The sequence below is a fragment of the Pseudomonas sp. SD17-1 genome (assembly GCF_029201585.1).
Classification (GTDB): domain Bacteria; phylum Pseudomonadota; class Gammaproteobacteria; order Pseudomonadales; family Pseudomonadaceae; genus Aquipseudomonas; species Aquipseudomonas palmensis.
Map to the genome: position 1 here is coordinate 2,871,595 of NZ_CP104044.1, position 109,659 is coordinate 2,981,253.

Genomic DNA, 109,659 nt, shown 5'->3' on the forward strand with positions numbered 1-109,659 from the left:
GCCAGGTCCTGCTCGCTCAGGGCGGTGACCACCGAGCAGCCCCACTGCTCCAGCAGGCTGCGCATGCCCGCGCAGATCGCCGCATCGTTGTCCACCACCCAGATACGTGCGCCGTCCAGGCGTTCGGTCAGCGGCTCGACCTGTGACGGTTGCGGCTCGCGCCGGGGCGCACGCTTGCTGCGCGGCACCTCGATGGAGAACACCGAGCCCTTGCCCGGCGTGGAGCGCAGGTGCACGCGGTGGCCGAGAATGCCGGCGATCTTGTCGACGATGGCCAGGCCCAGGCCCAGGCCGCGATCCTGGTCGGGACGCTGCAGGTCGCCGCGCTTGAACTCCTGGAACACCTCGGCGCACTTGTCGGGGGCGATGCCGATGCCGGTGTCCCATACCTCGATGAACACCCGCTGCCCACGCCGCCGGCACCCGAGCATCAGGCGCCCCTGCGGGGTGTAGCGGATGGCATTGCTGAGCAGGTTGCGCAGGATGCGTGCCAGCAGCTGGATGTCGCTGCGCACCCGCAGGCTGCTGCGCACGTAGCTCATGCGCAAGCCTTCGCTGGCGGCGGCATGGGCGTACTCGGCGGCCAGGTTGTCGAGCAGGTCGCTGACCGCGAAGGTCGCGACATCGGCCTTGATCACCCCGGCATCGAGCTTGGAGATGTCGACCAGGGTGCCCAGCAGGCTTTCGACGTCATCCAGCGAATTGCTGACGTTGCGCACCAGCGCCGGGCTTGCACAGTTCTGCTCCTGCAGCGCGCTGGTGAACAGGCGCGCGGCGTTGAGCGGTTGCAGCAGGTCGTGGCTGACCGCGGCAAGGAACTTGGTCTTGGACAGGTTGGCCTGGTCGGCCTCCTGCTTGGCCTCGCGCAGGCGCGCTTCGGCGCGGCGCCGCTCTTCGATTTCGCGCAGCAGTTGCTGGTTGAGCTGGGTGAGTTCGGCGGTGCGCTCGCGCACCCGCAACTCCAGGTTCTGGTAGGCCTGGTGCAGGGCTTCGGCGGTACGCCGGCGTTCGGTGATGTCGCGGATCAGCACGAAGATCCCCACCACCTCGCCGCTGGCCAGCTGGTTGGGCACATAGGAACGCAGCATGTAGCGCTCCTGGCCGTGGGCGTTGGTTTCGGCGAACTCGAACGTCACGCTCTCGCCCGACAGTGCCCGCTCCACGTAGCTCTCCAGGCGCTGGTAATGCTCGGCGCTGTGCACCTCGCGCAGGCTCTGGCCGAGCATTACCCCGCGCGGCCAGCAGTACCACTGCTCGTACACCTTGTTGGTGAACTCGTAGACCAGGTCGGCGTTGAGGTAGGCGATCAGCGCCGGCACATGGTCGGTGATCAGGCGGATCCAGCGCTCGCTCTCGCTCAGCGCCTCGGCATGCTGATAGCGCTCGGTGATGTCGGTGAAGGTGTTGACGAAACCGCCGGCCGGCAGCGGATGGGTACGGATTTCGAGCATGCGCCCGTCGAACAGGCGCTGCTCCAGTTCATGGATGCTGCGCCCGTTGGCATCGGTGCTGGCCGGGGTGAGCAAGGCCAGCTCGCTGTCGGCGATCACCTCGGCAAAGTCGCGATGGGCGGCAATCGGGGCCAGCCCGCTGAGTTCCAGGAAGCGCCGGTTCCACAACTCCAGCACGCCGTCGGCATTGACCATGGCCACGCCCTGGGACAGGTTGTCGACCGCACGCTGCAGCAGGTGCGACTTCTGCGCCACGGCCTGTTCGCGGCGCTGGGTTTCGCTGAGCTTGATCTGGGTGATGTCGGTGAACAGCATCACGCAGCCGCCGCCCTGGGTCGGGCGCTCGCTGACCTGCAGCCAGCGCCCGCCCTGCAGGCGGTACACCATGTGCTCGGCGCTGGGGCCGCGTTGTTCTTCGCAGAACAGCCCGGTGCTCTGCATCAGCCGCTTGATCTCGGCCAGACGCATGCCGCCGATGATGCGGATGCGGCTGTTGGCCCAGAACGCCTTGAAGCGCTGGTTGAACAGCACGATGCGCTGCTGCGGGTCGAACAGCACGAAGGCGTCGGAAATGCTTTCGATGGCGTCCACCAGGTACTGGTGCGCGGTTTCGGCGCGCAGCCGCGCATCGCTGAGCAGGTGGTTGCTGGCCTTGAGTTCGGCCATGGCCTGGTTCAGCGCATCGGTGCGCTCGCGCACCTGCTCGGCCAGCACCACCGAGTGCTGGAACGCCGCATAGGAGTCGTCCGGGCGCGCGGCGCCCGATTCCTGGCGTTCGATCAGGGCGGCGTTGATACGGCTGAGCTTGCGGTTTTCATGCTGCAAGCGGGCGATCAGCGCGGCCTGGTCAATGTCCACGGCGTGCACGGGGCTGGCCAATGGCGACGCCGGTGAACGTCTGGTTGATGTGCATGCCATTGAACTGTTCTCCATAGGAGTTGAACCCCACCACAGGCTGCTGCTGCAAAAAGGCGCCGACGGCTTCGAACTCTGCGCTGCCTTCCAGCTCCAGGCGGCGCAGGAAGCAGTCGCAGCCGATGGTCAGCAGCAACGGCCCGAGGCGTTCGCGCAAGCCGTCGAACAACGCGCTCAGGTTGGGCAGCAGGGGCCCGGGGCGCATGGCGGTGAGCACGATGCCGTTCTCCACCGCGCAGTAGAAACTCAGGCTGCCGTCGTCGTGCACCTGCTGGATGGCCCGCACGTAGTAGCGCTCGTTGATGCGCACCGCCAGCGGGTGGGCGGCGAAGGTGCGGTGGTCGAGCTGTTCGGGGGGCACGCCGATCAGCGCGGCGTATTCCTGCGCGGCGGGTTCGGCATTGAGCTCGTAGACCCGGCGCAGGGTACTGTCGGCGCGGGTGACCACGAGCTTTTCCTGACGCGGCTGGATGTGGTGGGTGGTGAACACCTCGAAATCCAGGCAGGTATTGACCAGCAGCACCACGGCAGCGCTGCTGTGGAAGGCGCCGTCGAAGTACACATGGGTGTGGTGCAGGTAGTTGTCGTCGCCGGCCGAGCCGCCGAAATGCGGGATGTCGCCCAGGGCGGCACTGAGGGCGGCAAGCACGGTTTCCTCACGGCTGGACAGCCCGTCGAGCAGGGTCAGGGCGAAGCTGTGGCCCTTGATCGGGGCCAGGGTGTTGCTGCGACAGTCGCCCACCAGGCGCTCGACCATCTGCTGCGCGTCGATCAGGCTGAAGTACTGCATGGGGGCGATGAGTTCGGCGGCAATCGAGAACATCCGGTAATCGAAGCCCAGCGCGGTGATGCAGCCGCGGCCGTAGCCTTCGGGGGTGATTTCGCCGGCGCTGGTGCAGCCTGCCAGGCGGATGCCGCCCAGGCTCTGTTGCAGCGAGTGGGCCAGGGCTGGCAGGTCGTATTCGGCGGAGCAGAAGAACAGCACGAAGCCCAGGTGCGGGTGCAGCAGCTGACGGGCCAGGTCCTGTGCGGCCTCTTCGGCGACACTGGCGCGCGAGACGGCACTGACAATGCCCTCGGCGGGGGGTTGGTGCATGACGGCCTCCGGCGGGGGCTTTAACGGATGGGCCCAGTGTACGAAGGGGCTGGAGGGGGTCGAATGCTACTTGGGTAGTGGGTGGGGGTGGCATTGGTTGTAGGTTTGCAAGGGGGGGGCCCTTTCGCTGGAACGCCGGCGCCCACAGGTTTGCCACTGACGTGAAGAACAGTGGCATCGCTGTGGGCGCCGGCTTGCCAGCGAAGGGGGCGACGCGGTTTACCAGGTCAGCACGGCACCCAGGGCCAGCGTATCGGTGTCTTCGTTCTGGCTGCTGCCCTCATGCCCGCGGATTTCGAACTGGTTGTATTCGGCTACCAGGGTGAGGTTGGCATTGATGTCGCGGAACAGCGCGATGCCGCGGGTCTCGTAGTCGGCGCCGGTGTTGACCGCGCCGTTGCCGTCGTCCTTGGTCTTGCCGTACGACAACGCCAGGCGGTTCTTGCCGAACTTGTACGAGCCCTGCATCAGGTAGCCCTTGCTGTCGACCTCGCGCAAGGTGGCTTCCCCGGCGTTGTTGGTGAAGAACGGGTTGATGCCCTTGGCGGTGAAGCCGGAACCGGTCAGCGAGAAGGCGCCCATCTTGGCCTGTACGCCATAGCCCAGGCCCTTGGAGGTCACCGAGTCGACGTTGTGGTCGGTGTTGTCCGAGGTCTGGTAGCCACCGTTGATCCAGCTGTAGATCTTGGCGCCCCCCAGGTCGAACTGGTAGGTGATCTCGCTCTCGGTGCGCGGATTCTTCTGGTAGGCCTTGCCCACCGCACTGTCATCGTTGGTATCGACCGGGTCCATGATGCCCACGGCGATGCGCAGGCCATCCATCACCGGGGTGCGGTAGGTGATCTGCGCAGTGGGGAACGGGTACGGGTAGCCGGTGCCGATGTTGCCGAACGATACGCCGCCACCGTCCACCAGGCCGAGGGTGTCACTGACCTGGCCATAGCCGGCCAGCAACTCGTCGAGCAGGATGTTGGAACGGGCGAACAGGCCGAAGTCCTTGCCGATCAGTACTTCGCCCCACTCCGAATTGGTCACGGTGCCGTAGAACTGACGCACGTCGATGGCCGTGTCGGTGCCGTTGGTTTCACTGTCGTTGATGGTGACCCAGAACGAAGCGCGCCCGCCCAGCTTGAGGTCGTCGATCTGACGGGTCATGTTGAAACCCAGGTAGTTGGGCAGAAAGCCCATCTTGACCCGGGACTGGCGACGGTCGAACTGCTCGCCGTCACGGTCGACCTTGCTGTTGACGTAGAAGGCGTTGATGTAGCCGTCGGTGGAAAAGGTCGTGTCGTCCTTGTCGTACAGCATGATCTCGGCCTGGGCCAGCGGGGTCAGGCCCAGCGCGGCAAGGCTCGCCACCAAGGGCAGGAAACGTGTATGGGCATTCTTATTGTTGTGCATGACGCTCTCCGCAAACGGGTGGACGGTTGTCGGAGGCGATTATCGAAAAGCGGCGCCGCGCGCCCTACGCTGCCTTGGGGGCAAGGCGCTGCTGCTTTGGCGAGGCGCGAGGTGCCAGGCACCGGGGAACTAATCCTGTGTCCGCCAGTGTCACAAGGCTAAAGTGCCAGCACCCGCTCCGGATGGCCGAGACCACCATGCAAAAATGCAGACAGGCACTGCAGTTTTGTCGATTGTAATGGGCAAAATTGCACTGTTACGATCCGACGATCCTTGAATTCATCTCCACGGCGCGACAAATCATGTGGAAAATCAATAACAAAGCAGGGAGACAGCGATGACCGCGCAAGCGCATTCCCCGGTCGATACCAACGTACTGGCTACCGTACGCAACCATGTAGGCCATCTGACCCTCAACCGCCCCGCCGGCCTCAACGCCCTGACCTTGCCGATGGTGCGTCAGCTGCAGCAGCAGCTCGACGCCTGGGCCGTCGACCCGCAGGTTCACGCAGTGGTACTGCGTGGCGAAGGCCCCAAAGGTTTCTGCGCCGGCGGCGACATCCGTTCGCTGCATGACAGCTTCAAGGCAGGCGACAGCCTGCACCGCGACTTCTTCGTGGAGGAGTACGCGCTGGACCTGTGCATTCATCACTACCGCAAGCCCATCGTTGCCCTGATGGACGGCTTTACCCTGGGCGGCGGCATGGGCCTGGCCCAGGGCGCGGAGCTGCGTGTGGTCACCGAGCGCAGCCGCCTGGCCATGCCCGAAACCGGCATCGGCTACTTTCCGGACGTGGGCGGCAGCTATTTCCTGTCGCGCATCCCCGGCGAACTGGGCACCTACCTGGGGGTGAGCGGCGTGCAGATCCAGGCGGCCGACGCGCTGTACTGCGGGCTGGCCGACTGGCATGTCGACAGCGCCAGGCTGAGCACCCTGGATGAACGCCTGAACACGCTCAAGTGGAGCGAGCACCCGCTCAAGGACCTGCAGGGCGTGCTGGCCAGGCTGGGCACCCAGACCCTGGACAACCCTCCCCTGGCTGCGCTGCGCCCGGCCATCGACCACTTCTTCGCGTTGCCCGATGTGGCCAGCATCATCGAGCAACTGCGTGCCGTGACCGTCGGCGACAGCCACGAATGGGCACTCAAGACCGCCGACCTGCTGGCCACGCGCTCGCCCCTGGCGATGGCGGTGACCTTGGAGATGCTGCGCCGCGGGCGCCACCTGAGCCTGGAGGACTGCTTTGCGATGGAGCTGCACCTGGACCGGCAATGGTTCGAGCACGGCGACCTGATCGAAGGTGTACGCGCGCTGATCATCGACAAGGACAAGCAGCCTCGCTGGAACCCCGCCACCGTCGCCGAGCTTTCACGCTCGCGGGTGGATCAATTCTTCGAAGGCCTGTGAGGGCCGGAGTACGCACATGCAAGACCTGGAACTGACTGAAGAACAGATCATGATCCGCGACATGGCGCGCGACTTCGCCCGTAACGAGATCGCCCCGCATGCCCAGGCCTGGGAAAAGGCCGGCTGGATCGACGATGGCGTGGTGGCCAGGATGGGTGAGCTGGGCTTGCTGGGCATGGTGGTGCCCGAGCAATGGGGCGGCAGCTACACCGACTACGTGGCCTATGCACTGGCGGTGGAAGAGATTGCCGCCGGCGATGGCGCCACCGGGGCGTTGATGAGCATCCACAACTCGGTGGGCTGCGGCCCCCTGCTCGCCTATGGCAGCGACCTGCAGCAGCAGACCTGGCTGGAGCGTCTGGCCACCGGCCAGGTGATCGGCTGCTTCTGCCTTACCGAACCCCAGGCCGGCTCCGAGGCGCACAACCTGCGCACCCGTGCCGAGCGCGTGGGTGATGAGTGGGTGATCAACGGGTCCAAGCAGTTCGTCAGCAATGCGCGGCGCGCGGGCCTGGCGATCGTGTTTGCGGTGACCGACCCGGAGCTGGGCAAGAAAGGGTTGTCGGCGTTTCTGGTGCCGACCGACAACGAAGGTTTCGTGGTCGATCGCAGCGAACACAAGATGGGCATTCGCGCCTCGGACACCTGTGCGGTGACCTTGAACAACTGCCGTGTGCCGGCAGCCAACCTGCTGGGCGAGCGTGGCAAGGGCCTGGCGATCGCGCTGTCCAACCTTGAGGGTGGGCGTATCGGCATTGCGGCTCAGGCGCTGGGCATTGCGCGTGCGGCGTTCGAGGCGGCGCTGGTGTATTCGCGTGACCGCATCCAGTTCGGCAAGCCGATCAACGAGCACCAGAGTGTGGCCAACCTGCTGGCCGACATGCAGGTACAGCTCAATGCGGCGCGGTTGTTGATACTGCATGCGGCGCGTTTGCGCAGTGCGGGCAAGCCGTGTTTGAGCGAGGCTTCGCAGGCCAAGCTGTTTGCTTCGGAGATGGCCGAACGGGTGTGTTCCAAGGCCATCCAGGTGCATGGTGGGTATGGTTACCTGGAAGACTACCCCGTGGAGCGATACTACCGCGATGCGCGGATCACCCAGATCTATGAGGGCTCGAGCGAGATTCAGCGCATGCTGATTGCGCGGGAGTTGAAGCACTATCCGTTGTAAAGGCGCGGTTTGATGTGATGCCGGGCCACCATGGCCTGTCAGCCTTGTTGGCCCGGCCCCAGACCTTCTAGCGATCCACCCGCTTGAGCACCTGCCGCTCATACTGCGGGTACAGATGGCTCACGCTGCGAATGAGCTCGTACTGACTCAACGCTATGCCCGCAAACCGCTGGGGTATCGGCGTGGCAATCACCTCGGTCATGTCCAGCCCCTGCGCCGCACTCTCACGCATCACCTTGTCCAGCCACCCCAGGTAATCAACCATCTGTGCAAACGGCGCACGGTCCGTGGCCAGCGGGCCGTGCCCCGGTACCAGCACCTTCCACGGCAACGCTTCGAGCCGCTGCAGATCCTGTAGCCACACCGCCAGGCCAGGGGTGTTGGGCGTGGTCAGCGCACGCTGGTAGAACAACAGATCGCCGGCAAACAACACTCCGGTCTTCTCGTCGAACACCGCCAGGTCGGCACCGCTGTGACCGGTCAAGGCCAGCAGCCGCAACCGGTGCGAACCGAACGCACGCTCACCCGCCGCCACCGGCTGGTCGGGCAGGCGCACCTGGGTGCCACGCATCCAGTCACCCACCATGCGGTACATGTTCTCGGCCAGGCCATCCCCCTGCTCCTCCAGCAACTGCGTGGTACCAGGCAGTGCACCGACAGACACACCGGCAAAGGCCTGGCTGCCCAGCGCGTGATCGGGGTGGTGGTGGGTCAGCAGCACCTGCACCACCGGCTGGTCGGTGACGCTTTCGATGGCTTTGCGCAAGGCCTGCCCATAGCGCAGCGACGGACCGCTGTCGATCACCACCACGCCAGCCTCGGTGACGATGAAACCGGTATTGACGATGTTGCCGCCGTTGGTACGGGAGAAGTGCTCGGTGCTGCCCTCCAGCACATAGGTGTCGGCCGCGATCTGGCGCGGCGCCAGGCGGTAGTCCAGGTCGGCCAGGCTCGGCAGGCTGACACACGCCAGCAACAGCAACAGTGCTCGCATCACGGTCCTCACTCGATGGCAGCGTCGAACTGGTTGCCGTTGTTGTCACGCAGCACCAGGCGGGTAGCCCCCTGGTTGAGCAGGTCGAAGCCCAGGCTGGGGTTCTCGCTCACGGCAGGAAACAGTTCGAGGGTGGCCAGCGACTGGCCCTGGGCATCGAACAGCTCGGCGTGTTCGATGAAGAATTCGGGGATGCCGCCAGTCAGGCCGTTATCCATCGGGTGCGACACGTCCAGGCGCACGCGGCTGAAGGCTTCGCGCGGGTAGCGTGCACCCAGTACCTGGCCCAGACGCTCTTCCCAGCCGGGCTGGCTGCGGACCACGCTGGGCGCCGTGCAGCCACCGCCGGCGGCATCGATCAGGCTCGAACCGATGTGCCAGGTACCGTCATCGGTCAGCACGGCCGCCCGCAGCGGGGTGGCCTGCTCGATGCGTATGCGTACAGCCAGCCACGGCAGAACCTGCGGGCCGGGATGGAAATCGACGACCCGCGGTATCGGGTTGAGTTCGGCCCACACAAGTATGCGCTGCACCTTGCCCGGCAACGCCCGGGCATCGACCTGCAACGGCACCTGTCGGGCATCCTCGGCGAATGGCGGGGCAATCACCCGCACGCGCTCATCAAAGACGTAGGGCTCATCCTGGAGCCACTGTTTGCGATAGAACTCCCACATCACCGATGGCACCGGATCGGCACCCGGCTGTATTGCAAAGACCGGGCCGGCCAGCAGCAACGCGGCCAACAGCAACGGTACCCGGCGCATGGCCTATTCCTCGATGTGCACGCTGTCAAGGTAGGTACGCACCGCCCACAACGCTTCCTGGCTCAGGTAGTCGGCCATCTTGGGCATGTACACGCGCCCGTCACGCACCGCGCCGTTGCGTACCCGCTCCACGAACCATTCATCGCCCGCCTCGCCCTCGTCCAGCAGGCGCAGGTCGGGGGCGATGCCGCCGGACTTGGCTTCCAGGCCGTGGCAGGCCGCGCAGTTCTGGTTGTAGGCCGAGGCGCCGATGGACACTGCCTCGTCATGGTTGGGGCCGTTGCGGTAGGGGTTGGTTTCACGCCACTCGTCACCGAGTTTTTCCAGGGTGCCGGTGTTGACCGCCGACGGGGTCACGTTGCCATGGGCGAACACCGCCCCGGTACTCATCAGGCCGGCCATCAGCACGGCGCTCATCCAGGCGTTTTTCACTGTTGTCATTGTTCTGCCCTCGACTGCTTTGTCTGTACGGTTTGCACGCAGGCACCTCGCGATACCGGGGTGCTGCCGGGCATCTTAGAAAGCGCACTCCAGCGCCCCCATGCTGCTTTGGTGGTCGCGTGCTACTCCCTTGGTAGTAGGGCTTGTGGGGCAGTGCCAAATCATGCGCCGACTGGGACATTTTCCCGCTCAGGGCGGGAGTTTTTCCGTATCTGCGCAGGCGGCGACGATCCAGTCTAGGCAGGCACAAAACCTCCATTGGGAACACCCACTATGACAATAAGATCGTTACCCGCCGCGCTTTCCCCACTGTCCATGGCTGTGCAGGCCGTCCTGCTGGTCTCGAGCCTGGCCCTGGCACCGGCGGCCAACGCCAAGCCGGTGACCTGGGAAGACATCGCCAACGACCACCTCAACACCCAGAACGTGCTGCAGTACGGCATGGGCACCAATGCCCAGCGCTGGAGCCCGCTGGCCATGGTCAACGACAAGAACGTGTTCAAGCTGACCCCGGCCTGGTCGTACTCCTTCGGTGACGAAAAGCAACGCGGCCAGGAATCCCAGGCGATCATCAACGACGGCGTGATCTACGTCACCGGCTCCTATTCGCGGGTGTTCGCCCTGGATGCCAAGACCGGCAAGCGTCTGTGGACCTACAACCATCGCCTGCCGGACAACATTCGTCCGTGCTGTGACGTGGTCAACCGTGGCGCTGCCATCTTCGGCGACAAGATCTACTTCGGCACCCTCGATGCCCGCGTGATCGCGCTGAACAAAGACACCGGAAAGGTGGTATGGAACAAGAAATTCGGCGATCACAGCGCCGGCTACACCATGACCGGCGCCCCGACCCTGATCAAGGATCAGAAGAGCGGCAAGGTGCTGCTGATTCACGGCAGCTCCGGTGACGAATTCGGCGTGGTCGGCCAGCTGTATGCCCGCGACCCGGAAACCGGTGAAGAAGTGTGGATGCGTCCGTTCGTCGAAGGCCACATGGGCCGCCTGAACGGCAAGGACAGCACCCCTACCGGCGACGTCAAGGCCCCGTCCTGGCCGGACGATCCGACCACCGAGACCGGCAAGGTCGAATCCTGGAGCCACGGTGGCGGCGCCCCATGGCAAAGCGCAAGTTTCGACCCCGAAACCAACACCATCATCGTCGGCGCCGGCAACCCTGGCCCGTGGAACACCTGGGCACGTACCTCCAAGGACGGCAACCCGCACGACTTCGACAGCCTGTACACCTCGGGCCAGGTCGGCGTCGACCCGACCACCGGTGAGGTCAAGTGGTTCTACCAGCACACCCCGAACGATGCCTGGGACTTCTCGGGCAACAACGAACTGGTGCTGTTCGACTACAAGGACAAGGACGGCAAGCAGTACAAGGCCACCGCGCACGCTGACCGCAACGGCTTCTTCTATGTGGTGGACCGCACCAACGGCAAGCTGAAAAACGCCTTCCCGTTCGTGGACAACATCACCTGGGCCAGCCACATCGATCTCAAGACCGGTCGCCCGGTCGAAAACGAAGGCCAGCGCCCGGCCAAGCCATTGCCAGGCGAAACCAAGGGCAAGCCGGTGGAAGTCTCGCCACCGTTCCTGGGCGGCAAGAACTGGAACCCGATGGCCTACAGCCAGGACACCGGCCTGTTCTACGTACCGGCCAACCACTGGAAAGAGGAATACTGGACCGAAGAGGTCAACTACAAGAAAGGGTCGGCCTACCTGGGCATGGGCTTCCGCATCAAGCGCATGTACGAGGACCACGTAGGTTCGCTGCGTGCGATGGACCCGACCACCGGCAAGGTGGTGTGGGAGCACAACGAGCGCCTGCCGCTGTGGGCCGGCGTGCTGGCCACCAAGGGCAACCTGGTGTTCACCGGTACCGGTGACGGCTACTTCAAGGCCTTCAACGCCAAGACCGGCGAAGAGCTGTGGAAATTCCAGACCGGCAGCGGCATCGTTTCGCCACCGATCACCTGGGAACAGGATGGCGAGCAGTACATCGGCGTGACCGTCGGCTACGGCGGTGCAGTACCGCTGTGGGGTGGCGACATGGCCGAGCTGACCAAGCCGGTGGCACAGGGTGGATCGTTCTGGGTGTTCAAGATCCCGGCCTGGGATACCAAGACCGCCAAGCGTTGATCTGAGCGTTTTCGCGGGTCAAGTTCGCCACCACAAGGGATCACCAGACCTGTGGGAGCGGGCTTGACCCGCGTCTGCTTTCAAACTGCCAAGGAGATTCCCATGAAGTATCTGCCCCTAGTGCTCGCCGTCGCCCTGTCCCCGGCTTTTGCTGCCGACGACGAACTGGAACCACAGCCGCTGAAGATCAACGGCTGCATCATCCAGCCTGAAAGCCAGTGCCCCGGCGCCAACCTGCAGAACGCCGACCTGAACAACCAGGACATGCGCAAGATGAACCTGGCCGGTGCCGACCTGCGTGGCGCCAACCTGCGTCACGCCAAGCTCGACCTGGCCAACCTGGAGAAAGCCAACCTGCAAGGCGCCAACCTCACCCGTGCCAGCCTGCAGCAAACCAACCTGCGCGTGGCCAACTTCACCGATGCCACGCTGATCGCGGTCCAGGCCTGGGGCATGTACGCCCAGGGCGCCAACTTCAATGGTGCCAACCTCAGCGCCGCCTACCTGGAGTTTGCCCGCCTGTCCGGCGCCAAGCTGCACAACACCAACCTGCAAGCCGCCGACCTGGAAATGACCTGGCTGAGCAGGGCCGACCTTGTGGGTGCGAACCTGGCCGATGCCAACCTGCAGGAAGCCAAGTTCGGTGAAAGCAACCTGGAGAAAGCCGACCTGCGCGGCACTCGTCAGCACTACGCCAACTTCCAGGACAGCAACATGGAAGGCTGCCAGGGTTGCCCGAGCACCTGGGACTAGGTGCCTGCGTACACAGCCTACGCCGCTATACGCAGCAGGCCGGCTTCGATTGCCAGGTGCACCAGTTCGGCATGGGAGCTGACCTGCAGCTTGCTCTTGAGCAAGGTCAGGTAGTTGGAGACGGTCTTGGCGCTGATGCACAGCTGCTGGGCTATCAACCGGGTCGGCGTGCCCTTGGCCAGCATCAGGAAGATTTCGATCTCGCGCTGGGTCAGCCCCTGCAGGCGAGCATTGCCGCCACCCTGCCCCGGGTGCGGCTGGCAGGCCAGCTGGGTGGCCAGCGGTTGCTCGATGTAGGCATGCCCCGCCAGTACCCGGCGCACGGCTTCAAGCACCACCGCCGGCGCTGCCGCCTTGGACAGAAACCCGCAGGCCCCCGCGTCCAGTGCCTGGCGAACCAGGCCCAGCTCGGTGTGTTCGCTGAAAAACAGCACGCGCAGTTGCGGCAGGCGCTGACGCAGGCGCCGGGTGGTTTCCAGGCCGCTGATGCCGGGCAGGTCGAAGTCCATGATCACCAGGCCGGGCAGTTCCTCCTGCACCTGCTGCAGGGCCTCTTCGCCGCTGCCGGCCTCGCGAACTGGCAGGCCATTGAGCCCTTCACCCAGAAAGTGGGCCAGGCCCAGGCGGATCATCGGGTGGTCGTCGACCAGCAAGATGCCCATCGCGCAGTACTCCTGTAGTGGCTATACCCCATGCTAGAGCCGCTGGCGAGCACGGCCGCTACTACTTTGGTACTGCCCGCGCTGTCGATGGTCGCATTCACAAAGCGCCAGTACTGGCCTGTAATACCAGGCATAACAAAAACGAGACTGCCGACCATGCTGCTGCGTGCCTTGTTCGCTTCTGCCTGCCTGACCCTGGCGCTGCCCGCCAGCGCCGATACGGCGCTGTTCACTGCCGACGGCTACCGCGCCACCCTGTACCGCAGCCCTACCCCCGATCAGGCGCCGCCGGCGCAGACCCTCGACACCGCGCAGCTGCAGGCTCTGCTACAACAGCAGCCCCCGCCGTTGCTGATCGACGTGTACAAGCGCCCCTGGCTGCATGGCCGGTTCATCGACAGCGAGCCGCATGCCAACCTCCCCCACAGCCACTGGCTGGCCAACACCGGCGATGGCCAGCTGGACGCCGCCTGGGCCCGCTATTTCAGCCGCCACCTGCAACGCCTGAGCCATGGCGACAAGCAGCGCGCCATCGTCTTCTACTGTCGCTCCGATTGCTGGCTGAGCTGGAATGCGGTCAAGCGCGCCGATGCACTGGGCTACACGCGGCTGTACTGGTACCGTGATGGCCTGGATGCCTGGGAGAATGCCGGGCTGCCGGTACACCCCGCGACACCCGAAGCGTTCCCCTGACTACTGTCTGCCTAGCGGTCAACCACAACAATAAGGTGCAAAGCCATGTACAAGATTCTGATCGCCGACGACCACCCGCTGTTTCGCGAAGCGATCCACAACGTCATCACTGACGGCTTCCCTGGCAGCGAGGTCATGGAAACCGCCGACCTGGACAGCGCCCTGAGCCTGACCGGCCAGCATGACGACCTGGACCTGATCCTGCTGGACCTGAACATGCCCGGCATGCATGGCCTTGGCGGGCTGATCAACCTGCGCAACGAGGCGCCGACGATCCCGGTGGTGATCGTCTCGGCCGAGCAGGACAAACAGGTGGTGCTGCAGGCAATCACCTATGGCGCGGTGGGGTTCATCACCAAGTCGTCGCCGCGCTCGCAGATGACCGATGCCATCGAGCAGATCCTCAACGGCAACGTGTACCTGCCGCCCGACATCATCCGCACGCAAAAAAGCACCGGCCGGCGCAACCAGAGCGAGCATGCAGGCTTTGCCCCGGAGCTGCTGCAGGCGCTCACCCGCAAGCAGTTGCTGGTGCTCGAGCGCATGACCAAGGGGGAGTCGAACAAGCAGATCGCCTACAACCTGGATATCGCCGAGACCACGGTCAAGGCCCATGTCTCGGCGATTCTGCGCAAGCTCAACGTGCACAATCGGGTGCAGGCGATTCTCAGTGCCGGCGATATCGACTTTACCGCCTATCTGCGGCGCTGATCAGCCGGCGCCGGGCAGCGCGAGGGTCTTGCCGCTGCCCACCGGCCCCATCGTCAACAGGGTTTCGGCCAGGGTCATGGGAACGATCATGTCCTTGGCGTTCTGCGCCTTGTAGTTGATGTCGGCATCGATGTGCTGTTGCACCTGCGCCGCATAGTCGGCCGGATACTGGGCCTTCTCGATTGCCGGCAGGCTGTTGTAGTGAGCCTGCACTTGCTTGAAGAAGTCCGTCATGCGACCGGTGGTGTTGTATTCCTGTTGCGCCTTGTCGCTGACCTCGCGACGCCACGCCTGCTCCTGGCGGGTGGTCTCCTCGAACGCGGCGCGCCGTTCGTTGACCGTGAAGGTGCCGCTGTCATCGTAGGTGATCAGCGCCAGCTGCTCGCGCGACAGGCCGGCGAACGGGTTTTCAACGGTCTTGCTGCCCACGGTCAGCGTCGCGTTCACGAACGCAGTGGCCTGTTCGGCCCGGGCCAGCAGCTCGGGGTCATCGGTGGCCGGTACTTCCTTGTCGTGGGCGGCCTTGTTGGCCGAATACGCAGCGCCGGTAATCTTGTCGAGCAGCGACCTGGCCAACGCACCGAGTGCCGAATGGCTCAGGCCGGTATCGCGCTCGCTGGCACGGGTGGCACTTGCGGCCAGTTGACGGGCCAGGTTGGAGACACTGCTGGTATCCTGCCCGGCGTAGGCATTCAGGGCCCTGGCGCTGCTGCTGTTGCCATGGTTGATGCCAAGGCTGGTAGGGAGGGGGCTTGCACCGGTGGTGCGGGTGGTAATGGCCGATGTGTAGTCGTTCACATGCATCGGGAGACTCCATGTGGTGGTATGCACGTCTGTGCGGCGTGCGCTGACAACGCTCCGGTGCCAGCAATCGGGCGCAAGCCTAACGCCATTTGCCGGTTGCATCCAGTTGCGCGCCTGAAGTAAGCTCGAGCAATCAACTGGAGCACAGCATGTCGTCTATTTCCCTCACTCAAGCACTGCACACAGGTCGCGTATCGCACCTGGCGGCTGTGCCTGCGTGCGCGGCACTGCCTGCCAGCGGCTTTTATTTTGGGTATTGGTTTAGCCACAGGCGCCGCTGATACCCACACCGGCGCCCACTCCCAGGGCCGCCGAACACGAGAATACTCAACCCCCGGTCGGCCCTGCCCACCGGGGGTTTTGTTTTGGGCGCCGTACACCACCGACATCGATGAGGATTGCAGCATGAACCACAGCACCTATTACCGTTACCAAAGCCTTGCCTGGCGATTTAGCCACTGCCGTTCGGGCCAGCCAGCCGCCTCCGACCGGTCGAGTACAGGTGGCACGCAAACACCGACACGAAATCGAACATCTCGCTAGGGCCGAAGGCGCGGGACCGAACCCGCCTTCCGCCCAAGGAAACCCGACCATGCAAGCGTCCACCCAAGCCCTGAACCTGTCCCAACCCCAGGCTGTCGCAGCCAACAGTAGCCTCAACCTGCGCCTGCCCAGCCCGTTTCAGCTCAAGCAGCAACTGCCCTTGTCCAGCGCCCTTGGCGGCCAGGTCGAGCGCCACCGCCAGGCGGTGAAGGCGATTCTCGACGGCGAGGATGATCGCCTGCTGGTGATTGTCGGCCCCTGCTCGCTGCACGACCCCCACGCCGCCCTCGAATACGCCGAACGCCTGGCTGCCCTCTCCCGCCAGGTTGATGACCAGTTGTTGCTGGTGATGCGTGCCTATGTCGAAAAGCCCCGCACCACGGTGGGCTGGAAAGGCCTGGCATACGACCCGCACCTGGATGGCAGCGATGACATGCAGGGTGGCCTTGCGCTGTCTCGCCAGTTGATGCTGGGCATGCTCGAACGGGGCCTGCCGGTGGCCACCGAACTGCTGCAGCCGATGGCAGCAGGCTACTTCGATGACCTGCTGAGCTGGGCGGCCATCGGGGCACGCACCACCGAATCGCAGATTCACCGCGAGATGGTCAGCGGCCTGGGGCTGCCGGTCGGATTCAAGAATGGCACCGACGGCGGCGTGGGTATCGCCTGCGACGCCATCCGCAGTGCCGCGCATGCCCACCGCCACTTCGGGCTGGATGCCCAGGGGCATCCAGCGATCGTCGAGACCCTCGGCAATCCTGATACCCACCTGGTGCTGCGCGGCGGCCACCAGGGCCCCAACTACGATGCCGCCAGCCTGGAGCAGGCACGCCAGGGCCTGCACAAGGCCGGCATCCGCCCACGTCTGATGGTGGACTGCAGCCATGCCAACAGCGGCAAGGACCCACTGCGCCAACCTCAAGTGTTCAATCAGGTGCTGCAGCAACGCTTGCAGGGTGACCGCTCGATCATCGGCATGATGCTCGAAAGCCATTTGTTCGAGGGTTGCCAGGCACTGGGCAAGGCCCCCCTGCGCTACGGTGTATCGATCACCGATGGCTGCCTGGGCTGGGGGGCCACAGAAGCCTTGTTGAGCGAAGCGGCCACTAGCCAACGCGGGTAGACACCTGCCGCCCGACGAGGGCGCCTCGGCGCCCCTCACATAGGCAGAATGTTAAGGGGCAGGCAGGTCAGACGTTCTGGTCCTGCCGTTCCAGCTTGCCCAGGGGCAGTGGGTTGGCCGCTGTCGCGTCGATTACCGAAGGGCCTGATCGTTCGGGTCGTAGATGAACAGGCGTCCATCTGTGGGCATCGGGCGCAACTGAAGCAACGGCAAGGTACGGCCCGTATCGGCGAAGTAGTCGGTCTGGAACCGCTTGCCACCTGCCAGGCCATTGCCCGTCACGTAAGAGACCGTGCTGTAGAGCAGCGCCTCAAGCGGCAATCCAAGCGGCGCACCGGCGGGCCAGGCCGCGACCATCAATTCATTCCAGCCATGAAATTCGGTGAGCTGTTGGCGGATCTCGTTGGCCACCCGAAATTCTTGCGCCGTCGGGGAGAACCAACAACTTGTGTACGGGCTGCCACGGTAGCGCGCCAACCATGCCGCTGCCGAATCGACCCCCACTGAGGCGCAGGAAGGCCGGAAGTTGCACATATCGGCCCGCCCGCTAGTGCCACCATCGAAGGGGAACACGCACCGTAGAGACAAGGGTATGGTCGCTGGCGCCGCTTCTTCGCGTATCACCAGCCCCTGCGGCTTGTAGGTACGCAGCACCTTGCTGTCGGCGCGAAAATAACTGAAGGACACGCCATTGCCGCGTACCGAACCGGGGCTCGGATCCCACGCACGGAAGCTGCCGACATCGGTCGTGCGCAGCAGTACACCACGGCAGTAGAAGGCGCCCCGATTGCCCCGGCAGGTGTCGTCGCCATTGCCGGTGTCGAGGTAGCGTGTGTTGAGCCGTGCCGCCACCCGGTAGCCATTGTCCAGTTGGTCTTGCTGACTGAAGCCGAAGACCTGCCCCTGCGGTTCGCCAAGCTGCAAGCGCAGTAGCGGCAGCCATGTACCGGTGGCCTGGAAGTAATCGCGTTGGCTGCTCTGGGCGCGCAACAGACTGCCGGCTTGCCCGGGGTCATAGAACACGCCCTGGATCGCGAGTTGCCCCGGCGCCTGCGCATTCCAGCCGTTCACCACCACCTCACCCAGGTTGGCCGCTGGCTGGGTGGCCTGGTACGGCTTGCCGTGGGCCAGCGCCGTAAAGCGATCAAACAGCAAGAACCCCGCGCCCGAGCCCAATGTCGTCGGCACATGGTCTTTGCGCACAAAGATGAAGCGCATGTCGGTGCCTTCGGCGGCGTCAGGCACCCAGAACTTCTCGGCCTGGTTGGGCATCAGCGTGCGCAGCACGATGCCGCTGCAGGCAAAGGCAGGTGCGCGCCCCACGCACTGGGACGCGGTACTGGCGTAGCGCGCATTCAGCAGCGCGGCGGTTTGTGCACCCCCAAGGGCATACGCTGCACTCTGTACAAGGCACAAGGTGCAGCCCAGGCACAGTGAACGCATCAGGTTCCTCATCGTCGACTCCTTGGCAGCGTGGCTGCGATCAGTGGATATCAGCTTGGATAGCCTGGTTCGTACTCGCCCGCCCGCCCCGAGAAGGCAGTGCCAGCAGAGGGTTTCAGGTACGATTGCTCACCTTCACTCCGTAGCTCGCCGTGCTGCCACGCTTGTCGGTCGCAGTGAATCCCCCTGGTTACCTCCATGCCCTATGCCTTGCGTTGTCACAGGTTCTGGTCCAGGGGGTCGAAGGTGAACACCTGGCCGTTGGCCGCCGTCAGATCGACCCGTAGCACAGGAATGACCTTGCCGGCCTGTTGGTAGTAATCGCGCTGGATGTACCGGGCACCGCTCAGCCCGCCACTGCCACGGATAAGGAATGCAGCCTCGAGTGGCAGTTGCGGGCCGATGTTCTGCGGCCAGGGCGCGATGATGATTTCGTTCCAGGCGCCGCCATGGGCACGCACTTCGATGTTCAACTCGAAGGCCGCAGCACTGGGGTCGAAGGCGCAACTGCTGACGGGGCTGGCGCCATAGCGGCTGCGCCAGGCGCTGACACTGTTGATGTTCTGCGAGGCGCAGCTGGCCCGGCAGCTGTTGGGGATGGCGCTGCTACTGGCATTGGCCGGGTAGGCACAGCGCATTACCAGTGTCTGGCGTGCGGGTGCTGCAAGCTCGCGGTAGATGAGCCCTTCGGTACCGGCCAGGCGCTGCGTGCCGACATCGGCACGTATGTAGGAGAACGACACGCCGTTGCGTGTCACGGAGTTGCTGCTGGGGTTCCATGCGTGAAAACCGGAGGCGCCATTCACTGCGCGGATCAGCACCCCGCGACAGTAGGCGGCTGCCTGCCCGTCGCGGCATCCACCCAATGCATCCCGATAGCGGCGCTCAAGGCGCTCGGCCACGCGCCTGCCATTGTAGAGCTGCTCTTGCTGCGCGAAGCCGAACACCTGTGCCTGCGGATCGCCAGGCGCAATCCGCAGGATCGGCAGCCAGAGGCCGGTGGCCTGGTAATAAGCCAACTGATTGCGCTGAGCGCAGCGCAGGCCCCCGGCCTGCGCGCTGTCATGGAACAGTGCCTGGATGGCAAGCTGCGCCGGCGCCTGTGCCTGCCAGCCAGACACCAGGACTGCCCCGGGCGATACCGGGTCTTGCACAGCCTGAAAAGCCTTGCCAAGCGCTGCTGCGCTCAGACCATCGAACAACAGGTAGCCGCACCCGAGCGCCAGGCCCGCCATGCTACGGTCGTTGCGCAGGAAGACAAAGCGCAGGTCGCTGCCGGCAACGTCCTTGAGCGTCCAGAAATCTGCGTTCGCACTCTGCGGTACGCTGCGCACCAGTACGCCGCTGCAGGCGAAGGCAGGACTTCTGCCCACGCACTGTTCCGGCGTGTTGGTGAAGCGTGCATTGAGCCACTGCGCCGTGCGGGTGCCTTCCTGCGCGTGCACCGGCGCAAGGCAGGCGCACAGCGCCAGCACACCGCACAGTCTCAAGATGCCCATGTGTGCGCGCCTCACTTGAGCTGCTGCATAGCGGGGTCATAGGTGAAGGGCTGCCGATTGGCGGCCTGCACGTCCAGTTTGACCAGCGGTAGCCAGCGGCTGGTCTCCTTGAAGTAGTCCTGCTGGAACGACTGCCCCCCGGCCAGGCCGTTGGTACCCCCCACCTGCCCCAGGTAATGCGCAGTGGCGCTGAAGAAGAACGCTTCGATCGGCAATTGCGCTGCAATGTCCTGCGGCCAGGTAGGGACCATGATTTCATTCCAACCGGTTAGCCCCGGGACTTTCTGGCGAATCTCGACCATCAGTTGCAAGGCCGTGGCGTCGGCGCGGAACGCACAGCTTCTGAACCGATTCCCAGCAGTGGAGGCGGTCCAGGTGGCGACGCTGTTCACGGGCGGTTGTTTTTCGTCGCACCAGCCACGAAAGGTGCAGGTGTTGGTTGACACCGCATCGTGCGTGGCGCCGTCGGCGACGTACAGGCATGCGGCAGGCAGGGTGTGTATTACAGGGGCGGCGGTTTCGCGAATCAGATAGCCTTGCGGCCACACCACCACCTTGATGGCCATGTCACTGCGCAGGTAGCTGAAGGACACGCCGCCGTTCTTCAGCGCACGGGGGGCCGGATTCCAGGCCTTGAAGTTGCCCGTGCCTGTCGAGCGCAACAGCACCCCGTTGCAATCGAACCCGGAGCGGCCGCTGATACAGGCAGGCCGGGTGTCGGCGTAACGCTGGTTGAGGCGCCGGGTGACCCTGTAGCCATTGTCCAGTTGGTCCTGCTGGCTGAAGCCGAACACCAGACCATTGCCATCGCCCAGGTGCAGGCGCACCACAGGCAACCACTGGGCCGTGGCGTCGAAGTAGGCGCGCTGGCTGCGTTGGGCTGCCGCCAGGGCACCGGCCCGGGTGACGTCGTAGAAGATGGCCTGGATGGGCAATTGCGCGGGCACCTGGGCATTCCAGGTACTGACCACCACGCCACCGGCACTGCTGTCGGCCTGATACGGCTTGCCCAGGCCCACGGCCGTCAGCCGGTCGAACAGCACGAACCCCGAAGGTGCTGCCAGCCCGTCAAGGGCGCGGTCCTTGCGCAGAAAAACCAGTTGCGCGGCATCGTCTTTCTTCCAGAACGTTTCGACGTCACTGGCTGGCACTGCGCGCAGCAACACGCCGCTGCAGGCAAAGGCCGGTGCGCGTCCTACGCACTGTGCCGGTGTGCTGCTGTAGCGCGCATTCAACTGCATCGCTACCTGCGGGCTCCCGACGGCATGGGCGCTGCCCAGCAAAACGCACAATGCGATGCCACAAATCAGTTTGCTCGCAACGTTCATCCAGGTCGCCTCCCATGGCGCGCCGCTGTTCAACGAATGCCGGCCGGGTAGCCCAGCTCATACTCTGTCGTGACTTCGGAACTGACCAGGTTGTCGTAGAGGTCCAGGTACACGGCCGTCTGTGCGCCCAACCCTTTGCCCCACACCCGGTACGGAGCCAGGTTCAGTGCCTCGGCGAGGCTGTTGGCCGGCGATGGGTAGAGCCGTGCCAGCGCCTCGAAATCCTCGTCGCTCGGCAAGGTGTAGCCCTCGTCGCGGGCCTTGGCCTGCGCCTGTGCCCAGGTGGATCGATACGCCGAGCTGAGCAGGCGCAGCTCACGCACGCCGCGCACACTGAGCACGTAGCTGGAACTGGCCCCTGCCGCGTTCTGCGCAGTGACGGTGATGTCGCCATTGCCCCATACCGAGACCTGTCCATCGGGATCGACCCTGGCAATGCCCGTGTTGTCCACGCGATAGGCGGTGGCCCCTGGCTGTGCACGGGTGTAGCGGGCATAGTCGGGGATGGTCGGTGGCGTCCTGGCCAGGTTGTGCTCATCGAAGAACACGACATAGCGTCGGCTGGCCAGGTTGAGTGCCTGTGCAGCAGTGAAGCCTTCCTTGATCAGCAGGGTGACCACGCCCGATCTGCGCGGCGCCGAGCGCGGCGCCTGCGCGGTGTAGTAGACCTGCAGGGTCTTGCCGACATTGGCCTCGACATAGCGCTTTTCGATCGGCAAGGTGACGGGTTTGCCGGCATTGCGCGCCGAGATCGGCCAACTGATCGTGGTGATCGCCTGGCCTTGCGCATCGGCAAGGTAGATCGTCAAGGTGGTCTGGAACGCCAGTACTACCGCGTTATCGTTATCAACCCCCTGGACGGTGATGTTCAGCCCCGTGGCCGGTACCTTTTCAGGGTCCAGCTCGGCGCCCTGCAAGGCTGCCACTTCGGGCAGGCGAAGGGTGGGGTCCGAAGGTTGGGTAGTGTCTGCATGCGCATTGAACATGCTCGCGCAAACGCATAACACCAGTGCCGCATAGGTACGTCTGATTGCGTCCATCAACGGTTGCTCCTGCCATGGAGTCAGTGGGGCTGGCTGATGCCTATCGCGTAGCCTTTCTGGCTTGGGCTGGCGCTGCTTACCTGCAGCGTTGCCAGGTCCAGGTAGGTGGGCGAGCCGCTCGTATCAGTAACAACACCCAGAAAGCCTTTTTCCGTCATGTCCGGCAGGCCCAGGTTCTGCGCGTTCAGATAGCCCGCGAGGTCGTCTTTTGCCGCCGCGTACACAGCGCTGAAGCGACTGAAGTCGTCGGCTGTCGGCACGTCCAGGCCATAGCTGGTGGCGGCTAGTGCGGCGCCTGGGGCCTGCAGCTCGTGGTCGTAGCTCAACAGGTACAACCCCCTGACCCCTCGGACCGTCAGTGTGTAGCTGCCGACCGAGGCACCGGCAGCGTCCAGTGCGGTAATGGTGACCGGCGGATCCTCTGCATTGCCCAGCAGGCTGACCTTGCCGCTGCTGTCGACACGGGCAACCTTGGTGTCGCTGCTTTCGTAGTTGACGGCCTGTGCGGTGGTGCGGGTGAACTGTGCGTAGTCGGGCACTTCTGGCGGCGGGCTGGGCTCCTCGGCGGCGGTGCGGAACACGATGTAGTTGCGGCCGCTGAGGTCGACTGTCAGGGGCGCAGCGAAGTTCGCCTTGATGGTGAATGTCAGTACCTGCGACTTCACCCCGTCGACCTCGTAATACACGCGCAGTTGTTGGCCCTCACGGCCAAGCAATATGCTTTTCGCAATATTTTCCCACACCGCCAGTCGGTCGTTGTTCGGGGTGGGCCTTACCTCGTCGTAGAGCACCTTGTTCTGCTCGTCGAGCACAAACAGCTTCAGCACTTTGTTGTGCCAGCTGGCACTTCTTTGTACCTCTGCACGGGTGAATTCACCCACTGTACCGAGGTCGAGTGCCCCTTCGCTGACGTCGTTCATCTTTGGCACGGTGTAGTCGGTCATGTCGTCAAACTCCCGCAGGTAGGCAACCGGCGCCAGGCAGCGCCGATTGCAGGGTCATATCGCTCAAAGGCCTCAGGCGCCTGGCGCGCCAGCCCATTCGCCGTCGGCCTCGGCATTGACATCTACCCGGTGGCCGGTGGTCACCTTGTTGCGCAGCGCCGCCTGCACCGCCGCACTGTCGCCACCGCCCTGCGGTTGGCCCCACGTCACCACGCGCCCGTCTGACGTCAATGCGGCGAAGCCGTTGGAGTTGGCGTACACCGCACGCACATGTTTCAGTTGGTCGGACACCCGGCTGATATCGCCGCCGGCTTCAGAACGCCCCCAGACCGCCACGGTGCCGTCGCTGCACAGGGCGGCGAACGCCCATGCGCTGCCGGTGACCTGAATGACATTGCGCAGGTTGGCCACAGGCTGTGGCACGTTGCCGCCGTTGTTCGCGTTGCCCCAGGCCACCACCGAACCGTTCCTGCGCCGGGCACAGAAGGCATGCCAGGTGCTGGTGACCTCCACGATGTCAGTCAGACCTGCAATTTCTTGCGGCACCGAGCCGCCATGGCTGCCAGCCCCCCAGGCCACTACCTGGCCGGTGGCACGCAAGGCGCTGAATGCCTGGGCCGTAGCCCCCTCAAGGGTGACGATATCGGTCAACTGGGCGATTGCATCCGGTACCGTGCCGCCATATCCGGCATTGCCCCAGGCAACGACACGATTGTTGGTGCGCCGTGCGGCAAAGGCGGCAAAGTTGCCCTTGACGTAGTAGATGTCCTTGAGGTCGGCGATATCGTTGGGCAAGCTGCCGCCGTTGGCGGCACTGCCCCAGGCTACCAGCGAACCGTCGGCACGCTGCGCTGCAAAAGCGCTGCCGGCACCGTAGACAGCGGTGAAATCCGTCAGGTTGAGGATCCCCGGCGGAATGGTCGCGCCCTCGGGCCCCACACCCCAGGCAATGAGGCGGCCGTCGGCTTTGCGTCCGACAAACGCCCTGGCATTGCTGCGCACTTCGACGAAATTTCCGGTTTCACCTTTAGGCATGGAACCGCCCTCGCCCGCCTGGCCCCAGCACTGCACAGTGCCATTGGTCATGCGTGCGGCATACGCGCTGCGCGTGCAACTGACTTCAGCGATGTCGTCGCGGGTCTGCAATGTCGGCGGAATAGCTGCCCCGTAGGCAATACTGCCCCAGCCGACGATATCGCGCTCCCCCCCTGAGCGTTCGTTGCGCAGGGCGACAAACGCTGCACTGCCATTGACCGCGGCGTCGATTCCGTTGCCGATGATGTTGGCCGGGTTGAGCTGCACCTCATCGGTTTGCGTGCGCACGCGCAGCGCCTTCCAGGGCTGCTTGTCCATCCAGGTAGTGCCTGCGGTCCAGGTGGGCTCGTCCAGGTAACGCCATTCGGCGAGGATCGGCTGCAGGCTTTGCGCATTGAATGCGCTCAGAATTCGCGAGGTACTGGAGGCGCGGTAGGTGCTCGCGCCGTAGCGGGCGCCGAAAATACGCAGGTTGCCGCTGCCTATCACACGGTTTACGAAATAGCTGTTGGACGGCGAGCGTTCCTCCGGGCCGCCGCTGCTACGCTGCAGCGTGTATTCGAGCTTGATCGTGGTGCGATTGCTGGCGTTGATCGTGGCATAGGGTACCGACACGTCGAGGGCCTTGCCCTCGTCGCCCGCCGTTACCACGATCGTGCGGTTGAAGTTGCCTGCCGGCAGCTCGCTGTACACCCGTACGGTCACCCTGTCACCGCGCAGCAATCTGGCCACGGTGTCGATCCGATACGTTGCACCATTGCGCACATCGTCCGGGTTCAGCTGGTTGTTGGCGGTCGCCTGCACGAATATCGGCAGCGGCAACGCCGCACGCTGTACCCGCAGCGTGACGGTGCCGGACGTCTGCTCGCGGCCATCGAAGCGGTACACCACGTACTTGACCCGTACATTGGCATCGATGTTGGCCAGTACGAACCGTGCATCGATAGACTGCTTAAGCTCACGTGTCTGATCTTCCAGTATGTACAGGGTGACGCTCGTCGAGCCTTGGGGGGCATCGCCATCCCAGAGCAGTTCCACTTCATCGCCAAGTTTGAGCTGGGCCTCGGCTGGGATCGTGACCACTGCATCGCCCACAGGGCGCAGCGTGCCATTGACCGCGCCCTCCACCACCGGGTCGGGCAGCAGGAACTGGCGCTCTTTGCGACGCAACGAAAGCATGGCAGACACGCGAGTCGGCTGGCGGTCTTCGATGACCTGGTAGTACACATCGGCTGCCACTGTCAGGTAGTTGCTCCATTTGGCGTGCTCGAAGGTGAACGTCACTTGCTTGTCGAGATTGTTCTTGGTCACCTTCATCAGATCGTCGAAGAAGGTACCGCCCGCGTCGGACCACACCACCCTGATGGTCTGGTCGAGTTTCATTCCGGTGTACGGCTCGATGATCACATCGACGCTGGCGAGGACATCAGGATCCAGTTCACCGTCTTGTGCCTGCGGGCAACGGGGTGCCGGCAGTTCCAACTGCGCCACGCCCACTTGCAGCGTGAGAGCCTGTGATTCCAGAGGGCGCCCCAGGCCCTGCCGGCTTACGGTGTAGCTGACTTCGAGCGAACCGCCGCTGAGCGGCTGAATGTTCTGCGGCCCGTTCACGGCAAACGAGATGTCTTTTCCTGCGCTGGCGCTGGTGACCGTTTTGGCGTCCTTGTAGAGCAACGTGCTGCCATCGGAACCGGTGCCTCGCCAGGTGATCTCGATGAAGTCGTCCTTCTCCAGCTGGGCCGCTGCCGGTACCACCACGGTCGCCGTTGCCAGTGTGGCCTCCAGCACGCCGTCGACCGCTTCGGTCACTTGCGGGCTTGGCAGCTTGACGGCAGCGCCGATAAAGTTTGCGCCCACACGCCGGGAGGTCTGTACTACGTTGCTTTTATCAGGCTTTCTGGTGAACCAGGTTCTGCCAAAACCCCGCGCCAGCATCTGCACGTGGGCATAGGGAATCTTGAATACCAATATCCGGGGGCTGCTCAACTTTTGCGAGTAATTCAGGGCAATGATCTGGCCTTGCGCCGTGGTGCCTACCCAGTACAGGGTAATCTCATCCCTTGCCTTGAAGCCGAACACCGACAGCGCCGCCACTTGTACTTCCAGGCCATCTTGCGCCACCAGCGCCACATCGATCGGGTCGCCCTCCACGGCTTGCGAGTCTGGGTTGACGATGATGGGCGGCAACAGTTTGTTGGGGTCGATCGATACCTCGATGTAACCGCGCAATGACCAGTCGCTTGCGGGATTGAACACTTCGTCCCAGATCCAGTACACAAGCACCAGCTTTTCGCTGTCGCCGGCCTCGTAGATGAGCTCGGCATCCACCTCGATGACGAGGTCGTTGCCCACCTCGTCAGGTTGCACGATGTACTCGACGATCGAGCCGCCCCAACTCAGGCGAATTGTGTCGTACTCGCGCATGTTCGGGTACGCCGGTACGGTGACTTCCACGCCATACAGCTCGCCATCAAGGAAGTCCTTGATGTCTTCTTCACCCACCACGCCACCGATTGGAGGGCTGGTCAGAAACGGTGGCAGCAACTTGTAGTGCCCGGCGCGATCGGGTTCAGGGTCGTTTCCGCCGGGGTACTTGAGGCGTGCCAGTACCTTGAGCACCAGCGAAGACTCCTTGTTGGTGGAGCCTGCACGCGTGATCACGTAGTAGAGGTCGTGCACGCCCTCCAGCACCTTTTTGGCCGGGATGTAGGTTTCGATGTTCTGGCCGAGCTGCTCCTCGCGGACACTGACCTTCACCGCCGCGATGTTGCTGGTGCCATAGAACACCTCGATCAGATCCCCCGCCAGCATGTTCGGATACGGCTGCACGAATACCTGCATTCCGCGCACCGAATTGACCATCCCCTTGTTCACGCCAACCTGGGCGCCTTCGGTGTATACCGGGGTGATGTAACCTGGAATGTAGATGCGCCGCAGGGCCAGGGTGCCGGCTGCAAATCCTCCGAATGCCGGCGGCCCTCCCACTATGGCATTGAACAGGTCGATCATCGTTTGCAAGCCCGATTGGGTCCCGGGGACAATCAAGTTGTTCGTCATGAAGTTTTCTCCAATCCAGGAAGCCCGAAAGGTTTGAACGGGGGAATGGGCTGGAAATGATTCAAAGGCAAAATGCACGAGGCGCACAACTGACACAAATACCAGGTGCCCGGCCAAGGCACGTGCGCACAGGGGGAGGAAATCGCGCGCCGATTGCGCTAGGCTGCACCTTTACTCACCAGGAGCATTCTCCATGGCAAAAGCCACCGCCCGTCACATCCTTGTCGCCAGCGAAGACAAGTGCAACGAACTCAAGGCACAGATCGAAGCCGGCGCCGACTTCGCCGAAATCGCCAAGGCCAACTCCACCTGCCCCTCCAGCCGCCAGGGCGGTGACCTGGGCTCGTTCGGCCCCGGCCAGATGGTCAAGGAGTTCGATACCGTGGTGTTCAGCGCACCGGTGAACACTGTTCAAGGCCCGGTGAAGACCCAGTTCGGCTATCACCTGCTGGAAGTGACCAGCCGCCAGGACTGATCGGCCTTGGCCGCATCTGCCGGCCGTGTCGAGGGTCGGCCCGCTCCTGTGAGAGCGGGCTTGATCCGCATTGTGCTGTTCGCCCTTGCCCCGCTGCTGTTTCTGCTGCCTCCCTGGCAAACCCTGATCGCCGCCCCCAGCCACGCCCTCACCGTCTATGGTGAAGCCCCCCGCTACCGCGCCTCGTTCAGCCATTTCGACTACGTCAACCCGCAAGCCCCGAAAGGTGGAAGCCTGCGTCGCTCGGCGCTGGAAATCGGCGGCTTCGACCATGTGCTGCCCTACATCGACAAGGGCACCGGGGTCAGCGAGGTGGACGGCTGGCTGTATGCACCGCTGGCCATTCGGTCACTGGACGAGCCCTATACCGTGTACGGCCTGATCGCGCAAAAGCTCGAGCGCAGTGCCGATGGGCTGTGGCTGCGCTTCTACATCGACCCGCGTGCGCGTTTTGCCGATGGCCGGCCAGTGCGTGCCGAGGATGTGCGCTTCACCTACCAACTGCTGCTGCGTGAAGGCAATCTCAAGTACCGCACGCAGTTTGCCGACGTGGCTGCTGTGGTGGTCGAGACGCCCCTGCAGGTACGCTTCGACTTCAAGAACAATCAGAACCGTACCCTGGCCCTGGACCTGGCGTCGCTGCCGGTATTGCCCGAGCACGCGCTCGACCAGGATACATTCACCAACGGCGGCGGCTTCCAGGCGCTGGTGGGTAGCGGCCCGTACCGCATCGCACGGGTCGACAATGGGCGCAGCATCACCTTCGAGCGCAACCGCGACTGGTGGGCACGGGACCTGCCGGTCAATCGTGGGCGCTACAACTTCGACCAGCTGAAGATCGAGTATTTCGGCGACACCGACGTGGCACGCCAGGTGCTGCGCGGTGGCGGTTACGATTACAACCGCGAGTTCTCCGCCACCGGCTATTCGATCGGCTACAACGGCCCGGCCCTGGACGACGGGCGCCTGCAACGTGCGCACCTGGCCCGAGGGGCGCCGCAGAATGCCCAGGGCTATGTGTTCAACCTGCAGCGCCCGGTGTTCCAGGACCGGCGCGTGCGCCAGGCACTGGGCCTGCTGTGGGATTTCGAATGGAGCAACCGGCAGATGATGCGCAACCTGTACATCCGCCAGCAGAGCTTTTTCGCCAACAGTGCGCTGGCCGCCCGCGCCCTGCCCGACCGCGCAGAGCTCGCCCTGCTCGAACCCCTGCGTGCACAGGTGCCGGCCGAGGTATTCGACCGGGTGTTCGAGGCGCCGCGCACCGACGGCTCGGGGCTGATCCGTGACAAGCAGCTGCAAGCCCTCGCTCTGCTGCAGCAGGCCGGCTGGCGCCCGCAGGGCGATCAACTGGTCAATGCCCGGGGCGAGCCGCTGAGCTTTACCTTCCTCAATGGCCAGTCGGGCCTGGAGCGCCTGCTGCTGCCGTGGAAACGCAACCTGGCGCAGATCGGCATCACCCTGGACATACGCCGCATCGACGCGGCCCAGTACGTCAACCGGCTGATGGCCCGTGACTACGACATGATCGTCACCGGCTACCCGGTGTCGCCCTCGCCCGGGCTGGAGCTTTACAGCTACTTCGGCTCGGCGGCGGCTACCGACCCTGGCTCGAACAACTACATGGCCCTGCAGGACCCGGCGGTGGACAGCGTGATCGACGGCCTGGTCAAGGCCGCGAGCCCGGCCGATATGCTGCGCCATGCCCATGCGCTGGACCGGGTGCTGCAATGGAACTACTACTGGATCCCCAATTACTACCCGCCCGGCGCCTCCACGGTGTGGTGGAACCGCTTCGGCATCCCCAGGGTGCAAGCCAGCAATGACCCGGCGCTGGACACCTGGTGGGAGGTCAGCCCCACCCCGCTGACCACGGCGCAGATGGCCGAGCGGCTGGAGGCTGCGCCATGACCGCGTACATCCTGCGCCGGCTGCTGCTGATACTGCCCACCCTGCTGATCATTCTGCTGGTGAACTTCGTGATCATCCAGGCGGCACCGGGCGGCCCGGTAGAACAGGCCGTGGCGCGCCTGCAGGGTATCGGCGGCGGTGCGCCGGGGGCCGGCAGCGACACGCTGCACAGCGACTCGCGGGCCAGCCGCGGGCTGGACCCCAAACTGCTGGAGACCATCAGACGCCAGTACGGCTTCGACAAGCCGGCCCACGAGCGGCTGTGGCTGATGCTCACTCGCTACGCCCAGCTGGATTTCGGCAGCAGCTTCTTTCGCGGTGCCAAGGTCACCGACCTGATCCTGGACAAGTTGCCGGTCACCCTCTCACTGGGCCTATGGGCCACCCTGATCACCTACCTGGTGTCGATCCCGCTGGGCATTCGCAAGGCCATACGCCACGGCAGCGCTTTCGATGCCTGGAGCAGTGCGCTGATCGTGATCGGCTACGCGCTGCCAGCGTTTCTGTTCGCACTGTTGCTGATCGTGCTGTTTGCCGGTGGGACCTCGCTCAACTGGTTTCCGGTGCGCGGGCTGGTGTCGGAAAACTTTGCCGAGCTGAGCCTGGCCGGCAAGCTGGCCGACTATTTCTGGCACCTGGTGCTGCCGGTGGGCTCGCTGGTGATCGGCGGTTTCGCCACCCTCACCCTGCTGACCAAGAACGCCTTCCTCAACGAGATCACCCGCCAGTACGTGGTCACCGCGCGGGCCAAGGGCCTGAGCGAGCGTCGGGTGCTGTACGGGCATGTGTTTCGCAACGCGATGCTGCTGGTGGTGGCGGGCATTCCCCAGGCGCTGATCACGGTGTTCTTCGCAGGCTCGCTGCTGATCGAAGTGATCTTCTCGCTCGACGGCCTGGGCCGCATGAGCTACGAGGCGGCGGTGTCGCGGGATTACCCGGTGGTGTTCGGTTCGCTGTTCATCTTCACCCTGTTCGGCCTGTTGATCCGCCTGCTGGGCGACCTGTGCTACACCCTGGTCGACCCGCGTATCGACTTTGCCACGAGGCAGCACTGATGCGGCGCCTGTCGCCGTTGTCCAGGCGCCGGCTGGCGAATTTTCGGCGCAATCGCCGCGGCTGGTTCTCGCTGTGGGCGTTCGGGCTGCTGTTGCTGCTCAGCCTGGGGGCGGAGCTGGTGGCCAACGACAAGCCGCTGCTGCTGGGCTACCAGGGCAGCCTGTACTTCCCCGCCTTCAAGCGCTACACCGAACAGCAGTTCGGCGGCCAGTTGCCGTTCCAGCCCGACTACCGCAGCCACTACGTGCGCCAGCTGATCGAGGGCCAGGGTGGCTGGATGCTGTTTGCCCCGATCCCCTTCAGCGCCGACACCCCCAACTACGACCTGCAGGTACCCACCCCCAGCCCACCCACCGCCACCAACTGGCTGGGCACCGACGACCAGGCGCGCGACGTGCTGGCGCGGGTGCTGTACGGCACCCGTGTGTCGATACTGTTCGCCCTGCTGCTGACCGCCATCAGCACCGTGATCGGCGTGGCCGCCGGCGCCCTGCAGGGCTACCACGGCGGCTGGGTGGACCTGATCGGCCAGCGCCTGCTGGAAGTGTGGTCGGGGCTGCCGGTGCTGTACCTGCTGATCATTCTCAGTGGTTTTGTGGAACCCGGCTTCTGGTGGCTGCTGGGAATCATGGCGCTGTTTTCATGGCTGGCACTGGTGGACGTGGTGCGCGCGGAGTTCCTGCGCGGGCGCAACCTGGAATACGTGCAGGCCGCCAGGGCGCTGGGCCTGCCCGACCGGCTCGTGATCGTGCGGCACATTCTGCCCAATGCGATGAACGCCACCCTCACCTACCTTCCGTTCATTCTCACCGGGGCCATCTCGACCCTCACTGCACTGGATTTTCTCGGTTTCGGCATGCCTGCCGGCAGCGCCTCCCTGGGCGAGCTGGTGAACCAGGGCAAACAGAACCTGCAGGCGCCATGGCTGGGGTTTACCGCATTCTTCGCCCTGGCGTTGATCCTTTCGCTGCTGGTGTTCATCGGCGACGCATTGCGCGAGGCGTTCGATCCACGGGCATAATCGCAGCCTCATTACGGCGGAGCGGCCCATGCAAGACAGTGACAGCCTCAAGGACTACCAGCGCGTGCGCCAACTGGCGATCCGCTCGCTGTTCGAGATCATCGAGCAATCCAGCGAGGGCACGATCATCGTCGATCGCGATGCACGAATCGTGTGGATGAACCAGCGCTACGCACGGCGCTTTGGCCTGGAGGACGCCAGTGCCGCGATTGGTCAGCCGTGTGAAAGCGTGATCCCCGGCAGCCAGATGCGCGACGTGATCACCCAGGGCCGGCCGATTCTGCTGGACATGCTCGACACGCCCAAGGAGCCGCTGGTGGTGATGCGCCTGCCGATCCACGATGCCGAGGGCGCGGTGATGGGCGCCATCGGCTTTGCCCTGTTCGATGAGCTGCACAGCCTTTCGCCGCTGCTCAAGCGCTATGCCAGCATGCAGCAGGAACTGGCCTCGACCCGCTCGCTGCTGCGTGCGCGCCAGGCCAAGTACAGCTTTGCGCAGTTCATCGGTACCAGCGCCGCAAGCCTTGAGGTCAAACGCCGCGCGCGGCGTGGGGCCAGCAGCGATTCGCCGGTGCTGCTACTGGGTGAGACCGGCACGGGCAAGGAGTTGCTCGCCCATGCCATCCACGCCGCCTCGCCCCGCGCCCACAAGCCGTTTGTCAGCATCAACAGCGCCGCTATCCCGCACGATCTGCTGGAGGCCGAATTCTTCGGCACCGCGCCGGGTGCGTTCACCGGCGCCGACCGCAAGGGCCGGCCGGGCAAGCTGCAGGTGGCCGAAGGCGGCACGCTGTTTCTCGATGAGATCGGCGACATGCCGCTGGCGCTGCAGAGCAAACTGCTGCGCGTGCTGCAGGAAAAGGAATACGAGCCGGTGGGTTCCAACCAGATGCTGCAGAGCGATGTGCGGGTGATTGCTGCCACTTCGCGCGACCTTTCGGCAGCGATGGCCCGCGGGGAGTTTCGCGCCGACCTGTATTACCGCCTGAACGTGCTGCCGATCGAGGTGCCGCCATTGCGTGCACGGCTCGATGACCTCCCGGCGTTGAGCGAGGCGATTCTGGAGGAGCTGGGCAGCCGCCATGAGCTGCAGGCACCGGCACAGGCGCTGCTGGCCCGACATGCCTGGCCGGGCAACATTCGCGAGCTGCGCAACGTGTTGGAGCGGGCCACGCTGATGGCTGACCAGCAGCAACTGACTGCCGCCCAGATGCAATCGGCATTGGGCCCGTTGACGCCCCTTACAGTCGACACCGACCCCATAACCGACTACAGGCAGGCGTGCGAAGCATTCGAGCGCCAGTTGCTGGAAAACGCCCTCGCCCGCTGCGCCGGGAATGTGCCGCAGGCCGCGCGAGAGCTGGGGTTGGGGCGTTCGACGCTGTACAAGAAGCTGGCGGCTCTGGGGATCAAGTCTCAATAGAGAGACTGTCATCTCAACCTGGAGACGGCCTTGCTGATGAATCGGCACAACGCGGTCATAGACCTGTTTGCGCGATGTATCAGGCAGATCGCATATGCAGGTTTTACTGGCGCTGCGCACCAGATCGCGGGCAAGGCCCGCTCCTACGGCCTAGCGACCAGAGACGTAGGAGCCGGCCTTGCCGGCGAACGAGCGCGAAGCGGTCGTAAAACCAGAGTGCACGGTGTGTCAGGCGAGCCCCATGTGCAGGTTTGGCTGGCGCTGCGCACCAGATCGCGGGCAAGGCCCGCTCCTACGGCCTGGCGGCCAGAAGCGTAGGAGCCGGCGTTGCCGGCGAACGAGCGCGAAGCGGTCGCAAGGCCCGAACGCGCGATGTATCAGGCAGACCGCATATGCAGGTTTTACTGGCGCTGCGCACCAGATCGCGGGCAAGGCCCGCTCCTACGGCCTGCCGGCCCGAGGCGTAGGAGCCGGCCTTGCCGGCGAACGAGCGCGAAGCGGTCGTAAAACCAGAGTGCACGGTGTGTCAGGCAGACCGCATGTGCAGGTTTTACTGGCGCTGCGCACCAGATCGCGGGCAAGGCCCGCTCCTACGGCCTGCCGGCCAGAGACGTAGGAGCCGGCCTTGCCGGCGAACGGGCGCGAAGCGGTCGCAAAACCAGAGTGCACGGTGTGTCAGGCATACCCCGTGTGCAGATCCTCCTGCGCTGCAAGCGCACGCACGGCACACCCAGTCTCAAACCAGAGACAATCATTCGATAAATTCCACTGGAATTAGTATTTATCCATATAAATCAATAGCTTATTAAAATGGCACGGTCTTCGCTAAGGGCTGCATCCCAACAAAAACAAGATGCACCCAAGGAGACACTCGATGAGTGTGATCATTGCCCTGGCAGCCCTGGCGCTGCTGATGCTGGCGGCCTACCGTGGCTACAGCGTGATTCTTTTTGCCCCCATCGCCGCCCTCGGCGCGGTGCTGCTTACCGACCCTTCCGCCGTCGCGCCCGCCTTCACCGGGGTGTTCATGGAAAAGATGGTCGGGTTCATCAAGCTCTATTTCCCGGTGTTCCTGCTCGGCGCCGTGTTCGGCAAGCTGATCGAGCTCTCGGGTTTCTCGCGCTCGATCGTGGCTGCCGCCATTCGCCTGCTGGGCACACGCCAGGCCATGCTGGTGATCGTGCTGGTGTGCGCGCTGCTCACCTATGGCGGGGTGTCGCTGTTCGTGGTGGTGTTCGCGGTGTACCCGTTCGCCGCCGAGATGTTTCGCCAGAGCGATATCCCCAAACGTCTGATACCAGCCACCATTGCCCTGGGTGCGTTCTCGTTCACCATGGACGCCCTGCCGGGCACCCCGCAGATCCAGAACATCATCCCCAGCACCTTCTTCAACACCACCGCCTGGGCCGCGCCTTGGCTTGGCGTGATCGGTACGCTGTTCGTGTTCTGCACCGGCATGCTGTACCTGCAGCGCCAGCGCAACAAGGCGCAGCGCGCCGGTGAAGGCTACGGCAGCGACTTGCGCAACGAACCCGAAACCGCCGCCGACCTGACCCTGCCGCACCCGCTGCTGGCGTTGTCGCCACTGCTGCTGGTGGGGGTGATGAACCTGCTGTTCACCCACTGGATCCCGGCGTGGTACGGCAAGACCCACAGCCTGAGCCTGCCCGGCATGAGCGCCCCGGTACAGACCGAAATCGCCAAGCTGACGGCCATCTGGGCAGTCGAGGCCGCCCTGCTGCTGGGCATCCTGCTGGTGCTGGTCAGCGCCTTCGGCGCCATCCGCACGCGCCTGGCAGAGGGCAGCAAGAGCGCGGTCAACGGTGCCCTGCTGGCGGCGATGAACACGGCGTCGGAATACGGTTTCGGCGCGGTGATCGCGTCGCTGCCAGGCTTTCTGGTATTGGCCGATGCGCTGCGCAACATTCCCAACCCGCTGGTCAACGAAGCCATCACCGTGACCCTGCTGGCCGGCATCACCGGCTCGGCATCCGGCGGCATGAGCATTGCGCTGGCGGCCATGGCCGACAGTTTCATCAGTGCGGCGCACGCGGCGAACATTCCGCTGGAGGTGCTGCACCGAGTGGCCGCGATGGCCAGCGGCGGCATGGACACCCTGCCGCACAACGGCGCGGTGATCACCCTGCTGGCGGTGACCGGCCTGACCCACCGCGAAGCCTACAAGGACATCTTCGGCATCACCCTGATCAAGACCCTGGCAGTCTTCGTGGTGATCGCTACCTTCTACGCTACAGGCATTGTCTAAGGAGACTTCCATGAGCCTTGCAGGAAAAGTCGCACTGGTTACCGGTTCCACCAGTGGCATCGGCCTGGGTATCGCCCAGGCATTGGCCGGCGCTGGCGCCGATGTGATTCTCAACGGCTTCGGCGACGCCAGTGCAGCGCTTGCCGAGGTGGGCCGGCATGGCACCCGGGTGGGGCACCACGCGGCAGACCTTGGCAGCGTGGAGCAACTGAACGACCTGTTTGCCTATGCCGAACGCGAGTTCGGCGGGGTCGATATCCTGGTCAACAATGCCGGCATCCAGCATGTCGCCCCGGTGGAGGCGTTCCCGGTGGAACGCTGGGACGCGATCATCGCGCTCAATCTTTCGGCGGTGTTTTACAGCACCCGCCTGGCACTGCCCGGCATGCGCCAGCGCAACTGGGGGCGGGTGATCAACATCGCCTCGGTGCACGGGCAGGTCGGCTCGGTAGGCAAGGCCGCCTATGTGGCGGCCAAGCACGGGGTGGTCGGGCTGACCAAGGTGGTGGGCCTGGAGACCGCCACCAGCAACGTGACCTGCAACGCCATCTGCCCCGGCTGGGTGCTCACCCCGCTGGTACAGAAGCAGATCGACGATCGCATCGCCAGCGGGGTCGATCCGCAGCAGGCCCAGCAGGACCTGCTGGCCGAAAAGCAGCCCTCGCACGCCTTCGTCACACCGCAACACCTGGGCGAGCTGGTATTGTTTCTGTGTAGCGAAGCCGGCAGCCAGGTACGCGGCGCCGCCTGGAACATCGATGGCGGCTGGCTGGCCCAGTAGCCATCGGCCTGGGGCGCAGGTACCGCTGGCCGGCTACGACTGTCATTTTCAAACCGCAAGGAGCTTTTATGCGACCGCTTTCCCTGACCGCCCTGTTCATGCTGCCCCTGGCTTTCAGCGCCCCTGTTCTCGCAGCAAGCCTCAAGGATGTGGCCCCTTATCCCGAAGCCGAAAACGGCTTTGTGCGCCAGGTGATCCACCTGCCCGAGCAGAAAGACGAGTCGGCATTCAAGGTCGAGGTACTGGCCGGCAAGACCCTCAAGGTGGACTGCAACCTGCAGCGCCTGGGTGGCAACCTCGAAGAAAAGACCCTCGAAGGCTGGGGCTATAGCTACTACCGGCTGGACAAGGTGATGGGCCCTGTCTCGACCCTGATGGGCTGCCCCGACAACAAGAAGATCGACGCCTTCGTGCCGGTGGTCGGCGATGGTTTCCTGCTGCGCTACAACAGCAAGTTGCCGGTGGTGGTCTACACCCCCAAGGACGTGGAAGTGCGCTATCGCATCTGGTCGGCTTCCAGCGACGTGAAACGCGCCACGGTGGAGTAACCCGCCAACGCGTGGGTTCGGGGCACGGCGCGCCAAGCCGCCCTGCCCCGAATCAGGCATAATCGCCGGTTTTACCCGTAACAGAGGCAACATGAAAGCACAGGCCCGTCACATCCTGGTCAAGACCGCCGAAGAGGCCGAACAGCTCAAGCAGCGCATCGCCAAGGGCGAAGCCTTCGATGTGCTGGCGAAAAAGTACTCCACCTGCCCGTCGGGCAAACGCGGCGGCGACCTGGGCGAAGTACGCCCGGGACAGATGGTGGGCGCCATCGACCAGGTGATTTTCAAGAAGCCGTTGCGGGTGGTACACGGCCCGATCAAGAGCAAATTCGGTTACCACCTGGTGCAGGTGTTCTACCGCGATTGAGCCCTCTGCCCTGATCGACAGGCGTGCCATCGGTCAGGCGTTTTTGCGCCAATGTGCACATTTCCGATGACCACCTATCATTTCTGCCAGTTGCGACCGCCGTCGCAGCCCTGTATCGCTTGGGCCGATCGCTAGCCCAAGGAGGACGAAATGAGCCCGCCCAGCCGCGTTGCCCTGGCGTGCCTGCCGTTGCTGAGCCCGTGGGCCCTGACAAGTCAGGCGGACTGCACCTTCGCCCCTACCGGCGGCAACGATCGTTATGTCTGCGACAGCGGCATTGGCACCTCCCTTGTCGACCCTGGCGGTGACAACACGCTGATACTGCCGGCCGGGGGCAGCGGCACCCTCACCGGCAGCGTGACCTTCGGCCCCGGCGTTGACCGCGTCGAGATGGCGTCGGGCATCATCACCGGCGTGCTCGATCAGGGCGCGGGCATCGACACCTTCATCATGACCGGCGGGCAGTTGCAGGCCTTGCAGCAGGGCAACGGCCGCGACCTGTTCCAGATGAGCGGCGGACGCATCATCGGCGCCTTCGAAGATGGCGATGTGGCCTACATGAGCGGCGGGCGCATCGGGCGCGTCGACATGAAGCTGGACCGCAACCTGTTCGACATGTCCGGCGGCATCATCGACGCCAACCTGGTCACAGGCTTTGACCGCGACACGGTCATCGTCAGTGGCGGACGCATCGGCGGCAACATCAGCGTCAGCGGTGGCGACGACAGCGTGACCATCAGCGGTGGCGAGGTGGTGGGCAATGTGCTGCTCAGCTTCGGCGACGACAGCTTCACCTGGCGCGACGACGGCATCGTGCGCGGTGCGGTGCTGATGGGCGACGGCAGCGACCAGGCGCTGCTCGCCAACCTCGACGAAAGCCGCCTGGGGCTGGTGCGCCAGGTGGACGGCGGCCTGGGCAGCGACAGCCTGGTACTGGACCATACCCGCAGCAGCCTGGGCGCGCGCTATACCGGTTGGGAGCGCATGGCCCTGACCAACGCCTCGGTCTTCAACCTGGATGACCACCTGGTTCTTGGAGACCAGGGCACGGGTACCGGCACCTTGCTGATCGATGCCACCAGCCAGCTGGTGGCGCGCACCGGCCAGGTGACGGCGTTTGCCGGCGGCACACCGGTGAGCGTGAACAACGCCGGGCTCATCGACCTCAGCAGCGGCGCCAATGCACTGGGCCGCCTGACCCTCGGCGGCAATTACGCAGGCAGCAACGGCGTGCTCAAGGTCGACAGCGTGCTCGAAGGCGACGGCGCCGCCTCCGACCGGCTGGTGGTCAACCAGGGCTCGCTGGCCGGCAGCACTGCCCTGCAGGTCAACAACCTGGGCGGCAGCGGCGCGCTGACAGCGGCCGATGGCATCCAGGTGGTCGAGGCCGGCCCTGGCACCACCAGCACCAGCACGGCGTTCAGCCTTGGCCAGCCCTTGTCGGCCGGGGCCTACCAGTACTACCTGTTCAAGGGCGGGGTCAGCGCCGGCAGCGAGAACAGCTGGTACCTGCGCTCGAGCGTGGTCGCGCCCCCGGTATCGGCGCCGCCCCTGCCCGGCCAGCCACCGCCACCGGTGGTGCCGGCGCCCGTGGCCGCCCCGGGTACCCCGCCACTGCCCACCCCGGTCGCCGGGCAGGCCATCGTGCTGTACCGCGCCGAAGTGCCGGTGTACGCGGTGGCCAGCCGCGCCGCGGCCATCATCAGCCTGTCGACCCTGGGCACCTTCCACCAGCGCCAGGGCGAGCAACGCCTGCTCGACGAACAAGGCCCGGTGGCCGCCGGGTGGGCCCGCACCTTTGGCGAGCACCTGCGCCAGCAGTGGTCCGGCACGGTGTCGCCAAGCCTGGACGGCAACCTGAGCGGTTTCGAGGTGGGCCATGACCTGTATGCGACGCACACCGACGGCGGTTATCGCCAGCACGCCGGGGTGTATGTCAGCCATAGCCGGCTCGATGGCGATGTCAAAGGCTTCGCGCTGGGTTTCGAAGACAATGCGGTGGGCGATGTTCGCCTCGATGGCGACAGTGTCGGCGCCTACTGGACGCTGATCGGTCCCGGGCAGTGGTACGTGGACACGGTGCTGCAGTACACCGATCTGGACGGCCGCGCCCGTTCCGATCGCGGCGTGAAGCTCGATCTGGATGGGCATGCCCTGGCGGCCTCGGTGGAGGCCGGCTATCCGCTGGCATTGAGCGCGCGCTGGGTGGTCGAGCCCCAGGTGCAGGTGATCGCCCGCAAGGTCGACTTCGATACGCGCAGCGATGGCATTTCAACGGTCAGCCAGGACAGCCAGACCAACTGGACCGGTCGCGTTGGCGCACGAATCAAGGGCAGCTACCTGGCCGGCAGCGTGCCGCTGGAGCCCTACCTGCGCAGCAATGTATGGCGCAGCAGTGGCGGGCGCGACACCCTGCGGTTCGACGGGGGCGAGCCGATCAGGACTGATCAGGCCGCCACCTGGATGGACGTGGGCGCCGGCCTGGACGCCCGGCTGAGCCCCGCCGTGGCGGTGTACGGCGCAATGACCTACAGCGCCAACCTTGATAGCCGCCAGCAGGAATCGATTGGCGGCACCCTGGGGCTGCGCATCAGCTGGTAGGGCTCAGGCCCGGCGTGCGGCGAGCAGGCCGAACCCCGCCAGGCCCAGCAACGATGCGCTGACCCGGTTGAACAGCCGACGCGGTGCAGGCTGGTTGAACCAGCGCTGCATGTACGCCCCCAGCCAGCCGTAGATGGCGATGGCCAGCCACTCCAGTACCAGGAACATCGCCCCCAGCACGGCGAACTGCTCGGCCACCGGCGTGGCGCTTGTCACACTGACGAACTGGGGCAGGAACGCGGTGAAGATCAGGATGGCCTTGGGGTTGCCGGCTGCCACCAGGAACTCCTGACGCGCCAGGCGCAGGGTACCCACGCCGCGTGCACCGACCTGCGCGGCCTCGCCGACCGGTGCGCGCCACAACTGCCAGGCGATGTAGAACAGGTAGCCGGCGCCCAGCACCTTGACCAGCAGGAACAGGTATTCACTGGTATGCAGCACCACCGCCAGGCCCATGGCGGCCAGTACGATCATGCCGGCAAACGCCAGCAGGCGGCCGGCGCCAGCCAGGCAGGCCGTGCGCAGGCCGTAGCGGCTGGCGTTGTTCAGCGACAGCAGGTTGTTGGGGCCAGGGGCCATGTTCAGGGCGAAACAGGCCGGGATGAATAACGCGAGGGTGGTCAGGTCCATGAGGGGCTCCGGTGGCTGGGGCAACGAGTTTCAAATGCCCTGCCGGCCAGCGTCAAGTCATGTATGATCGCGCGCTTCTCGAAATCTGCCAGGAGGCGACCATGCGCCAGAACAGCGTGGGCAGCGGCCATATGATGGTCTTGCTGATGGCTGGCTTCCTGTTGATTCTGGGTGCACTGGCGATGGCCCTGCTGAACCTGCAAGACCTGCAGGCGGGCAGCGTGACCAGTATGGTCAGCAACCGTATCCGGCCAGTCCACCACGTGACCCATACGCTGCGTGACAACCCCGACGCGTTTCATGCCGCGATCCTGTTCAAGATGGTGTTCAGTGGCCTGATGCTGCTGGTTGGCATCGCGTTGGCATGGGTATCGATACGCCAGCTCAGGCGAACCCCCACCAAGCCCAACGGTGACCCGTGGTGGTTCATCTAGGCGTCTGCAGTAACTCAAGGCTGGCAAGATCAAGCAGGCTGAAGTGTCCGCTTGCCCAGCCGCCGGTATCGAGGTGCCAGACATTGCCCAGCACCTTCACCTCGCGCAGCGTGGTGTGCCCGACGATCAGCGCACGCAAGCCCTGAACCTCGCCAGTGTCGCCCTGCTGCAAGCGTCGTCGCGACCATTGGCACACCTCCTGAACATCGGCTGAAGGTTCGCCTGCCAGGTGCTCGCACAGTGTCTGCCAATGCGCGAACGGGCAGTCGGCGTGCAGCAGGCCGACCAGGCCTTCAGGGGTTTGCAGCTCCAGCGCCAGGGGCATCTGTTCGAAGGCGGCCACAAAGCGGGCCTGGGCCTGCGCTTCCAGGTCGAGAAACCAGCCGCCACCACTGGCGCGGTACATCGCCTGGTCCAGCCAGTGGCCCCGCACGTGGGCAATGGCCAACGCTTCATGATTGCCTTGCACCGCGTGAAACCAGGGTTGATCGAGCCATGCCAGCGCCTGTTCGCTGTCGGGCCCACGGTCGACCAGGTCGCCCACGCTGAAAAGCCGATCGATGGCCGGATCGAACCCGACGGCATCCAGTGCCTGCTGCAGGCGCTGGAAGTGCCCATGGACATCGCCCACCGCGATATCGCGGCCACTACGGTTGGCCCGTACCTGCACCCTGGCGCTCATGCTGTGCCTCCCCTCTTCTGTTGCCGATGGTGTCGCCTGCTAGAATGCACCCATTTGAACGCAATCAGCCCATCCGAGGTATCCATGGGTATCAAGAAGTCCTCCGCAGAACTCAAACGTGACCTGAAGCTGGTCGCCACCGACCTTGAGCGTACCGCCGGTGAAATCAGCAAGCTGGCCGAGCGCATCAAGGACGTCGACGTGGTGGCGGTGCTGCACCTGATGAACCGCCTGTACCGGGACTCGGACAAGCTCAAGGCCTATGCCGACGAGGTCAAGGACGGGCGCATCGTGCGCGGCAAACCCGATTGAGGCTGGGGGGGCCAACTGCCGGCGCACTGCTACACTTAATTCGCCGAAGGGAGGAATGCGCCATGTCCGACAAAGAGATCACCACCCTGCTGACCCTGATCAACCACCGTCAGGACCGCCTGGCCGTGGCCTGCAAGGAGATCGCCGACTGGATCGACCGCCAGGGCGATGTACCGGTGGCGGGCAAGATCCGCGACACTCTCAAGGCCGTCGAAGCCGACGAGGTGCTGGTGAAGAAGACCCTGACCTCCCTCACCCTGGACCGACCGCTGCCGCGCTTTCGCTAGCCGCTGACAGGCAGGCGCAGTGCCCGTTCCGATGGAATTGTTGTCGCAATATCAATATGATAGCGGCCTGTCGCACGCCGTTCGTGCGACAGTGGACAATGACTCGGGAAGGATTACTCGTGAAAGATTTTGTTATCAGCGTCAACAACGTGGTGCTGTACGTGGCACTGGCCGTCATCTGGATTTCCGGCCTGTTCATGTTCAGCCAGAGCTTCCTGGCTGGCCTGGGCACATTGATTGTCGGTACGCTGACCTGGTGCATCGTTTCCGGCTTCTGGTTCGTCCAGTCGGCCACCTACGAAGAACTGCGCAAGCTCAACAACAAGCCCTGACGCCCCGGCGTAGCGCTTGACCCACTGCCCCGCGGCGTTGCCCGGGGCAGTTCTGTTTCAGGGCCCTGCTGCCCGCCCCCACCCCGCAACCTGCTGTAACGCAACCGGTCGCCCCCTCGCGACATCCGGTGGAATCCCTGCCGCCCTGGCCTGTCGGAAGCTGTGCAACGCCCTTCATACCCATGAACACTGCGAGGCAGGCAATGACCAATCAAACACTGCAAAACGAAGTACTCACCCGGCTGTACCACGCCCACCCGAACGGGTTGGGCAAGGAAGTGCTGGACAACTTCGAAGGCGAAAAGGCGGTGGCCGAGACGCTCAAGCTACTGCAGGACAAGGGGTTGATCCAGGACGGTGCGGTCACCGTTGGGGCCGACGATGAACCGTCAGTGCGTTACCCGATCAAGCTCAGTGCGGCGGGTGTGACCGCGGCCAAGGCAGCCGGCGGCTGATTGCACGGCTGATTGCAAAAAGGCCCGGCATTGCGCCGGGCCCTTGTTTGCGGCTACTCGCCAAGAAGCGGTGGCTTGCGTGGTTCTGGCCCGCCCTTGGGCGCCTTGGCCGGGCCTACCGGATCGACCTGCGGGTCATCCAGGTCTGGCGAATCGGGATCAAAGTCCAGCGTGTCCCGTTCAGAGGCGTGCTCGGATGAATGCGGTCCTACTGGTTTGTGCTGATTACCGGTCATCAATACCTCCACGTCGTCGAATGGGGCCAGGCATCCGGGTGTCTGCCAGCGATCCCCCCAGCCCCCTGGCAGACGCCCCTGCGCTCAATCATTGGGCAGCGGCATGTCTTCGTCATCGGGCACGCCATCACCGCTGGCCGGGTCTTTCCAGTCCTCGGGACGATCTGGCGTGAACACCGGTGGGCGTGCCAGCGGATCGACGTCTTCGGGAGCCGTCGTCGGTTGGGTGGGGTCTTGGGCTTGGGCAGTCACTTGGTCAGTCATGGAACACCTCGCCAGCAAAGGCCCGGAACATCCGGGCCCTGTCAATTGGAGGTCAGGCCGGGGCCAGGGTGCAGCACACGCGACGAATGGTGAAGCCGGCAGGGCTATGGGTCTTCGGGCTGGTCATCGTCATCGTCGAGCAGACCCCAGGCATCATCGTCCTCGTCATCCTCATCCATACCGCCCGCCTCTGGCTCGGGGGCAATGTATTGATCGTGAAATTCGTGGTCGAGCAGGTGGTCGTGCTCGGGTTCGTGGATATCGTCGTCATCGTGCATGGAACGGGCTCGCCGGCGGTTCTGGTAAGCGCGTATTTAACCAGACTTTGAAGGGGCGCCGCGCGCCCCTTCACAGCTGAGCCCGCTCCTGCAGAACGGTGCAGGAGACGGGCTGCAACGGCTACTTGGTAGCCCAGGCGTTGAACCGCTCCTCCAGTTCGTCACCATGATCGACCCAGAACTCGACGTTCATCGACAGCGCCCCTTGAAGGTTCTGCGGCGAGGTCGGCACCCAGCTGGCCAGCGACGGGTCCAGCTTTGCCGCGGCCTGGGTGTTGGTCGGGCCGTAGGGAATCTGCTGTACATAGCGCACCTGCGCTGCCGGGTCGTTGGTGTAGGCGATCAGCCGCTTGGCCTGGTCGACATGTTTGGAGCCCTTGATGATGGCCCAGTAGTCCATGCCGTACAGGCTGCCGGGCCATACCACCGCCAACGGCGCACCGGCCTGCGCGGCACTGGCGATGCGCCCGCTGTAGGTGGAGGTCATCACCACGTCACCCGCCGTCAGCCACTGCGCCGGCTGCGCGCCAGCCTCCCACCACTGGATGTTGGGCTTGAGCTCGCTCAGCTTGGCAAAGGCGCGGTCCACGCCCTCGGGGGTGGCCAGTACCTTGTAGACGTCCTCGACCTTGACGCCGTCGGCCAGCAGTGCGAACTCCAGGTTGTACACCGCACGCTTCCTCAGGCCGCGCTTGCCCGGGTATTTGTTCACGTCCCAGAAGTCGGCCCAGGAGGTGGGCGCCTGGGCCAGTTTGTCGCGGTCATAGGCGATCGCCACGCTCCACACCAGCGCCGCCGAGCCGCACGCCTGGGCAGCGTCCGGGATCAGCTCGTCGGCATGCCCCAGCTGCTTCCAGTCGAGGGGTTCGTACATGCCTTCGTCGCACCCGCGCATCAAGTCAGGCCCTTCGATCTGCACCACATCCCAGTCCACATTGCCAGTGTCGACCATCACCTTGATGCGGGCCATTTCACCGTTGTACTCGCTCTGGATCAGCTTGCTCTTGTCCTGGGCACTGAACGGCTGGAAGAACGCCACGTCCTGGGCCTTCTGCCCGGCACCGCCATAACCCACCACGACCATCTGCGGAGCTGCCTGGGCACTGCCCAGGCCCAGGGCAAGCAGCACTGCATACAGGCCTGGTTTACGCGGGAACGCTTTCATCGATGGATCCTCCTGCGGGTACCACTCGGCCTGGCGCCGGCGTGGTCCACTTTCTTGTTTTTGTGAGGTAAGCCCCTGCACTGGGGTGACTCGACGCTAATCAAACCCAAGTAAAAAAACAAGTTGATTTTTTACTGTCGGTACACTTTCATAGAAAAATAATAACAACGCCCCCGCTGGAGCCTGACCACCATGTCGACCGCCTTCGCGCACCTGTTCACCCCGTTGCAGATCCGTGGCAAGCGCCTCAAGAACCGCATCATGTCCAGCGGCCACGACACCTCGATGCCCACCGACAACCTGGTCAACGAACAGCTGATTGCCTATCACCAGGCCCGGGCCGAAGGTGGTGTGGGGCTGATCGTGCTGCAGGTGGCCGGCGTACACGACAGCGCCCGCTACACCTCCCACGTGCTGATGGCCACCGATGACGCCTGCATCGAGGGGTATCGCCGGCTGGCCGAGACCTGCCATGCCCACGGCACCGTGGTGCTGTCGCAGATCTTTCACCCGGGGCGCGAGATCATGGAGTCCAGCGACGGCTTGCTGGCGGTGGCCTACTCGGCCTCGGCGGTGCCCAACGAACGGTTCCGGGTGATGCCGCGCGAGCTTGACCAAGGCATGATCGACGAGATCGTGGCCGGCTATGCTGCGGCGGCGCGGCGCCTGCATCAGGCGGGCGTGGACGGCGTGGAGGTGGTGGCCAGCCACGGGTACCTGCCCGCCCAGTTCATCAACCCTCGGGTCAACCGGCGTAGCGACGGCTACAACGGCGACCTTGAACAACGTTTGCGCTTTGTGCGCGAGGTCATCGCCGCGGTGCGTGCCAGCACCGACGAACACTTCATCATTGGCCTGCGCATCAGCGCCGATGAACGCGACGCCGAGGGCCTGAGCGAAGATGAATCGCTCGGCGCGGTGAAGGCCCTGCAAGGGCAACTGGACTATGTGCATATTGTGGCCGGCACCTCGGCGTCCCTGGGCGGCGCGGTGCATATCGTGCCGCCGATGGCCATCGAGGCCGCCTATCTGGCCCGCGAGGCGGGCACCTTCAAGGCCAGCCTGGACATTCCGCTGTTCGTTACCGGGCGCATCAACCAGCCCCAGGAGGCCGAACTGATACTTGCCCGCGGCCAGGCCGACGTGTGTGGCATGACCCGCGCGCTGATCTGCGACCCGCAGATGCCGAACAAGACCGACAGCGGCCGGGCCGAAGACGTGCGTGCCTGCATCGCCTGCAACCAGGCCTGTATCGGGCACTTCCACAAGGGCCTGCCGATTTCGTGCATCCAGCATCCGGAGACCGGGCGCGAGCGGCAGTTCGGCCAACTGCAGCCTGCCACGCTGCGCAAGAAGGTGATGGTGGTGGGCGGCGGCCCGGCCGGCATGAAGGCTGCCGCGGTAGCGGCGGCCCGTGGTCATCAGGTCACCCTGTATGAGGCGGCCGCCCAACTGGGTGGCCAGGTGCTGCTGGCGCAACTGCTGCCACGGCGCAGCGAATTCGGCGGTGCCAGCACCAACCTGCAACGCGAGATGCAGTTGGCCGGCGTGGAGGTGGTGCGCAATACCCGGGTCGACCGCGCGCTGGTCGCGCGCGAGCAGCCGGATGCCGTGATCGTCGCCACCGGTGCCGCGCCCTACTGGCCGGCGTTCGAGCGCGGCGGCGAGTTGCAGGTGGTCGACGCCTGGCAGGTGCTGCGCGAGCAGGTACAGGTCGGTCGCTCGGTGATGGTGATGGACTGGCGCTGCGACTGGATCGGGCCGGGCATCGCCGAACGCCTGACCCGCGCCGGGCATCAGGTACAACTGGCGGTCAACGGTACCCACTGCGGCGAGAGCCTGCCGTTGTATGTGCGTGACCAGATGGCCGGCGAGCTGCACAAGCTGGGCATCCCGATCACGCCCTATGCGCGGCTGTATGGCTGCGACGACAGCAGCGTCTACCTGCAGCACACCGCCAGCGGCGAGGCGATGATCTTCGAAGGCATCGACACCCTGGTGCTGTGCCACGGCCATCACCCGGTCGACACCCTGGCCGGCGAGATCCAGGACCTGGCCGCAGTACACCGCATTGGCGATTGCCTGGCGGCGCGTACCGCCGAGGAAGCCATCTATGAGGGCCTTAAAGTCGCCGCGAGCCTGTGAGGCTGTTTATACTCCGGGCCTTTGCAGGGCTGATCGGATAACGCCATGAGCAACAACAGCAAGCTGCCGCCCACCGCCGAGGACGGCAGCGCCGCGCCGCACTTTCTGGGCACGCGCATTCGCGGGCTTCGCAAGCGTCGCGGCATGACCCTGACCGAGCTTGCGCAACAGAGCGAGCTGACCGCCGGCTATATCAGCCAGCTGGAACGCAACCTGTCGTACCCCTCGATACCGGCACTGTTCAATATCGCCCGCAGCCTGGGCGTGACCATCCAGTGGTTCTTCGCCAGCGAGGCGGTCACCGCCCCCGAGGACAGCGGCTACGTGGTGCGCCGGCAGAGCCGACTGAGCGTGCATTACGAAGACGGCATCGTCGACCAGTTGCTCACCCCGCAACCCAACCGCGAACTGGAGATGCTCCATTCGCGCTTTCCGCCAGGCACCTACAGCCAGCAGAGCTACAGCCATGAGGGCGAAGAAGCCGGGTACGTGCTGTCCGGCCGCTTCGAGCTGTGGGTGGGGGATCGCCATTTCGAACTCGGCGAAGGCGACAGCTTCAGCTTCTCCAGCCAGGAGCCGCACAAGTACGGCAACCCGGGTGAAGTGGATGCGGTGGTGATCTGGGTGATCACCCCGCCCACCTTCTGAGCCCTGCGCCCCAAGCCTCGGCTGACTGGGGCGCACGTTCGCTCAAGCTAGTTGTTGGGGGGTTGCCGAGGCGCCGGCTCCGCAGGGGGCGTGTCGGGCTTTTGCATCTGCAGGGAAGACTTGCTGCGATCGGTATCCTTGTCGACATGCTCGGGCTCGTTGAAGCACCCTTGCAGCATCGACAGGCTGGCGACCAGCAACGCCAACGCGGTCAGTTTCATGACGCTAACCTCCAGGCACTGCCGGCATTGGCAACGCCGCTCAGTGGAAGATAAAGGCATTGGCTTCCTTCACCAGCTCGCGCCACTCGCGACTGCTGATGATGCCCGCCACCTCGAGTGCATCGGCGGCCATCAACGCCTTGTCGTAACGCTGCTCGGCGTCCAGTGACGCATGCTCGTGGACCAACGCCTGTCGCCAGTTCTGCAACGCCTGCCTTTTGTCCGTGTCGTTCATCGTCACCTCTCCTCTACGACTGGAACGGTGCGTACTGCATTGCCAATGGCCAGCGCCTGCGCACTGGCCAGCGGGCATTGACTCAGGGTTGGGCTGCATCACCGCCGTGTGCGCTGGCAAGTGCCCTGGCCTTGGTCAGATGCTCTTTCAGCGTGGGCAGGGTTTTCTCGGCGAACGCCTTGAGCTCGGCATCGGTGCCGTCCTTCACATAGTTCTCGAACAGCTCGATGGTGGCCTCGTGCGCCTTGACCTGGTTGTTGGCATAGGCCTGGTCGAACGACTTGGCGCTACGCAGCTCCAGAATCATCGCCTTGGCCTTGTCCATCAGCATGGCATCATCCGAGACTTCCAGCTTTTTGCTGGCAGCGATGGCCTTGAGCTTCTCGTTGGCTGCGGTGTGGTCCTTGACCATCATGTCGGCAAAGGCCTTCACGTCGCTGGCGCTGCCCTTCTCCTGGGCCAGCTTGCCGGCTTCCACTTCGGCAATGCCTTTGGCCGAGGCGTCTTCCACGAAATCGTCGGCGTCCTGGGCCGCGTGTACCGCGCCTGCCAGGGTAAACGCCAGCGCAAAAGCGCTGCTTCGCAACAGGGTATTCATCATGAAATCCTCGTTCTGTTTTTCGGGAACTGCGTTTGAGGTACCGCTGTTCATGTGAGCGCGTGGCGGCGTGGGTGGTTCATCTTTTTTGCCTGGCCTGTTTGCGGTCGTCGATACACGGGCAAAAAAATTGAATTAGCCCGACACCCGCCCGGTCCAGACCTATGAACGCAGTAAATCTGACGAGGTAACAGCAATGACTATCGAAGCAGAGACACTCGTACAACTGACCGACGCCCTGCGCAAACGCGGCCTGACCCGCGTCTCGGACATCACCTTCATGCGCGCGCCCTACCGGCACAATCACCGCTGGACCTGCACGGTGAAATAGCAATCATTCAGACCAATCCCGTAATTTTCACAAGCCTTTCACATTCGAAGGCTTATGGTTGACCCAGCTCCTAGTAGAAACCTTTAAGCCCGCTCCCCCCCATCGCGGGCTTTTCTTTGTCTGGGATTTGGGTTGTCACAGATAGGCTGATGACCGAGCCGCCTTTTGTTCAACGCACACAAAAGCGCTCGACCTCATGATTGCCGAGGCGAGCGCTGTTGCGTCCTGAGTGTAAATGTCAGGGATCAAGTCGCTGGTGCAATTCAAATCCCCTCGAATTTGAACGGTGTTGACTCTTCGAAGCGGGCGGACACTTCGCCGGCATACACGTTTGCCTGGTTCGGGCCCAGGTCCAGCTTTTTCACCTTGCCGGTTTTCTGGCTGAGGTCCAGCTTTTTCAGGTCAACCCAGAACGTATTGGGCGTGACTGCGGACTCGAAAAAATACTGCTTGTGTTTATGGTCCGCCACAGTCCGCCAGCGCGTGGATGAGATATTGGGCTGATCTGGCGTTGTAATGCCGTACGGCACCGAGACGTTGCGAATCACACTGAATACACTGGCCAGTGACAGCCGCGCATCCTCATGCTTGGGCACGGCATTTACGTAGAAGGACGCACGCGCAAAGCGATCAGGCGAGCGGTTGGTGCCAGGCAACATCTGTGTTCCGTCAATGCCTTGCCAATAAGCATACATTTCCAACTGCTCGTCGAACTTCGGCGAGTTCGTCATCACTTGATATTTTCTGTCGTGGTGAATGACTTGCTTGCCATCGATATATTCAACGATTGCGCTATCACCCGACGCATCGGACATTGAAAGGTGCAGCGTTGCCAGGCGGGTTTCGTTCGGAACCTTGGATGTCACCACATGAAACGGTTCGGCCTTGAGCGCCTCGACCGCTTCAGCCACGGTCTTGAAGTTATCCAATACGTACTGAGCCCATGCCGAGATACTGAGCCCTGGCTTGCCCTGTTCGAGTGCTGGATATTCTGATTCCACCAGCCACAGCAGGTTTGCAGACAACCCGGCTTCGTTGATGCCGTCGGTGGTGGAAATATCGTAGCCGGACGCAATGACACTGCCGTACTTCGACGTCCAGGTAACCGAATTGGGGCCTGCCTCACCGTGGCGCTTCATGCCCTGGGGGAACACCCACAGGTTGGTTTCCACATCCTTCGCCCAGTCCATTGAGCGTGCCGTTATGATCTGTTGGTTATCTCCAAGAAAAACCAGCCGCGTGCAGGCGTGCACCACGGGTATCGATGAACAGAAACCGACCAGGGCCAGTGCAATTCCTTTTGCTGCGGGTGAAAGTTTCATTCCTTTGATTTCCTTGACCAAACTGATTATCAACACGCGCGAGCCCAGGCCTTCAAGCGAACGTGCAAGCACCTGGCTCGGTAATGACAAATAGTGTTTGATCGTCAATGACGACAAACATCAGCCAATAAAGCACGGACATATCAGAAATCAAGATTTGAGGGGACAAACAGCGTTCGCTTACAAGTACCGCAGCCTTGGCTTACCCCACTTGGGTCGATTCGGTCTTTTTCCATTTTGTGGTTGCATGGGGCGCGGATGCGCCGGCCGAGCTGGTCCAGGTCGGTCATACCCGTCAGATCGGCGAAGGCTTCGTCGATATAAAGGAAAGATGTCAACCCATGGAGATCAGTTTGAATGAACAGTTGGCGGGGTTTAGAGCAAGTTTCCGGCGTCCATAGACCACACGCTTTTTCACAGGAATGGTTCACGTGGTGTCCATGGTAAATACGCGAATTGTGGCGACGAACAGATAGCGGATTTTAGCAAGGGCAGCCTTTCCAAACCGGCACGACAGAGCGTGCCGGTAGTTCTCATCGCTACAGTCTTATTTTTTAATGGAAACGATTGCGGCTTTGCCATCCTTTACCCTAAAGGAAAACGATACATGGTCTCCGACCTTCAGACCTGCCAGCTGATCCTCCGTCACTGAAAAGGCCATAGTCATTGGGGGCCATTGCACCGCTGGCACAGCTCCGTGGGAGATGGTCACCGTATGCTTCGAAGTATCCATAGCCTTGATGGTTCCCTCAGCGTCAGCAACTGGAGCCTGTTTTGTTTCCTGCTCCATCTTCATGCCCTCCATACCATCCATTTTCATACCCGGCATGTCCTGCGAGTAGGCAGAAAGTGAAAACATAAACGCGGTACTGGCAGCTGCGATCAGGGTCAGTTTCATACGAATTTTCCTTGTGGTTTGATCGGTTCAACGATGAGGTGCCGGCGACGCATCAGGCGATAGGCTGCCGGAATGACAAACAGGGAAAGCAAGGGGGCCGTGACCATGCCGCCGACCATGGGCGCGGCAATGCGGCTCATCACTTCGCTACCAGTGCCACTGCCCAACAGGATCGGCAGCAAACCGGCAATAATGACCGCCACGGTCATGGCCTTGGGTCGAACGCGCTGCACAGCGCCTTCACGAATCGCTGCCACCAGCCCGCGCTCAGTGCTGTCGCCGAGGTCTTCCCGTTCGGCCCAGGCATTCTTCAGGTAGAGCAGCATGATCACACCAAACTCGGCGGACACACCGGCCAAGGCGATAAAGCCGACCCCGGTGGCGACCGATAGGTTGAATCCCAGCAGATAGAGGAACCATGCTCCGCCCGTAAGTGCGAATGGCAGCGTGGCCATGATCAGCAAAGCCTCATCGAAGCGGGCGAACGTCAGATAGAGCAGCACGAAGATGATCAGCAGCGTGGCAGGCACCACCAGCTTGAGTCGTGCGTTGGCCCTTTCGAGAAATTCAAACTGTCCTGAATAGCTCAGGCTCATTCCGGGCTGCAACTTGACCTGCTCACTGACGATTCGGCGCAGATCGGCGACCACCGAGGCAATGTCTCGACCACGCACATCGATGTATACCCAACCCGAAGGTCGTGCGTTTTCGCTCTTGAGCATCGGTGGGCCATCCGTGACCTTGACCTTCGCCACTATGCCGAGGGTGATCTGGCTCCCTAGCGGGGTATAGATCGGCAATTGCTCCAAGGCGCCGACCGAATCACGCCACTCCCGTGGGTAGCGCACGCTGATCGGAAAACGGGCGAGCCCTTCAATGGTCTCCCCGACGTTTTCACCACCGATAGCACCGGCCACGATGGACTGCACATCGGCAATATTCAGCCCGTAGCGCGCGGCGGCTTTGCGGTCGATATCCACGTCGATGTAACGGCCACCGGTCAGGCGCTCAGCCAGAGCTGAACTGACACCAGGCACACCCTTGGCAACGCGCTCTACCGCCTGAGTAGCGGCGTCGATCTCCGTCAGGTTGGTGCCGGCAACTTTCACCCCGATGGGACTCTTGATCCCAGTGGCCAGCATGTCGATACGGTTGCGAATCGGTGGTATCCAGATATTCGTCAGTCCAGGGACTCGCACCACTCGATCCAGTTCTTCCACCAATTTTTCCTGGGTCATGCCTGCACGCCATAGCTCGTGCGGTTTGAATTGAATGGTGGTTTCGAACATCTCTAGCGGCGCGGGGTCGGTGGCAGTTTCCGCGCGTCCCGCTTTACCGAAGACATGTTCGACTTCGGGCACGGTTTTGATCAGGCGGTCGGTCTGTTGCAGCAATTGCGCTGCTTTCTGTGCCGACAAGCCCGGCAAAGCCGAAGGCATATAGAGCAGATCACCCTCGTCCAGCGGCGGAAGAAACTCACCACCCAAGCGCGACATTGGCCATAGCGCACTGACAAAAATCAGTAGCGCCAACAGCAATGTGATCTTAGGTCGACGCAAGACCATATCCAAAGCCGGCTGATAGATTCGGATCAGCCAACGGTTTAACGGGTTCTGCTGCTCATTGGGTATTCGCCCTCGAATCCAGTAGCCCATCAGCACGGGCACCAGAGTCACAGACAATCCCGCCGCTGCGGCCATGGCGTAGGTCTTGGTGAACGCCAATGGGCCAAACAGCCGTCCTTCCTGAGCCTCAAGGGTGAATACCGGAATGAACGACAAGGTGATGATCAATAGGCAGAAGAAAAGTGCCGGGCCTACCTCTGCCGCTGCTTCAGTCATCACATGCCAATGACGCTCCCCCGTTAGCTCCTCATCCGGATTGGCTGCGTGCCAGGCCTCGATTTTCTTGTGGGCGTTTTCGATCATCACTACGGCAGCATCGACCATGGCACCAATGGCGATGGCTATTCCGCCCAAGGACATGATGTTGGCGTTGATACCCTGGTAACGCATGACGATGAAGGCAATCAATACACCAACCGGTAAGGAGATAATCGCCACCAGGGATGAGCGCAGGTGCCAGAGGAAGATCCCACACACCAAGGCGACGACGATGAACTCCTCGATCAGCTTGTGACTGAGATTATCGACAGCGCGGTCGATCAGCTTGCTGCGGTCGTAGGTGGTGACGATTTCCACACCAGCCGGCAGACTGCTTTTCAGTTCATCGAGCTTGGTCTTGACCGCTGCAATGGTTTCGCGAGCATTCTTGCCGCTACGCAAAATCACCACACCACCGACGGTCTCACCTTCGCCGTCGAGTTCGGAGATGCCCCTGCGCATTTCCGGCCCTAACTGAATCGTGGCGACATCACCCAGGGTCACCGGCACACCGCCTGAACCCAACTTAAGCGGGATCGCTCGAAAGTCATTAAGTGTCTTTAAATAGCCCGACGCCCGCACGATGAACTCGGTCTCTGCCATCTCCAACACGGCACCACCGGTTTCCTGGTTAGCTTTGCCGATAGCCTCGCTCACCTCGACTTGCGTGATGCCGAGGCTGGCCAGTTTGAGCGGATCGAGCTGCACCTGGTACTGCTTTACCATGCCTCCCACGGTAGCCACTTCCGCAACGTTGGGCAAAGTCTTGAGTTCGAACTTGAGGAACCAGTCCTGAAGAGCGCGAAGCTGTGCCAGGTCGTGTCCGCCACTGCGATCTACCAGTGCATATTGATAGATCCACCCCACCCCTGTCGCATCCGGCCCCAACGCCGGCTTGGCACTGGCAGGCAATCGACTTTGTATTTGGCTCAGGTATTCCAGCACCCGCGAACGGGCCCAATACAAGTCAGTGCCGTCTTCGAACAACACGTAAACGAAGCTATCACCAAAGAAGGAGTAACCACGTACCGTCTTGGCACCCGGCACCGAGAGCATGGTGGTGGCTAACGGATAGGTGACCTGGTTCTCGACAATCTGCGGCGCCTGGCCTGCGTAAGGTGTACGGATGATTACCTGTACATCAGAGAGATCGGGCAGCGCGTCTATAGGGGTGCTCTGCACCGACCAAATGCCCCAAGCCGTAACGAACAATGTCGCCAGTAGCACTAGGATACGGTTGGCCACTGACCAACGAATCAGGGCCGCGATCATGGCTGGCTCCCCGATTTATCCAAGCGATCCACACGCAAACCATCATCGGTTTGAGTAACTCCGATACGAACCTTGTCACCCGTTTCAAGTCCCTGCATCAGTGCCGGTTTGGCAAGCGGGAAAGTCATCGTCATACCAGGCATGCCCAACGTCTTGAAAGGGCCATGGGCAAGAGTGACCTCTTTGTCGTTGATCTCAACAATCTGCCCATCCGCTTCATGTAAGCTGGAGCCTGCTGCACCTGGTGGTGACTCGTCCTCCGCCCCTATGACAACGCCCTTAAGGCTGGCCTCCGAGTCGAGCAGGAATTGGCCAGACGTAACCACCTTCTGACCTTCTTCCAAGCCCTTCAGGATCGCCGTTCTACCATCGCTTTCCTGCCCAAGTTGGATCTCCACAGGACGGTAGCGACCCGCGCCTGCGGCGAGCATCACCAGAGCACGTCGACCAGTGCGAATGACGGCCTCGCTTGGCACCCACAGGACACTCTGCTCGGTCGAGCGGTTCAGACGTACCTCCGCCGACAGACCTGGTCTCAGGTGACCGTCAGGATTGGGCAGCTCCACCCGCACACGAATTGTGCGACTGTCCGAGTTGGTCTCGGGCAAAATCGCGCTGACCTTGCCATTGAGTGTTGTTCCCGGAAAGGCAGGCAAGCGCGCTTCGACGGTCTGTCCTAAGGTGAGAGTTCCGGCTTCCGATTCTGGAATGGCCACGGCCAGCCAGATACTGCTCAAGCCGTTCACACGTGCCAGAGTATCGCCAATCGCCACGGTCATGCCTGCACGAACATTCAATTCTTGCAGCACACCACCTATAGGGCTGGTGAGCGTCAAGTAAGGCTGAACCTTGCCACTACGCCCGACCTGAGTGATCAGTGCCGCTGGCATTCCCGTGAGCAGTAATCGTTGGCGGGCCGCAGCCAGTAGCTCAGCATCCCCGCTGCGTTTCAGGGCAAGGAACTCCGTCTGGGCGGCTGCCCACTCTGGCACTAGGATATCCGCCAATGCCGCGTTGGCCTTGAGCACGTCACCGGGAGCATGGGCGTAGACCCGCTCCACAAAACCACTGGTGCGAGCCTGAATCACTGCGACATCACGCTCGTTGAACGCCAGGATGCCTGTCACATTGAGGCTGGAATCCAGGACACCACGGGTGACGGTCGCAAAACGCAGCCCGAGATTTTGAGTCAAGCTCGGATCAATACTCACAGTTGCCCGATCCCCTGCACCGCTGGCGTACTGGGGAACCAACTGCATGTCCATGAAGGGGGATTTACCCGGCTTGTCGAATTTTTGTTGCGGGTACATGGGATCGTACCAATACAGGGCTTTCCGCTCGTTTGGAGAATTGAGGCTCTGCTCTGGAACGGTACTTGGCACTTCGCTCATGCGCAGATGAGCGAACCAGTACCCACCGGCTACACCCAATGCCAACGAGATGCCTATCACCAATGACCCACTCCATTTTTTTAGGCTCATTGGCTGGTCTCCCCATAAGCGAAATACAGGCGCGCACTGGTCAGCGCTCGTTGCTCCTCCACGTCGATCTGTTTGAGGCGCGCTTCGACGAGTTCACGTCGGGCGGCAACCACGGCGCTCAAATCGCCTTTGCCCGACCGATAACTCGCCATACTGAGTTCGACCTTTTCCTTGGCCAGAGGCAACAGGCTTTCCTGATTTCGACGTACCGCACGATTCAGGCGCTCATAGTCGGCCAGTTCGCTCTCCAATTGCTGAGTGTGCTCGCGTGACAGGGCTTCGCGCTCGGCCTCGAGCTGGCTGAGTTCAGCCTGCTTGGCAGCGATTTTGGGGGTTTGGCGCGAGTCAGGAAACAGAGGTAAATCCCAAGAAAATTGCACGCTGACCATATCGCCGAACTCACGGCCACGATGCTGGTAATCCACTTCCCAGCTCCAGTCCGACTGCTTCTCTGATACGGCTTCCCGAACCTTGGCCTGCGCTTCGCGGGTCATCGGTGCAAACGCAGCCAACTCGGGATGGTGTTGCAGCCTATGGGAGTAGCCTGAGGTGTCGACCGGCCATTCAGGAAAACTACCCACAGGCTTGTCGTTAGCGGCAGAACCAATCCAGCGTTTGAGAGCCGCTTGTGCTTGCGCTCTTTGGAGAGTCAGATCGTCCTGTTGTTCTGCCAGTTTGGCTGCTTCTTGTTTGGGTGTCACCGCGTCAGCAGGTTGAGCGCGGCCACCGGCAATCTGAGCCCGTACAGTATCGGCTAGCAGGAGATTTTCTTTGTAGAAGTCCTGAAACAGTGCATCTTTGCGCTCAACCGAGTAACTACTGATCCAGGCCAATGCCGTGGACTGGCGTACCTTCAGACGTTCGACTCGACGCTCCGCAGAGGCGCGATCAATAGCTGCATCGGCGACCTCAATCCGCGCTTTGCGCTTGTCGCTGTTGGGCATCTCCTGTCTGACCCCGACCATTTGCATGGTCATGAAGTCTTGGTCGATGCTCCAGCGATCCGGGCCCCCAATGGGGTAGTTCTGCACGCCCATCAGCAGCTTGGGATCAGGTAATTCACCGGCTGGAATAGCTGCACTGCTGGCAGCTTGAATTTTGGCATCTTGTGCGGTCAGCGACGGCGCATTGTTTTCGGCCAGACGCAGAGCTTCATCGAGCGTCAATGGCGCAGCGAAGCTCGGCAATGCCAGCACGCTTGCCGCCAAGCCGGCCATAAGAGACCAGCCTGTGCAATTGCACTTGGAGTTCATGTTTACGATTCCTGTGATCATCCACTGCAGGCGAAAAAATGGAACGCGCGCAGCTAGTCCATCCCGCTAATGCGGAATGAGGCTCAATGTTGGAAAGGAATCAAACGCGTGGCGGTCGCCATACCCCGGACGGGGTCTGTACAGGCAGAGAATCGCTGATGAGGGAAAGCACTACGGGGCTGAACACGGTCACAGGAGGCTTGAAGATTGAGACTTGCAACATACCGCCCGACTTGCACTCCTGGCCCGGCTTGCAAGGTTTGCCGTGTTCGACAGGGCTTTTCATGTCGTTGCAACAATCCATGCCCATGTCGTCCATCATAGCCATACCCATGGTCTTCATCGGGCAAGGTTCTGTCGGTGCCTGAACCCCCGCCATCCCACTGAGGGGAAGCGCCAGGCTGATCAAGAAGATGAGACAAAACCGCAGGTAGCGTTTCATGGTCTGGAGTGTATTCGCTGAAAATGGCTCTTACAATTGGGCACTGATCATCAAAAAAATGTCGTCAACCTCCAAAGCAGGCAATCAAGCCTTTTAAAAATTAAGCCAGTATTACGCGAAAAAAATTAACAATTTGGCCGAGACAGGCATTGCGAGGCAGTTCCGTAAGGGCTCTCTTGGAATCACGCCCCCCTATTGTCTGGGGTAGATGCCTGGAACAAGAGTTTTCGCTTCAGGCAGGGCCTCCCTATTCAAGGCTCGCTCGATAGTCCGCGTTGAGTATTTTCACTCAGGCACCTATGTGTATGCCTGTGCCTGCAGCTTGACCCCACCGCACACGTCAAGCCCGCTGGCGATATCCGGTAATGAGCAACACTACACCAGGCACCAGAAAGCCGACCGCGGTGTAGCCAAAAGCAGCTTGCCCAGAGGCGCCGACTGCGGCGAACGCAGCGCCGATCGCAATCAGTGGCGCCGCAGCGTAGTAGAACGGTTTGGCTTTATTGGCCATATCTAACCTCCTGTTTGACATACTTTTTTATAACACATCAGTCCGCCGAAAGGCGCGGGCCTGGAGAGCTGTTGCCGTGGCAAACGAAGAACTGGCCGGGCCGCTGCGGCGGCGCGCAAGCACGACCGCAGTAGCGGCCCGCAGACAAGCATGCGGGCAAAAAGGAAGAAACCCGGGGATGAGCACGCTGGGGAGCAACAGGCCGTGGTACCGGGTTTGCGCAAAATGGCATCGAAATCAGCCACTCCCACCAGTCCTTTTGTGTTCCAGCCGGGTAAAGGCGGGATGTAGATCAGGCAGGCAGGTGTTACAATCAGGCACTTCAAGCTCGCGCTCAAGGCGCTGGGCATCCGTGAACGTCGGCAGTACGACACGCGCCACACCTACGCAACCATGTGCCTAATGGCTGGGATGAACCCCGCGTTCATCGCGAACCAACTCGGCCACAGCGTCGAGATGTTGCTCTCTACCTACGCAAAATGGATCAGCTCCTCCTCGGATTGGAAGGAGCTGGAGAAGCTGCCGTCCCGTATCTGACGGGCCCAAAATCGGCCCCAAAAGGTCGGCGGCACCTAAACACACCTCTGGACACCCCGCAGGATAAGCACTTGATTTCTACCGCTAACATCACCATGCCGTCCTGCATGGGGCTCAAAGGGTGCTTATAGGTCGGTTTTATTGGGCCAAATCCCCCCCTGCACCCCATCAAAACTCGGTGATTGGTATCAGAATTGGTATCACTTCAACGTGCCACTGGCGTCCTGCCGACAATTCCACCCCAACTCTCATTAACTATTGTTGCTGCAGCTTCACAAGCTTTGGCGTGCGGCATTGTGAGCGTCCTCCCAACGTACCTTTCATAATTGAATGGGTGTCCAGCAGGTACTGAGCTTGCTCACTCGTCAAATGGGCTGATTGAATACTCGAGTTGTGCTTGAATGATATTTGTCAATCCCGCTATATCAGTCACCGTTGGGAGCATGAGTATTGTCACCAGAAAGTCACATCAAGATGGCTACGTCTGATTCCGCGTGGTCAGTTTTTCTGGTGTTTTTGCGCTTGGGACTAACGTCTTTCGGCGGCCCGGTTGCCCATCTGGGGTACTTTCGTGAAGAGTTCGTAGCCCGGCGCCAATGGCTTAGCGACCGCAGTTATGCCGATTTGGTCGCTTTGTGCCAATTCCTTCCGGGGCCTGCGAGTAGCCAAGTTGGCATAGGATTGGGACTGTCTCATGCCGGATTTTCTGGAGCTATTGCTGCATGGGCAGGTTTCACATTGCCATCGGCTCTAATGCTGGTTCTGTTCGCTAAGGGTATGTCCACTTGGGGAAGTGCTTTCCCAAGCGGTCTATTGCACGGCCTTAAAATCGTCGCGGTCGCTGTCGTCGCTCAAGCAGTCTGGGGAATGGCCCGCAATCTTTGTACCGATGTGCTTCGCGTGACTATCGCCGCATTCTCTGCCTGCGCTGCACTCCTGTGGCCCAATGCATTGGGACAGATTGGTGTGATCGTCTGCGCCGCCCTCGTCGGCTTGATGCTGCTTAAAACCACACAGCGCCAAGCCGCGGAATCTTTGGCGATCTCGATCACCAAGAAGGTGGGTGCGATCTCCTTGGTGGTGTTTTTCAGCTTGTTGTTTGGCCTTCCATTATTGATGCAGTTTTGGCCCTCTCAAACGCTAGCTATGGTGCACGACTTTTACCAGGCCGGTTCATTAGTCTTCGGAGGGGGGCATGTTGTGCTGCCGTTACTTCAGGCGGCAACGGTACCCAACGGCTGGGTAGCCAACGACACTTTCCTGGCTGGGTATGGCGTAGCGCAGGCAGTACCGGGCCCACTCTTTAGCTTTGCAGCATTTCTCGGTGCCTCCATGAACGTCCAGCCTTCTGGCTGGGTGGGCGCATCGGTGTGCCTCATCGCTATCTTTGCACCTTCATTCCTCCTCGTGATTGGCGCGTTGCCTTTCTGGGAGCAACTGCGGCATAGCTCTCGCACTCAGGCGGCGCTTGCAGGGGTCAACGCGGGAGTGGTCGGGCTTCTCCTGGCGGCCTTGTACAACCCGGTCTGGACGAGTGCCATATTAGCTCCCCAAGACTTCGGGTTGGCGCTGATAGCCCTTGTTGCCTTAATGTTCTGGAAGGCTCCTCCTTGGTTAATTGTATTGGGCAGTGGCTTGATCGGATGGTTGCTAAGTATTGTTTTTTAAAGAAAGCCAGCTAATTCAGCATAGCTAAGCCGCGCTCGTTCTATAGGCGTCAGCTGAACCAAGCTTGCGTGATAAAACAGGGGTTCATCTAAGCGGCAGAAGCTCGGCGATCTCGCTTGGCCGCTGCAAAGCGAGCCGACGATTTACTCCGCTGCACCTTCTCCAACCGAGTATCCTTCGACGTATATTTCGCACACTACTGTCCCATGGACACGCCGTCTCAATGACGAGTTGCGGGCCGCCCGCCCAAGGCGCTCAGCTGGTACTCGCTCACAGCCTGCATAAGTGACTCTGCCTCAAGGCGCAGGCACTCGACATCCTCAGCAGGAGCAAGTAATTCCAGCGCTTCGTGATAGCGCCGCACCGCATCCATCGCCTGCTGCATCAGCGGCTCACCCGCCGCCATCTTCTCCTGCAAGTCGTCCATGCTGTCCTCCGGCTTCGGTGAGAGCACTATAGGTCAACGCCTATTGGGCTCTGCAAAAGGGCAAAAGCATCAATGTCCGCTTACGGCCAGAACCGGACGGTCACAACATGTTCCAACTGATATCGATAAGAGGCAATCCCCTAAACGCTCTTGAGAAACCTATGCCATCCGTACTGGTTCGTATGTATCAATCGCCGTGTTGACGGTTTAGGGGACTGCATCAGGCGTTTGACGTGTGTCAGGGTCTATACTAATTTCGCTCTTTTGATCAGATCCACCCTTAATCACCGCACAGCCCACCAGGCAGAACACGTGAAACATTCGACATTTACTGCCGCGCTGCTCTGCCTATTACTTGGCACTCCCGTCAGGGCCGAGCAGTATCAGGTCGTTACTGAAGAGTGGGCGCCGTACAACTACCAGCAGAAAAATCAGCTCACCGGCATGGCCACGGAGATCGTTCGAGCCATAATGGCGCGGACCGGGGATGACTTTGAGATGGTGCTGCTGCCCAGTATGCGAAGCGCCCGTGCATTGAAGACCCGGCCCAAGACCATCATGTATTCACTATTCCGCACGGCAGAGCGCGAACCGCTATACAAGTGGGTCGGACCGATCGTGGAAGAGTCCATTCACCCCTATCAGTTAGCCAATGCGCAGCAGCCGGTGAATTCCTTGGAGCAGCTACTTCGCGCCCCAAAAATTACGACGAGACATGCCGGCCTGATACCCGAGACTCTTCAGTCGCGGGGCTTCAACAACCTCGAAAAAAGTGCAACCCAGAGCCTGCAGCTCTATCGCATGCTGCTAGCCGGGCGCACCGATATCATCATAGGCGACACCGATGCGGGAGTGGTTTACTACAGCCGCCAGTTGAACATCGCCCCCGGCACGCTGCGGCAGATTCCTATCGAGCTCTATCGCTCATCGCTGTACATCGCCTTCAGCCGCGACTGTGACGACGAACTGGTAGCCTCCTGGGCCCACGCCCTAGAGCAACTGCGCCACTCGGGCGAATTGGAGCGCATACAGGATCGATACGATTACCCCATCGGGCAATGACAGCGCGGAACCAGCGCAAGCCCGCTTCGCCCTTATCCAGCTTCGCTCTCACTCAACGCGGAGGATAAGTCATGAACATTTTTGCAACACGCAGCCATCAGCCTTGGAAGTGAATGGCCGCATGGCGACGGTCGGTGTCAGGCCGTCGCTAACCGGCCAGTAGCACCCGCTCGCAATCGGTAGTTTCCATACCGCAGCCGTCAGCCGTCGATCAATCTCGTGGGATCTGACCGCTCAAATAGCCAATGCTCGAAAGAAACACGTTGGTATCTCGATTAGAGCGCAGCCGAACGACGCGGCATGTTGATGGCGCCGTCGCCACCAGCTGCTGCATATTCACTCGCGCTGTTTTTTTCGTCCGCCACATAAATCTCAAAAACTCTGGCAGATTCGCCAGCAGTTCGGGGCAGTTGTCCGGCAAATCGGGCCGAGAGCTGCCGCGCTGAATCAGCGTTCTTAGCAGCACGCGCCAAAATCGAAGCGTCCCCGAACGATCAATCCATATCAAAAGATCTGCGCGCGCTACCCGATTCTCCCAAGTAACGGAATGGCCGCCTTCGAATATCCAGCGATCACGAGCCTCGACCTCGGAACAAAGGCGTGTTTTCTCGTCCCGGCTTCGTTCAACCCACCCTGGCTGCCAGTGGATAGTGTCTATATGAACGACAGGTAAGCCCGTGCGCAGACCAAGCTCACGCGCCAAAGTGCTTTTGCCCGACCCAGGTTGACCAATAATCATCACCCGCTGCATCTAAGCTCCTTCTCGCCATACGCGCTATTTTTTGGGGGCGGCTATTTTACGCCAACCTCCAACCCCGTCAACAGGCAGCAAGCCAAGACTTGATTGTCGTGACGTTCCGCTTTGGGTCGTAAGCGGCCGCCTGGACTTGCCTCTCCCAGTTCACCGTCCGATATCTCTGACATACGCTTGGCACGCTCGTAGGGCTATTAGTCCGTCGTCACCATCCCCGGTGATGGCGACAATTCGTTGAGCATGCGCTGGGTCAAGTTCGGCTCGCGCGGTTCCATGAACCACGTCGCAGGTGCCGGTGGCGGCTGACACCCCACCGCCACTACCCTGGGCGGTGGCGGCGAGTAGGACTGACAGCCGCAAATCAGCAGTAGCCAGCCGATCACGAAGGCGATCCCGGGCTTTTTGTGCATCGCGTAATTCCTTGTGCTTGGTTTTTTCATCCGCCTGCAGGCGGTCCTCCAGGGCCCGGCGGCGCTCCTGATCCTGCTGTAACTGATCGAGCACAGCGACCGCCTCTGCCTCGCGCTCAGTCACGTAAGTCTCGGCCTGCTTGGCCAGCAGTGTTTCGTAAGCGTTGGCCTGCCATAGCCATGCGCCAATGCCACCCATCGCGAGCCCCAGTAGCAAGGCCCGCGCGCGCGCGCCCCAGGCGATCACACCAGCCTCCCGCCGGCCGCGATGTAGTGCGCCAGCAGGTCATCCAGCTTGCGCTCATGCTGCCCGTACCCGGCGCCCGGCAGGCTGGCCCAGATATTCCGGCACTTCGTGATCGCCGACTGGATACGGCCGGCGTGCACGTCCGCCAAGGCGCCGCGCTCCTTGATCAGGTGCAGGGCAAGCTTGTCCTGACTGGTGGGCCCGAAGTCGGGCAGCTTGAGCAGGTCGCGGTAGTGCGGCCAGTAGCGCTGGAGTTGCTGGTACCGGCCTGCGGCCGTGGACTTCAGGCCCTTGTTGTTCACGGTCACCAGCACGCCAGGGTGGGCGCTGTAGCTCTTGAAGGTGTTCGGGCTATCGATACCGCCGACAACCACGTCATAGCCGTCGTCGCGGGTGTGCTTGCTGATAGACGTGCCCTCAGCCCAGGCCAGCATGTCGAGGAAAGCGAGTGCATTCTTGCTGCCCGCCAGTGAATCAGAAATTCGAGCCATGTTTTCTCCAGGCAATAAAAAACCCGCTCAAGGCGGGTGTCGGTGTTCAGTCAGGATCAAGCCGGCGGTGCGGGCCAGTCAATGTCGGTCGGGTACCCAGGCTGCTCAGGCAGCCGGACCAGCGCAATTCGGTATTTCTTCCACGCCTTCAACGCAGCGGCTTCGGCGTCGGTGGCTTCGTCAAGGTCGACGGCATCCTGCAGCGGGGCGATTGCCGTGTCGGCTGCGGAGCGACGCACAGCAGCTTCTGCTTGCACGTTTGCCAGGTGCTGCGCTGCAGCCGCATCCTGCTTCATCTCTGCCGTGATCATCTGCGACCAGTCGATGACGCCAACAGTATCCGTCCATGCCAGCCCCAGGGGTTCTGGCTGTGGGTCATTGTCGGTGGGCAGCGGAACCCGGCCGTCTGGCGGATTAACGATGTCCACTGGGAATCGCGACTGCTCACTCGCCTGAGCGCCATGGGGAAGCCTGACAGTCAGCGTAAGCTCTCCAGCGACCCGCTCGATTGCGCCGTAGAGCCAAGAGCAGCTCGTCGCAGTGGCGGGCAGCATCGCGCCGTCGGGCAGAGCTTCGAAATCGAGCTTCATGCCGTTGATCGTGATCGATTCGCCGCTCCTGCTGAGCACGAGTGTTTCGTCTGCACTGAACGGTGACAATTTAATGCGCATCAGTACCACCTCCCTTGCACAACAATGTTTATGGTTCTCACCGGTACGCCAGGGGATGAAGTGAAGTAGGCCTTCACACTGATGTTGTTGGGTTCTACCCGGCCCGCGACCAGAAATGAGTTGTTTAACGCGTCATTGCCGGAGAGGACGGCGCTGCCAGCAATGAACGTAATAGGGGTCGGAGCGCTCATATCATTGGAGACGTGCAGGCCCGCGACAGGAGAAAAAGACGTGGTGGTTACCGTCATCTCGGCGGTCGCACTGCCGTCCGCATACTTCACGTATCTGCCATTAGCGTTACTGCCCTTCTCAAATATTGCACCCGTGGGGACGCCGCCCGATTGACTCACTGTGCCGACGATATCAGCCGTTGCGGCAGCCTTTAGGCCCAGGCCTGCCCTGGCGGTCGCTTGTGTGCTGCCGCCTGTACCGCCCTGAGCAACGCTCAGCGCGGTTGTCATGCCGGTCAGTGACGTGATGTCGCTATTCGCCCCGCGCGCCGCGGCGCCGATGTTCTCCCGAAGCTTCGGTGCAGTCGTGGCAACGCCGAGCACCGCCAGAGTCGAGCCGAACTGCTCGACGATCTGCCGAAGGCGGTCGGCTGCTTCTTTGACATACCCCTGCATGGGCGCGAGGCCGTAGGTACCGGCCGCGATGGTGGCACCTTGATAGGCAGGATAAATTGAAAGCACTGTACCGCTTGCGATGTTCGTTACTTCATACCAACGGCCATCAGGCCCCTGCAAAGCATCGCCGACGCGAGAGTTCGCTGCGAAGTTTGTACCGGTACCGGTTACGGTGGTTTGTCCTGCCGCGATTGCGACCTTGCCTTCTCTGTACCAGGGCATAAATTCTCCAGGCAATAAAAAACCCGCTGCGGCGGGTAATGTTGATTTTCGAATGCGACTGTTATGTCCCTGGCAAGCGGGCAAAAACAGCTCCGGGCTGCCCCAGATCACTCCAGCCTGTAGTTCCGACTGAATAGATTTGCAGCCGGTTGATTGAGTAATTGAATCTTGCACCACACCAATTTGTGAGGATCTGGTTGGGCGCCATGAGCCCACGAGAAAACGGGTTGATCATGAAGTACTCGTCCGAAGCCAGAGCCCCCACAGCGGCGCACAGGTAGTAGTAGGCATTCCCCAGTGCCAGCTGGACCATGCCCTGATAGCTCCATGAGTTTGTGGCCTTGGTGAATATGATCGGAGTTGACCCGGAGTCGTAGATGATGACTCCGGCCTCGTCCCACATCCTCAACCCCCAACTCGCTGCTGAGCGGCTGGCAAATACAGCTGCAAACCACTTCCCGGTGGGCCGCCAGGTCACATTGCCGCTCTCGAGTCTGAAGCCTGTCCAGTTGCCTGGAGAGCCGGTAATTGTCATTTCCCGATAGAGAATGTCTGGCTGGCTCGGCGAGTTGCGAATGAAGATGCAGGGCGGCTCGGTCGTTCTTATCGGGGCCGGGAACGAGACGACTACAGTGCTTGAACTTGTCGCGGAGTAAGTCCCGCTGTACAGCGCGCACAGCCTGGGGTTGTCGGAGTCGATCTGCACGTAGTCATCGTCATTTCTAACGTAAAGTCCAAAGCTCAATTCTTGAACCTCATTACAAGAAGACGAAATTGAATGTGTGAGCCGGAATCCTCAGTGCCGGGCTGGTTCGGGTGCTTTGATCGCACGGTCACATTGCCTACCGCCACCCTCATATAGGGCATTGCGCTTTCGTTGAACTCGTTTTTGCGCGCAGTTGTTGGAAGGATCACGGCCGTGCATGTTGCCGGGTTGAACCCTGAAATGGGGACAGAAACGACTGCCCCATTTCCAGTGAGCGTATAGGTTTGGCTGTGAAGCACTTGATAGGTGAAGCTGTCGGTATCAAGCTCTACAACACCGTCTTCACTGAATGTCCTTAGACCGTAACTCATGCCGTCAGATCTCCAAGTTGCACGCGCAGCCGGTCATTGCTGTCGAAAACCTTCACGGCACGGTGCGTGATCGTGAGCCGTCCCTGCCCCGCAATAGCGCCGTTGATCTCGAGTGTTCCGTCCTTGTTCAGTCGCCAGCCTTGGACGCCCGGCACGTAGTTCGTCGAACTGATGAAGCTCCCGATCTTGGCGTTCGTGATCGTGCCGTCAGCGATGAAGGCTGCCTGGATAAACGTCTGCCCATCCTGGATCGCGAAAAACGATGCGGGAGTGCCGTTGATGTCGTTGACCACGGCGAACCTGTCGGCATTGATGATGAACTGGCTCTGCAGGCCCGCTGGCCCGTTCTCGATGCCAAGGCCGATACCGGCGACAACGTACTTGCCTTGCGAGTTGAGCTGCATCTTCACAGCCCACATCGTCGAGGCCTTTTCATCGGCATTGACCTGGGCCTGGCTGATCGTCTGCACGGCCGCCGTCGTGTCATTCATCGTCGCTTCGAGCGTCTCGGTCTTGCGCACGATGACTTCATCGCGAGAGGCGCTGACCTTCACTTCCTCTGCAAATGCCGCTGTCGCGTCCCACTGGTGGAGCGCGCCGGCCAGATCGCCTTCGGCATCGGCGTCACGAGCAGACGCCCGCAGAGCCTGCAGGCTCTCGGCCGTCGCCGTGACCTTGCCGTCGACAGTCTCGATGTTGGTCTTGTTCGTCTGCACCTGCTGTGCAAGGCCGTTGGCCGCTTGCACAGACTGACCAACATCGATCCAGAGGTTCGCGTTCGGCGGAGAATTTGCACCCGAGGCATCGGCAGGAACAGGGCCTTTTGCCTGGTAGATCCGACCATCGACCACGACCATCTGGTCTTTCACGTATGGCTCACCCGGCTCGTATGCCTTGAGCCCGTCCAGCGCATCGATCTGGTCTTGCAGGCCATCGATCTTGTCGATGAGCTCCTTGCCCAGCTCAGTCTCGCCAATTTGCCCTGCAATGAGGTCGAGGATCGGCGAAGCATCCATGCCGCTCTGCCCCAGTACGCCGTTGTCCACGGGATACCATGGACCGATGTTGCCGGTGCGGTCGACGAGGCGTGCCCAGAAGAAGAACGACACGCCCGCAGCCAGCCCCTGCAGCATGAAGTCACGCTGCGGGTAGGCCAGGTCGGTGAGTTTCGTGGCCACCGACAGGTCATTGCTTGGGCTGTACCAGATCTCAGTGCGCTGGGTGTCTTCTGCGCCTTCTGGGAAGCCCCAGCGCAGGCCGATGGCAAACAGCTCGCTGGTGGCCAGCAGGTGGGTAACTGCCGGCGGCGGCGTGGTCTTGCCCGCCACCTCGGTCAACATTGAGCTGGCAGGCATCGACGCCACGTTCATCGCGTTTACGGCGCGCACGCGAGCCAGGTACTGGCCGGCATACACGCCGCGCACGTCGGCAGAGAGCTCGCCAGTGCGCGGCAGCTTGATCCAGTCCCGCGCACCCCAGCGCCATTCGACCTCATAAGCCACGGCCCCCGGCGCGGCATCCCACCCGATTGTCATGGTGGTGACAGCCAGCCCCTGCTCTATCGAACTGTGGCTCCTGATCAATACCTGCGCCGGAGCTTCCTGCACACCTGGCGGCAGCACGCTGATCGGCCGATCGTCGATCACTGCGCCGTAGTCAATGACATCAAACTTTTCTGGCTCGTGCTGGATCAGCTCGAACTGGAACTGGTGCCATTCCGGGCGCGTCACGTTGCGCACGAAAAACTGCATCAGCTTCAGGTCGTCGAAGTCCAGCGCCCAGGCGCATTCCGGCTGCGGGGCCTCGCTGAAATCGGCGATCACTGTCACAGCCCGCCCGGCAACCGATCGAACTTGCCGGGTTTCAGACTTGCCGCTGGGCAGGTTGACCAGCAGGCGGGCACCGGGTGTCACCTCGGTATCGCGGTCGAGGGTGATAACCCGGCCTGCGACTGCAGCGATACGCCCGCCGTTGGCGCGGCCAGAGAGCATCGGATCAGACAGGGCGATCACCTGGCCTGGCCGCGGGATATGCCCATCGAGCCCAACACGAATAGTCGCACCCCGAGTTTGCAGCTGCTCGGTCATCAGCGCCCACTGGCCGGCGCGCTGCGCCTGGCCGAGCGATGTGCACCCCAGCGCCTCGACGGACACTTCGCGCACGCCGATTTCGGCCATGGCCTCGTCGTCGAAGATGGGCTCCTTGTCGGTCTCGAAGCCCTGGGCCGGGTTGTCCCAAGCCACAATCGCCAGGCTGTGCCGGTCACGCAACCGGCTGCCGCTGTACTTGATTGCGCCGTCGCCCAGGATCTGCGACGGGGTGTAGGTGTACACCGGGTCGCTGGGCATGTCGGCGTTGACGACGATCTGGCTACCGTCCCAGAAGGCCATGCCGTGGAAAATCGAGGCCAGGTCCTGGAGCACCGCATAGGCCTCGGCCTGTTTCTGCAGGTAGAGGTTGCAGGTGAACCGCGGCTCTTGGCCGCCGGCGCCGTTCGGCACAAGCTGGTCGCAGTACTGTGCGATGCGGTACAGAGACCAGCGGTCAATCTGCGTGGAATCGATGCGCTCGCCCAGGCCGTAGTACGGGTTCAGGACCAGATCATAAAAGACCCAGGCTGGGTTGTTCGTGTAGGCCTGCTTGAACGTGCCGTTCCAGACGCCATTGGTGGTACCGGGGCCACTGGTGTGATAGGTCCGTGTCTCCGGCTCGTAGTTCGCCGGCACGCTAACAATTCGGCCGCGCATCAGCGCTGCGACTTTGGCGATGTCCCCGCCGAACTGCTCGGCGTCGTACTCCAGGCAGCCGACGGCGGTCAGCGGGTACTCCTGGTCGCTGTCGACGACCTCGGCGATCGCATCGATCCACATCCCATCCTGCACCAGGGAGCTGTTGGCTTCTGGCGTGATGCGCCGAGCACGCACCGACCACCGGCTACCGTCGGGCAGGTTGATGCGGTGGGAGCGCTCGTACTTGGTGATGTTCTTGCGGTTGACCGAAGACGCCAGTACTTGCTGGTACGGCCCGCTATCGGTGGCCACGTCGATCGCGTAGTCAATCCGCACGCCGTTGATGTTGCCGGACTTATCCTGCGACTGGAGCTGTGGCCAGCTGAAGCGCACGCGCACGGCGTCGACCATAGAATTGGTCACGGTGTAGATGTAGGGGGTGGTGCTGCGCAGTTCCTGACTGACGCCGATCTCGTTACTCGACTCGGCAATACCATCCAGGCGAGGCTGGTTCAGTTGGCCAGAACGGAATTGCCACTTCACACCCGGGTAGTTGATGGTGCCATTGGCGGCCTGGATAGGCGTGTCGCCGAGCTTGATCGACCGCAGGCCATCCACCGGGCCAACAATTGGCCCCCAGCTCCACAGATAGACGATGCGGGCCGTGGCGATGGAGGGCGTGCTGTTCGATGCAATGCTTGGCTGCTTCGGCTTCGAGCTGCCGCCCTTCGCTCCGGCCACACGCTTACGGGATGCCTGCGGCCTCGCTGCAACTGCGCTCATGCGGATCTCCTGAAAACAAAAAACCCGCCGAAGCGGGTTGGTGGTGGCTCAACAGCTACAGCCTGTCCTGGGTGTAAATCCCGCCCGACTCAATGGCGCCGCCGATCTCGCGCTCGCCGTACAGCAGTGGGTACGGGTTGCCCTGGGCGATGGTGGTGACCGCGCTACCGAAGCCGTAACTCGGGTTGTTGCCGTCTTCGTTCTTGGTACCGGTATTGGTGCGCGCCGTTGGCGACAGCATCTGCACCACGCCACCGAGCGACAGTGCAGCACCGCCAGCTATCAGGGCCATGCCGAGGCCCGTGGTGGTGCCGCCGGCGAAAAAGCCAGCGACGACCAGAACGGCCCCGAGGATCGTCTGGAACATGCCGCCCTGCTTGCTGCCCTGAATGATCGGCGCGATGCGGATCTGTCCGGGATCGTCGCCCTTCAGGTCAAGCTCGGCATTGGCCAGGTTTCGGCGGCCAGAGAACACCGCGAACACCAGTCCCCGCTCCTCGCCCGTGCGCAGGAACTTCTCAAACCCCGGCACCATGGCGCACAGGGCGCTGATCGCGTCCCGCACGCTGCACACGTCGAGGGTGAACTCTTTGCCGAAGTGCTTGCGCAGCACGCCGTAGAGCTTGATGGTTCGCATCATGGCCGGTAATCCTTGTGGCGCAGCACCAGGCGCAGGCGGCTGGCCATCGACCAACCGTAGATTTCGCGAGTCGATGCCCGCCCTGCCATGTGGTGATAGATGAACGGTCCGCTGCCACCCAGGTCCGGGGCTGGCTCGCTGACAAAGGCCGGCTCGTCGCCCAGGTAGATGGCGGCGTGGTTGGGGTGGTGGCATGGCCGGCCTGGTGACGGCACGATGAATACCAGCATGTCGCCGCGGCGGGGCTCGTCAACCAGGTAGAAGCCGGCGTCCGCGAAATTCGCCTCATACAGGCTCGGGCCATCACGCTCTTCCCACCACAGATCTTTGCGCTCGAAGTTCGGCAGCACCAGACCGGCCTCGCGGGCGTACCAGTCGCGGCACGCGCCCCAGCAGTCCAGCAGGCCGTGCGCAAAGTCACGCCCCAGTAGAGGCGCCTGGTAGGCCGAAGGCTTGAACCACTCCATCTCACCGCCGGGCCAGCCGACTATGCCCCACGGCAACTCATGCAGCTCACAGCTCACCTGATCAGCCATGCTGGGTGCCGGCGACTTGTCGGGGTGGCTGTGGATGATCGCGAGAACCTGGCCACGGTCTTCAGCCTGGGCCAGGTCTTCGGGGTTCAGCGAGAACTGCTCGCGAGGTGTGCTGGCCTGGTTGCGGCACGGCACATACTCGCGGCCTTGCTCGGTCTTGATCAGCACCCCGCAGGCCTCGTCCGGGTATGCCCGCTCGGCATGCTCGCGAATGGCGGCTTGTAGTTGTTGGTTGATGCGCATGGTTACCTCGAGCTGGCAATGAGACTGGCGCCCATGGAGCCGCCAAAGCGGCGCGTATTACCCCGAGCCTTGCAGCTCTTCCAGCGCCCGCCACAGCGGTCCAGCGCGGGGTTGTTGGTGGGCTCGTCCTTCTTGGTGAACTTGGCTGTGCCGGTGTAGCCGCACGCCTCCTGGCGGTATTGCCCACGGCAGGCCCAGCGGCACAGCTTGGTGATCTGCTGGGTAGGCAGCATCTGCCCCTCCAGGTCCAGCGGGCTGGAGAGCTGGAAGGTCACCTGCTCCCGGTCCTCATCGGTCTTCTGCTCGATGTACCAGAGGTTGATGCGCGCCTGGTTGGCGGCGGCTGGGTTGCCGTCCCGGAAGTTCGCGGCATCCAGGAAGTGGCGAAAGGTCTCGATGACCTTGACCTTGGCGCCGGCCAGGTCGCGCAGGTGCAGGCATAGCGCTGAAATTGCACCCCTCACCCCACCCAGCTCGTTGGCCAGCTGCAGGGTCGGCGACGAAGGCCGGCCATCGCCGCGGATGTCGAACCCTTTCGCCTCGAGCTGGATCGGCTCGTAGAGGTGGCCCTGCCAGATGATGTCGCCCTCTTGGGCGTGGCCGTGGAAGCGCCAGAGGTTACCGCCCAGGCGCGTGGCATCCACTTCGAACAGCCGGATCTGGTTGCCCGGCTCGAGCTTCTGGATATCGGTATTAAAAGTCATGGGGCCTCAGAAACAAGAAGCCCCGCACGGGCGGGGCTTAGTAAGGGGTGAATCGTTGATCGAAAGTCCAGCTGATCGTTACCAGCTTGGAGCTGCCTCTGGCTTTGAGCTTGTAGCCCTTGACGCGATACCGACCCTGCACTCCACCTGGTGGGGTCCAGAAGAAGGTTTTGTAGCCTTCGTGCCGATCAAGGAATTTGCAGATCTCAAGGGCCTCCTCTCCCTGCTCCAACAGGCCTGTGTGAGTTGCATTCCAGGACTGCGACTTCGTATTGATGCCGGTACCGCCTGACTGCGCGTAGCCATCGCCGAAGTCGTTATCCCAAGTGCGCTGACTGATGTCGCCATCGGCGTCCGCCTCTATGTCGAAGTCAAAAGTCTCTGTCATTACCGCCTCCACATAGAGCCACCCTGCCCGAACTCCTCCCGGACAACCTCCCGGCACATTTGCCGGAACCCGTCCTCCATCGCTGCCCCCTGGCGGCGCGCGGCTTCGTCGCTCATACCGGGCTGAGCCTGAACAGTGATCGGTGAGTTGATGATGATCGGGGCGGGGCCGCCGGGCGCTGGCTGGCTCGCGGGAGCGCTGCCCGAAGAAGTGCCCACCATCCCGATCTGGCCATTACTCAGCGCTTCCAGGCGGCCCACGCCAATACGCGCGGTGGCCTCGGCGTCGAACACGTACTCGCCGCGATGCACTGGCCCCGCCACCTCATCACGTCGACCGTGGCCGGTGTAGCCGCCATCCATGAAGCCGGCGCCTGCCATCGCGGTCGCGGTGGATACCGCTGCAACCATTGGTGCAGTTGCAGCAGCAGCCGTAGCGGCGGCACCCGGGGCCAGCGCGGGGCCAACCACCGGAATCGCTGCGGTAGAGGCGTAGGCGGCAAGACTGGCCTGGAACGACGTTGCCTGGGCGTTGGCGACCATGCCAAGGCTCGCAGCGCTCTGTGTCGTGGACCCGACCAGCGCCTGCACTGCCTGATACACAAGCCATTGCGCGGCCATATCGCTGAGGGCGTTTATCATCGACTTCGCCATGCCGGCTGCAGCATCGGCGAACGCATCCTCTGCACTCTTCGACTGAGTGATGATGTCGGAAAAGGCACCGCCCAGCTCACTGGTAGCTGAACCCAAGGTGCCGCTGACAAAGTCGGCTGCCTGGGCCGCGTAGTTTTGGGCGTAGTCGGCGTAATTCTGCCAGGCCTCCTGAGCGCCCAGCAGCCAATTGGTCTGGTGCTCGTCGACCTGCTCGTAGTAGAACTGCTGAGCAATCAGTTGCTTGTTCAGCTCGTCCTGCAGCACCTGGCTCTGGCTGGCGTACAGCTCCGGACTGATCTGCCCAGTGTTGCTTTGCTCGTTGAGCGCCTTCAGCTCCTCGACGTACTTCTGCCGAATCGCCAGGTCGGCGCGCATCCGGTCGCGAGCTTTATCCCCCATGCCGATGCCGGCCAGCTCCTGCGAGTAGCCGTTGATCGTCGTCTGTGTGCCGGCAGCCTGAGCGGCCTTGAACGCGCTGAGCTTCAGGGCGTCCTCGTTGGCTTTCTTGATCTTGTTCAGGCCGTCCAGCTCAGCAGCCAGCTCGAGCAGGCGCTTCTGTTGAACCTTGGACAGGCTCCCCAGCTTGCCCTCCTGCAGCTCGAACGACAGCTTGGCCACCTCGGTGGCGTCCTTCTGCTTGTCGCCGGTGGTGTTGATCAGTTCGATCTGGCGCTTGTAGCCCTCCTCGGTCGACTCGAAATCCTTGAGCTGTTTCTTGCTGGCTTGCTCGCTTTCTGTGGTGGTCTTTCGCTTAGCCTTGACGGCAGCATCATCGGCTTCTTTCTGGGCGTCGCGTGCGGCAGCAACCGAAAGGATTGCCGTCCGCTCGCCCTCAGTCAGATTGGTCCTTTCGGCAATGTACCGCTTCGCAGCGTCGGTACTCGTTTTGTCTTGCGCGGACGCCAGTTGCTTGAGCTGCTGATCCAGATACGTCTGGGTTTCCTTGGCTGCAGTAGTGCGAGCCGCAGCGTTCTCCCGCTCTGACCTAGTGTTGGCATCGGTCTCACCGGTGAGCTCAGCCATTGCGTTCTTGAGGTGAGTGATGACCTCTGCTTTTTCCGCCGCGGCCCCGCCGCCCTCCTCAAGGGCGTCAGCCATCTCAGAAGTAACGCCTGGAATATCCCGCAGGCGGTCAGCCACTTCCTTCCAATCCACGGCCATTCCGGCGGCCTGGTCGGCTGACGCCTTGTCAACGACTTCCATTGCGGCCTGAAACTCGGCCGACAAAGGCACGATCCCGGCCATAAACCCAGATGCGCCGGCCAGGCCGGCGTTGGTCAAGCTGCTTTGAAACTCAAAAGCGATTGAGCCTGCTGCGGTGGTCAGGTCTTTTTCTGCGTCCTCAATCGAAGCCTTTAGCTCTCGCAGAGTTACCGACTGGGTGGCTCGATTGAGCTTGTTGAATCGCTCGACCAGCTTGTCGATTGGGTCGTTGAGATCGCCCAGCTTCTTTTCTAGAACGCCGGTGTTATCACGCAGCGTCAGAAACGCTGTGGCGGCGCCGACTGCCAGCGCGATAATTCCAGCAGGCCCGCCAAGCATTCCGATGAAGCTGAATCCCGCACGCGTAACTGCGGTCTGGGCTGTAGCCACAGCAGCGGTAGCTCGTGCCTCCGCCATTCTTGCCTCAGCAAGTTGCAATGACATTTGCGTCTGAACCGCAGTACCCCTGGCCGCAACTGCCTCTTTTTCCGCCAAGAAGACGGTGGTTCTGGCTTTCTGCTGCTCGGCCTGCGCAGCGAGCAGTACTGCTGCGGTCTGCGACTTTCTGGCTACTGAATCCTTCAATGCTGAGTACACGGCTGTAGCAGACGCGCCGGCGGCACTCGCACCGTACTTCGCCAGAGCAGTAGTCGCTGCGATAATAGCGACATTGGCCAGGGTGTCGAAGTTGTCGCCGAGAAGCGATATCCCCGAACTTATCTGCCCTGTGAAATCAAGCGCCTCGTTGGCCTGACCCACGTAGACGGAAAAGGCGTTGCTCAGGTTCTGAAGCGCGTCCCGGACGGCAACGCCCATGCTGTCAGCCAGCTCGCCGTTGGCCTTGGCCGACTTTTCCAGGCCGTTGGTGAGCAGGTCTAGGCTGAGCTTGCCCTCAATGCCAAGAGAGCGGATCTCTTCTGCGCTCTTGCCGGTGGCTTTTGCCAAGGTTTCAACCACTGTAGGCATCGCCGCAATAATGGACTTCCATCCATCAGTATCAACCTTGCCAGTCTGCAATGCCTTCGAGTATGCGTCGATGGCCGACGAAGCCTTGTCGGCGCTTGCTGAGTTGGTCACCAGCAGGAAGCTGAAGCTGTCCATCACATCCAGCGCTTGGCTTGTGCTCTTGCCCATGGACTTCAGGCTATCGGCCGTGCCGATAAAGAGCTCCTGCGCTTCGCTCAGAGGCCGATAGGTACGCTTGGCCGTTTCAAGCAGACGCTCCTGAACCAGGTTGTACTCGCCAAAACTGCCTGTTGCCAGGCCAATGCGGTCAGACATCTGCGAGTAAGAATCTGCTACATCAATGATCGACTTGACCGATACCGCGCCCGTAGCAGCGGTAAGCGCGGTCTTGATCAGGGCCCCGGCCTTCTGGGCGCTCTCGCCCGCACGGTCGAACGCTGCATCGATTCGCTCTAGGCTTTTGTCGATCTTCCCGGATGCTTGGGCCACGCTAGAATCTGCGCGCGCCATCTCGCCGCGCAACTGAGCGGTAGTCGCTTCAATGCGAACAAGCATCCCCTGGATGTCGGTGTCAGCCATGCTTTTCTCCAGACAATAAAAAGCCCGGCAATTGCCGGGCTGAGCTGAGCTATCGACAGCGCGCTAATCGCGACGGGCGTTCACTCTATTTGCTTCGTCAGTAATTTTTTTGATCCGCCTATCTAGGCGCTTTTGCTCACGATTGAAGTCGGTGCTGTAGTTGAGCCAGATCATCGCCAGCCCCGCACATATGGCGACAACAACAGCTGCCACCGCCCATATTGAAAAAGCGGTCAGCAGCCAGCCGAGCGTCCAGGGCGCCAAAAGAACAATGATCACCAGCAACGCTGCGAAGATGAGTTTCTGCATCGGCCTGCCTCCATTCAGAAACGGCGCAGGATATCAGAGGTTATGCTGCCTTGCGGCCCGTCAGCGCCTGTCGAAGCTTCTCAGCCACACCAGCAGGCTTGGGCTTCGCTTTCTGTCCAGTCGCCTTGCCGCTGCCAAACGGATTGGTCATCTGCGACCACTCGATCTTGGCGTCCAGCGCAATGAACAGCTCGGGCAATGGTGTGCTCCAGGCCGTGGCGGGGGGCCACCCCAACCAGCCTGTCGCGATGGCGTAGAGCCGGTCGACGTAGCTGCCGTCCTCAACGACGCTTACGCCGCCCCGGCTTGGTCGTTTCCCTGGTCACCACCGCGCGGGTTGTAGAGTGCGGCAAGGTAGGCGTTCAGTTGCACCGACACTTCCAGCACGCCGGCCTTCCAAACTTTATCGGCGATCGCCTCGGCCGCCTTGCCTTCCAGGCCGGCGCCGGCGGCAAGGATGATGGCGCAGCCATCCACGCTCATGGCATTGAGTGTCTGCGAAGCGCCGCGCAGACCGCCAAAGCGGCTTTCGATCGCACGCACCGCCTTCAGCGTGGGCTGCAGGGTGAACTCCTCGTCGCCCAGTTTCACGGTCAAGGTACCGTGCAAAGTCTTGTTCATGGTTCAGGTCCTGTTGAAGCGGGGCCGAAGCCCCGTTTGGTTACGGGGCTGCGTGGGCTGGAATTTCCAGAATCTCGGTGTTGATGGCGAGCGTGATGTTGCGGCGGACCACGTTGTCAGCCGCACCAGGTGCCACGGTGTTGTTCATCACCTTGACGCCGAAGTAGAACGTGGTCGGAAGGATTGCCGGGGTCGCGCCAGGGTCGCCGTCGTTGAGGGTGACCATGGTGTTGTAGTTGCCCTTGGTGCGGTCCTTGTGCGCGACGGACACCGCTTTCTGGCCGGCATCGCCGCTATCCAGGCCGACAGTCAAAGTGATGTCGCCCGCGTCTGCGGTGCCCTTGTACTTACGCACCCGGCCATCGCTCAGGGCGGTAAAGGTCACGCTGCTGAAGGTGTCACCGAATTCGCCCAGGTCCTCGATCTCGCCCACATCAATGTAGTCATCGGCCTTGTACTCGGCTTCGGTGGTGGCGGCGGTCTTCCCGCCAAAGCGTAAGCGGCAGCCGGCCGCCGTGTTCAGATTGTCTTCGGCCATGGGGGTTCCTCCAAAGGCGCGTTGGATAAAGCCGCGGGGCGGCCGGTAGGTAAATCAGTGGGTGGTGATCACGCGAACCGTGATCGAGCCTTGGTACGTAGTGCCATCAGCATCGCGCTGGGCATCGGCCTGCAGCACGCGCACGGACACTGCCCGCCCGTGCTCGAGCACCAGACGGCGCTCGTCGAGGGCGGCGATGACCTTGCCGTTGATGCGCTTGACCTCTGCCTGGCCAACGGCATCAGACCAGACAGACAGGTAGATCAGGCGCTGCTCGCGCTTGCGGCCGGCGATAGGGCTGATGTTGGTCGAGACCTCGCGGTCGATGGACACATAAGGCATCGGGGTGTTGATGCCGGCCCCATCCAGCACGGGGCAATCGACCTCGTCGCGCAGGCGGACGACCAGCGCTTCCTGCAGCGCAAGGGATGGGTCAGCCATTGCCGGCCCCCAGGCTCGCTTTGCGCAGCGTGCGTCGAATCGCTGTCTCGATATCCGCCAGCACATACTCCCGGTTCACGTCCATCGATGGCCGCAGCCAGGGGTGCGCCGGGCGGGCCGGGATGTTCGGGTGCTTGCCGAAGAAGTGCGTGCCGTCGCTCTTGTTCGTCTCGCGCTTACTGCGATTGCCGGCGCGCTTGCCGCCCGTGTACCCCTTGGTCCCGTACTCGATGAAGCGCAGGTAGTAGAAGCGGCGGTTGTCCCGCTTGCCGCGTATACCGATCTGCGCGTCCAGACCGCTGGGCGACACATACATGCGCAGTGCCGCAGCGGCATCGCCGGTGTCCTTGGGGATCAGCTGTTGCTGGGTGGCCAGGATGCGCCCTGCCGCCTGTTCCATGGCCGGCTTCAGCTCGTTGTCCATCGTCTTGTTGATGTTGCGCAACGTGCGGCGCAGCTTGAAATCACCAAGTAGCTTGGATCGACGGGCCATCGCCTACTCCTTGGCCGGGGCGGCCTTCGGCTTCTCGGCCTTGTCGGTTACCGCTTCGGCGTAGCCGCGAGCAATCAGGCCCTCGGCATACTCCTTGGCCACCTCGAACTCTTCGCCCTTCTCTCGATCGCCGGAGGCGCCCGAGAGTCGGCCCAGTGCACGAATTTTCATTGGGGGTACCTCATGGGTTGGGGACTGATGAGCACAAGAGCCTCATCATTGAGTTTTCGTTGTCAGGCAAAACAGCCTCGACCTTGTAGGTAATCCCGCGCCTGGTCACCCGCCAGCCCGCAACAATGTCAGTGCGTGACCTGGCGATGATCTCGGCAGTGACGACGGCTTCCAGTCGCTCGGCAACAGATGAAACCCGACCGCTGGGGGTTCTGATTTCAGCCCACATATCAGGACGAGCAGCGGGCAACCACGTCACTGTGGCGCCCCCGGACTTATTGCGCTCCTCGTGCGGGAAGGTGACCTTGCACAGATGACGCAGCGGGCCGGCCCTCATACGCCCCACCCAATGCGGTGCGGCGTCAGGAGTGCCTCCGAGCCTTTCGGCAGCTCAGTGGCGGTGGTCCCGATCACAACGTCCTCACGGTTCGCGTAAAGGTGGCCGAGGATCAGCAGGCAGGCAGCCCTGATCTGCTTGTTGCAGACCATGGGGGACTCGCCGGCAGCTCCGGCGGCGACAGCCTCATCCAGCGCCTGCTGATCGGCATAGAAACGACGGTTCAGGTAGTCCATCGCCTGCCCTTCCGAGGCCTCGATCAGGAGTTCTAGATACTCGTCATCGTCGTCAGGGTCTCGAAGGTGATGGCGTGCAATGGTCAAACTGATTACAGGCATGCCTTCACTCCTCCAGCGGCTCGAGCGATGCCAACTTCCGCTGCACCAGCTCCTCTGCATGCCGGCGTGGCACCATGTAAGCGGGACCGCCGCGGCGACGCAGTTCGCCCTCATCCATGTAGGAGCGCATCGGGTAGATCTGAAGAGTTGCTGGATTGGGGTTAGCTGCAACCAGATCCTCGCCAACTGGCTGGTCGATATCGTCGCCACTCTCAGCCGCCGCTGGGCCGCTCTGTCCTGCGCCTTCCGATGCCCCCGTTTCAGTAGCGGAGGCTTCGGCAATAGTGCTCAGGTCGCTTGCTGAGACGTTCGATCCAGGCCCCGAGTCTCCCGGTGCGGGTGGCAGTGCCTGCTCTGTGCTATCCCCCGAGCCTGGATCAGTTTCAGAAGCGGCCGATTCGCCAGGATTTGGCGAGACTGCATCACCCGGCGAGAGGGCCAAAGCCCCATCTTCAGGCTGGCTGCCGCTCGTTTCAGTGGTCGAGGCAGGATCCTGCGGCTCGACCGTAGACTCTGGTTTTTCCTGTTTACGTGCCATGGGAGTACTCCGTTGAGGCGCCATTTCTGGCGCCGTGTTGCGGAAAGATTAAGGCGTGACCAGCGGGCCAGTGACGAACGCTTCGTCGCGATAGATGGCAAAGGCCAGGCGCTCTTCAGCACGAATCGTTGCCATGTTTTTCTCGAAGTCATCACTGTTTTCGGTCGAGATCAGCACTTCAATTTCCATGCGATCGAAGATCTGAGCGCCGAGCTTGAAGGCGCCGACCAGGAAGTCGTTCTGTGTCATGGCCTGGGTAGAAACCACTGGGCGATTCCAGAGTTTCGCGTTGGTGCCTTCCTGAGGCTGACCGATGATGTAGCGGCCCTCCCCGTCCTTGGTCAGCTCGATGGCCGCCCAGTCGATCGGGTTGAGCACGATGCCGTCGGATGGGAACTCGGCCAGCTCGGCCTGCAGCAGCGCCAGGCGCAGGCGGTCAATGCGCTGCTCGCCCACTACAGCTACGCCAGCCGGGGCGGCGTACAGTTGAGCAACCGTCATGAGGCCCTGCAGGTTCACCCCGGTGCCGTTGCCGTAAAGCAACTGAGCTTCTTCTGCCATGGTGAGGCCATAGCGTGCACGACCGTCGATATAGCTCTGCAGTGCCTTGGCGTCGTCCAGCATCTGGCGGCTGGCTTTGAACAAATGGGCGATGGTCCGCACGTTCGCCGTGGCCAGGCCGAAGGTCAGGTCGGAGTACGGCTTGGCAGTGTTCTCCGCCACAGTGCGGGCGTTGTTGACGAAGCCGGTTTCACGGACGTACTCGATGGAGTTCGATTCGGTGGTACCTGGCGCGACCAGGTCGCGGACGGTCAGTCGGCGCTGAGGCGGGGCAATGATCCCCGGCAAGCGCTGAGTCTGCACCAGGTCACCGCCGGTTGCGGTGGTGATGGCCGCGCGCGGCACGGAGACACGGCGGGAACCACGGAAGGACGAGTTCATGTCCTTCATTTCTTCGCTCTCGATCACAAGAGCACCTACCGATTTCTGCGGCTCTTCCTGATGGCTCCGATCCCGGCTTGCATTCACCAGTTTCTGCTCTGCCTCGCCCAGGCGCGCCTGAAGTTCGCCCTGCTTGGTCAGCAGTTCATCGACCTTGGCACGGGTTTCGGTATTCATTTCACCGGAAGCCTTGATTTGCTTCTCGGTCGCCTCGGCCTGGCTTTTGATCTGGTCGCCAATGCCTTTGAGGCTGGCGTTGAGTTCTTTGACTTGGGCTTCAAAGTCCACGGTCACTTTCCTTTCAGAGAATTGAGGAGATTGGTTGCCGCGCTCAGAGAGGCGGAGAGGTCTGGCGCGACAGCGCGAGGCTTATCGGTCGGGGCAGCGTTATGCGTGCCCCCGCCGGCAGCGCGAGGCATGCCGGACTTGAAACTGGCGAACAGCTCGCGTCTCTCGGAGCGAGGCATTCCTCCCTTGGCCAGGGCTACATCCATGGCCTTGAGTGCATTGGCCTGGGCAGCGTCTTCGGTTTCGCGCTCGGTGACCTCGGCGGACGACAACAACCCAGTGGCCAGACCAAGCTCCACGGCACGCTTGCCGCGGAGGTAGGTTTCGTCGTCCATCAGTTCGGCCATGTCTTCAGCCGACTGCCCGCTGGTCTCGGCATAGAGGTCAGCCATCGCGGCATCGAATTCCTCCATATCGTCGGCGATATCGCGGAGGTAGTTGCGGTTGCCGGCAAGCCAGGTCCAGCAGTTGTGGATCATGAGGAAGGCGCTGCTGGCCACCTCTCGCTTCTTCCCCGCGAGGAAGACAATCGAAGCAGCGCTCGCCGCCATGCCGAGCACCTTGGTGGTGACCTCGTGACTGTGCTCTTGCAGGCGGTTGTAAATGGCAATGCCTTCGAACATGTCACCGCCTGGCGAGTTGATGTAGACGGTGACATCACGCTCGCCGATCGCCCGCAAGGCGGCGTCGATTCGTTTCAGCGTGACGCCCTCGCCATACCAGTCTTCGCCGATCACGCCGTACACGGTGATGGTGTCTGAGGTGTTCTCGACGGCCGCCTGGATCGCGGGATTCCATTTGTCGAGCGCGCGCGGGCTCATCTCGCTGCGCAGGCCGCGAGACTGGATCTTGTGCTTCATGGATTACTCCCGTGATTTACTTTTCGGGCTGTTGGAGCCAGTTCATCAGAGCGGCCCTTGCGGCCTGGCTATCGTTTTGCTTGCCCAACTGGTCAAGTGGAACCAGGTTGGATTGCACGGTCAGTACATCGCCACCCGGCATGCTCGGAAGGTTCTCTTTTCGCCGGCCCTCGTTTCGGGTCAGGTAGCCGTTCTGTCCCATCGTGCTGAGATAAGCCGCACGGCCCGCGCTATCCGCACGCAGGAATGCTTCAAGCGAGTACTCCGCATAAAACTTGATCCGGTCAACCGCCGTCATGCACCACTTGTTCACGCACTGCTCAATCGGCGCCGTGAAGGACATGATGCAGTAGGTGAGAAACGCGATCTGCTGCTGCTCCAGTCCTGTGCCCCAGTTGCTGCCCTTGTCGGTCTTCATCACCATCCAGGGTGGAACCCCGAACCAGCGGCAGATTTCCTCGATGCTGTGCCCTCTCGACTCCAGCAGTTGCGCATCGGCGGGGTTGATGCCGATCATTTCCGGCTTCACGCCCTGCTCGAGCACTGGGCTCTTGCCGGCATTCAATGCCCCGGAGATTGTCTTAACGTACTCACGAAACTCGACGCGCTGAGCCGGGTTAAGCGTCTTGTCGACCGAGAACGCGACTGTGGGCATCATGCCGTTGCGGAAGGTGCTGTTGGCGGCATCGTCTGCAGACATCGCAGAACCGAACACATCTGCGCCGTACCGAATAGCAGAAAGCCCGACCCGCCCATCCAGGGTGAATGCTGGGATATGCAGCATGTCCTGCCGCTGAATCTCTCGGCGGGCTCCCTTTCGGGGCCTGAAGAAGTATCGCAGCCTGCCGTCATCATCGAACTCGAGGTCGACTCGAGACGGCATCAGGAAGTCCAGCGCAATGACCCGACCTGCGGAGCGGTGAATCTCGCAGTAGGCGTTGCCCCACAGCAGCATCGATGCCACGACTGCCTGCCAGAAATGGAAGGCGGCCATGTCTTCGTTGGGGCTGTTGTGCACAACGTCGTACAGCGGGAAATCGCGGGCACTCTCTCGGCTACCATCGGGCATCCGCCGGTAGATGCTCAACGGTAAGCCGGCTACCGAGGTCGAGATGATACGAACGCATGCCCACACGGTGGACAGGCGCATGGCCTTGTCGACGCTGACTGACTTACCACTACTGGACTGGGCGCCGTTAAAGGCGCTCCAGAAACCTCCATCCGACAGTTTGATAGCCTTGCCCAGCCATTCACTCATACTGGCTGAAGGCTTGGTGGCAGCAGCGCCCAGTGCCTGGGATAGGGTTTTAATCACTGACAAGCCCTCTGCGGATGAAGCCGGCGATGCAGAAGAAGCTCAGTGATCCGGCCAGCAAAGCCCAGCCGGTACCAGCCAGCATCCAGACCCCGCTGCATGCCAGGCAGAAAGCGACCACTGCGCAGGCGATGAAAATATGAAATGCGTTCATGCGATCAGTGGATCCCGAATGCCGGCCATGAAGTTTTCCATGCCGCCCTGCCCCTCTGGATTGAGGGCCATCAGCGTCACAGCGTTAAATAGAGCCATCAGCGGGTCGATCTTGGCCGAGCCGCTGGCCTGCTTAGTAATGAGGATCGAGTTGCCACGCGGCTCGACTTTGGCGTTACCGCAGCACCAGGCCATCATCGGCTGGCCCCCGTGTAGCAGCGTGCCCTCGGCCAGCTTGCGCTCGGCAGTCTTGATGGCTCCGCCCAGGCGCCACCCTTGTGAAATACCGTCGATCTTTTCGCGCGGAATACCCATAGCCTCCAGCGCGTCGAGGATCGCGCCGACACCGGCCGGGTCCAGCCCGACCTTGTCCAGCAGGCCGGCCTGCTCGACCTGCGCCACCAGGCGCGCAACCGCTTCAATGTCGTCGCCGATGCGCTCAACAAGGGTAAGGTGCCCATCCTTGGCGAAGTCGCGGATGCGTGGCGCTTCGGCTTTACGCCGCTCCAGTACTGATGGATGGGCCCAGGCGTGAGTCCAGGTCAGCCAGCGCCGTGTGCCCTGCTCTCGGCCAAGTGCTGCAAAGCCAAGCAGGTCATCCAGCCCTCCGCCATCGACACCGATGTCGATCACTTCGCAGCGCTCGATCAGGTCTTCCAACGTGCGGCATAGCTCGGAGGTCTGCGCCTCCCAGAAATCAGCACCCGCCCATCGATCCGAAAGCAGCGCCAAGCCGATCTCGACGTTGAGGTGCTTGGCCAGGAAGACGCGGAACGACTCCTCGCCGTCCAGCTGGGCCTGTGCGTAACCACGCTCGATGAAAGGTTCGTCGACCGACAGCCCAAGGTTAGGGTTGGTGATGTACGCGTTGGAGAAGTCCCTGTGTTCGCCGGCATCCAGCATCGCCTTGGGAAACTCATACAGCACCGGCAAGAACGACTTATCGACGATCTCGCCGTCGCGCACCTTGCGGGCGTACATCAGCTTCTGCCGGAACACGCCAGCAGGCGGGGCGTCGGACTGGGTGGTGGCCCAGATGATGAACCCCTCCGGTCGGGATGCCAGGCCACCGGTGGCCTCTCTCAGCATCGCCTCGGCATTGGCGCGCTTGCCGAACACCCACAGCTCGTCGATGAACACGCCGATTGCCTTCTTGCCCGACACCGTCTCGCTGTCTGCCGCGACGACCTTCAGCGTGGCGTTGGTCTGACGGTGGGTCACGGTGCGCAGGTGGTCCTGCACCTTCAGCAAGGCTTTGAGCTCGTCGTCGGCCGCCACCATATCCCTGATCGGCAGGTAAGAGTTGTCCGCGATCTCCTTGGTCGGTGCGAGGATGATGAACTCACCTGAAGCTCGCCAGTTGAGGATCAGCGCGCTAAGCATGATACCGGCGGCGATGGTCGACTTGCCGTTCTTCTTGCTGATAAGCAGCATGAATTCGCTGACCAGGCGCCGGCCTGAGTCTGGGTCGTATGCGCCGAAGATTGCGGCCACGAACTGGTTGACCCAGTCACGCACGGTCTCGCACATCAACGGACTGCCAGTGGCGTCCACCATGCGCAATGCACCGAACACGTCCAAGGCTTCCTCAGCCTCAGTCGGGAACAGCGGCTCGAATGGGATCAGGCTCTGGCGGGCAACAATGCGCCGCTCCCAGTCTGGACAGGCAGTTGACCACTCCATCATTTCACCGACTGCAGTGGGCCGCGGCGCGTGCCGAACTTGCCGGTGGCCGCTTTCTCGGCATTAGCCTGAGCTTGGTCCTTCTTGCCGCTCTCACCCTTGCGCGGGTGAACGAATGGCATCAGGGCTTTGGCTGCATCAACACGCAGCTTCGGTTCGCTGCCGAGGTCGTTCATCACGGACAGCAAGAAGTCTTTGGGGTCTCGATGCAGGAGCGCCTGGGTCAGGTCGAAACCAGCTGGCTCGGGTTCCGGATGTTCCTCGGCTACAGGGTCCGAATCTGCCGCCTGCTCATCCTTTGCCGAGGCCTTCTCAGCAGGCTTGGCTTTAACATGCGCTTTAACATCGCCTTTAACATCTTGAGGCATCAAACCCAGGGCGCGGAGCTTGAGCAGCTCAGCCGCTACATCCTTGTCCTTGACCAGCCGAGAGCCCGCAGCAGACGCTGTCTTCTCGGAGTAGCCGGCCGCCACGGCAGCGTCTCGATTGGACGCACCTTCCCTCAGCGCAGCGATGAAAGCGCGCTTGCGGGATGTTAAAGCCATTTAACAAAAATCCTGTGGGGAGAAAAAATCTGTGCGTGGGATCGGAGGCGGTCTAGCTGCGGGAAGCGCTCAGATTTTTACCCCCCCCTCCCATTGCGGCACGTCATTGGCGTGCATCAAAGCGATCCTGCCTCCTCGGCCTGCTTGACCGAGTCGTGGCAGAGTTTGCAGAGCGACTGCCAGTTGGCCTGATCCCAGAAGAGCGTCATGTCGCCGCGGTGCGCCTCAATATGGTCGACCACTCCAGCGGCAACGGTACGACCTTGCCGGGCGCAGTAGACGCACAGCGGGTTGTCCCGCAGGTACTGCTCGCGAACCTTCTGCCACTTGTAGTTGTAGCCTCGCTGGGAGCTGGTCATGCCGCTGCGCCAGCTACCTGGGGTGACCACCTTGACCCAGGAGCTGGAGCCTTCCTTGATACGAGAGCCAAGGGTCTTGAGCCTGGCCATCACTCATCCCGCCGCATGTTGAGTTGCAGCGCGATGTGATCAGCGCGCTCGCGCACCTCGATCACTTGGCCATCGAACGTATGGACAAAGGCGCAGATGCCGTGCCACTGGGAGCTGGCACCGGCTTCCTGAACGCGGGCAATAGAGCTTGGAGCCAGATAGTGCTGGCGGCGGTTAATGTCAGTCAGCGTGATCATCGGGTCACCCTTGTGCTTTGCGAGACATGAACACGTCGGAGTAGCCACGCAGCTTCTCCACACCCATGAAGCCGACAGCGCCGCCAGCAAAGGTGGCCATGCCCTGCGGCAAGCCCATCCATTCGAGCAGCGGCACCAGAGCCAGGGTGATGAGTCCGCACAAGGCGCCCTCCAGGATCACCTGTCGGCGCGTCCCGCCGCCGTACACAACGCGCAGCGCGGCAATACCGACAGACAACCCAGCAGCGTAAAGCTGTGGCTGATGGGCGATCACCCAGGCGATCACGGCGGCCCAAAGGCCAGGGTCTTTCTCGGGCATGTTGGGCATCCGGGTTCCTCCCTTTCGGGGAGCTGAAAACGAAAATGCCCGCTCAAGGCGGGCAATATGAAAAAGTCAGTTGCGGTGAAGCATACCGCCGGGCTTGAGTTCGTCGCGGATCACCTGGCGGATCTGATCGGCTGGGTCGGTGATCTTCAGAGTCGCGACACTTGGCCAGTCTGCAAGAGCAGAGGCAAGATCGATCTTCGACTCTGCCCGGTGCTCGCCGATGCCGATCGAGCCTTCATCAATGCACGCCTCGCTGATATAGGCCTGACCGCCATCAACAACGAAAGGCTGATCCAGACGTCTGAGCACGATGCGCGGCACCCCGCCATCACTGATAGTCAGCTTGCCATTCTCCAACTTGATCGATGTGCCCATGCGGGCCTGCGAGCGAGCCGACGCTTCATCGGTGTTCTCGGGCCGCTCGTAGGTCAGCGTGGTACGGATGTCCGAGCCGTCGCGATCGAACGAAATATCCTCAGTCGAGAATTCGGCGCTGTCACGATGCTCGGCGGGGATCTTCATCACCTGATCGCCGATGAACTTGTAGCGCTCGACTGCGTTGCTGGGCAGGTCGCTCTCTGCCCACTCACCAACCGTCACGGTGGCCATCTGCGGCTCAGGCGGCAGGCTGCCGAGCTGAACATCAGGGCCGTTAATCTCGAAGTCACCGGAAGCCAGATCGAGCTTCCAGCCAGAGCCATGCTTGCCGCAGAGCGATTTGGGCGTGTAGTTGGCGGATTGGATCGAGCCGCGCATTTGCTGACCTCCATAAACGAAAAAAGGCCCGCCGATATGGCGAGCCTTGGAATGGGTGCAGAGGGCCGGTGCTTACCCGGCTTGATGGGCTGGATCGCTGGGTCACGTACCCCAGCCTCTCATCGCGTAACCGATCAGGGAGCTCACGGCTTTGATCGATGCCACTACCGACTTAGCCCAGCTGCCTGGGCGCGTCATCTGCATAAAACGGGACGGCCGACACAGCCAAGATCCCCGGCATTGCCTAGACTCCAGCCCAGGCCGACATACATAGGAATCGTGATGAGATTCAGAATTGACTATTTCCTGAGGGGAAAGGAGCGATGGTGGTGCTGCGAGGCACCAGCTGACACCCTTTCACTCGATGATGCTTTGCTCGCACTTATCAAGCTCCACATGTCCTATGCGGACCAGGTTTTGCGAGTGGATCTGCCTCGAACCTCTGTTCTGGATCACATGCAGCTGGCGAAAGAGCTCGGTATCTCAGATGTGAGAGTGAGCCCCTCGCCAACAAAAAACCCCGACTTATAGACCGGGGCTCGTCTGTGTCGCGTTGCTTGCAAGCTCCATAAACGAAAAAGCCCAGCGCTATGGCCGGGCTTTCAATTGTCTATCCTCTGAAACGCGCAGGAATGACAGGATGGGGTTAATTTCGCTCACGCGCTCACTGATGTCAACAGGCAATTACGCAGCTTCTTGCATCAGCAGCCCTTCGGCTTGAAGTATTTCGCGAACCTCTGTCAGTGCGTCACTGACCATGCCGTCGAGCTTCTCATTGATATCGGCCCTCCATCGGCGACGTGTCGACTCTGGGGCGGCATCCAGGTCCCAGGTGTTCATGTCGTAGAAGCTGTCGGCCAGGACGATCACCTCCTCCTGCTGCCCCTCGATACGACGCCTCTCTGCCTGGCCTGCCGCCACCGCAGCATTGACCAGCGAATCACGCCGCCACGCAGGCGCATCCAGCGGCACCTCGACCGATACCGATCGCGGCGCTTTCCGGCGGGCGCCCTTCAACTTAGGGATCGCCCAGGCCGTCACTGCCTTGAAGATGAACAGCTGCGGCGCGGGGCTGGCAATGCGCGGGCGAACGGCTGTGATTGCCTGAAGCTTCTTCGCCTTGTTGGTGCTGTACTTCGCCACTAGGGCGTCCCAGTGCCAGTCCTTCAGCATGTGATGCAATCGCGCTGCGATCCAGTAATCCACCTGAGTACGGTCAAGCCCGTGCGACTGGCCACCCAGTGAGGCCAGACACCCGCCTTCTTCCTCGGCTGCCCTGTACAGCTTCTGCCACGCCTGCCCCTTTGCTGCGCCCTTCTCGCCTGCCGCCAATGCCGCGACTACCGCCCCCGATACGCTGCTATAGATCATGTCCTTCCCCTCAATCGCCCGTGTAGTTTGTGCCGCCGGCGCCCAGCCGGTTGCCATCCTGATACAGAGCCTCCGGCCCAATGGCCCGAGGCTTCTTCAACTTTTCGATCTGCCGTGTCGCTGCCTGCAGCCTCATGCTGAGCTGGGTCACCAGTTCATCCAGGGCCAGGGCCTCGCCGGTTGCAGCCGCTACCCAGCCCGAGGCGTTGCAGTGGTCACATGGCAGTTCGTGAAACAGGCCCTGAGTGACCGCTCTCCCACGGCACAAAGGGCACTTGTCCAGCTCGATCACGGCCTTCTTGAAGGCTGGACCGTGGCTTTTCTTCATTCACCACCTACCAGCCAGTCGGCTGCCATGTCTATGTCGTAGGGGAACGTACGGCTGTCCACCTCGAAGCGACCGCCGCCAAGCATGGTCACGCTGAGGCGCCGGTGATCGTCGTAGTTCTGGATGCAGACCATGAACACTTTCGAGCGGTCGAAGGCTGGCGCATCAGGCCTGAACGCCTGCACAGACCAGGAAAGTGCAAGGGCGCCCTGCTCTGAAATACTCATTTCGAATCCTCGCTAATAACAAATTCATCAATACCGCCTGGAGCCCCGCCAACCGTGGGCTGCGCGCGACTCTGTGAAACTTCAAATAAGGCCTCGGTAAGGCCGTGAATGGCCGAAAAACCGATGCTGTCTAACCAGCCGTGCCACTTCTCCAGGGCTGCCCGGCGCTGCTGCATGGCCTGGGTGTGGATATAGGTGCTGGCGATCTTGCCCAGTGAGTGGTTCAGCAGCATCTCGCCGATATGCCCGTCGATACCGAGGTCGGTCCAGGTGGTGCGGGAGACTTTGCGCAGGTCGTGACTGGTCCACTGCCCCTGCCCCAGCCGGGTGAACACGGCGCTGGCCTGGGTCTCGCTCAGCGGCTGCCCCCGACGATTCGGGAACAGGTAGGCGCCCTCGTAGCCCTGAGCCTGCTGGATGGCCCGGTACCGGCTCAGCAGCGCCTTCAGCTGGGCAGTCAGCGGCAAGCGGTGCTCGGTGCGGGTCTTGGCATTTGCTGCGGGGATGAACCACTCGGCAGCAGCCAGTGAAACATCGTTCCAGCGCGCCAAGCGGGTCTCACCGATCCTGCTGCCGTGGGCCAGCATCATCAGGGCCAGCATGGCGTCACCGGGCGCCTGCTCGAAGGCTTGGGCCAACTGCTGCATCAGCTCGGGCAGTTGGACGTCGCGCAGCCGCGCTGCCTTGGGCAGGATCTTGGCCTTGGTGAAGTCGCTAAAGCGCATCCCGGCCATCGGATTGCGGTCGATCAGGCCCAGCTTCAGGGCCTGGCGAAATGCGGTCAGCAGCAGCGCGAACATCTGGCGCAGGTATGACAGCGACACCACGGCCTGGCTCGGCCACATCAGCTGCTTATCCAGGCTATCAGCAGTCACATCGACTACGGCCAGGTCATCCAGCCGCGGCTTTAGGTGCTGGGCGATGGCCGAGCGGGCACTGGCTTTGCGCTTGGCCGACAGTGATCGGTCCCGAGCCATACGGTCGCCGTACCAGTCCAGCAACTGGCCGACAGTTGAGATGCCCGAGGCAATCGGCGCGGTCGCAGGATCGCGCATCAGGCGCTGCCGCAACGCAGGTAGCTCAGTCAGCACGGCGGCCACACTCAGGTCGGGCCAGCGAGCAATGGGGGCCCAGCGCTTGCCGCGCACCAGGTGCCAAGTACCACGGTCACGACTGCTCCAGAAGCGCAGGCGCAGGCCGGGGTAGCGCGGGTCGCGCAAGTCGCGCACCGACTTGTCACCAGCCTGGCGGCGCACCTCGGCCTCGCTCAACTTCACTTCCCGGGTGGCGCTCATGCAGCCACCTGGGTCTGCGGCTGCAGCAGGTAGGCCCTGATCGCCTCGACGGCGTCGATGCGACCACGGCACACAATGGCCAGGTAACCTTGAACCGTCAGGGCCTGAATGCAGGCGTCCTGACTGGCCGACACTGGGGCATCAAACGGCGGCATGGCCTTGAACTCGATGTACAGCCCGAAGTACCCGCCGCGCGCCATCGGCAGTACCAGGTCAGGAATGCCAGCCTTCACGCCCTGGGCCTTGAGCTTGGCGGCTACCGCCTTCACCCGATGCCCGCCATTCGGAACGTGGTAGATCAGCTTGAACGCGGCTGGGAAGCGCAACTGCAGCTCGCGCATCAGGGCGGCCTGCTCCTGGCCTTCGCGGTCTACGGGCTTGGCGCGGGGCTTACTGGCGGCGGCCTTGGCGGGGAATAGGCGAGCAGTCCTCATGGGAGGTCGTCCTTGTGCAGATCGATGACGGTGAAGGTGCTGGGCCACATGCGCAGGCCGTGCAGCCGCGCCGACTGCTCGTCGCGATACAGGCCCACGGGCGGGTGTGGCTCAGTAGTGAGGTCGAGCAGATGCCCGCAGGCATAGAGCGCCCAGCGGTACTCTGCGAGGTCAGGTGCGGCCAGCATTGGATCGGCCATCAGAAGCGATCCTTGTTGGCATAGCGGCTGGCCAGGCTGGTGACTTTTTCAGGCTGGGCCTTCGGTTCGGGCACCCATCCGGCGGCCAGGTTTTCGAACCGGTTGTACTGCCCGAGGAAGGCGGTTCGAACGGTGCCGGTCTCCACGTCGCGACCCTTGCCGATGATGATCTCGGCGATCCCTTTGGAGTCCGTGTTTTCGTTGTAGACCTCGTCGCGGTACACGAAGAGGATCACGTCGGCGTCCTGCTCAATTGCTCCCGACTCGCGCAGGTCGGACGGGATTGGGCGCTTGTTCGGGCGCTCCTCGCACTTGCGCGACAGCTGGCTGAGCAGCACGACCGGTATGCCCAGCTCTTTTGCAAGCAGCTTGCAGCCGCGACTGATGCTGCTGACCTCTTCGGTGCGATTGCCCCCCTCGCCTTCCGTGAGCTGCAGGTAATCGATCATCAACAGATCGAGGCCGTAACGCAGCTTGTGGCGTCGGGCCAGGGCACGGATGCGCCCGATGGTGGTGCCGGCGCGGTCGGCGATGTACAGCGGCGCGGTATGAATCGCCGTGGCGGCTACAGAGAGCTGTGCGCCGTGGCCCTGGCAAGCTGCTCCGCTCTTGATCAGGGTGAGCGGAATTCGCCCTTCTGATGCGGTCAGGCGGTCAATCAACTGGCCCTTGTTCATTTCCAGGCTGATGACCAGGGACGACTTCTTCTGGCGGATAGCGGCTTCGGCAATGAAGCCCATGGCCAATGTGGTTTTGCCCATCGCGGGGCGGCCGGCGACGATGTACAGGTTGTCCGGCTGCAGTCCGCCCAGCTTATCGTCCAGGTCTTTCAGGCCGGTGGAGATGCCAATCAGTGTTTCACCGCGAGCGAGACGATCATGCCGCTCTTGCCACACCTCGACCTGGTCGGCGATGACATCGCCAGCCTTGACGATATCGTCATCCCCGGCACTGCTATCAATGGCCATCGCAGCGGCCTGGATGGCGGCAATTTTCGCCTGCACATCACCCACGTCCTGGGCAATCTCCATGGCGCGACCGCCGAGGTCATACAGTGCACGCTCGATAGCTCGCTCACGCACGATCCCGGCGTAGGTTTTGGCGTTGGCGGCGCTTGGAGTGTTGTTGACGATCTCCGCGCAGTAGCCCAGCGCGGCACCCTCGAAGGACCAGGCACCCATCTGGTCGGCCACCGTCAGGAAGTCCACAGCCTTACCAGCAGACCTCGTCGCCATGATCGCGCGGAACACATCAGCGTTCTCGGCGAAGTAGAACGACTCAGGGGTCAGATCATCGCTCAGGGTGTCGATCAGTTCGGGGCGGATCATCATCGCGCCCAGCAGACCGTGCTCGGCCTCGACGCTGTGCAGGTCACGCATTGTAATTTCCCTCTACGACTTTCACGAAGTTGGTCGGTGCGATAAGCCAATCGAAGTTGCACCGGAATGGCTTGTTGTCCCGTCCTCCTACACGGCCCATGAGCCAGTCACTGGCCTGGACCATGCCGAAGAAGTCGCGCCAAAAATCTAGGTCTTGGTGAACAGGGCTCTCGGCCAGTCGCGCTTGCACCTTCGACTTGCGGTCCTTGTTGACCAGCACGACACGGGGCAGCTCTGGCAGCAGCTCGTTGAACAGGTCGACGATCTGATCGACCTGGCTCTGTTTCGAGTCGCCCGGAGTGCTCGCGAAAGATCCTGACGGTTCCCTTACGGTTCTATTACGGTTCTGGGGGCAGGAAATGCCGGGGGGGCCGGCATCTGGTGCCGGGGTGGGGGGCACCTCCTGCCGGGGTGGGGGGGCATCTGGTGCAGGGGGGCAGGAAATGCCGGGGTTGTAGTTGTATGGGCTCACCGTGTACCAGGTGGAACGCCCTGTGCGCTGATGCGCTGCCAGTACCTCAACCTGCTCCAGCCAGCGCAATGCGTTGCGCACGGCGCGCTCGGACAAACAGGTGCGCTCGGCGATACGGGCAACTGACGGCCAGCAAGCGCCCTCGTCGTTCGCATTGTCGGCGAGCGAGATCAGCACCGCCTTCTGCGCGGGGCTCATGCCTTGCAGGGGCCAGCACAGGCTCATTACGATGGTGCTCACGCTGCAGCCCTCGGTGACTCGACCTGACGTGACAGGCTCGCGGAGAAACCGAAACCTGACGCGATAGGGCTGGTATTGCTTGCATCGATTGCTATGTGCATAATCGACCCCGTTGTGATTTGAAGAAGCCGCCCTGCCAGGCGGTTTTTTTATGCCTGCGATTCAGGCCTGCCGGCAATTGGCGCCGGGCGCTTCCGTGATAACGTTTTGATTCCACTCGAAACAATGGTCACGGAGACCCGGCATATGAAACTGATTCGCGAGCTTCAAAGAGAGATGCTCGAGCACCTTAGGGACTGCTACCCGGAGCCGTCCGAGGAGGTCATGAGTCTTGGTGAGCATGAGGACTGCGTCGGCAACCTCCATTATCTGAGAGAGCTTGGGCTCGTAACGCTGCTCGACAGTCAGTACGTCGGAGGCACAAGGGAGATCCATCACGCAACGATCACCGCGAAGGGGATCGATTTCATCGAAGATGACGGCGGGGTGAGCGCCATACTTGGCACAGTGACGGTCAAACTTCACGAGGACACGCTCCGCCAGTTAATCGAGGCGAAGGTTCAGGCGTCTGATCTTCCGGAAGAGCAGAAGAGCGGCATTTTGAAAGCTCTGCGTGAAGCTCCCGGCGAGACCACAAAACAGCTGATAGCGAAACTAGTGGACCTGGGCATGGAGAACGTGCCGAAAGCAGTTCCGCTAATTCAAACGTTGCTACTGGGCGGCCAGCCCTGAATTCATCTGCGCTACGGACGCGAGCCAGCCTTGCGTAACCGATCAGGTCCCCCCGCCCCAACAGCTCGATGAATACTTCCTCCAGGTCGTCCTCGGCCTGGAGGAAGAGCTCGGTCGACGTTGTTGATTTGCGGCCTGCAAGCGCGAGCAAGGTGAGCGGCTTCATGGGCGTATCCCTACTGGTTAAATTAACAGGTGTTTTGGTCATCTACTGGCGCGATACCAGCGGGTGGATAATTGACTCAGTTGACCCTGTCATGGCTGTGCAACGGCCGCGCTCGTCGCGTGTCATACGGGTACTGCTCCTTGCTATGGAAATTGGTTACGCAGCGCCCTTCAGAGCTTTGCGTGCAAACGGAATGAGGTCTGGGCGCAGTCCGGCGATGGTGATTTCGCCGTTGGATGCGTCTTGCAGGCGCTCGGCAAGATCGACGGAAGCCTTCCGATGACCGCCTGCGAGCTGCCAGAGATGGCCGACAGTGGTCTTCGCTGCGGCTGCTACATCCCGCCGGCGATCGTTGGTGGCGGTGGCCAACCATTCACGGAGGTGATCATTCATGTGGGTTCTCCTTACACATACCGATAAATTTAGCTTACGGCTAATTTCAGAGCAAGGAGAATTTAGCTTTGCGCACATTTAGCATAGAGCTAAACGCTGGCATTCTTCGCGGCATGGATATCTACGAGATTCGCAAGCACAACCTGGTCAAGCTGATTGGCGGCCAGAGGAAAGGGTCCTGCGCGGAGCGCTGGGGGATGGCTCCTGCGCATTTGAGCCAGATCCTTTCGGACAAGACGGCAAAAAACTTGGGCGATGATGTAGCCAGGCGAATCGAAGGGATTGAAGGCTTACCCCGCGGCTGGTTTGACTCATTGCTGGCGGAGGGTGAGCCCTGGCCGGAGGCTGATACTGCAGACTCCAAGCTTTCGGCGGCCGATTTGGTTAAGCAGATGCTGGCCAAAAGTGGGAAAGGCATTCCTGAGGAAGTACGCCAGAGGTTGCTGGTTGCGGCGGAAGAGCCCACTGCGACCGCTGGTGCTGCCGATAAAGTGCTGGTGAAAGCCGATTTGGTTCGCCCCGGCCTGGTTGGTGACGAGGTATGGATTGCTCACTACGATGTGCGCGGGGCCATGGGTGATGGGGAAACCACCCACGATTTCCCAGAGATGCTGCAGGATGTGAGAGTAAGCCCCACTCACCTGCGCGAACTGGGCGTCGAGTTCAAGGAGCACTACCACCTGAAGCTGGTGACCGGTTGGGGGCAGTCCATGGCGCCCACCATCAAGAACCGTGACCCGCTGATCGTCGATGTCAGCATTCGCGATTTCGCCGGCGACGGTATTTACTACTTCTCTTGGGGTGGGCACGAGTACATCAAGCGCCTGCAGATCGCGGACGAGGAGTACTTTGAGATGATCTCGGACAACCCGAAGCACAAGGATCGGATGATCCGGCGAGAGGAAACGTACATTCAGGCTCGCGTGCTATTGGTCTGGAACGCGCATTTGGTCTGAGTGGCGATGAGCGCTACCAGCAAAGTCACACTAAGGTTTGCTTGGGCTGGTAGGCGTTCTTGAGCTCCATGATAACCGGATAGTCAACATTATATGGAATTGTGATGAGCGTACTACTTCATACCAATTTAAAGGGACGACTAAGAAATACCTCCCTACCCAAAAGCCATGGACTGCTCCCAGTATTTGAAGCCATTGTCAACTCCATTCATTCGATTGAAGAAAAGGGCAACCTCGAAACCGGACGCATATTACTGGAAATTAACCGCTCCACCCAGTCATCACTTGACATTGAGGACGGAGTGGAAGCAATTACCGGATTTACCGTTTCGGACAATGGCTGCGGCTTTAATGATACAAATCTTAACTCCTTCCAAACTCTAGACTCAGATCATAAGATTGATAAAGGCTGCCGTGGCGTTGGGCGGCTCATGTGGTTGAAGGCATTCGACAATATCGAAGTCGAGAGCTATTACCAGCACGAACAATCCTTCAAATTTCGCACCTTCCGCTTAGATGAGTCCAATGGCGTATTCGATTTAAAGAGCGAGGACAAAGCTGCAGTTGGCAGTGGGTCCCGCATCAAGCTCTTGGGCTTCAATCAAGGATATCGGGATTCCACACCGAAGCTGGCTTCAACGATTGCCAATCAGCTGCTTGAGCATTGTCTTTGGTATTTCGTTCGACCTGACGGCGCCCCGCGGATCATCGTCAAGGATGAGCGCGAAACTATCGACATATACGACCTGTACGACAGAAACATGATGTCTGCAGCCACACATGAAAAGATTGACATACTAGGACATAGCTTCGAACTTACTCACATAAAATTTCGATATTCAACATCTAGAAAACACCAGATTGCATTGTGCGCGGCAAATCGCCTTGCCAAAGAAGAAGGAATCCAAGGCAAGATACCTGGCTTAACCGGTAAACTATCAGATTCATCAGGCGACTTTATTTACAACTGCTATGTATCCTCGCCATATTTAGACGAAAACGTAAGAAGCGAAAGAACATCTTTCAATATTGCAGAAGAGTTCAATGGGATTTTTTCGCAGACAGAGATAAGCTTGCGCATGATTCGCGATAAGATCCTAGATCGAGCAAAGCTATATCTTGAAAGCTATTTAAGGGAAAGTATTGAGGCGGGAAACCGAAGAATCTCATCTTTCATCGACACACAAGCTCCGCGTTACAAATTTATTACTCAGTATGCACCACCTGAGTCCTTAATTGTCGCGCCGGATATTACAGATAAAGATTTAGACCTGCACCTTCATGAAATTTGGTACTCCATCGAGCGAGAGCTTGTAAGCGAAGGCCATGACATTATGACGCCAGGAAAAACTGAGTCGGTTCAAGACTATAAAGCACGACTCAGTGGCTACATAACCAAAGCTGAAGACATAAAAAAATCTGACCTAGCCAACTATGTATCCCATCGCAAAGCTATTATAGACATACTTGAGGCCTCTATAGCACGGCTTGATAATGGCAAATATGCCCGTGAGGATACGATCCATGAGTTAATTTTCCCAATGGGGAAAGACTCAGATTCAGTTATGGCTGATGGCAGTAATCTCTGGTTATTGGATGAGCGACTTTCATTCCACGCCTATCTGGCTTCAGATAAAACCCTCAGCTCTATGCCTATTACAAGTAGTAGCTCAACGAAAGAGCCAGACATTGTGAGCCTCAGGGTCTTTGATAACCCCATCCTGGTTAACGACGGGAGCTCGTTCCCCATGGCGTCTCTAACTATTGTAGAAATAAAGAGACCAATGAGAGATGACATGAGAGAGGGAGAAGACAAAGACCCTATAGACCAAGCTCTAGGCTACCTAGATCGTATCAGGGAAGGAGGGGTTCAGACTAAAGCTGGCAGACCAATACCAGGAAACAAAGAAATACCTGGGTACATATATGTCGTATGTGACTTAACTCCGAGTATGACTAAACGTTGCCGCAGAGCAAACCTTCGAGTGACATCAGATGGCCTGGGTTATTTCGGATACAACGAGCCAAGCCACGCATACATAGAAGTCATATCATTTGACCAGCTAGTCAAGTCTGCAAAGGAGCGGAACCGTTCCTTCTTTGACAAGCTTGGATTCCCTACAAACTAAAAATATCGCCGTGCTCGACCAAATTAGAGCACGGCTAATTCACCACCATATAGAGTGGCGTAATCACCTCTCCATACGCCAATAATTCTTCGGCTTTGTGCCTGTCCACAGTGACATGTGGCCCCAAGTAAAACCAAGACCAAGCGACAGGCTTTAATTTTATGAAGGCTTCGCCATTTAGCGACTGACTCGACCTAGTTGGTTCCTCAGACGCTGGGCATACCCTCAAGATTTCTCCAGAAACAAATACATCGTCAAATATGTTCTTAGAATTCATCCTCCCTCCAAATTAACCACTAATTGATATTTTAAGTGTAGATTAGAAAACAAGATTTAGCCGACCGAAAGTATTCTATGCAACATTAAAATTTAAACGCGGTCAGGGCAGTTTTCCAGTACGCTTTACATGCTTTCGGATAGGCCGGATCTTACTTTCAGAATGGAGCGGCGACCTCCGTTTCCACCTCGTTGTCCTCGTCGATGATGAAGTCGTCCCGCTCCTGAAGCGCGCTTCGCTCCCACCTCACGGTCACCGCGCCGTCGTCATTGAAGGTCAAATCCAGTTCGGGCGTTTCGGCTAGCAAGCCGATCACTTCCTCCCACTCCGCCTCCCCGTCCGTATCCAGGCGATGAATCACTACCCAGCGCTGCGTCTGCGCGATCGGGTGATTGATCATCGACGACACCCTCAGCCCAAGCCGCTCTACTCCGGACATTTCCTGGCGCTGTTGCGGTGCTGCTTTCTTGTGCTTGGACATAGTCCCTCCTTCATAGCTGTATATTCGTACAGTGATCTCAGAAGCATAGCTCAGTGCTAAATCCTAGGTAAAGACCCGTCGACGACTTCTCGTTTGGGTGAGATTTGTCGCTCAGCGAAATTTATTTAGCTATGAGCTATTGACTGACCTTTAGCGCTTGGCTAAATTTCACCTCAAGCAGTCACCGAACAGCGACTGCCGAGGCCCTCACCGGTCGCCGCTCTTTAACAACCAGCGCAACAACCAACAGACCGCATTGCCTCTACCGGCGACCGGCGATCAGACAGCCCCGAAAGGCTGCCCACGACAGGGAGAACCCTGTACGGCTGACGAAGGCGAAATGCCTAAACCGAGCGAATGACCTGGCAAGCAATGCGCCCCGCGAATCCCAGCGGCAGAAGGGAGAGACACCGATTTGAATTAGCGCCCCGAGCTTCGGCATTGAGGGGCGCCGGACCTCATGCACCCTGCCCAGTCAACCGGGCAAACGAGCTGCAGCGTGCACGTTGTAGGGACCTGTGATCCAAGGCGAACAGATGCTGATTGACGCCACGGGGAGGAAGCTCACCGCCAAACCAACGAAGACGACCGGCCAGCCCTGCAATCAACAGCGGAAAACTGGCCAACACCGCTGACGCAGTACCCCGGCCTGTCGCCAGTAGCGAGGCCGGGATTTCACCAGGTGCCATTCCTTGAGTGGCATCCGGGAAATCAACCGGAGGGATTCACGATGTTCAACATGGCAAGCATGGCGGCCGATGAGTGCCGCGACGACGCAGAAGATCGCCGCTGGAACCGCTGGCAGGCTCAGGCGGCGAAGATCCTTGGTCGCGACCTGGTCTACGGCTCGGACGACGACATGCTGCACGACCTTTACTGTGACGGCTGCACCCCGGCAGAGGCTGTGACTGAGCTGCTGGCCCAGATTGAATTGACCCGTGCTGCATGACCAGCGATTCACTGATGCCGCTTCTATGAGGCGGCATTGGGAATCCACTGGAGGCGACAACGTGAACAAAGAAGAAATTTACGACAGCCAGATCAGCCCGCTGATGCAGCAGGTGATTCAGATCGCACGGGGCAATGGAATCGCCATGATCGCGAGCTTCGCCATTGGTCACGAAGACGGCGGCCCTGATGGCGAGGATGCGACCAGGCTGACCGTAACTACTCACCTGCCTGATGCCGACGATAAGTTCGACGAACGCTTCAGCAAGTCGGCGGGCGTCATCCGCAACGGCATCCCTCTGCCTGCCAACGCAGGCCCGGTCATGCACATGACCACGACCAACCCTGACGGCTCAAAGACTCTGACGGCGATCATCTGAACAGCCAGCGCCACGTCAGCCTGACGACAGGCTGCGCGGCGCGGTCGTTTAACCGCCTGAATTGATAGGTGATTGACGGAAAGCAGGCCGTTTAAATAGCGGCAACCATTGCGGCAACTATCGGCCAGCCTCGCAAGCAGCCAAGCGCTGCAAATGCGAAGGAGAGTAGGAACAAAACGATCCCTGCGGCATTGAGCTGGCGTGGCCTGCCTGAAACTGTCCCCCACCCCGGACCGGCCAAGCCTTCTACCAATATTTCTCGGTATGGCCGACAGGCCATTTCACCAATGCCCCAGAGCAATCCAGAAAGCGAGAAGAGGCAGACGAGGCCGTTATCGACCCGCAGGTCTACGGAAAGTGACAGCACGAATAATACGAAACAAAGAATCATCATGATCTTAAACCATTCATCTGCGATGAATTTTGCAACCACTGAAACTGCCAAGGTTGCGCCCTCCTTTGCTGGCTGTGTTGTGTGAGAGCGCTCAGCCTAGCGCAAAGCCCGTCACCTGGGCAGTGGTGAGCTGGCCGCAGGCCATCAAACAGCCAACGCCACGTCAACCTGACGTTAACTGCCCGATCACCTGGTACTCCCCAGCACCAGGCTGCATTGGTCGTGGCGTTCGCCCTCCCCTGGTCCGGGAGTTTTGCGGCGGCGAGCGTTACGACCAATGCAGCCCACCCTTACGGAAGTTAATTGCATGACCAGATCAATCAGGCAAATGATCAAGGACGGCGAGGTACGCCGGGCCGACGCAATCAAGGTGCGGCTGGAAGACCTTCACGAAGAGCCGGGTTTCAACCTTCGCACCGAAGGCGACGCGCTTGAGTCGAGCATCAATGCTCTTGCGCAGTTCATCGCTGACGGAGGTGTCATTCCTGCTCTGGAGATTCGCCCGCGGGATGCCGGCGGGGTCTGGGTCGTCGATGGCCACAGACGCCGCCGCGCCTTGCTCAAGCTTGACCAAGCAGGCCAGCTTCCTCGCCTGCCCAGCAAAGAAGACCCGCAGACCCTGGAGTTCTGGGTTGATGTCCGGATGTTCGAGGGCAGCGATGCCGATCGAGTCGCACGGATCATCTCCAGCCAAGAAAACGAAAAGCTCTCTCCTCTTGAGCTTGCAGAGGGATACAAGCGGCTCAAGGCATTTGGTTGGACCGTTGACCAGATCGCCAAGAAAGTTGGCAAGACACGACAGCACGTTGAGCAGGTCGTCACTGTTGGCAATGCAAACTCTGACGTGCAGAACCTGGTTGCGGCGGGTCATGTGTCAGCAACAACTGCCGCTCAAGTGGTTCGTGAGCATGGCGACGGCGCCGGCAAGGTGCTGGGGGCCGAGCTGGAGAAAGCCCAGGCCAGCGGCAAGAAGAAGGTCACGGCGGGCACGATGAAGGGCCCGACGATCCCGAAGCCCCGCCTTGAAGCAGTACACGCGGCCTCGCGCAACTTGATTGCATCGCTCGGTGCAGTCGACGAAGACAGCAGATCCCTCACCCTACCTACCGCGCTTGTCCTTGAGCTGCGCAAAGCCCTGGACGGCGCCCTACCGAGATAAATCATGGACACGATCACCTGCGGCTCATGGACTGGCCGGCTCGGACAGGGCCTGGCTCCGCGAGAGCTGGAAGCACTATTGGCTGTTGCCCAGGGCATGACCGCCAAAGAGATTGCCCACGTCATGAACATCTCGCCCGGCACCGTCGCCAACCGCATCGAAAACGCCATGTTCAAGCTTGGCGTACACCGCCGCGCCGCCCTGGTTGCCGAGGCCATGAAGCGCCGGATCATCAGCCCGATGTGCTTTGTGCTTGTCGCGCTGATCGCCATGCACTCACTTGCTGCCGGCGGCGGTGACCCAATGCGGCGCGACCGCCGAGCCCCTGAACGACGCATTGCCCAGGTTCGCGTGCTGCGCCGCGCCGAGAGCGTGGAACTGCACTCATAGGTGGCCACTGCCTTCCCAGTGGCGCCGCAACGGAGGATGCCGCCATGTAACCGCCAGCCCTTGCCGCGCCGCCATATGCGGCCTCGGTAGCTCACGTGAGGTGGTACTTACTGAGCCAGCCCGGTACGCCGGGCTTTTTCTTGCCCGTCCCTTGGAGATTCCTATGCACCCATCCATGCAGCAGCGCGTCGACGGCCTGGCCGCGATGCGTGCCCGAACTAGCCTGCCGCCGGCTGACCTGAGCGTAATGCTCGGCCTGAGCAAGCGCGCTCAACCAGTGCGCTACCAGGTCGTCACCAAGGGCAAGGCCTTCCACATCATCGAGCGAGCCACGGGCAAGACCCGGGTGTTCTGCTTCAACTACAAGGTCGCGGTCAACACCGCCCAGGCTCTGGAAGCCGCGGCTGATCGCAAGGCGGCACGGCAATGAACATCGGCAGTCCAATTCCAGATCCGCGACTGAAGGTGATGGCCGACCTCAGCGCGCAGATCGACCAGTTCTTGGCGGCCGGCAAGCGGCCCATGCTGATCGAGGCCGGCGTGAGCGGCGAGTGCTGCGGCATGAAGAACCCGCACCAGCGAAAGCAGCGCGCCGCACGTGACGCAGCAGCGCCGATGGTGCGCGAGTTGGCCGCGCAGGGCATGAACGCCCAGGAGATCGGCGAGGCGATGAAGGCCAGCCATACGCGCATCAGGCTGATCGCCCAAGAGAACAGCATCACCCTCGGCGGGCCAGCATGATCCGCCGAGTACTCAACCGCGCACGGCATGGCCGGCGCCAGCAGCAGATCACTTTGCCGCCCAGCGGCCTGGGAGGTGCCGGCCATGGCCGAGAAGAAGACCGGTGCGGCGAAGCACTCGGCGGATTACCGCGACAGGAAGAGGGCCGAGGCCGAGCGCCTGGGCATCGAGACCCTGCCAGTGGAGTCGGCTGCTGGGACGCGGGCGGAACTGGCCAAGGCGATGAAGGCTCACGGCTACACCCAGCTGCAGGAGCTGCTGCAGGACATGCACCGCGCGTTCATTGCTGTTGACCATCGAGAGCAAGCGCGCCGCCTGAAAAAGCCTGACGCGCCAGCTTTTAAGATATCGCCAAAACTAGCGCGACGGTTTGACGCGGCCAGTCGGGCCGAACTGAAACGTGGCCCCGACGAAGAGATCATCGCGCCAAACACCTAAACAGCCATCCGCAAGAATGTGCTGAGATTCGATAGGAGTCGGGAGACAAAAGCTTATCACCATCCCGACCTAGAAGCTTCGAAGTATTCGACGAACACTGCTGCGAAAATACCCACTCCAATAGCTAGAGCAGAAAGGACCCCAGCCTTAGAGACCCGTTTGAGCCACACGAAGGAAGGTTCGCCAAGCTTTACCCGCTCCCACTCTGTTTTGAGAATATCCTGAGCCTCTATCGTAATTCGCTCAGCACGCGGATCGAGTTCTTCTTCTCGGATATGTTCCAGGTTCTGTAGCAAACGAAGCATGACTACATGCTCACTTGGGTTTAACCGTAACCTAATGCGAGAAACCAGCATTTCCATTTCTAGGAACTGCTCTTGTTTCGCTATCAAATATTCATCGACTTCTGTCCTTGGCCTCGCTCTCATAATTTTCGAGATGGTTTTGACTACACCAAAGTGAGCAACCAACTGCGAGACATCGTTCCGTAATCCATCAATCCAGGCCTGCCTGAATTCTGAAGTTTTCTGATCCTTCGCCAGAATTGAGACGACCAGCGATACCATCCCCGCGATGAGGCCCACGGCCAAGGCAACGATGGCTGGGACAAGCAGGTCTTCCTTCATATCGGCACCGAAATTACCTAACTAGCCGCGTATCAAACACCAACTTATCTCAAATTGCCACCATACCGCATCCGGCTACGGAGAGCGGCCCACGCCCCGGAGAGACGCAAATGCCCATTCGCCACGCAGTGATCCACCAGATCGACAAGAAACCCGACGGCAGCCCAGCCGTACTGCACTTGGCTCGCCAGAGTCTGCCGGACACGCAGGCCATCGAGAACCTGCTGGCTGACGTGAACGACACCTACAACGCCAAGACGGGGAAGGCTTGGGGCCTCTTTCATGCGCAGTCGGGCGCATACCCGCTCAGCGGCTGGCTGAGCAAGTTCATCGAAGGTGAGCTGGGTTTCATGGACTTCACATGCACCGCGACCGAGCACCTGATCAAGCTGATGGAAGAGTCGAACCTGAGCGTCGGCGGTCACGTGCTGTTCGCGCTGTATCAGCAGGGCATGACGGACTACCTGACGGTCGCCATCCTGCAGCAGGTCGAGACGGTTGCCGTTGCTCAAGACCTGACCGTCGCCACCTCGCGCCAGCTCGACTCTCGCACTCTGCGCTTCGCCGCCCGCATCAACTTGAGCGAGTGGAAGAACAACCCAGCGTCGAGGCAGTACATATCCTTCATTAAGCCCAAGGGCGGCCGCAAATCGACTGCGTATTTTCAAGACTTCATTGGCTGCCAGGAGGGTGTGGACAGCCCAGGCGAAACGCGCACCCTGCTCAAGGCGTTTAGCGACTTCGTCGAGCGCGAGGACCTGCCGGCCGACACCGCCCGGGAGAAGAGCCGCGAGCTGGTCACCTACGCTGCATCTCAAACCAAAACCGGCAAGCCGATCAGCCTGAATGAGCTATCCGAGGTGCTCGACGAAGATCGACCGACCACCTTTGCCGACTTCATCAAGACCGGCGGCTACGGCCTGACGGAAAGCTTCGCTGCGGACAAGCGCACCATCAACCAGTTTCGGCGCTACACCGGCCGGGCCGAGGGCTTGTCGATCAGCTTCGAGTCTCACCTGCTCGGCTCCAAGATTGAGTTCGACCAGGCCAGCGCCAGCCTGACCATCAAGAACCTGCCGACTCAGCTGATTGACCAGTTGAAGCGTACTGCTGGAGCCTGATCAAGGAGAGATACATGAGCAACTACAACTGCGACTACGTTCGCCGCCACTACGATGTGCCGGCCGAGATCGGGCGCCGCGTGATCGCCAACGGCGAACCAGGCGTGATCATGGCCGACCGTGGACACTACATCGGCGTCCTCCTCGACAGCGACCCGAAGAAGCGCATCCGCAACTACCATCCCACTTGGGAAATGCAGTACGGCGAGATGGCTGAGGTGCTGCCTCTCAAGCAGTGGGAAGTCCTCACCAACGGTATGTACGACTGGGATGACGTGAAATACATGCTCGGCGAAGCGCGCCACTATGTGCGGCGCGTGTGGGCATCGACTCGCAGCCAGGCCAAGTACCGGGCGTATCAAGAAGTGGCTGAGTGTTTCAACGACGATGCTACGGCCATGCTTACCTTCAAGGTCCGCAAAGGCTGATCATTCGACGTCCTCCGCCGAGCACGCCGGGGTATTAAAGTACCTCTCGCTAACTACCTCTAAGGCTCTACAAAAAAATGCCGGCCTGCTATTTGCGGAGCGCCCGAAGGCTGCTGATCGCACGCTCTATGCGATCAATGTTTCCCTTGAGATATCCCAGATCCAGAATCACTTGCCCACCGCTCGTTCGAGCGCAATTCTCAACCAATCCTTTCACATCCACCAAGGCGTTGCTAATCTCGGAGACGTGACCAAGTACTTCGTTATCGACACCAGGGCCCATTGAAGCATCCTTGATACGTACGGACGTGTGAATGATAAAGTCAAGGAATCTAGGAACTTCGCGCGCCAGAGGCCGAGTGCATGAGAAGAATTCGAGGTTGTTCTCGACAGTTTTTTTTGCTTGCTCGCCGGCATCTATCGCCCTATCGATGGCGTCTCGCCGAGCTGCTTTCTCAATTCGCGCCCGGTGACGCCTCTCGCCGCCTGAGATCCAGATTGCCGCAATGATTGCGCCAATTGATCCGACTGCTTGTACCCAAGAAGCAAGACCCGGGTGATGTTCAATCCAGTAAGAAATGCATTCCCAGCTCATTACAACTCCTAGTGTCAGCACCGCGCTGAGTCGAGCACAAATACCCCACTTCAACGAATCACGCCACCCCGGCGAGGCTGGTGGCTGCCCGGAGATCACCATGAGCACATTCGCAGTCTTCGGCATGACCGCCGACGTAGCGCTGGCTGAGGCCAGGAAGATCACCAAGACGACCAGGTCGAGCGGGAAAGCCGGCGCCCCCCCCCCTGCAGCTGACCCTTGCTGAATGGAATGAGGCCGTCGAGCAGTGCGCCGCAGCGATCATGGCCAGCGAGAAGGTCAAGCAGCTGAGCCATCTGTTCGATGCGCCGCAGTACGCCCAGCAGTTCATCGAGCTGGCCAAGAAGTCAGGCCAGTGTCGCGACCTACGCATCAGAGCCAAATGCGAACTCACCGACGCCAAGGGCAAGCCGGTGATTAACCCCAAGACGAAGCTGCCGAGAATCGGTTGGATGGAATACCACCACGCAACCTCCAGCGCCGCTTAACCCAGGACAACCCCCCATGACCACAGCAATCGACCTGTTCGCCGGCCTCGGCGGATGGAGTACCGGCGCGCGCGCCGCAGGCGTCCAGGTTCTCTGGGCAGCAAACCACTGGCCCGTGGCAGTTGAATGGCACAGCGCAAACCACCCTGACACTCAGCACGTCTGCCAGGACCTGCACCAGGCGCGTTGGGAGCAAGTGCCGGCGCACGACATTCTGCTCGCCTCGCCCTGCTGCCAGGGCCACGCCAAGGCCCGCGGCAAGAAGTCGGGCAACCCTGAGCACGACGCATCGCGCTCGACAGCCTGGGCGCCGGTATCGGCTCTGGAATTCCACCGGCCGCAGGCGGCAGTGATCGAGAACGTGCCGGAGTTCACCGACTGGGTGCTTTACCCGGCCTGGCTACAGGCGGTTCAAGCGCTTGGGTATCAGGCCGCGCCCCACATCGTGGACTGCGCCGACCTCGGCGTGCCGCAGCACCGGGTGCGCCTGTTCATGGTGCTGACGCGCAGCAAAGCGCCGCTGATACTTCAGCTACCGCAGGAGCGCCATGTGCCGGCGAGCAGCTTTCTCGACTTCGATGGCGGGCGCTGGTCGCAGATCGAGAAGCCGGGCCGCGCCCAGGCCACACTCGACCGAGTGCGGAACGGCCGGGCGCGCTTTGGCGACAGGTTCATCATGCCCTACTACGGCAAAGGCTCAGGCACCACCGGGCGCGACATCAGTCGGCCCATCGGCACGATTACCACAGTGGATCGCTGGGCGCTGGTCGATGGCGACCGCATGCGGATGCTCAGCGCTGACGAAGGCCTAGCAGCCATGTCGTTCCCGAGTAGCACCAAGCGGCCAGACAACCACCGACTGACAATGCACATGGCCGGCAACGCAGTACCGCCGCTCGCTGGCCAGCGAGTCATCGAAGCCCTCATCGAGGCCGCGTGAAATTCCTCAGGACGCTAGAAGGTATCGAGTAGCAACTGTCAGCGAAACTAGACCAAGCAGAATTGGCAATGCAACCTCAACAACCACCACTCTAAACCCTTGCAAATTCATCAAACCTTTGTACCAAGAGTCGAAGCGTTCTAAAGACACTTCAATTCGTGGACTCAAAACAACCTCCCTGCTAGTCTGAACCTCATTGCGAAGATTCATTAAATTAGCATTTACCTGCCCCATTAATTGAGAGGTCGCAATATCGTCCGGCGTGCCCTTGATTTCATCTGGACTACCTAATCTATGTTTAATCTCGTCTAAATCGCTACTAAGTCTGTCTGCCAGATCGCCTAGAGATTGAAGCCGGCGCGCATACGACTTCCACCAATTTGCTAAGCTAGACTGCTTTGGGTCATCCGGGTAATCCACATGAGAGCTGCCTGCGCGCGCGCCAGTCTGAAACGCAACCCTGGCGCCAGTCATACGCACCCGATACTCACCTAAAAGCTCCACAACATAAAAGAGAAAGTGCGCCAGCGAATAAGCTAAAACAATCATCGCGCCTATCACTATCTTGTCGGCAGTGACACCTTTGAAAGCCACTCCGAAAATGGTGAATGTGTCACTTGGTTCAATTTTGGCTATCACCAAACATAACAGTGCGACCGACGCTGCCATGAGGCTTTTACGAACCTTTGCAGCTGGATCAGAGATATCAAACCCAGCAGGCTTTCCAAGCGCCTCCGCGACGGCAGCAACCTCCTTCTCTCGTTGATCCAACTTGCGCCCCCTCTGGCCGGTAGTTCCAAAAATTTCATGCATTAGCTGCTTGCAGTGATACCACGACCACTCACCAGCTGTAACCCCTCCCCCTCTATTCACTGCCGCGATATGGCGGCCAAGGACGAAGTCATGCCTGAAGAAAAGCAATTGATCCAGCCGGCACCTGTCGCGCGCGATGAAAACGGATGGTGGTGCCATCCAGGAATCCCTGACTTTGGCGGGACGGAAGACCCGGCCCCCTTCAAAGCCTGGGTAGCTGAGCAAGGTCTGGAGCTCAAGACCTGGGATATGGATTCGGACCTGGTTGAGCACCCGTACTTCGACGGCGCCGGCCACTGCAACGGCTGGGAGCCGGAATCGCCTGGCCCTGAGTGGTTCCTGATGGGCATCTTCGACACGGAAGACGGCCCGCATGTGCAGTGGGCCCGCCGCGTGGTGGCGCCATGAACCAGGCAAAGGAGCGCCCAATCCTGTTCAGTGGGCCGATGGTCCGCGCCATCGTCGCTGGTCGGAAGACGGTAACGCGGCGTGAGATCAAGCCGCGCATGCGCAGTTCGGACACTCAGTTCGAACTCCATCAGCAGCCTGATGGCTCGTGGCGACCACTGCACACATTTGACGAGAGCTGCATGGATGCCCATGGCACTGAGCACCCGATTGTCTGCCCCTATGGCCAGATCGGTGACCGTCTGTGGGTTCGCGAAGCCTGGGCGCAGATCAACGTGGCACAGGCGCCCGGCGAAAGCTGGGTGGTCTACCGCGAGTGCGACAACCGCACCGACTACGGCGGACCGTGGAAGCCGAGCATTCACATGCGCCGGCGCGATAGCCGCATCCTGCTGGAGGTCATCGACGTGCGCGTCGAGCGCCTGCAGGACATCAGCGAACAGCAGGCACTGGCTGAGGGGGTCAGGCTGTACACCGATCACGCTGAATGCGGCGACTGGTACCACGTCGAGGGGATCGAAACCTACAGCGCAGACCCGCGCAAGTCCTTCGAGCTGCTTTGGACAGGCATCAACGGCGCAGAGTCGTGGCCATCCAACCCCTGGGTTTGGATCGTCGAGTTCAGGAGGATTGTTTAATCCTCGCCTCAACCGCACCAAGCTCAATCTTCGCCATTGTCGCCAGATGTTCAATGCGTTCTTTAATAGCACTGCACTCTCGATTTATGCGAAGAAAGTCACCATCTAATTGAAGCGATCTAATCAGAAAATCATGCAGTCGTAGAAGCTGCTGACGCATTTCAAATACAAGTGTCAGCCTATTAGTAACTGGCCCCACGTCTAGCTTGGCCAACCGAGACAGCAAATCATTGAGACAGAACTCGATCTGAGAAAACTCAGGTTTCCGCAGCTCTTCAATTTCTTCCCAGATCCTAGTCACGAGAAACTGAAGCTCGTAAGTCATCTGAAAAACACTACGGGCGTAATTCATAGCAATTTGATCTTGTCGCTCAATGGATTGCCGATCTGCGACCAGGCGAGATTCCGCTTCATGCTTTTGCTGAGAGAGACTAATCGATATGGCGACTAATATCGCGCCAATGGAGCCATAGGCTTGAACCCATGCGGGTAAATCATCGGATTTGAATACCCCGTAATAGACGCAACCGCCGCCTACCAAGGCGCCAACCAGAACTGCATAGGCCAACCAATTCCTTTTCAAATTTCGGAGCATGCAAAGTCAATCCCATGAGATTTCTTGAAACATCATACCGCCAGCTCTCCCCGCACGAAACCCAACCCGAACCTACACCCGCTCTGGCGCCTGGGCGCTGGATTAATGAGAGGTATCAGCTGTGAGCGAAAACATAGAGGCCGCCGACGAGGTGGCTTGCGGTTACTCGGACGGTGACTGGGAATGCCGGCCCGGCGGGTACCTTTTCTACGCCGGAGATGGCGAAGGCTACGACCCGCAAGACTGCTCCTACCTGTGCCCGCATTGCCGCACGCAGGATTATCTGGAATCGGCCAAGGAAGAAGCCGAATCAGTCTCCAGCTATGGCGGAACCGGAGGAAGCGGAACAGGCCTGACCATTTGGATGGCGGCCG

124 protein-coding genes and 1 pseudogene (2 of these 125 cut by a window edge) are annotated in these 109,659 nt (G+C 61.4%); 45 read left to right on the forward strand and 80 right to left on the reverse strand.

The window, feature by feature from the left end:
• From nahK to N0B28_RS12940, 3 genes are all read right to left on the reverse strand, one after another.
• A protein-coding gene (gene nahK / locus N0B28_RS12930; RefSeq protein WP_078481000.1) for a hybrid sensor histidine kinase/response regulator NahK/ErcS' crosses the window boundary here: on the reverse strand, window positions 1-2,369 show its 5' portion. The gene continues 280 nt to the left of window position 1, outside the view; 2,369 of the gene's 2,649 nt are visible here — the first part of the coding sequence; the start codon lies at window positions 2,367-2,369; its stop codon lies beyond the left edge, outside the window.
• Window positions 2,299-3,462: a nitric oxide-sensing protein NosP gene (gene nosP / locus N0B28_RS12935; RefSeq protein WP_058540175.1), complete on the reverse strand. Its 1,164-nt coding sequence runs from the start codon at window positions 3,460-3,462 to the stop codon at window positions 2,299-2,301. Before nosP ends, nahK begins: the two co-directional genes overlap by 71 nt.
• 219 nt (window positions 3,463-3,681) lie before the next feature.
• Window positions 3,682-4,863 (reverse strand): porin, encoded by a 1,182-nt coding sequence (locus N0B28_RS12940; RefSeq protein WP_043860154.1) that lies wholly within the window; start codon window positions 4,861-4,863, stop codon window positions 3,682-3,684.
• Between the two features lie 337 nt (window positions 4,864-5,200).
• Here N0B28_RS12940 and N0B28_RS12945 point away from each other — a divergent pair, with 337 nt between their 5' ends.
• Together N0B28_RS12945 and N0B28_RS12950 are read left to right on the forward strand one after the other, a co-directional pair.
• Window positions 5,201-6,271, forward strand: coding sequence for an enoyl-CoA hydratase/isomerase family protein (locus N0B28_RS12945; RefSeq protein WP_088514926.1), 1,071 nt, complete (start codon window positions 5,201-5,203; stop codon window positions 6,269-6,271).
• A gap of 16 nt (window positions 6,272-6,287) precedes the next feature.
• Entirely contained in the window at window positions 6,288-7,439 is a 1,152-nt protein-coding gene (locus tag N0B28_RS12950; RefSeq protein WP_043860156.1) for an acyl-CoA dehydrogenase family protein, read from the forward strand.
• A gap of 67 nt (window positions 7,440-7,506) precedes the next feature.
• Here the strand turns inward: N0B28_RS12950 and N0B28_RS12955 are convergent, their stop codons facing one another.
• From N0B28_RS12955 to pedF, 3 genes are read right to left on the reverse strand one after another with little or no spacing between them, the layout of a single operon-like run.
• Window positions 7,507-8,433 carry a quinoprotein relay system zinc metallohydrolase 1 gene (locus N0B28_RS12955; RefSeq protein WP_275726499.1) on the reverse strand — a complete coding sequence of 309 codons (927 nt, stop codon included), beginning with the start codon at window positions 8,431-8,433 and terminating at the stop codon, window positions 7,507-7,509.
• An 8-nt stretch (window positions 8,434-8,441) separates the two neighbouring features.
• The gene (locus N0B28_RS12960; RefSeq protein WP_275726502.1) at window positions 8,442-9,197 is read right to left on the reverse strand and encodes a quinoprotein dehydrogenase-associated SoxYZ-like carrier; all 756 of its coding nucleotides are present in this window, start codon (window positions 9,195-9,197) and stop codon (window positions 8,442-8,444) included.
• Between the two features lie 3 nt (window positions 9,198-9,200).
• Entirely contained in the window at window positions 9,201-9,638 is a 438-nt protein-coding gene (gene pedF, locus N0B28_RS12965) for a cytochrome c-550 PedF (RefSeq protein ID WP_043860159.1), read from the reverse strand.
• 315 nt (window positions 9,639-9,953) lie between these two features.
• Between pedF and exaA the strand changes: the two genes are divergently transcribed.
• Both exaA and N0B28_RS12975 read left to right on the forward strand, forming a co-directional pair.
• Entirely contained in the window at window positions 9,954-11,783 is a 1,830-nt protein-coding gene (gene exaA / locus N0B28_RS12970; RefSeq protein WP_231390602.1) for a quinoprotein ethanol dehydrogenase, read from the forward strand.
• 102 nt (window positions 11,784-11,885) lie between these two features.
• Complete coding sequence (locus N0B28_RS12975) at window positions 11,886-12,536, forward strand: pentapeptide repeat-containing protein (protein WP_043860161.1); 651 nt, start codon at window positions 11,886-11,888, stop codon at window positions 12,534-12,536.
• Window positions 12,537-12,553: 17 nt separating this feature from the next.
• On the opposite strand, the gene N0B28_RS12980 is transcribed toward N0B28_RS12975, so the two are convergent.
• Complete coding sequence (locus N0B28_RS12980; RefSeq protein ID WP_043860162.1) at window positions 12,554-13,198, reverse strand: response regulator transcription factor; 645 nt, start codon at window positions 13,196-13,198, stop codon at window positions 12,554-12,556.
• 156 nt (window positions 13,199-13,354) lie between these two features.
• Between N0B28_RS12980 and N0B28_RS12985 the strand changes: the two genes are divergently transcribed.
• Together N0B28_RS12985 and N0B28_RS12990 are read left to right on the forward strand one after the other, a co-directional pair.
• Window positions 13,355-13,891 carry a PQQ-dependent catabolism-associated CXXCW motif protein gene (locus tag N0B28_RS12985; protein WP_275726509.1) on the forward strand — a complete coding sequence of 179 codons (537 nt, stop codon included), beginning with the start codon at window positions 13,355-13,357 and terminating at the stop codon, window positions 13,889-13,891.
• 45 nt (window positions 13,892-13,936) lie between these two features.
• On the forward strand, window positions 13,937-14,602 hold the full coding sequence (locus tag N0B28_RS12990) for a response regulator transcription factor (protein ID WP_043860164.1): 666 nt from the start codon (window positions 13,937-13,939) through the stop codon (window positions 14,600-14,602).
• Here the strand turns inward: N0B28_RS12990 and N0B28_RS12995 are convergent, their stop codons facing one another.
• The gene (locus tag N0B28_RS12995) at window positions 14,603-15,406 is read right to left on the reverse strand and encodes a hypothetical protein (RefSeq protein WP_210015305.1); all 804 of its coding nucleotides are present in this window, start codon (window positions 15,404-15,406) and stop codon (window positions 14,603-14,605) included. It abuts the gene before it with no gap.
• 592 nt (window positions 15,407-15,998) lie between these two features.
• Here N0B28_RS12995 and N0B28_RS13000 point away from each other — a divergent pair.
• Window positions 15,999-17,072 carry a 3-deoxy-7-phosphoheptulonate synthase gene (locus N0B28_RS13000; RefSeq protein WP_043860165.1) on the forward strand — a complete coding sequence of 358 codons (1,074 nt, stop codon included), beginning with the start codon at window positions 15,999-16,001 and terminating at the stop codon, window positions 17,070-17,072.
• Window positions 17,073-17,204: 132 nt separating this feature from the next.
• Here the strand turns inward: N0B28_RS13000 and N0B28_RS13005 are convergent, their stop codons facing one another.
• The 6 genes from N0B28_RS13005 to N0B28_RS13030 form a co-directional block, all read right to left on the reverse strand.
• Window positions 17,205-18,359, reverse strand: a complete 1,155-nt coding sequence (locus tag N0B28_RS13005) for a hypothetical protein (protein WP_153002429.1) — start codon at window positions 18,357-18,359, stop codon at window positions 17,205-17,207.
• Window positions 18,360-18,733: 374 nt separating this feature from the next.
• Window positions 18,734-20,014: a hypothetical protein gene (locus N0B28_RS13010; protein ID WP_275726521.1), complete on the reverse strand. Its 1,281-nt coding sequence runs from the start codon at window positions 20,012-20,014 to the stop codon at window positions 18,734-18,736.
• 11 nt (window positions 20,015-20,025) lie between these two features.
• Window positions 20,026-21,255, reverse strand: coding sequence for a hypothetical protein (locus tag N0B28_RS13015; protein WP_275726524.1), 1,230 nt, complete (start codon window positions 21,253-21,255; stop codon window positions 20,026-20,028).
• Window positions 21,256-21,371: 116 nt separating this feature from the next.
• Complete coding sequence (locus tag N0B28_RS13020; RefSeq protein WP_078480423.1) at window positions 21,372-22,382, reverse strand: hypothetical protein; 1,011 nt, start codon at window positions 22,380-22,382, stop codon at window positions 21,372-21,374.
• A 23-nt stretch (window positions 22,383-22,405) separates the two neighbouring features.
• On the reverse strand, window positions 22,406-23,329 hold the full coding sequence (locus N0B28_RS13025) for a hypothetical protein (RefSeq protein WP_258658318.1): 924 nt from the start codon (window positions 23,327-23,329) through the stop codon (window positions 22,406-22,408).
• A gap of 72 nt (window positions 23,330-23,401) precedes the next feature.
• Window positions 23,402-27,508, reverse strand: a complete 4,107-nt coding sequence (locus N0B28_RS13030) for a hypothetical protein (RefSeq protein WP_275726532.1) — start codon at window positions 27,506-27,508, stop codon at window positions 23,402-23,404.
• Between the two features lie 106 nt (window positions 27,509-27,614).
• Here N0B28_RS13030 and N0B28_RS13035 point away from each other — a divergent pair, with 106 nt between their 5' ends.
• The 10 genes from N0B28_RS13035 (at window position 27,615) to N0B28_RS13080 (ending at window position 39,870) form a co-directional block, all read left to right on the forward strand.
• Window positions 27,615-27,896: a peptidylprolyl isomerase gene (locus N0B28_RS13035; protein ID WP_043860171.1), complete on the forward strand. Its 282-nt coding sequence runs from the start codon at window positions 27,615-27,617 to the stop codon at window positions 27,894-27,896.
• 69 nt (window positions 27,897-27,965) lie between these two features.
• The gene (locus N0B28_RS13040) at window positions 27,966-29,807 is read left to right on the forward strand and encodes an extracellular solute-binding protein (RefSeq protein WP_275732057.1); all 1,842 of its coding nucleotides are present in this window, start codon (window positions 27,966-27,968) and stop codon (window positions 29,805-29,807) included.
• A complete protein-coding gene (yejB, locus tag N0B28_RS13045; protein ID WP_043860172.1) occupies window positions 29,804-30,862 on the forward strand; it encodes a microcin C ABC transporter permease YejB in 1,059 nt (352 codons plus the stop codon). Before N0B28_RS13040 ends, yejB begins: the two co-directional genes overlap by 4 nt.
• Window positions 30,862-31,884 (forward strand): ABC transporter permease, encoded by a 1,023-nt coding sequence (locus tag N0B28_RS13050; protein ID WP_275726537.1) that lies wholly within the window; start codon window positions 30,862-30,864, stop codon window positions 31,882-31,884. The genes yejB and N0B28_RS13050 overlap by 1 nt, the downstream gene beginning before the upstream one ends.
• Before the next feature lie 28 nt (window positions 31,885-31,912).
• The gene (locus N0B28_RS13055; RefSeq protein WP_275726540.1) at window positions 31,913-33,307 is read left to right on the forward strand and encodes a sigma 54-interacting transcriptional regulator; all 1,395 of its coding nucleotides are present in this window, start codon (window positions 31,913-31,915) and stop codon (window positions 33,305-33,307) included.
• Window positions 33,308-34,181: 874 nt separating this feature from the next.
• A complete protein-coding gene (locus N0B28_RS13060; RefSeq protein ID WP_058540163.1) occupies window positions 34,182-35,573 on the forward strand; it encodes a GntP family permease in 1,392 nt (463 codons plus the stop codon).
• A gap of 10 nt (window positions 35,574-35,583) precedes the next feature.
• Window positions 35,584-36,354, forward strand: a complete 771-nt coding sequence (hbdH, locus tag N0B28_RS13065) for a 3-hydroxybutyrate dehydrogenase (protein WP_275726545.1) — start codon at window positions 35,584-35,586, stop codon at window positions 36,352-36,354.
• Window positions 36,355-36,422: 68 nt separating this feature from the next.
• A complete protein-coding gene (gene eco / locus N0B28_RS13070; protein WP_078480411.1) occupies window positions 36,423-36,902 on the forward strand; it encodes a serine protease inhibitor ecotin in 480 nt (159 codons plus the stop codon).
• A gap of 91 nt (window positions 36,903-36,993) precedes the next feature.
• Window positions 36,994-37,269, forward strand: a complete 276-nt coding sequence (locus tag N0B28_RS13075; protein ID WP_038611202.1) for a peptidylprolyl isomerase — start codon at window positions 36,994-36,996, stop codon at window positions 37,267-37,269.
• 150 nt (window positions 37,270-37,419) lie between these two features.
• Window positions 37,420-39,870: an autotransporter outer membrane beta-barrel domain-containing protein gene (locus tag N0B28_RS13080; protein WP_275726551.1), complete on the forward strand. Its 2,451-nt coding sequence runs from the start codon at window positions 37,420-37,422 to the stop codon at window positions 39,868-39,870.
• A gap of 3 nt (window positions 39,871-39,873) precedes the next feature.
• Here N0B28_RS13080 and N0B28_RS13085 read toward each other — a convergent pair whose 3' ends face one another.
• Window positions 39,874-40,500 carry a LysE family translocator gene (locus tag N0B28_RS13085; RefSeq protein ID WP_043861489.1) on the reverse strand — a complete coding sequence of 209 codons (627 nt, stop codon included), beginning with the start codon at window positions 40,498-40,500 and terminating at the stop codon, window positions 39,874-39,876.
• Between the two features lie 101 nt (window positions 40,501-40,601).
• Here N0B28_RS13085 and N0B28_RS13090 point away from each other — a divergent pair, with 101 nt between their 5' ends.
• Window positions 40,602-40,934 (forward strand): hypothetical protein, encoded by a 333-nt coding sequence (locus N0B28_RS13090; protein WP_196932254.1) that lies wholly within the window; start codon window positions 40,602-40,604, stop codon window positions 40,932-40,934.
• Here N0B28_RS13090 and N0B28_RS13095 read toward each other — a convergent pair.
• On the reverse strand, window positions 40,927-41,616 hold the full coding sequence (locus tag N0B28_RS13095; protein ID WP_275726556.1) for a metallophosphoesterase: 690 nt from the start codon (window positions 41,614-41,616) through the stop codon (window positions 40,927-40,929). The two genes, N0B28_RS13090 and N0B28_RS13095, sit on opposite strands and share 8 nt — an antisense overlap.
• An 84-nt stretch (window positions 41,617-41,700) precedes the next feature.
• Between N0B28_RS13095 and N0B28_RS13100 the strand changes: the two genes are divergently transcribed.
• The 4 genes from N0B28_RS13100 (at window position 41,701) to N0B28_RS13115 (ending at window position 43,002) form a co-directional block, all read left to right on the forward strand.
• Entirely contained in the window at window positions 41,701-41,928 is a 228-nt protein-coding gene (locus N0B28_RS13100; RefSeq protein WP_043861486.1) for a hypothetical protein, read from the forward strand.
• Window positions 41,929-41,990: 62 nt separating this feature from the next.
• Window positions 41,991-42,215 carry a hypothetical protein gene (locus tag N0B28_RS13105; RefSeq protein WP_043861485.1) on the forward strand — a complete coding sequence of 75 codons (225 nt, stop codon included), beginning with the start codon at window positions 41,991-41,993 and terminating at the stop codon, window positions 42,213-42,215.
• A gap of 119 nt (window positions 42,216-42,334) precedes the next feature.
• Complete coding sequence (locus N0B28_RS13110; RefSeq protein ID WP_043861484.1) at window positions 42,335-42,547, forward strand: hypothetical protein; 213 nt, start codon at window positions 42,335-42,337, stop codon at window positions 42,545-42,547.
• Window positions 42,548-42,750: 203 nt separating this feature from the next.
• Window positions 42,751-43,002: a hypothetical protein gene (locus N0B28_RS13115; protein WP_275726558.1), complete on the forward strand. Its 252-nt coding sequence runs from the start codon at window positions 42,751-42,753 to the stop codon at window positions 43,000-43,002.
• Between the two features lie 53 nt (window positions 43,003-43,055).
• On the opposite strand, the gene N0B28_RS13120 is transcribed toward N0B28_RS13115, so the two are convergent.
• From N0B28_RS13120 to N0B28_RS13135, 4 genes are all read right to left on the reverse strand, one after another.
• Window positions 43,056-43,238: a DUF6021 family protein gene (locus tag N0B28_RS13120; protein WP_275726560.1), complete on the reverse strand. Its 183-nt coding sequence runs from the start codon at window positions 43,236-43,238 to the stop codon at window positions 43,056-43,058.
• 84 nt (window positions 43,239-43,322) lie between these two features.
• On the reverse strand, window positions 43,323-43,502 hold the full coding sequence (locus tag N0B28_RS13125; RefSeq protein WP_080922870.1) for a hypothetical protein: 180 nt from the start codon (window positions 43,500-43,502) through the stop codon (window positions 43,323-43,325).
• A gap of 104 nt (window positions 43,503-43,606) precedes the next feature.
• A complete protein-coding gene (locus tag N0B28_RS13130) occupies window positions 43,607-43,780 on the reverse strand; it encodes a hypothetical protein (RefSeq protein ID WP_167400190.1) in 174 nt (57 codons plus the stop codon).
• A gap of 121 nt (window positions 43,781-43,901) precedes the next feature.
• On the reverse strand, window positions 43,902-44,945 hold the full coding sequence (locus N0B28_RS13135; protein ID WP_054914548.1) for an ABC transporter substrate-binding protein: 1,044 nt from the start codon (window positions 44,943-44,945) through the stop codon (window positions 43,902-43,904).
• Window positions 44,946-45,137: 192 nt separating this feature from the next.
• Between N0B28_RS13135 and N0B28_RS13140 the strand changes: the two genes are divergently transcribed.
• Together N0B28_RS13140 and N0B28_RS13145 are read left to right on the forward strand one after the other, a co-directional pair.
• Window positions 45,138-47,090, forward strand: coding sequence for an FAD-dependent oxidoreductase (locus tag N0B28_RS13140; protein ID WP_043861480.1), 1,953 nt, complete (start codon window positions 45,138-45,140; stop codon window positions 47,088-47,090).
• 45 nt (window positions 47,091-47,135) lie between these two features.
• Window positions 47,136-47,738: a cupin domain-containing protein gene (locus tag N0B28_RS13145; RefSeq protein ID WP_043861479.1), complete on the forward strand. Its 603-nt coding sequence runs from the start codon at window positions 47,136-47,138 to the stop codon at window positions 47,736-47,738.
• A 47-nt stretch (window positions 47,739-47,785) separates the two neighbouring features.
• Here N0B28_RS13145 and N0B28_RS13150 read toward each other — a convergent pair whose 3' ends face one another.
• From N0B28_RS13150 to N0B28_RS13160, 3 genes are all read right to left on the reverse strand, one after another.
• Window positions 47,786-47,959: a hypothetical protein gene (locus N0B28_RS13150; RefSeq protein WP_167400191.1), complete on the reverse strand. Its 174-nt coding sequence runs from the start codon at window positions 47,957-47,959 to the stop codon at window positions 47,786-47,788.
• A gap of 40 nt (window positions 47,960-47,999) precedes the next feature.
• Window positions 48,000-48,194, reverse strand: coding sequence for a hypothetical protein (locus N0B28_RS13155; RefSeq protein WP_054914550.1), 195 nt, complete (start codon window positions 48,192-48,194; stop codon window positions 48,000-48,002).
• 82 nt (window positions 48,195-48,276) lie between these two features.
• A complete protein-coding gene (locus tag N0B28_RS13160) occupies window positions 48,277-48,792 on the reverse strand; it encodes a DUF4142 domain-containing protein (RefSeq protein WP_043861503.1) in 516 nt (171 codons plus the stop codon).
• Window positions 48,793-48,988: 196 nt separating this feature from the next.
• Here N0B28_RS13160 and N0B28_RS13165 point away from each other — a divergent pair, with 196 nt between their 5' ends.
• Complete coding sequence (locus tag N0B28_RS13165; protein ID WP_255001044.1) at window positions 48,989-49,123, forward strand: hypothetical protein; 135 nt, start codon at window positions 48,989-48,991, stop codon at window positions 49,121-49,123.
• Window positions 49,124-49,386: 263 nt separating this feature from the next.
• Here N0B28_RS13165 and N0B28_RS13170 read toward each other — a convergent pair whose 3' ends face one another.
• The 8 genes from N0B28_RS13170 to N0B28_RS13205 all read right to left on the reverse strand — a co-directional run bounded on the left by N0B28_RS13170 (window position 49,387) and on the right by N0B28_RS13205 (window position 58,185).
• Window positions 49,387-50,445 (reverse strand): linear amide C-N hydrolase, encoded by a 1,059-nt coding sequence (locus tag N0B28_RS13170; RefSeq protein ID WP_253086701.1) that lies wholly within the window; start codon window positions 50,443-50,445, stop codon window positions 49,387-49,389.
• Between the two features lie 143 nt (window positions 50,446-50,588).
• The gene (locus N0B28_RS13175) at window positions 50,589-50,876 is read right to left on the reverse strand and encodes a hypothetical protein (protein WP_275726579.1); all 288 of its coding nucleotides are present in this window, start codon (window positions 50,874-50,876) and stop codon (window positions 50,589-50,591) included.
• Window positions 50,877-50,992: 116 nt separating this feature from the next.
• Entirely contained in the window at window positions 50,993-51,343 is a 351-nt protein-coding gene (locus tag N0B28_RS13180; RefSeq protein WP_078480399.1) for a copper-binding protein, read from the reverse strand.
• On the reverse strand, window positions 51,340-54,498 hold the full coding sequence (locus N0B28_RS13185; RefSeq protein WP_058540155.1) for an efflux RND transporter permease subunit: 3,159 nt from the start codon (window positions 54,496-54,498) through the stop codon (window positions 51,340-51,342). Before N0B28_RS13185 ends, N0B28_RS13180 begins: the two co-directional genes overlap by 4 nt.
• Window positions 54,495-55,979: an efflux RND transporter periplasmic adaptor subunit gene (locus tag N0B28_RS13190; protein ID WP_229590076.1), complete on the reverse strand. Its 1,485-nt coding sequence runs from the start codon at window positions 55,977-55,979 to the stop codon at window positions 54,495-54,497. Before N0B28_RS13190 ends, N0B28_RS13185 begins: the two co-directional genes overlap by 4 nt.
• Window positions 55,976-57,232 (reverse strand): TolC family protein, encoded by a 1,257-nt coding sequence (locus tag N0B28_RS13195; RefSeq protein ID WP_043861473.1) that lies wholly within the window; start codon window positions 57,230-57,232, stop codon window positions 55,976-55,978. Before N0B28_RS13195 ends, N0B28_RS13190 begins: the two co-directional genes overlap by 4 nt.
• Window positions 57,233-57,332: 100 nt before the next feature.
• Entirely contained in the window at window positions 57,333-57,674 is a 342-nt protein-coding gene (locus tag N0B28_RS13200; protein WP_054914555.1) for a hypothetical protein, read from the reverse strand.
• 340 nt (window positions 57,675-58,014) lie between these two features.
• Window positions 58,015-58,185, reverse strand: coding sequence for a hypothetical protein (locus tag N0B28_RS13205; RefSeq protein WP_167400192.1), 171 nt, complete (start codon window positions 58,183-58,185; stop codon window positions 58,015-58,017).
• Between the two features lie 225 nt (window positions 58,186-58,410).
• Here N0B28_RS13205 and N0B28_RS26285 point away from each other — a divergent pair.
• Both N0B28_RS26285 and chrA read left to right on the forward strand, forming a co-directional pair.
• Window positions 58,411-58,722 (forward strand): annotated as a pseudogene (locus N0B28_RS26285) (integrase).
• 474 nt (window positions 58,723-59,196) lie between these two features.
• Window positions 59,197-60,390 carry a chromate efflux transporter gene (gene chrA / locus N0B28_RS13210; RefSeq protein ID WP_123752659.1) on the forward strand — a complete coding sequence of 398 codons (1,194 nt, stop codon included), beginning with the start codon at window positions 59,197-59,199 and terminating at the stop codon, window positions 60,388-60,390.
• Between the two features lie 220 nt (window positions 60,391-60,610).
• On the opposite strand, the gene N0B28_RS13215 is transcribed toward chrA, so the two are convergent.
• Window positions 60,611-60,817, reverse strand: coding sequence for a hypothetical protein (locus N0B28_RS13215; protein ID WP_123752658.1), 207 nt, complete (start codon window positions 60,815-60,817; stop codon window positions 60,611-60,613).
• Window positions 60,818-61,129: 312 nt separating this feature from the next.
• Between N0B28_RS13215 and N0B28_RS13220 the strand changes: the two genes are divergently transcribed.
• Complete coding sequence (locus N0B28_RS13220) at window positions 61,130-61,879, forward strand: transporter substrate-binding domain-containing protein (RefSeq protein WP_123752657.1); 750 nt, start codon at window positions 61,130-61,132, stop codon at window positions 61,877-61,879.
• 211 nt (window positions 61,880-62,090) lie between these two features.
• Here the strand turns inward: N0B28_RS13220 and N0B28_RS13225 are convergent, their stop codons facing one another.
• The 41 genes from N0B28_RS13225 to N0B28_RS13425 all read right to left on the reverse strand — a co-directional run bounded on the left by N0B28_RS13225 (window position 62,091) and on the right by N0B28_RS13425 (window position 93,049).
• The gene (locus N0B28_RS13225; protein ID WP_123752656.1) at window positions 62,091-62,630 is read right to left on the reverse strand and encodes an AAA family ATPase; all 540 of its coding nucleotides are present in this window, start codon (window positions 62,628-62,630) and stop codon (window positions 62,091-62,093) included.
• A 150-nt stretch (window positions 62,631-62,780) separates the two neighbouring features.
• The gene (locus N0B28_RS13230) at window positions 62,781-63,242 is read right to left on the reverse strand and encodes a lysis system i-spanin subunit Rz (protein ID WP_123752719.1); all 462 of its coding nucleotides are present in this window, start codon (window positions 63,240-63,242) and stop codon (window positions 62,781-62,783) included.
• 44 nt (window positions 63,243-63,286) lie between these two features.
• Window positions 63,287-63,781, reverse strand: coding sequence for a glycoside hydrolase family 104 protein (locus tag N0B28_RS13235; RefSeq protein ID WP_123752655.1), 495 nt, complete (start codon window positions 63,779-63,781; stop codon window positions 63,287-63,289).
• A gap of 56 nt (window positions 63,782-63,837) precedes the next feature.
• Window positions 63,838-64,452, reverse strand: coding sequence for a tail fiber assembly protein (locus N0B28_RS13240; protein ID WP_269210607.1), 615 nt, complete (start codon window positions 64,450-64,452; stop codon window positions 63,838-63,840).
• Window positions 64,452-65,300 (reverse strand): hypothetical protein, encoded by an 849-nt coding sequence (locus N0B28_RS13245; protein WP_185061865.1) that lies wholly within the window; start codon window positions 65,298-65,300, stop codon window positions 64,452-64,454. Before N0B28_RS13245 ends, N0B28_RS13240 begins: the two co-directional genes overlap by 1 nt.
• A gap of 61 nt (window positions 65,301-65,361) precedes the next feature.
• Window positions 65,362-66,006, reverse strand: coding sequence for a hypothetical protein (locus tag N0B28_RS13250; RefSeq protein WP_196932260.1), 645 nt, complete (start codon window positions 66,004-66,006; stop codon window positions 65,362-65,364).
• A 35-nt stretch (window positions 66,007-66,041) separates the two neighbouring features.
• On the reverse strand, window positions 66,042-66,377 hold the full coding sequence (locus N0B28_RS13255) for a hypothetical protein (protein ID WP_148071527.1): 336 nt from the start codon (window positions 66,375-66,377) through the stop codon (window positions 66,042-66,044).
• Window positions 66,374-69,889 (reverse strand): phage tail protein, encoded by a 3,516-nt coding sequence (locus N0B28_RS13260; RefSeq protein WP_275726592.1) that lies wholly within the window; start codon window positions 69,887-69,889, stop codon window positions 66,374-66,376. The genes N0B28_RS13255 and N0B28_RS13260 overlap by 4 nt, the downstream gene beginning before the upstream one ends.
• Before the next feature lie 55 nt (window positions 69,890-69,944).
• Complete coding sequence (locus tag N0B28_RS13265; protein WP_275726594.1) at window positions 69,945-70,529, reverse strand: tail assembly protein; 585 nt, start codon at window positions 70,527-70,529, stop codon at window positions 69,945-69,947.
• Window positions 70,526-71,308 (reverse strand): C40 family peptidase, encoded by a 783-nt coding sequence (locus N0B28_RS13270; protein ID WP_275726596.1) that lies wholly within the window; start codon window positions 71,306-71,308, stop codon window positions 70,526-70,528. Before N0B28_RS13270 ends, N0B28_RS13265 begins: the two co-directional genes overlap by 4 nt.
• A 2-nt stretch (window positions 71,309-71,310) precedes the next feature.
• A complete protein-coding gene (locus tag N0B28_RS13275; protein ID WP_275726598.1) occupies window positions 71,311-72,012 on the reverse strand; it encodes a phage minor tail protein L in 702 nt (233 codons plus the stop codon).
• 37 nt (window positions 72,013-72,049) lie between these two features.
• Window positions 72,050-72,400: a phage tail protein gene (locus N0B28_RS13280; RefSeq protein WP_275726600.1), complete on the reverse strand. Its 351-nt coding sequence runs from the start codon at window positions 72,398-72,400 to the stop codon at window positions 72,050-72,052.
• Window positions 72,400-75,801 carry a tape measure protein gene (locus tag N0B28_RS13285; RefSeq protein WP_275726602.1) on the reverse strand — a complete coding sequence of 1,134 codons (3,402 nt, stop codon included), beginning with the start codon at window positions 75,799-75,801 and terminating at the stop codon, window positions 72,400-72,402. Before N0B28_RS13285 ends, N0B28_RS13280 begins: the two co-directional genes overlap by 1 nt.
• A gap of 63 nt (window positions 75,802-75,864) precedes the next feature.
• Entirely contained in the window at window positions 75,865-76,110 is a 246-nt protein-coding gene (locus N0B28_RS13290) for a hypothetical protein (RefSeq protein WP_275726604.1), read from the reverse strand.
• Window positions 76,111-76,150: 40 nt separating this feature from the next.
• Window positions 76,151-76,309: a hypothetical protein gene (locus N0B28_RS13295; RefSeq protein WP_345799350.1), complete on the reverse strand. Its 159-nt coding sequence runs from the start codon at window positions 76,307-76,309 to the stop codon at window positions 76,151-76,153.
• A 92-nt stretch (window positions 76,310-76,401) separates the two neighbouring features.
• The gene (locus N0B28_RS13300; protein WP_275726606.1) at window positions 76,402-76,731 is read right to left on the reverse strand and encodes a hypothetical protein; all 330 of its coding nucleotides are present in this window, start codon (window positions 76,729-76,731) and stop codon (window positions 76,402-76,404) included.
• Between the two features lie 40 nt (window positions 76,732-76,771).
• Window positions 76,772-77,269 carry a hypothetical protein gene (locus N0B28_RS13305; protein ID WP_275726607.1) on the reverse strand — a complete coding sequence of 166 codons (498 nt, stop codon included), beginning with the start codon at window positions 77,267-77,269 and terminating at the stop codon, window positions 76,772-76,774.
• A 54-nt stretch (window positions 77,270-77,323) separates the two neighbouring features.
• Window positions 77,324-77,710, reverse strand: a complete 387-nt coding sequence (locus tag N0B28_RS13310; protein WP_275726609.1) for a DUF3168 domain-containing protein — start codon at window positions 77,708-77,710, stop codon at window positions 77,324-77,326.
• Complete coding sequence (locus N0B28_RS13315; RefSeq protein WP_275726611.1) at window positions 77,703-78,203, reverse strand: HK97-gp10 family putative phage morphogenesis protein; 501 nt, start codon at window positions 78,201-78,203, stop codon at window positions 77,703-77,705. Before N0B28_RS13315 ends, N0B28_RS13310 begins: the two co-directional genes overlap by 8 nt.
• Window positions 78,204-78,206: 3 nt before the next feature.
• Window positions 78,207-78,374 carry a hypothetical protein gene (locus N0B28_RS13320; RefSeq protein ID WP_275726613.1) on the reverse strand — a complete coding sequence of 56 codons (168 nt, stop codon included), beginning with the start codon at window positions 78,372-78,374 and terminating at the stop codon, window positions 78,207-78,209.
• Between the two features lie 10 nt (window positions 78,375-78,384).
• Window positions 78,385-78,711, reverse strand: coding sequence for a phage head closure protein (locus N0B28_RS13325; protein WP_210014924.1), 327 nt, complete (start codon window positions 78,709-78,711; stop codon window positions 78,385-78,387).
• Window positions 78,708-79,049 (reverse strand): head-tail connector protein, encoded by a 342-nt coding sequence (locus N0B28_RS13330; RefSeq protein WP_210014925.1) that lies wholly within the window; start codon window positions 79,047-79,049, stop codon window positions 78,708-78,710. Before N0B28_RS13330 ends, N0B28_RS13325 begins: the two co-directional genes overlap by 4 nt.
• A 4-nt stretch (window positions 79,050-79,053) precedes the next feature.
• Entirely contained in the window at window positions 79,054-79,587 is a 534-nt protein-coding gene (locus tag N0B28_RS13335; RefSeq protein ID WP_210014926.1) for a hypothetical protein, read from the reverse strand.
• Between the two features lie 48 nt (window positions 79,588-79,635).
• Window positions 79,636-80,817 carry a phage major capsid protein gene (locus N0B28_RS13340; RefSeq protein ID WP_275726620.1) on the reverse strand — a complete coding sequence of 394 codons (1,182 nt, stop codon included), beginning with the start codon at window positions 80,815-80,817 and terminating at the stop codon, window positions 79,636-79,638.
• 2 nt (window positions 80,818-80,819) lie between these two features.
• Window positions 80,820-81,677, reverse strand: coding sequence for a head maturation protease, ClpP-related (locus N0B28_RS13345; RefSeq protein WP_275726623.1), 858 nt, complete (start codon window positions 81,675-81,677; stop codon window positions 80,820-80,822).
• A 16-nt stretch (window positions 81,678-81,693) separates the two neighbouring features.
• The gene (locus tag N0B28_RS13350; protein ID WP_275726625.1) at window positions 81,694-82,992 is read right to left on the reverse strand and encodes a phage portal protein; all 1,299 of its coding nucleotides are present in this window, start codon (window positions 82,990-82,992) and stop codon (window positions 81,694-81,696) included.
• Complete coding sequence (locus N0B28_RS13355; protein WP_019471615.1) at window positions 82,985-83,146, reverse strand: hypothetical protein; 162 nt, start codon at window positions 83,144-83,146, stop codon at window positions 82,985-82,987. Before N0B28_RS13355 ends, N0B28_RS13350 begins: the two co-directional genes overlap by 8 nt.
• Window positions 83,143-84,828 carry a terminase large subunit gene (locus tag N0B28_RS13360; protein ID WP_275726630.1) on the reverse strand — a complete coding sequence of 562 codons (1,686 nt, stop codon included), beginning with the start codon at window positions 84,826-84,828 and terminating at the stop codon, window positions 83,143-83,145. The genes N0B28_RS13355 and N0B28_RS13360 overlap by 4 nt, the downstream gene beginning before the upstream one ends.
• Window positions 84,828-85,373, reverse strand: coding sequence for a terminase small subunit (locus tag N0B28_RS13365; protein ID WP_275726633.1), 546 nt, complete (start codon window positions 85,371-85,373; stop codon window positions 84,828-84,830). Before N0B28_RS13365 ends, N0B28_RS13360 begins: the two co-directional genes overlap by 1 nt.
• A 116-nt stretch (window positions 85,374-85,489) precedes the next feature.
• A complete protein-coding gene (locus tag N0B28_RS13370; protein ID WP_275726635.1) occupies window positions 85,490-85,822 on the reverse strand; it encodes an HNH endonuclease in 333 nt (110 codons plus the stop codon).
• Window positions 85,822-86,019 carry a hypothetical protein gene (locus N0B28_RS13375; RefSeq protein WP_275726638.1) on the reverse strand — a complete coding sequence of 66 codons (198 nt, stop codon included), beginning with the start codon at window positions 86,017-86,019 and terminating at the stop codon, window positions 85,822-85,824. The genes N0B28_RS13370 and N0B28_RS13375 overlap by 1 nt, the downstream gene beginning before the upstream one ends.
• 4 nt (window positions 86,020-86,023) lie before the next feature.
• Window positions 86,024-86,347 carry a phage holin, lambda family gene (locus tag N0B28_RS13380; protein ID WP_236176369.1) on the reverse strand — a complete coding sequence of 108 codons (324 nt, stop codon included), beginning with the start codon at window positions 86,345-86,347 and terminating at the stop codon, window positions 86,024-86,026.
• A 66-nt stretch (window positions 86,348-86,413) separates the two neighbouring features.
• Window positions 86,414-87,103 (reverse strand): hypothetical protein, encoded by a 690-nt coding sequence (locus tag N0B28_RS13385; RefSeq protein WP_275726644.1) that lies wholly within the window; start codon window positions 87,101-87,103, stop codon window positions 86,414-86,416.
• Between the two features lie 684 nt (window positions 87,104-87,787).
• Window positions 87,788-88,474 carry a hypothetical protein gene (locus N0B28_RS13390; protein ID WP_275726647.1) on the reverse strand — a complete coding sequence of 229 codons (687 nt, stop codon included), beginning with the start codon at window positions 88,472-88,474 and terminating at the stop codon, window positions 87,788-87,790.
• A gap of 10 nt (window positions 88,475-88,484) precedes the next feature.
• Window positions 88,485-88,802 (reverse strand): hypothetical protein, encoded by a 318-nt coding sequence (locus tag N0B28_RS13395; RefSeq protein WP_275726649.1) that lies wholly within the window; start codon window positions 88,800-88,802, stop codon window positions 88,485-88,487.
• Window positions 88,799-89,029, reverse strand: a complete 231-nt coding sequence (locus N0B28_RS13400) for a hypothetical protein (RefSeq protein ID WP_275726651.1) — start codon at window positions 89,027-89,029, stop codon at window positions 88,799-88,801. The genes N0B28_RS13395 and N0B28_RS13400 overlap by 4 nt, the downstream gene beginning before the upstream one ends.
• Window positions 89,026-90,324: a site-specific integrase gene (locus N0B28_RS13405; RefSeq protein WP_275726653.1), complete on the reverse strand. Its 1,299-nt coding sequence runs from the start codon at window positions 90,322-90,324 to the stop codon at window positions 89,026-89,028. Before N0B28_RS13405 ends, N0B28_RS13400 begins: the two co-directional genes overlap by 4 nt.
• Window positions 90,321-90,758 (reverse strand): VRR-NUC domain-containing protein, encoded by a 438-nt coding sequence (locus tag N0B28_RS13410; protein ID WP_275726655.1) that lies wholly within the window; start codon window positions 90,756-90,758, stop codon window positions 90,321-90,323. The genes N0B28_RS13405 and N0B28_RS13410 overlap by 4 nt, the downstream gene beginning before the upstream one ends.
• Entirely contained in the window at window positions 90,755-90,958 is a 204-nt protein-coding gene (locus N0B28_RS13415; protein ID WP_275726657.1) for a hypothetical protein, read from the reverse strand. Before N0B28_RS13415 ends, N0B28_RS13410 begins: the two co-directional genes overlap by 4 nt.
• Complete coding sequence (dnaB, locus tag N0B28_RS13420) at window positions 90,958-92,337, reverse strand: replicative DNA helicase (RefSeq protein ID WP_275726659.1); 1,380 nt, start codon at window positions 92,335-92,337, stop codon at window positions 90,958-90,960. The genes N0B28_RS13415 and dnaB overlap by 1 nt, the downstream gene beginning before the upstream one ends.
• The gene (locus N0B28_RS13425) at window positions 92,330-93,049 is read right to left on the reverse strand and encodes a helix-turn-helix domain-containing protein (protein WP_275726661.1); all 720 of its coding nucleotides are present in this window, start codon (window positions 93,047-93,049) and stop codon (window positions 92,330-92,332) included. The genes dnaB and N0B28_RS13425 overlap by 8 nt, the downstream gene beginning before the upstream one ends.
• 246 nt (window positions 93,050-93,295) lie before the next feature.
• On the opposite strand from N0B28_RS13425, the gene N0B28_RS13430 reads away from it, so the two are divergent.
• Entirely contained in the window at window positions 93,296-93,781 is a 486-nt protein-coding gene (locus tag N0B28_RS13430; protein ID WP_275726663.1) for a hypothetical protein, read from the forward strand.
• A 322-nt stretch (window positions 93,782-94,103) separates the two neighbouring features.
• Here N0B28_RS13430 and N0B28_RS13435 read toward each other — a convergent pair whose 3' ends face one another.
• Entirely contained in the window at window positions 94,104-94,340 is a 237-nt protein-coding gene (locus N0B28_RS13435; protein WP_033696977.1) for a hypothetical protein, read from the reverse strand.
• 113 nt (window positions 94,341-94,453) lie between these two features.
• Between N0B28_RS13435 and N0B28_RS13440 the strand changes: the two genes are divergently transcribed.
• Together N0B28_RS13440 and N0B28_RS13445 are read left to right on the forward strand one after the other, a co-directional pair.
• On the forward strand, window positions 94,454-95,296 hold the full coding sequence (locus N0B28_RS13440; RefSeq protein WP_275726667.1) for a S24 family peptidase: 843 nt from the start codon (window positions 94,454-94,456) through the stop codon (window positions 95,294-95,296).
• Window positions 95,297-95,400: 104 nt separating this feature from the next.
• Entirely contained in the window at window positions 95,401-97,425 is a 2,025-nt protein-coding gene (locus N0B28_RS13445) for an ATP-binding protein (RefSeq protein WP_275726669.1), read from the forward strand.
• Between the two features lie 434 nt (window positions 97,426-97,859).
• On the opposite strand, the gene N0B28_RS13450 is transcribed toward N0B28_RS13445, so the two are convergent.
• Window positions 97,860-98,183, reverse strand: coding sequence for a DUF1654 domain-containing protein (locus N0B28_RS13450; RefSeq protein ID WP_275726671.1), 324 nt, complete (start codon window positions 98,181-98,183; stop codon window positions 97,860-97,862).
• 730 nt (window positions 98,184-98,913) lie between these two features.
• Between N0B28_RS13450 and N0B28_RS13455 the strand changes: the two genes are divergently transcribed.
• The gene (locus N0B28_RS13455; RefSeq protein WP_275726673.1) at window positions 98,914-99,132 is read left to right on the forward strand and encodes a hypothetical protein; all 219 of its coding nucleotides are present in this window, start codon (window positions 98,914-98,916) and stop codon (window positions 99,130-99,132) included.
• Between the two features lie 61 nt (window positions 99,133-99,193).
• A complete protein-coding gene (locus tag N0B28_RS13460) occupies window positions 99,194-99,511 on the forward strand; it encodes a hypothetical protein (RefSeq protein WP_275726674.1) in 318 nt (105 codons plus the stop codon).
• A 91-nt stretch (window positions 99,512-99,602) separates the two neighbouring features.
• Here N0B28_RS13460 and N0B28_RS13465 read toward each other — a convergent pair whose 3' ends face one another.
• Window positions 99,603-99,956 (reverse strand): hypothetical protein, encoded by a 354-nt coding sequence (locus tag N0B28_RS13465; RefSeq protein WP_275726676.1) that lies wholly within the window; start codon window positions 99,954-99,956, stop codon window positions 99,603-99,605.
• A gap of 256 nt (window positions 99,957-100,212) precedes the next feature.
• Here N0B28_RS13465 and N0B28_RS13470 point away from each other — a divergent pair, with 256 nt between their 5' ends.
• From N0B28_RS13470 to N0B28_RS13490, 5 genes are all read left to right on the forward strand, one after another.
• The gene (locus N0B28_RS13470) at window positions 100,213-101,064 is read left to right on the forward strand and encodes a hypothetical protein (protein WP_275726677.1); all 852 of its coding nucleotides are present in this window, start codon (window positions 100,213-100,215) and stop codon (window positions 101,062-101,064) included.
• Window positions 101,065-101,067: 3 nt separating this feature from the next.
• On the forward strand, window positions 101,068-101,454 hold the full coding sequence (locus N0B28_RS13475; protein ID WP_275726678.1) for a LuxR C-terminal-related transcriptional regulator: 387 nt from the start codon (window positions 101,068-101,070) through the stop codon (window positions 101,452-101,454).
• Between the two features lie 163 nt (window positions 101,455-101,617).
• Complete coding sequence (locus tag N0B28_RS13480) at window positions 101,618-101,884, forward strand: hypothetical protein (RefSeq protein ID WP_275726680.1); 267 nt, start codon at window positions 101,618-101,620, stop codon at window positions 101,882-101,884.
• Entirely contained in the window at window positions 101,881-102,195 is a 315-nt protein-coding gene (locus N0B28_RS13485) for a hypothetical protein (protein WP_275726683.1), read from the forward strand. Before N0B28_RS13480 ends, N0B28_RS13485 begins: the two co-directional genes overlap by 4 nt.
• An 84-nt stretch (window positions 102,196-102,279) precedes the next feature.
• Window positions 102,280-102,633: a hypothetical protein gene (locus N0B28_RS13490; RefSeq protein WP_275726685.1), complete on the forward strand. Its 354-nt coding sequence runs from the start codon at window positions 102,280-102,282 to the stop codon at window positions 102,631-102,633.
• A 56-nt stretch (window positions 102,634-102,689) separates the two neighbouring features.
• On the opposite strand, the gene N0B28_RS13495 is transcribed toward N0B28_RS13490, so the two are convergent.
• Complete coding sequence (locus tag N0B28_RS13495) at window positions 102,690-103,259, reverse strand: hypothetical protein (protein WP_275726687.1); 570 nt, start codon at window positions 103,257-103,259, stop codon at window positions 102,690-102,692.
• A 110-nt stretch (window positions 103,260-103,369) separates the two neighbouring features.
• Between N0B28_RS13495 and yejK the strand changes: the two genes are divergently transcribed.
• On the forward strand, window positions 103,370-104,380 hold the full coding sequence (yejK, locus tag N0B28_RS13500; protein ID WP_275726689.1) for a nucleoid-associated protein YejK: 1,011 nt from the start codon (window positions 103,370-103,372) through the stop codon (window positions 104,378-104,380).
• Window positions 104,381-104,394: 14 nt separating this feature from the next.
• Entirely contained in the window at window positions 104,395-104,808 is a 414-nt protein-coding gene (locus tag N0B28_RS13505; protein ID WP_275726691.1) for a hypothetical protein, read from the forward strand.
• A gap of 88 nt (window positions 104,809-104,896) precedes the next feature.
• On the opposite strand, the gene N0B28_RS13510 is transcribed toward N0B28_RS13505, so the two are convergent.
• Entirely contained in the window at window positions 104,897-105,403 is a 507-nt protein-coding gene (locus N0B28_RS13510; RefSeq protein ID WP_275726693.1) for a hypothetical protein, read from the reverse strand.
• A gap of 263 nt (window positions 105,404-105,666) precedes the next feature.
• Here N0B28_RS13510 and N0B28_RS13515 point away from each other — a divergent pair, with 263 nt between their 5' ends.
• Together N0B28_RS13515 and N0B28_RS13520 are read left to right on the forward strand one after the other, a co-directional pair.
• Window positions 105,667-105,891 carry a hypothetical protein gene (locus tag N0B28_RS13515; protein ID WP_275726696.1) on the forward strand — a complete coding sequence of 75 codons (225 nt, stop codon included), beginning with the start codon at window positions 105,667-105,669 and terminating at the stop codon, window positions 105,889-105,891.
• 16 nt (window positions 105,892-105,907) lie between these two features.
• On the forward strand, window positions 105,908-106,831 hold the full coding sequence (locus N0B28_RS13520) for a DNA cytosine methyltransferase (protein ID WP_275726699.1): 924 nt from the start codon (window positions 105,908-105,910) through the stop codon (window positions 106,829-106,831).
• A gap of 6 nt (window positions 106,832-106,837) precedes the next feature.
• Here N0B28_RS13520 and N0B28_RS13525 read toward each other — a convergent pair whose 3' ends face one another.
• On the reverse strand, window positions 106,838-107,602 hold the full coding sequence (locus tag N0B28_RS13525; protein WP_275726701.1) for a hypothetical protein: 765 nt from the start codon (window positions 107,600-107,602) through the stop codon (window positions 106,838-106,840).
• Between the two features lie 132 nt (window positions 107,603-107,734).
• On the opposite strand from N0B28_RS13525, the gene N0B28_RS13530 reads away from it, so the two are divergent.
• The gene (locus tag N0B28_RS13530) at window positions 107,735-108,052 is read left to right on the forward strand and encodes a hypothetical protein (RefSeq protein ID WP_275726703.1); all 318 of its coding nucleotides are present in this window, start codon (window positions 107,735-107,737) and stop codon (window positions 108,050-108,052) included.
• Complete coding sequence (locus tag N0B28_RS13535) at window positions 108,049-108,690, forward strand: hypothetical protein (protein ID WP_275726705.1); 642 nt, start codon at window positions 108,049-108,051, stop codon at window positions 108,688-108,690. Before N0B28_RS13530 ends, N0B28_RS13535 begins: the two co-directional genes overlap by 4 nt.
• On the opposite strand, the gene N0B28_RS13540 is transcribed toward N0B28_RS13535, so the two are convergent.
• The gene (locus tag N0B28_RS13540) at window positions 108,674-109,258 is read right to left on the reverse strand and encodes a hypothetical protein (protein ID WP_275726707.1); all 585 of its coding nucleotides are present in this window, start codon (window positions 109,256-109,258) and stop codon (window positions 108,674-108,676) included. The two genes, N0B28_RS13535 and N0B28_RS13540, sit on opposite strands and share 17 nt — an antisense overlap.
• A 148-nt stretch (window positions 109,259-109,406) precedes the next feature.
• On the opposite strand from N0B28_RS13540, the gene N0B28_RS13545 reads away from it, so the two are divergent.
• Window positions 109,407-109,659, forward strand: partial view of a hypothetical protein gene (locus N0B28_RS13545; protein WP_275726708.1) — the 5' portion only. It continues 122 nt past the right edge of the window; 253 of the gene's 375 nt are visible here — the first part of the coding sequence; its start codon is at window positions 109,407-109,409; its stop codon lies beyond the right edge, outside the window.

Coding starts and splice junctions, on each gene's coding strand:
- nosP (WP_058540175.1), bottom strand. CDS start 3,462: ATGCACCAACCCCCCGCCGAGGGCATTGTCAGTGCCGTCTCGCGCGCC.
- N0B28_RS12940 (WP_043860154.1), bottom strand. CDS start 4,863: ATGCACAACAATAAGAATGCCCATACACGTTTCCTGCCCTTGGTGGCG.
- N0B28_RS12945 (WP_088514926.1), top strand. CDS start 5,201: ATGACCGCGCAAGCGCATTCCCCGGTCGATACCAACGTACTGGCTACC.
- N0B28_RS12950 (WP_043860156.1), top strand. CDS start 6,288: ATGCAAGACCTGGAACTGACTGAAGAACAGATCATGATCCGCGACATG.
- N0B28_RS12955 (WP_275726499.1), bottom strand. CDS start 8,433: ATGCGAGCACTGTTGCTGTTGCTGGCGTGTGTCAGCCTGCCGAGCCTG.
- N0B28_RS12960 (WP_275726502.1), bottom strand. CDS start 9,197: ATGCGCCGGGTACCGTTGCTGTTGGCCGCGTTGCTGCTGGCCGGCCCG.
- pedF (WP_043860159.1), bottom strand. CDS start 9,638: ATGACAACAGTGAAAAACGCCTGGATGAGCGCCGTGCTGATGGCCGGC.
- exaA (WP_231390602.1), top strand. CDS start 9,954: ATGGCTGTGCAGGCCGTCCTGCTGGTCTCGAGCCTGGCCCTGGCACCG.
- N0B28_RS12975 (WP_043860161.1), top strand. CDS start 11,886: ATGAAGTATCTGCCCCTAGTGCTCGCCGTCGCCCTGTCCCCGGCTTTT.
- N0B28_RS12980 (WP_043860162.1), bottom strand. CDS start 13,198: ATGGGCATCTTGCTGGTCGACGACCACCCGATGATCCGCCTGGGCCTG.
- N0B28_RS12985 (WP_275726509.1), top strand. CDS start 13,355: ATGCTGCTGCGTGCCTTGTTCGCTTCTGCCTGCCTGACCCTGGCGCTG.
- N0B28_RS12990 (WP_043860164.1), top strand. CDS start 13,937: ATGTACAAGATTCTGATCGCCGACGACCACCCGCTGTTTCGCGAAGCG.
- N0B28_RS12995 (WP_210015305.1), bottom strand. CDS start 15,406: ATGCATGTGAACGACTACACATCGGCCATTACCACCCGCACCACCGGT.
- N0B28_RS13000 (WP_043860165.1), top strand. CDS start 15,999: ATGCAAGCGTCCACCCAAGCCCTGAACCTGTCCCAACCCCAGGCTGTC.
- N0B28_RS13010 (WP_275726521.1), bottom strand. CDS start 20,014: ATGGGCATCTTGAGACTGTGCGGTGTGCTGGCGCTGTGCGCCTGCCTT.
- N0B28_RS13015 (WP_275726524.1), bottom strand. CDS start 21,255: ATGCAGTTGAATGCGCGCTACAGCAGCACACCGGCACAGTGCGTAGGA.
- N0B28_RS13020 (WP_078480423.1), bottom strand. CDS start 22,382: ATGGACGCAATCAGACGTACCTATGCGGCACTGGTGTTATGCGTTTGC.
- N0B28_RS13025 (WP_258658318.1), bottom strand. CDS start 23,329: ATGACCGACTACACCGTGCCAAAGATGAACGACGTCAGCGAAGGGGCA.
- N0B28_RS13035 (WP_043860171.1), top strand. CDS start 27,615: ATGGCAAAAGCCACCGCCCGTCACATCCTTGTCGCCAGCGAAGACAAG.
- yejB (WP_043860172.1), top strand. CDS start 29,804: ATGACCGCGTACATCCTGCGCCGGCTGCTGCTGATACTGCCCACCCTG.
- N0B28_RS13050 (WP_275726537.1), top strand. CDS start 30,862: ATGCGGCGCCTGTCGCCGTTGTCCAGGCGCCGGCTGGCGAATTTTCGG.
- N0B28_RS13055 (WP_275726540.1), top strand. CDS start 31,913: ATGCAAGACAGTGACAGCCTCAAGGACTACCAGCGCGTGCGCCAACTG.
- N0B28_RS13060 (WP_058540163.1), top strand. CDS start 34,182: ATGAGTGTGATCATTGCCCTGGCAGCCCTGGCGCTGCTGATGCTGGCG.
- hbdH (WP_275726545.1), top strand. CDS start 35,584: ATGAGCCTTGCAGGAAAAGTCGCACTGGTTACCGGTTCCACCAGTGGC.
- eco (WP_078480411.1), top strand. CDS start 36,423: ATGCGACCGCTTTCCCTGACCGCCCTGTTCATGCTGCCCCTGGCTTTC.
- N0B28_RS13075 (WP_038611202.1), top strand. CDS start 36,994: ATGAAAGCACAGGCCCGTCACATCCTGGTCAAGACCGCCGAAGAGGCC.
- N0B28_RS13080 (WP_275726551.1), top strand. CDS start 37,420: ATGAGCCCGCCCAGCCGCGTTGCCCTGGCGTGCCTGCCGTTGCTGAGC.
- N0B28_RS13085 (WP_043861489.1), bottom strand. CDS start 40,500: ATGGACCTGACCACCCTCGCGTTATTCATCCCGGCCTGTTTCGCCCTG.
- N0B28_RS13090 (WP_196932254.1), top strand. CDS start 40,602: ATGCGCCAGAACAGCGTGGGCAGCGGCCATATGATGGTCTTGCTGATG.
- N0B28_RS13095 (WP_275726556.1), bottom strand. CDS start 41,616: ATGAGCGCCAGGGTGCAGGTACGGGCCAACCGTAGTGGCCGCGATATC.
- N0B28_RS13100 (WP_043861486.1), top strand. CDS start 41,701: ATGGGTATCAAGAAGTCCTCCGCAGAACTCAAACGTGACCTGAAGCTG.
- N0B28_RS13105 (WP_043861485.1), top strand. CDS start 41,991: ATGTCCGACAAAGAGATCACCACCCTGCTGACCCTGATCAACCACCGT.
- N0B28_RS13115 (WP_275726558.1), top strand. CDS start 42,751: ATGACCAATCAAACACTGCAAAACGAAGTACTCACCCGGCTGTACCAC.
- N0B28_RS13120 (WP_275726560.1), bottom strand. CDS start 43,238: ATGACCGGTAATCAGCACAAACCAGTAGGACCGCATTCATCCGAGCAC.
- N0B28_RS13125 (WP_080922870.1), bottom strand. CDS start 43,502: ATGACTGACCAAGTGACTGCCCAAGCCCAAGACCCCACCCAACCGACG.
- N0B28_RS13130 (WP_167400190.1), bottom strand. CDS start 43,780: ATGCACGATGACGACGATATCCACGAACCCGAGCACGACCACCTGCTC.
- N0B28_RS13135 (WP_054914548.1), bottom strand. CDS start 44,945: ATGAAAGCGTTCCCGCGTAAACCAGGCCTGTATGCAGTGCTGCTTGCC.
- N0B28_RS13140 (WP_043861480.1), top strand. CDS start 45,138: ATGTCGACCGCCTTCGCGCACCTGTTCACCCCGTTGCAGATCCGTGGC.
- N0B28_RS13145 (WP_043861479.1), top strand. CDS start 47,136: ATGAGCAACAACAGCAAGCTGCCGCCCACCGCCGAGGACGGCAGCGCC.
- N0B28_RS13150 (WP_167400191.1), bottom strand. CDS start 47,959: ATGAAACTGACCGCGTTGGCGTTGCTGGTCGCCAGCCTGTCGATGCTG.
- N0B28_RS13155 (WP_054914550.1), bottom strand. CDS start 48,194: ATGAACGACACGGACAAAAGGCAGGCGTTGCAGAACTGGCGACAGGCG.
- N0B28_RS13160 (WP_043861503.1), bottom strand. CDS start 48,792: ATGAATACCCTGTTGCGAAGCAGCGCTTTTGCGCTGGCGTTTACCCTG.
- N0B28_RS13165 (WP_255001044.1), top strand. CDS start 48,989: ATGACTATCGAAGCAGAGACACTCGTACAACTGACCGACGCCCTGCGC.
- N0B28_RS13170 (WP_253086701.1), bottom strand. CDS start 50,445: ATGAAACTTTCACCCGCAGCAAAAGGAATTGCACTGGCCCTGGTCGGT.
- N0B28_RS13180 (WP_078480399.1), bottom strand. CDS start 51,343: ATGAAACTGACCCTGATCGCAGCTGCCAGTACCGCGTTTATGTTTTCA.
- N0B28_RS13185 (WP_058540155.1), bottom strand. CDS start 54,498: ATGATCGCGGCCCTGATTCGTTGGTCAGTGGCCAACCGTATCCTAGTG.
- N0B28_RS13190 (WP_229590076.1), bottom strand. CDS start 55,979: ATGAGCCTAAAAAAATGGAGTGGGTCATTGGTGATAGGCATCTCGTTG.
- N0B28_RS13195 (WP_043861473.1), bottom strand. CDS start 57,232: ATGAACTCCAAGTGCAATTGCACAGGCTGGTCTCTTATGGCCGGCTTG.
- N0B28_RS13200 (WP_054914555.1), bottom strand. CDS start 57,674: ATGAAACGCTACCTGCGGTTTTGTCTCATCTTCTTGATCAGCCTGGCG.
- N0B28_RS13205 (WP_167400192.1), bottom strand. CDS start 58,185: ATGGCCAATAAAGCCAAACCGTTCTACTACGCTGCGGCGCCACTGATT.
- chrA (WP_123752659.1), top strand. CDS start 59,197: ATGGCTACGTCTGATTCCGCGTGGTCAGTTTTTCTGGTGTTTTTGCGC.
- N0B28_RS13215 (WP_123752658.1), bottom strand. CDS start 60,817: ATGGACGACTTGCAGGAGAAGATGGCGGCGGGTGAGCCGCTGATGCAG.
- N0B28_RS13225 (WP_123752656.1), bottom strand. CDS start 62,630: ATGCAGCGGGTGATGATTATTGGTCAACCTGGGTCGGGCAAAAGCACT.
- N0B28_RS13230 (WP_123752719.1), bottom strand. CDS start 63,242: ATGGGTGGCATTGGCGCATGGCTATGGCAGGCCAACGCTTACGAAACA.
- N0B28_RS13235 (WP_123752655.1), bottom strand. CDS start 63,781: ATGGCTCGAATTTCTGATTCACTGGCGGGCAGCAAGAATGCACTCGCT.
- N0B28_RS13240 (WP_269210607.1), bottom strand. CDS start 64,452: ATGCGCATTAAATTGTCACCGTTCAGTGCAGACGAAACACTCGTGCTC.
- N0B28_RS13245 (WP_185061865.1), bottom strand. CDS start 65,300: ATGCCCTGGTACAGAGAAGGCAAGGTCGCAATCGCGGCAGGACAAACC.
- N0B28_RS13255 (WP_148071527.1), bottom strand. CDS start 66,377: ATGAGTTACGGTCTAAGGACATTCAGTGAAGACGGTGTTGTAGAGCTT.
- N0B28_RS13260 (WP_275726592.1), bottom strand. CDS start 69,889: ATGAGCGCAGTTGCAGCGAGGCCGCAGGCATCCCGTAAGCGTGTGGCC.
- N0B28_RS13265 (WP_275726594.1), bottom strand. CDS start 70,529: ATGATGCGAACCATCAAGCTCTACGGCGTGCTGCGCAAGCACTTCGGC.
- N0B28_RS13270 (WP_275726596.1), bottom strand. CDS start 71,308: ATGCGCATCAACCAACAACTACAAGCCGCCATTCGCGAGCATGCCGAG.
- N0B28_RS13275 (WP_275726598.1), bottom strand. CDS start 72,012: ATGACTTTTAATACCGATATCCAGAAGCTCGAGCCGGGCAACCAGATC.
- N0B28_RS13280 (WP_275726600.1), bottom strand. CDS start 72,400: ATGACAGAGACTTTTGACTTCGACATAGAGGCGGACGCCGATGGCGAC.
- N0B28_RS13285 (WP_275726602.1), bottom strand. CDS start 75,801: ATGGCTGACACCGACATCCAGGGGATGCTTGTTCGCATTGAAGCGACT.
- N0B28_RS13290 (WP_275726604.1), bottom strand. CDS start 76,110: ATGCAGAAACTCATCTTCGCAGCGTTGCTGGTGATCATTGTTCTTTTG.
- N0B28_RS13300 (WP_275726606.1), bottom strand. CDS start 76,731: ATGAACAAGACTTTGCACGGTACCTTGACCGTGAAACTGGGCGACGAG.
- N0B28_RS13305 (WP_275726607.1), bottom strand. CDS start 77,269: ATGGCCGAAGACAATCTGAACACGGCGGCCGGCTGCCGCTTACGCTTT.
- N0B28_RS13310 (WP_275726609.1), bottom strand. CDS start 77,710: ATGGCTGACCCATCCCTTGCGCTGCAGGAAGCGCTGGTCGTCCGCCTG.
- N0B28_RS13315 (WP_275726611.1), bottom strand. CDS start 78,203: ATGGCCCGTCGATCCAAGCTACTTGGTGATTTCAAGCTGCGCCGCACG.
- N0B28_RS13320 (WP_275726613.1), bottom strand. CDS start 78,374: ATGAAAATTCGTGCACTGGGCCGACTCTCGGGCGCCTCCGGCGATCGA.
- N0B28_RS13325 (WP_210014924.1), bottom strand. CDS start 78,711: ATGAGGGCCGGCCCGCTGCGTCATCTGTGCAAGGTCACCTTCCCGCAC.
- N0B28_RS13330 (WP_210014925.1), bottom strand. CDS start 79,049: ATGCCTGTAATCAGTTTGACCATTGCACGCCATCACCTTCGAGACCCT.
- N0B28_RS13335 (WP_210014926.1), bottom strand. CDS start 79,587: ATGGCACGTAAACAGGAAAAACCAGAGTCTACGGTCGAGCCGCAGGAT.
- N0B28_RS13345 (WP_275726623.1), bottom strand. CDS start 81,677: ATGAAGCACAAGATCCAGTCTCGCGGCCTGCGCAGCGAGATGAGCCCG.
- N0B28_RS13355 (WP_019471615.1), bottom strand. CDS start 83,146: ATGAACGCATTTCATATTTTCATCGCCTGCGCAGTGGTCGCTTTCTGC.
- N0B28_RS13360 (WP_275726630.1), bottom strand. CDS start 84,828: ATGGAGTGGTCAACTGCCTGTCCAGACTGGGAGCGGCGCATTGTTGCC.
- N0B28_RS13365 (WP_275726633.1), bottom strand. CDS start 85,373: ATGGCTTTAACATCCCGCAAGCGCGCTTTCATCGCTGCGCTGAGGGAA.
- N0B28_RS13370 (WP_275726635.1), bottom strand. CDS start 85,822: ATGGCCAGGCTCAAGACCCTTGGCTCTCGTATCAAGGAAGGCTCCAGC.
- N0B28_RS13375 (WP_275726638.1), bottom strand. CDS start 86,019: ATGATCACGCTGACTGACATTAACCGCCGCCAGCACTATCTGGCTCCA.
- N0B28_RS13380 (WP_236176369.1), bottom strand. CDS start 86,347: ATGCCCAACATGCCCGAGAAAGACCCTGGCCTTTGGGCCGCCGTGATC.
- N0B28_RS13385 (WP_275726644.1), bottom strand. CDS start 87,103: ATGCGCGGCTCGATCCAATCCGCCAACTACACGCCCAAATCGCTCTGC.
- N0B28_RS13390 (WP_275726647.1), bottom strand. CDS start 88,474: ATGATCTATAGCAGCGTATCGGGGGCGGTAGTCGCGGCATTGGCGGCA.
- N0B28_RS13395 (WP_275726649.1), bottom strand. CDS start 88,802: ATGAAGAAAAGCCACGGTCCAGCCTTCAAGAAGGCCGTGATCGAGCTG.
- N0B28_RS13400 (WP_275726651.1), bottom strand. CDS start 89,029: ATGAGTATTTCAGAGCAGGGCGCCCTTGCACTTTCCTGGTCTGTGCAG.
- N0B28_RS13405 (WP_275726653.1), bottom strand. CDS start 90,324: ATGAGCGCCACCCGGGAAGTGAAGTTGAGCGAGGCCGAGGTGCGCCGC.
- N0B28_RS13410 (WP_275726655.1), bottom strand. CDS start 90,758: ATGAGGACTGCTCGCCTATTCCCCGCCAAGGCCGCCGCCAGTAAGCCC.
- N0B28_RS13415 (WP_275726657.1), bottom strand. CDS start 90,958: ATGGCCGATCCAATGCTGGCCGCACCTGACCTCGCAGAGTACCGCTGG.
- dnaB (WP_275726659.1), bottom strand. CDS start 92,337: ATGCGTGACCTGCACAGCGTCGAGGCCGAGCACGGTCTGCTGGGCGCG.
- N0B28_RS13430 (WP_275726663.1), top strand. CDS start 93,296: ATGAAACTGATTCGCGAGCTTCAAAGAGAGATGCTCGAGCACCTTAGG.
- N0B28_RS13435 (WP_033696977.1), bottom strand. CDS start 94,340: ATGAATGATCACCTCCGTGAATGGTTGGCCACCGCCACCAACGATCGC.
- N0B28_RS13440 (WP_275726667.1), top strand. CDS start 94,454: ATGGATATCTACGAGATTCGCAAGCACAACCTGGTCAAGCTGATTGGC.
- N0B28_RS13445 (WP_275726669.1), top strand. CDS start 95,401: ATGAGCGTACTACTTCATACCAATTTAAAGGGACGACTAAGAAATACC.
- N0B28_RS13450 (WP_275726671.1), bottom strand. CDS start 98,183: ATGTCCAAGCACAAGAAAGCAGCACCGCAACAGCGCCAGGAAATGTCC.
- N0B28_RS13455 (WP_275726673.1), top strand. CDS start 98,914: ATGTTCAACATGGCAAGCATGGCGGCCGATGAGTGCCGCGACGACGCA.
- N0B28_RS13470 (WP_275726677.1), top strand. CDS start 100,213: ATGACCAGATCAATCAGGCAAATGATCAAGGACGGCGAGGTACGCCGG.
- N0B28_RS13475 (WP_275726678.1), top strand. CDS start 101,068: ATGGACACGATCACCTGCGGCTCATGGACTGGCCGGCTCGGACAGGGC.
- N0B28_RS13480 (WP_275726680.1), top strand. CDS start 101,618: ATGCACCCATCCATGCAGCAGCGCGTCGACGGCCTGGCCGCGATGCGT.
- N0B28_RS13485 (WP_275726683.1), top strand. CDS start 101,881: ATGAACATCGGCAGTCCAATTCCAGATCCGCGACTGAAGGTGATGGCC.
- N0B28_RS13490 (WP_275726685.1), top strand. CDS start 102,280: ATGGCCGAGAAGAAGACCGGTGCGGCGAAGCACTCGGCGGATTACCGC.
- N0B28_RS13495 (WP_275726687.1), bottom strand. CDS start 103,259: ATGAAGGAAGACCTGCTTGTCCCAGCCATCGTTGCCTTGGCCGTGGGC.
- yejK (WP_275726689.1), top strand. CDS start 103,370: ATGCCCATTCGCCACGCAGTGATCCACCAGATCGACAAGAAACCCGAC.
- N0B28_RS13505 (WP_275726691.1), top strand. CDS start 104,395: ATGAGCAACTACAACTGCGACTACGTTCGCCGCCACTACGATGTGCCG.
- N0B28_RS13510 (WP_275726693.1), bottom strand. CDS start 105,403: ATGAGCTGGGAATGCATTTCTTACTGGATTGAACATCACCCGGGTCTT.
- N0B28_RS13515 (WP_275726696.1), top strand. CDS start 105,667: ATGGCCAGCGAGAAGGTCAAGCAGCTGAGCCATCTGTTCGATGCGCCG.
- N0B28_RS13520 (WP_275726699.1), top strand. CDS start 105,908: ATGACCACAGCAATCGACCTGTTCGCCGGCCTCGGCGGATGGAGTACC.
- N0B28_RS13530 (WP_275726703.1), top strand. CDS start 107,735: ATGCCTGAAGAAAAGCAATTGATCCAGCCGGCACCTGTCGCGCGCGAT.
- N0B28_RS13535 (WP_275726705.1), top strand. CDS start 108,049: ATGAACCAGGCAAAGGAGCGCCCAATCCTGTTCAGTGGGCCGATGGTC.